Here is a 115,343-nt window from a genome sequence, read left to right as displayed (position 1 = left end):
TAATCCGGAAATTGAAAAAGAGATAATAATAGTAAATGACGGATCAACAGACAGTTCACTGAAAATCGTTGAAGAATTTAAGAAAAATCATGATAAAGAAAATATAATAATAATTTCTCAGGAAAATAAAGGACTGTCCGAAGCAAGAAATACAGGATTGAGAAAAGCAAAAGGGGAATATGTTTCTTTTATAGACAGTGATGATTTTGTCTATAAGAAATTATACGAAATTATGGTGAAAGAAGTAATAAAAGACAGGGTAGATTACGGGATAGGAAAATACTCTTACTTTTATGAAAATAAAGATAAAAAAGAATATAATGATAGTGAAATCAAGGATATAATCGACAGTTTTCAATCAAATCCTGTAAAAAAAGGAAAAGAACTTCTGAAAATACTGAAAAAAGAAGATAAATACGGACCTGAAGTTTGGGATGATATTTACAGAAGAGAATTTTTAGTAGAAAATAATTTATTTTTTAAGCCTGACAGATTGCATGAAGATGAGATTTTTACCCTTGAAGTATTTCTAAAAGCTGAAAAAGTAAAATATTATGCTGTACCTTTTTATTGCTATTTACAGCGTGAAAACAGTATAATGAAAACACAGAAAGTTAAAAATTTTACAGATATGCAGAAAAACATATTCGATATGGAAAAATTGCTTCAGGAAGAAAAAAATGATAAAGATATACAAAAAATATTGATTGAAGGGATTCACAGATTTTATAAAATTATAATAAAAAAATCAAAAATGTATCCTGATGAAAATAAAAAGTTTATAGAGGATTATAAAATATTTTCAAAAAAGTACAGAGAGAATAAAATAAAAAATATATTTTTAAGACTGAAAAAAAGTATAAAAAAGAAACTGAAAAAATTTAGTAAAGAAAAATAAAAAGGCGGTTTACTGTGGAAGAAAAAAGAAAAATTCAGGATAAAAAATTATTTTCTTCAAATTCCGATTATTTTAACTTTATCGCTAAAATGAAGAAAAAGCCATGGAAATACATTTATACAGGTATTATACCGAAAAATTTGAGAAAGAAAATAGAAAAAGAAGTCGACTTTTCTCAACAGGAGTATATAAGCGAATGTTGGAAAAAAGAAATAGACGAGTATTTTAAAGGAAATACCGAAAAATTTATTTTGAAGCCGAAAAAGGATTTATCAGGAAAAAAAATAATCTGGCAATATTGGGGGCAAGGTTGGGAATCTGGTAAATTATTACCTGATATAGTGAATCTTTGTTTTCAATCTGTTGAGAAATACAAAGGAGATTACACGGTTATCCGTCTTGATAGTGACACTATTTCCGATTATATTGATTTTCCGGAATTTATTAAGGAAAAAACAGATAAAGGAAAGATAAAATACGTTTTTCTCTCTGATTTATTACGTTTGGCTTTGCTTGATGTATACGGAGGAGTATGGCTTGATGCAACAATTTTATTAACTGATTATTTTTCTGAAAGATTTGAAAAAACTGATTATTTTGTATTTCAGAGGAGTGAAGATGTTCGGGACAGGAAAAAATGGAAAAAATTTAATAACGATTATTTTTCATGGGATAAAAGACAGAAAGTAAAAATGTTGAGTAGCATAATTTTTGCAAAAAAAGGCAATAAAGTTATTCATACTTTACTTGAATTAATGCTTATATACTGGGAAAAATATGAAGAAGTATATCATTATTTTTTCTTTCAGATATTATATGACACAATTGTGTCAAGTTATTTATCCGAATACAAATGTGAAGTAGTTGACGATACTTTACCTCATTTATTAATCGAAAAATTTGAAAACAGATTTTCTAAAAAAGAACTGGACGAAATCTTAAATAAGAGTAAATTACACAAACTTACTTACAATAAAGTTTATAAACCTGACTCTTTTTACAGTTTTTTCAGAGAAAAATTTAAAATATAAAAAGATAAGATAAAATAAAATTTTTTATGGTAAAATTATAAAGTCGGTAAATAAAATTGCCTGAAAGGATTTAAAATGACCGAATCGATAAGTATAATAACTGCATTTTTTGATATAGGCAGAGGAGAATTACCTCAGGATAAAGGATACCCTATTTTTACACACAGAACTACAGAAACATACTTTGAGTATTTTTCCAATTTAGCTGAACTTGAAAATGAGATGATAGTATTTACTTCGGAAGAATATAAAGATAAAATTTTGAAAATAAGAAAAGAAAAATCGACGAAAATAATTATAGTTAATTTGAAGAAAAAATTTCGAAGGCAACTGGAAAAAATAAAAAAGGTTTTGGAAAATGAAGAATTCAGAAAAAAAATAAATAAGGATATGCTTTTAAATATTGAATACTGGTCTCCTGAATATATACTGGTAACGAACTTAAAAACTTTTTTTGTCAATTATGCAATAAGGAAAAAGTTAGTATCAAATAATATTCTTTCATGGATAGATTTCGGATATGTAAGAGATATCGGGACATTAAATAATGTAAAAAACTGGTATTATCCTTTTGATAAAGATAAAATACATTTTTTTACAATAAAGAAAAATTATCCGTTAAAAAAGATAGAAGATGTTTATGACATAATATTTAATAACAAAGTATTTATTATCGGAGGAGCTGTTGCAGGCGGGAAAGAAAAGTGGAAGGAGCTTTACAAACTTCAAAAACAATGTCAGAATGAACTTTTGAAGCAGAATATATCAGATGATGATCAGGGAGTTTACTTTATGTGTCTATTTAAAAACAGAAATCTTTTTAAATTAAATTATCTCGGAAAAGACAATTGGTTTGCCCTTTTCAGAAAATATGACAGAACTTCAAAAATCAATTTGACGGAAAAATTAAAAGACATTTTTGTATAAATATTTATGAATAAGAAGAGAAAATTAATTGCTATAAAGGGAAAGGATGAAAATGGAAAAAATACCGAAAAAACTTCATTATGTATGGATAGGTAACGGAGAAAAACCGGAAGTTTTTTATAAATGTCTTAAGTCGTGGCAAGAAAAGATGCCTGATTATGAAATAGTCGAAATAAATGAGAATAATTTTGATTTGAATTTTCATTTGGAGAAAAACCGATTTTTAAGGGAATGCTATAATAGGAAATTGTGGGCGTATGTAGCTGATTATGCAAGGGTGCATTATTTGTATGAAACAGGCGGAATATATATGGACATTGATATGGAAATCGTAAAAGATTTTTCGGAATTAACGGGAAATGATAAAATAGACTTTTTTACCGGATTTGAAAGTGATGACGGAATAGGAATGGGACTTTTCGGAGTTTCACCTCAAAGTAAATTTTTAAAAGAGATAATGGATTTTTATGAAGATGAAATATGGAAAAGCTCTTTATTTACAATACCTCAAGTTACAAAGCACATATTAAAATCCAAATTTTCATATGATTTATCGAAAAAAGAAGTAAAAGACGATAAGAACGGGATATATATTTATCCTAAAGAAAGTTTTTATCCGTTTTTACCTCATGAAAAGTTCAGTGAAAGCATGATAACAGATAAAACATATGCTATACACTGGTGGAATCACTCGTGGAAAGGAAGCAAACCTTTTTTGTTTTTAAAAACAAAACATTTAAAAGGGATAAAAAAATATCTGAAAAAGTTGGGGATATATTTTCAGATAATAAGAGATGATTTGAGAAATATGAAATAAACTAAAACGAGGAGTATCCTATGAAATTGTCAGTAGGGATAATAACATTCAACGAAGAAAACAGGATAGGAAAAACACTGGATTCAGTCAGCGATATAGCCGATGAAATAATAATCGTGGACAGTGAAAGTACAGACAGAACAGCTGATATTGCAGAAAGTAAAGGGGCAAAAGTTTTTGTCGAAAAATGGAAAGGCTACGGACCTCAAAAAAATTCAGTGTTGGAAAAGTGCAACGGAGAATGGATATTATTAATAGATGCCGATGAAGTAATATCAAAACAGTTAAAAGAAAAGATAAAATCAATAATAAATGATACTGCAGGAAAAATTTCGGACATATATAAAATAAAGCTGAGAAATATCTGTTTCGGAAAAGAAATTAAGCACGGCGGCTGGGATGATTATGTAATAAGACTTTGGAAAAGAGGTAAAGTAAAAATAAGTGACAGAGAAGTACACGAGCAGTATATGACCGACGGGCATAAAGTCGAAAAAATAAATGAACTTATTATACATTACACTTATGATAATATAGAGCAGTTTCTGGAAAAGCTGAACAGATATACTTCCCAAAGTGCCGAGCAGTATATAAAAGAACATAAAAAAGCCGGGATTTTAAAAATATATTTTAAAATGCTGTACAGATTTATAAAAATGTATATATTGCAATTAGGTTTTTTAGACGGTTACGAAGGATATTTGCTGGCAAAGTACAGTTCCGTTTATACAATGACAAAATACACAAAACTGAGAGAAAAGTATTTTCAGAATTTGGGAAATAATACTTCGCTGATTGTAACGACATACAACTGGCCCAAAGCTTTGGAGGTGTGTATGGAAAGTGTTTTAAGACAGACAGTAATCCCGAAAGAAATAATAATAGCCGATGACGGGTCCAAACAGGAAACGGCAGATTTGATAAAAAAAATGCAGAAAAGCAATCCGAATATAAAAATAATTCATTCGTGGCAGGAAGACAAAGGATTCAGGCTTTCCATGTCAAGAAACAAAGCAATAAGTAAAGCAACCGGAGAATATATAATAATTATAGACGGAGATTTACTGCTTGAACGGCATTTTATTCAGGATCACATTGAAAATAAGGAAAAAGGATATTTTATCCAAGGGTCGAGAGTAATAATGTCCGAAGATAAATCAAAAGAAATATTTAAAGGGAAATTGCCTGAAATCCCATTTGCATTAACAGAGAAAGGATTTAAAAATAAAGCAAATATGATAAGAAACACTTTACTTTCAAAAATGTTTGTGAAAAAAGATAAAAAGCTGAGCGGTATAAGAGGATGCAATATGTCATTTTTCAAAGAAGATTTGGTAAAAGTAAACGGATTTGAGGAAGAAATACAGGGCTGGGGAAGAGAGGACAGCGAAATAGCAGTAAGACTTTTTAACAACGGTATAGGTAAAAAAAGACTCAAATTTAAAGCTTTGACTTATCATATATATCATAATGAAAATGACAGAAGTAAACTTAAAGAAAATGATGAATTTTTGGAAAAAGTCATAAAGAGCGGTAAAAAAAGAGCCGGGAAAGGATTGGACAGTCATGAAAGAAGTTAGTCTGGTAATTACAAGTTGTGGAAGATTTGATTTACTTGAAAGAACATTGGACAGTTTTTTTGAAAAAAATACTTATCCGATAAAAAAAGTAATAATAACCGAAGACAGCACCGAAGGAAATAAATTGAAAAAACTGGTTTCAAAATATAAAAATCAAAATTTTGATCTTATAATAAATGAAACAAGACTGGGGCAGTTGAAATGTATAGACAAAGCATATAAAAAAGTAGATACGGAATATGTGTTTCATTGTGAGGATGACTGGCTGTTTTTAAAAGAAGGATTTATAGAAAAGTCTCTCGAAGTAATAGAAGACAATCCTAAAATAGCCATAGTGGGACTTAGACCGAGAGAAGACTGTACGGAGATACCTCTTTGCGATGAACCTTATTTTTCCAAGAGCGGAGTGGAATTTTTTGAAATAAGAGATCATGTTTTCACATATAATCCGGGGCTTAGAAGAAAAGATGTGTGTGATTTGTTCGGTTCTCATGAAAAACTCGAGGGGACACTTTGGGAAGATGAACTTTGTAAATTTTATAAAGAAAGAGGATACAGAATGGTATCTTTTGCAGAACGTTATGTAGAACATATAGGAAATAAAAGACATGTTCATTTCAGCAAAAGAGGAAAAAACAGCGTTTTGGATTTTAAAATTGACAGAATGATAAAAAAAATAAGATATAATTTATTAAAAATGTTCGGGAAAATAAAATAAAATTATTTTTAGTAATAGAAAATTACTAAGAAAGGATTTGAAAACCATGAAGGAAGTTAGTCTGGTTATAACAAGTTGCGGAAGGTTTGACTTATTAAAAAGAACATTGGACAGTTTTTTTGAAAAAAATACATATCCGATAAAAGAGATAATAATAACCGAAGACAGCACCGAAGGAAAAAAACTTAAAAAACTGATTGCAGAATATGAAACAGGCGAAAATAAGCCGAATTTTAATTTGATAATTAATGAAGTAAGAGAAGGACAGCTGAAATGTATAGATAAAGCATATAATGAAGTAAAAACCGAATATGTATTTCATTGTGAAGATGACTGGGTGTTTTTGAAAGGCGGATTTATAGAAAAATCCTTAAGTCTGCTTGAAGAAAATCCGCATCTGCTTTTAGTAGGTTTAAGAGCCAAAGAAGATTTCAGAGAAGATTTTTTCAAGGATAAGGAATATGTCGCAGGAAACGGAGAAACTTATTATGAAGTTAAAGATGAGATTTTTACATATAATCCGGGACTTCGTAAAAAAGAAGTCTGCGATTTGTTCGGTTCTCACGAAAGATTAAAAGATCAGCTGTACGAAATGGCATTGTCCGAATTTTATAAAAAGAAAGACTACAGAACGGTTTATCTTAAAGAAAAATATGTAGAACATATAGGAGATAAAAGACATGTTCATTTCAGAAGAAAAGGAGAAAATTCTATCCTGAATTTTAAAATGGACAGAATGATAAAAAAAGTAAGATATACCGTGTTAAAGTTGTTAGGAAAAGTAAAATAGATAAAAGCGGTAAAAAAGGAGAAAAAATGTTCAAAAGTAAATCTCTCGTTTGTATGATGTACCATAATGTGTTTTTGGAGAAAACAGAGGGAATTATATGCAAAGATGAATTTGAAAAACATATGAGTTATGTAAAAGACAAAAAGTCTTTTAAAATGGAAGAAGTGGAAAAACTGAATTTTAGGTTACCTGAAAATTCAATGCTTGTAACTTTTGATGACGGATATAAAAATACTTATACTGTTGCATATCCGATACTTAAAAAATACAATATAAAAGCAACAATTTTTCTGAATACGAAATACATAAATAATGACGATGCTTATTTAACATGGGATGAAATAAGGGAGATGTATAACAGCGGTCTGGTAGATTTTCAGATGCATACTCATTCTCATTGTCCTGTTATAAGAAAACTTCAGGTAAAAGGTTTTTTTGATGAAAATGTAAATGAATTTGTGCGAAGGGAAAGCCTTTCTATTTATAAAAACGGTTTAATCGGAAAAGAAAGAGAAAAAGAGATATATTTTAAAGACTTTGATTTTGAAGGATTACCTATATTCAAGGTGAGAAGCCAGATAGCTATAAAAGGAATGAAATTAAAAGAAGGATTTATAGAAAAATACAGAGAAATAGAGAAAAATAAAGAGTTTCAGAATATGTCTGTGAATGAAAGAAAAAAATATTTGAATAATATATTTTCCAAGAGAAAAAATGAGTTTTTTGAAGAATATACTCAGGAAGAATTTGATAAAAGAGTGGAATTTGAAATAAAAGAAAATAAAAAACAGATTGAAGAAAAACTGGATAAAAAAGTCAGTTTTTTAGCTTATCCATGGGGACATAGATATACAGGAGACATAAAAAAACTGGAAGATTTGGGAGTAAAAAACTTTGTTTTGACAACGGAAACTGTCAATAACAGAAATATGAATAATAAAAAGATTTGCAGAATTAACGGAGATGACTTTAAGGAATATGACAAATTTTTAAAAGAAATGAAGTTGTCTGAAAATTACTATTTGGCTTTACTCGTAAGTAAATTCAGATAACGAAATATACATAAGATAAAGAGGAAGGATAGAAATGAAGTTATTAAAGAATGACGATATAGAAACCGTAAAAAAGTTAAAAAAATATCTTAAAAAGTACTATGTTATTATTATAGCGAATATACTGCTCGCAATGGTATCTTCGGCGGTTACAGTATCGCCTGCAGGATTTATAAAGAGGTTTATTGATAAAGGGATAATAGGAAAAAATGAAAAAGATATACTTTATGCGGCTGGAACAATGATTATGTTAGCTGTAGTAAGCGGATTTTTAGTATATTGGAACACCGTGCTTGCAGGAAAAATATCATCTTCAATTTATAAAGATATAGTAGATGATATATATGTCAAAGTACAGTCACTGGATATGGAATATTTTTCAAGAACAAAAGTAGGAGAGTTAATGGTAAAGGTATTAAATGATCCTGCCAATGTAAATTCATTTATTTTAGATACTTTTGAATTTTTAAAGTATTTTTTTACGGCTATATTTTATTTATTATTTGCGATTTACACAGACTGGAAACTTACTTTAGGAATACTTGTTGTAGCTCCTATCTTAATGGTAACTGTAAAGAGATACTCAAGAAGACTGAAAGTCGCGGGAAAAGCAAGACAGGAAGCTACAGGGACATTAAATTCAAAATTACAGGAAACATTATCGGGAATTAGGGTTATAAGAGCTTTTGCAACAGAAAAAGAAGAAATAAGGGATTTTAAAAGAAAAAGTTTTGAACTGAAAAAAGTTGTATTAAAAAGCGTGGGATATAATGCCAAATCAAACTCAATTTCAGAAGCATTAAATTATATAATGATGGCAGTATTACTTTTATTCGGAGGATACAGAATATTACGGGCAAGAAGCTTTACATCGGGAGATTTTATGGCAATAGTAGTGGCTATAGGTTCAATGTATACTCCTGTAAGAAGAAGTGCAAATATTTTTAACTCTTTGAGCTCCAATATATCTTCAATAGGAAGAATATTTGAAATCCTTGATGAAGAGCCTGAAATAACTGATAAACCGAATTGTATCAAATTTGAAGAATTTACAAAAGATATTTCTTTTGTAAATGTAGGGTTTCATTATAAAGACAGCGATGAAAAAATTCTTAAAAATATAAATCTTATTGCCAAAAAGGGAGAAACAGTGGCCCTTGTAGGAAATTCCGGAGGAGGGAAATCTACATTGGTAAATCTTATACCGAGATTTTTCGATGTAAGTGAAGGGGAATTGAAAATTGACGGAATAAATATAAAAGATTATCAGATAATGAGTTTGAGAAAGAAAATAGGTATAGTTCCACAGGAAACTTTTTTATTCGGAGGAACTGTATTTGAAAATATAAAATACGGAAATCAGGATGCTACAACAGAAGAAGTAATAGAAGCAGCTAAAAAAGCCAATGCACATAATTTTATAGAAAATCTTGAAAAAGGCTATGAAACGGAAATAGGAGAAAGAGGAGTTAAACTGTCCGGTGGGCAGAAACAGAGAATCTCCATTGCAAGAGCAATACTTAAAAATCCTAAAATACTTATTTTAGATGAGGCGACAAGTGCCCTTGATAACGAATCCGAACAGCTTGTTCAGGATGCATTGGAAAAACTGATGAAAGGAAAAACTACGTTTGTTATCGCACACAGACTTTCTACAATAATTAACAGCGATAAAATAGTAGTAGTACAGCATGGAGAAATAAAAGAAATCGGAACACATGATGAATTAATAGAAAAAGCAGGTATTTATGAATCTCTTTATAAAAAAAGTTTTAAAAATTAAAAACAGGGACTGAAAAATAAAACATTAATCTAACTGATTTCAAAAAAAATAATGATATATTTGTTTGTACAAATCATAAAGGCGGAAATTTTTGTTGATTTGAATAAGAAAACGGAGGAATAAAATGAGAAATTTGAAAAAAATAATATTATTTTTAGGAGCGGTGTCTCTTGTAGCATTCGGAGCGACTAATTTTAAAAAGACTGAAAAAAAAGTAAAAGCCGAAAATGAAACGACGACTACGGTAATTACAAATACTGAAGAAAATAAAAAAGAAGAAACTCCATCATCTTCGGAAAATTCTGAAAGTAAAGAAAACGAAGATAAAAATCAAAACGGCACAAAAGTTATAAAAAAATCGGATACGAAAAAAGAAGAAAAAGCCGTGAAAAAATCCGATAAAAAAACTGAAGGAAAACAGACAGTGCAAAATGAAACGAAAACTGTAAAAGAAGAAGTAAAAAAATCGGAAACAGAAGAAACTCAAAAGAAACCTGCGGTAAATAAAACAAATACCGAGAAAAAAGAAAAGGAAAGAGCTTCTTCGAGCAAATAGGAGAAAAATGGAAAAGCTTTATAAAGTTCAGACAAGATTTCTTTTTCATTCAAATATAAAAATAAAAATACCCGACGAATACGAAGATAATATTTTTGATGAATTATTTTCAGTTTTGGAGAAAGTAAATAAAAACTATAATTCCTACTCACAAGGATCTTTTATTGACAGAATAAATAAAAATGCCGGAAATTTTGTGAAAGTAGATGATGAAACAATAAAAATGCTGGAAAAAATAATATATTTTTCTGATATATTAAGAGGAGAATACGATATTACAATAATGCCTCTCATAAGATTGTGGGGATTTTATAAAGAAAATCCTGAAACAGTTCCCGATAAAAAAGAAATTGAAAAAATAAAGCAGCTTGTAAATTATAAAAAAATAGAAATAGACAAAATTAATAATAAAGTAAAGATAGAAGCCGGTCAGGAAATAGTAACCGGCTCTTTTATCAAATCTTATGCGATAGACAGTCTGGGTAAAAAAATGCGGGAAAAAGGAATAACAGATGCTGTTATAAATGCAGGGGGGAGCAGCATTCTTTCAATAAACGACAAAGAAAATCAGTCCCTCGGAATTATAGTTGAAAATCCTGAAAATGAAAAAGAAATTGAAAAAGATAAAAACGGTTATCCTGTAAAAATAACCGATAGAAAATATAAAGGCAAAGATGAGTATAATGACTTGTTTGATATAGAAATCTCAAATGAGGCATATTCGACTTCCAATCAGATAAATACTTACATAGAGATAAACGGAGAAAAATACGGTCATATAATAAGCCCAAAAACAGGTTATCCGAGTAAAAACAAACAAATAGGAATTATAACGGAAGATGCTTTTATAGGAGATATAATTTCTACAGGGCTGTTTAATCAGACGCCTGAAATATTTTCCGAAATAATAAAAGAGTTATCAAAAGAAATGAAAATCGAAGGATATTTAATTACTTTCGACGGGAAAATACATTATTCGGAAAAATTTTTAAATTATGTGGATATTTAATATGAATTTATGGAGAGAAAAGAGAAATAAGAGGTAGTAAATGAAAAACATTGTAAACGAAAAAATGAAAATTGATTCTATGAAACATGTAACAAAAAAAATGAACTTAGCGATAATGGAAGATCCGGAATATTTTTATGTTCCTTTATCCCAACATATAGGACAGATTTCATCTGAAATTGTTAAAAAAGGCGATTATGTAAAACAATATCAAAAAATAGGAGAAATACAGGGAAATGTTTCAGCTGCAGTTCATTCGCCGATTTCGGGAGTTGTAGAAGAAATTATTGAAAATCCTGTAGTAAACGGTAACAAAGTAAAAACTGTAAAAATAAGAAATGATTTTAAATATAATTCAGAAAATATGGAAAAAAGGGCGATGGAAAGTCTTTCCGAATATACGAAAAGAGAAATACTGGACGTCATAAAAGAAAGCGGAATAGTAGGAGAAGGGGGAGCACAGTTTCCCACTTATGTAAAGTACGACATAGGAGATAAAGTTGTAGATACTTTTATTTTAAACGGGTCCGAGTGTGAACCTTATTTAACAGCAGATTACACAATAATGAACGAATGGACGGAACAGTTTTTTGACGGAATAAAAATTGTCGAAAAATTACTTAATCCTAAAAAAACAGTAATCGGAATAGAAGAGGAAAATCGTGAACTCGTTGAAAGATTTTCCGAAGTTTCCCGAAAGAAAAATATGACAAATATTGAAATTTGTGTACTGCCCACGGCATATCCCCAAGGAAGTGAACTGCAGCTTATAAAAACAATAACGGGAAAAGAAATAAAAAAAGGAAATCTACCTGTAAATTATGGAGTTGTAGTAAGTAATGTAGGGACTGTAAAATCTGTATATGATGCCTTTATTGAAGGAAAACCTTTAATTGAAAGAGTAGTTACAATATCAGGCGAAAAGACTGAAGAAAAAGGAAACTATCTTATTAAAACAGGAACGCCTTTAGGTCATATTATAGAAAAAATAAATCCTGAAAAAGATGCAAAAATAATCTTCGGGGGACCTATGATGGGAGAAGAAGTAAAGGATATGAATGTTCCTGTTATAAAGGGTACATCGGGAATACTTTTTCTATCGGGGAATATTGATAATATCGAAAGAAATAACTGTATTTCATGCGGATACTGTGTGGATGCGTGTCCTATGGGGCTTATGCCTATGAAATTTGAAGAAATATACAGAAAAGGAAAATATAAAAAACTGGTAAAACTGAATCTTGATATGTGTATTGAATGCGGGGCGTGTGAATATTCCTGTCCGTCAAGAGTTCCTCTTATAAAAAGTATAAAAGAAGGTAAAGGAATGTTAAGAGAAATGAGAGCCAAAGGGGGAATAAAATAATGGAAAAAGTATTGAATTTAAAGACATACACCCCTCATATAAGAGTAAACGACAGTGTTACAAAAGTAATGTCCGATGTTGTTCTGGCACTGCTTCCGTCAATAGTTGTTTCGTACATTGTATACGGGATAACACCGATTCTTGTGATTTTAACTTCTGTAATGAGTGCTTTACTTTCCGAATGGATATTTTCTGCAGTATTTTTTAAAAAACATAATTCAGTAAATGATGTTTCAGGAATTGTAACGGGAATACTTTTAGGGCTTACACTTGCTCCTTTTACTCCGCTTTATGTAGTGGCTTTCGGAGCTTCTATGGCAGTCATATTCGGAAAGCTTATATACGGAGGATTGGGAAGAAATGTTTTTAATCCTGCATTGGTAGGAAGAGAATTTATGACAGTATTTTTTCCCACTGTGATGTCGTCGGGAGCTATATGGTTTAACGAATCGGCACTGAAAATTTCGGAAATAAAGATTTTTAAATATTTTGGAGATACTCCTTTATTTAATTACCTTGATAAAACAATATTAAATTCTTCGGGTGCAATAGGAGAGTTTTCGATATTTTTCCTTGTAATCGGAGGAATATATCTGCTTATGAAAGACAGAATATCGTGGCATATACCTGTTTCAATGTTTGTTGTTATATTTTCGGGATTATATTTAATGAGTGTAATCGGGGTAGATGTAAATCACTCTATAGGAGGACTTATGCTCGGAGGAATATTCATGGCAACGGATATGCCGTCAAGTCCTTCAAACAACGCAGGTAAAATATATTACGGAGCAATGATTGGAATAGCAGTTATTATATGCTGGTCGCAAAATATAAAATTTGAATATCTGTCGTATTCCATATTGACATTAAACGCATTTGCAGAGCCTGTAAATTACATATTCAGACCGAAAGTGTTCGGCGGAAACGGTGTGCTTGGAGGAAGGATTCTGAAAGGTACAGGTCTTACTTTAATCATCGTATTTACAGTATTTTTATTGACTGTGCTTCATAATGCAGGCTTCATTCCGTATCTGCTTTTTATTTACATTTTTTATACTGTAATAAAATTAATATTGTCAAAAGAGATAAAATAGTATATGATAATAAAGCTTAAGGCAGTAAGAAATTTGGAAAAAAGAAAGAGATATGAAAAATGAATAACTTAAAGTTTTTAAAAGAGATAGACGGAAACCTTTTAAAATCTGAAAACAAAATCTACCGAGGAGCAATTCCTTGGATTTTGTTGTCTTCGGAGGATAAAAAAATAATCTATGTGTCTACATCAAACAGAAATTTGGAAAATTACTATGACATGCTCGAAAATTATAAAACTGACGGAAAAAATATATCCATGTTTGAAAATATTTCCAGCAGCAAAGAAGATTTGACGGGAATAAATATAGAATTACTTGATATACTGAGAAATAGAGATAATTTTATATTATTTCTAAATTTGCAGATAACACTTGATGTATTTTTTGAAAAAGTAAATCTGCTGAATTTTAAAATAGGAAATACTTATAAATTTTCGGACATCACGAAATTTTTGACAGAAAACGGATATACCCAATCTTATTTAATAGAAAAAAAGGGAGAATACAGTAAAAGAGGAGATATTATAGATATATTTCCTCCTAATGCCGAAAATCCGGTAAGATTGGAATTTTTTGATGACGAACTTGAAAGTATAAGAGAATTTGATATTAATTCCCAAAGATCTGTTGATAAAAAAGAAGAAGTAAAAATATTCGGAAATGTGCTTTCAGGAAATAATTACGAACTTGTGGAATTAATTGAGGAATTAAAAAAAGATGACGTAATAATAGTAATGGAAAACGAAGAACTTCTCAATTATAAAATGGAAGAGTTCATTTTGATAGACAGGGAAAAAGAAAATACTTACAGAAAAAGATATGAAAATCTGAAAAGAAAAAGTATGATACTGGAAACTGTAAACTTTACGGAAGAACAGCTTGAAACCTTTAAAAAAAGGGATAAGTTGGGGAAACTGTCTGAGAAAAAAAGTGTACAGATATACACAAAAAATTATGAAAAAAAGCTGAGAGAATATAAAGATTTTGAAAAAATAGATATAATCGGATACGAGCTTTTTGAAGGATTTATCACAAAAGATACCTTTGTACTGACCGACAGAGAAATCGACGGATATATTTACGAGAAAAAAAGAAAAAATAATAAAGCTGTGAAATACAAAAAAGTAAATCAGATACTGATAGACGATTATGTAATTCATGTTCAGTACGGAGTCGGCATATATAAAGGGATAGAAACTATGGAAGAAAGGGACTATCTGAAAATAAAATATGCCGATGAGGATATTCTTTATATTCCTGTGGAAAAACTGGACAGACTTGAAAAATATATTTCTTACGGTGAGGAGCCTAAGTTATACAAACTTGGAACGAGAGGATTTAAAAAGAAAAGGCAGAAACTGGCAGAAGATATAGAAAAATTTGCTGCAGAATTGATAAAAATACAGGCTCAAAGACAAAGTCAAAACGGATTTGTTTACGGGAAAGATACTGTGTGGCAGGAAGAATTTGAAGCTCAATTTCCTTTTGAAGAAACTGAAGATCAGAAAAAAGCTATAAATGATGTGAAAAAGGATATGGAAGGTCCTTATATAATGGACAGAATTGTGTGCGGAGATGTAGGATACGGAAAAACCGAAGTTGCTATGAGAGCAGCATTTAAAGCTATAGAAAATTCAAGACAGGTAGCATTGATAGCTCCGACAACTGTTTTAGCCGAACAGCATTATAAAAGATTTATGCAAAGATATGAAAATTATCCTGTTACAATAGAAAATCTGTCAAGATTGACCCAAAGCAAATCAAAAGAAATACTTAAAAACATGAAAAATGGTGTTACCGATTTGGTTATAGGGACTCACAGATTACTGAGCGAAGATGTGGAATTTAATAATTTGGGACTTTTAATAATAGACGAAGAACAGAAATTCGGAGTAAAAGCCAAAGAAACCATAAAGAAAAAGCGTCAGAAAGTTGATGTTTTAACACTCACTGCGACACCCATACCTAGAACACTGAATATGGCACTGTTGGGAATAAGAGAAATCTCGGTAATAGACACTCCGCCTACAAACCGATTGCCGATTATAACAGAAGTAGAGGACTGGGAAGAGGAGGTTGTGAAAAAAGCTATATTAAAAGAGCTTTCGAGAGATGGTCAAGTATTTTATATTTATAACGATGTAAAAAGTATGAAATACAAAATAGAAGAATTGAGAAAAATACTACCTGATTTTGTTAAGATAGAGTTTATTCACGGACAGCTTTTACCTAAAGAGATTAAGGACAAGATAAGAAGATTTGAACAGGGAGAGTTCGATATACTTCTTGCTTCTACAATTATCGAAAACGGAATAGATATACCGAATGCAAATACTATTTTAATAGAAAACTTTAATGCTTTAGGGCTTTCTCAGGTTTATCAGCTGAGAGGACGAGTGGGAAGAAGTAACAGACAGGGATATTGCTATCTTCTTAAAACGAGAACAGCCACAAAAAAAGGGCAGAAAAAAGAAGAAAGTATGCAAAAAGTCGAAGGAATAAAATCGGGTGGTTTCCAAATTTCGATGGAAGACCTTAAAATAAGAGGTGCAGGAGAAATTTTAGGAGAAAAACAGCACGGAACAATAGAAACTTTCGGTTATGATCTTTATTTGAAAATGCTGAACGAAGAAATAAAAAAACAGAAAGGAGAATACAGAGAAAAAACCGAAAATGTGGAGATAATTTTAAAAGAAAAAGGATTTATTCCTGAAAATTATATCGAAAAAGAAGAAAGACTGAATATATATAAAAGATTTGCTATATTGGAAACGTTTGAAGAACTGGACGAACTTGTAAATGAAATAAAAGACAGATTCGGAAAAATACCTTCTGAAATGAAAAAATTCATATTAAATATAAAATTCAAAATATTTGCAGAAACAAACGGTATTCAAATAATAGAAGAAAAAAGAGAGGTTTACAGATTATCCTTTATTGAAAATGTTTCGGAAAATATAATTTCGGATTTGGAGCAGGAACTTGAGATGAAAGAAGTTATTCAAATGCCGATTTTTGAGGATGGCAATAAAATCAAAGGAAAAGAAGTTACCGTGCAGGAAACATTTATAATAAAAGAAGTGGGTAAAAAAGAATTATTGGAATACCTGAATAAATAAATATGAAAAAAAGTAAAATATAATCCGAGTAAGATAAAATAACAGTTAAAAAAATGAAAGAAGGGATATTAATGAAAAAAACAGGATTATTAACGATGCTGTGTATGCTCGTATTATCTGTTGTGTCTTTTGCTGAAACAACAGTAAATACAGTAAAATTTCCTAAGGGAATAAAAAATATTACAGCTGTAACCGAAGTGTTCGGTACAGGGCAAAAATTGACAGGGGTAATAATAGAATATAATACAGCAGTTAAAAACGATAAATTGACAAAAGAAACTTTTGAAGTAACAGACCGAACAATAACAAATGTCTATGCAAATAACAAAGCTGAAAAAACAAAGTCAGGAAAAAACGGAAGATTTGTCATAATAGAGCTGAATCCGTCAGATGAAAAAGCACAGTTGTTTATAAAAGCGAATAATATTCTGGAAGCAAAAGTACAGGTAAAACAGGCGAAAGATATTTCTACAGTAAATGGAAAAATAGCTAAGGCATATTCAGAAACTTTAACTAATAACAAAATTCAAAATCTTGTAGTAGATAATTTCAAACAGTTTGAATATAAAGATCCTAAAACAGGAACAACCGTAAAATATAACCTTTATATACCGAAAAATTACAATAAAAATAAAAAATACCCGATGGTAATGTTTATACATGATGCAGGACCTTTAAGTGAAAATACTGAAACAACGTTGTTACAGGGAAACGGAGCGACTGTTTGGGCAACACCCGAAGAACAGGCAAAACATGAAGCGTTTGTATTGGCTCCTCAATATTCTCAGAAAGTTGTAGACGATAACGGAAATTATACGACCGATTTGGAAGCTACAGTTAATCTTATTAGAGATTATTTAGTAAAAAATTACAGTATCGATACGAACAGACTTTATACGACAGGTCAATCAATGGGGGGAATGATGTCCATAGTAATGAACTTTAAATATCCCGATTTGTTTGCAGGATCATATTTTGTAGCCTGTCAATGGGGTGCAAGTTTAACTGCTCCGATGGCTAAAAATAATATGTGGACAGTAGTTTCCACAGGAGATTCAAAAGCCTTCCCGGGATGGAATGCAATTGTTGAGGTATTAGCTCAAAATGGAGGAATAGTGGCAAAAGATGCATGGAGAGGAGATTATACAGCAGAGCAGTTTAAAGAAGGAGTTTCAAAAGTATTAGCCGAAAATCCTAAAGCAAATATAAAATATACAACTCTTGAAAAAGGGACGTTGCCGGCATTACAGGCAGGAAATCCGGGGTCTGAGCATATGGCAACATGGAAAACGGCTTATAATATAGAAGGAATAAGAGACTGGCTGTTTAAACAAAAAAAGAATAAATAATAAATGAGATTATTCTCCCGCACTTGCATATAAATTGCACTTGGCGGGAGAATTTTATTAGAGATAATTACAATACGAAAAATATTATATGTAAAATATAAGATTTTTATAATTTTTAACAAAGAAACTGCTGTTTTTTAAACACGATGAGAAATAAAAATCAAAAAAAATTAAGTATACCAAAGCCTTTTAAAACAAAGGTTATAGAAAGAAAAAACAAAATAAAAATAAAAAAAGTAAAAAAACCGCTTGACAAAGGGTAATAAATTTGGTAATATAATTTTTGTCAATTACGGGAGTGTAGTTGGCGAGGACAATGAAAACATGAGAAGAAGAAGCAAAGATGTGAAAAGATGAAATAATGGTGAAATAAAGGAAATATAGAGATATATTGAATGAAGAGTTTGATCCTGGCTCAGGATGAACGCTGACAGAATGCTTAACACATGCAAGTCGATGGGGAAGAATTAACTTGTTAATTTGGTAACCATGGCGGACGGGTGAGTAACGCGTAAAGAACTTACCTTTCAGACTGGGATAACAGAGGGAAACTTCTGATAAGACCGGATATAATTAATTGATTGCATGAGAGATTAATGAAAAGAGATGCTGAAAGAGAGCTTTGCGTCCTATTAGCTAGTTGGTAAGGTAATGGCTTACCAAGGCGATGATAGGTAGCCGGCCTGAGAGGGTGGACGGCCACAAGGGGACTGAGATACGGCCCTTACTCTTACGGGAGGCAGCAGTGGGGAATATTGGACAATGGAGGAGACTCTGATCCAGCAATTCTGTGTGCACGAAGAAGGTTTTCGGATTGTAAAGTGCTTTCAGTGGGGAAGAAGGAAGTGACGGTACCCACAGAAGAAGCGACGGCTAAATACGTGCCAGCAGCCGCGGTAATACGTATGTCGCGAGCGTTATCCGGAATTATTGGGCATAAAGGGCATCTAGGCGGACGATCAAGTCAGGGGTGAAAACTTGCGGCTCAACTGTAAGCTTGCCTTTGAAACTGATTGTCTAGAGTATTGGAAAGGTGGGCGGAACTACACGAGTAGAGGTGAAATTCGTAGATATGTGTAGGAATGCCGATGATGAAGATAGCTCACTGGACGATAACTGACGCTGAAGTGCGAAAGCTAGGGGAGCGAACAGGATTAGATACCCTGGTAGTCCTAGCTGTAAACGATGATCACTGGGTGTGGGCAGGAAGACTGTCTGTGCCGAAGCAAATGCGATAAGTGATCCGCCTGGGGAGTACGACCGCAAGGTTGAAACTCAAAGGAATTGACGGGGACCCGCACAAGCGGTGGAGCATGTGGTTTAATTCGACGCAACGCGAGGAACCTTACCAGATCTTGACATCCTACGAACATGTATGAGGATACATGGTGCCTTCGGGAACGTAGAGACAGGTGGTGCATGGCTGTCGACAGCTCGTGTCGTGAGATGTTGGGTTAAGTCCCGCAACGAGCGCAACCCTTATCGTTAGTTACCATCATTAAGTTGGGGACTCTAGCGAGACTGCCTGCGAAGAGCAGGAGGAAGGTGGGGATGACGTCAAGTCATCATGCCCCTTATGATCTGGGCTACACACGTGCTACAATGGGCAGTACAAAGAGGAGCGAGATAGTGATATGGAGCGAATCTTGAAAGCTGTTCTAAGTTCGGATTGAAGTCTGCAACTCGACTTCATGAAGTTGGAATCGCTAGTAATCGCAAATCAGCAATGTTGCGGTGAATACGTTCTCGGGTCTTGTACACACCGCCCGTCACACCACGAGAGTTGTTTGCACCTGAAGTTACTGGTCTAACTTAGGAGGAAGGTACCTAAGGTGTGAATAGTGATTGGGGTGAAGTCGTAACAAGGTATCCGTACCGGAAGGTGCGGATGGATCACCTCCTTTCTAAGGAGAAAAGAAAACATCTTTCTTCTTCTTGTGTTTAAATAAAGTCTAAAAAGGACAATGAGAAATGAATAGTAGGTAAAAGAGTTACAATGAAAAAAGCGAAATAAGGGCACACGGAGGATGCCTAGGCAACTAAAGCCGAAGAAGGACGTGATAAGCTGCGAAAAGCTATGTTAAGGTGCAAGTAACCGCAATAGACATAGATATCCGAATGGGAGAACCTGTATACTGGGAGAGTATACACGAGAGAGGTAAGTCCGTGAACTGAAACATCTAAGTAGCGGGAGGAAAAGAAAGTAAAAACGATTCTCTAAGTAGCGGCGAGCGAACGGGGAAGAGCCTAAACCATGTATGTGTAGAAGTTGGCGACGTTGCATATATGGGGTAGAGGGATATAGAATGAACAGATAGCCATAAAGTTTAAGTTATGTTGTATGAAGCGGAATTAGTTGGGAAGCTAAACCGAAGAAGGTGACAGTCCTGTATAGTGTAAGTATGATATAATGATAGATATAATCCCGAGTAGCATCGAACACGAGGAATTTGGTGTGAATCAGCGTGGACCAAATCACGTAAGGCTAAATACTTTAGTTGACCGATAGAGGAGAGTACCGTGAGGGAAAGGTGAAAAGAACCCTGAGCAAGGGAGTGAAAAAGAATTTGAAACCGTGTGCTTACAAGCGGTAGGAGCACAGAAATGTGTGACTGCGTGGATTTTGGTTAATCATCCTGCGAGTTATGATATGTGGCGAGGTTAAGTAAGCGGAGCCGAAGGGAAACCGAGTCTTAATAGGGCGACAAGTCGCATATCATAGACGCGAAACCTAGTGATCTAGGCCTGTCCAGGTTGAAGCTGGGGTAAGACTCAGTGGAGGACCGAACTCACCGCCGTTGAAAAGTTGGGAGATGAGATAGGTTTAGGGGTGAAAAGCCAATCGAACTAGGAGATAGCTCGTTCTCTCCGAAATGCATTTAGGTGCAGCCTTAATTTAGATATGTGGGGGTAGAGCACTGTATGATCTAGGGGGCATATAGCTTACCGAAATCAAGCAAACTACGAATACCATATATTGATGATTAGGAGTGAGTCTATGGATGACAAGGTCCATGGACGAGAGGGAAACAACCCAGACCACCGGCTAAGGTCCCAAATTATGTCTAAGTGGGAAAGGAGGTGGATATTCATAGACAACCAGGAGGTTGGCTTAGAAGCAGCCATACCTTAAAAGAGTGCGTAATAGCTCACTGGTCGAGAGTATCTGCGCCGAAGATATAACGGGGCTAAGACATAAACCGAAGCTGTGGAATTAGAGTAATCTAATTGGTAGGAGAGCGTTCTGTAGGCCGAAGAAGGTGTACTGGAAGGTATATTGGAGGTATCAGAAGTGAGAATGCAGGAATGAGTAGCGAGAAGGATGGTGAGAATCCATCCGGCCGGAAGTCCAAGGTTTCCAGGGGAAGGTTTGTCCGCCCTGGGGGAGTCGGGACCTAAGCAGAGGCTAAGGAGCGTATGCGAATGGAAAATAGGTTAATATTCCTATACCACTATAATCGTTATTAGAGAAGGAGTGACGCAGGAAGGTATGTAAGAAGACTGACGGAATAGTCTTTCTAAGGGAGTAGCATGAATATATAGGCAAATCCGTATATTTAAATGTGAGACCTGATGGGTAAGTACCATATGGTATAAGTTACAGATCCTACACTGCCGAGAAAAACTTCTATCGAGAGAAGTAGTGCCCGTACTGAAAACCGACACAGGTGGACAGAGTGAGAAACTTAAGGCCGACAGGATAACTCTAGCTAAGGAACTCTGCAAAATAGCCCCGTAACTTCGGGAGAAGGGGTACCTAATATACTTGAGTGGAGAGACACCACGAGGGGAAATAGGTCGCAGTGAAGAGTCCCAAGCAACTGTTTACCAAAAACACAGGTCTATGCTAAGCTGAAAGGCGACGTATATGGGCTGACACCTGCCCAGTGCCGGAAGGTTAAGAGGAGGATTGAGAGATTCGAATTGAAGCCCCGGTGAACGGCGGCCGTAACTATAACGGTCCTAAGGTAGCGAAATTCCTTGTCGGGTAAGTTCCGACCTGCACGAATGGTGAAATGATTTGGGAGCTGTCTTGGCTGGAGACCTGGTGAAGTTGTAATGTCGGTGAAGATACCGATTACCTGCAGTAGGACGGAAAGACCCCGTGGAGCTTTACTGTAGCTTGGCATTGGGTTTTGGCAATGTGTGTATAGGATAGTTGGGAGACTGAGAAGATAAGGCGTCAGTTTTATCAGAGTCGTCGTTGGAATACCAACCATATGTTGTTGAAATTCTAATCATATATTTGTAGTATATGAGACAGTGCTAGGTGGGCAGTTTGACTGGGGCGGTCGCCTCCAAAAGAGTAACGGAGGCGTTCAAAGGTTCCCTCAGGTTGGATGGAAATCAACCGGAGAGTGCAAACGCAAAAGGGAGCTTGACTGCGAGACTGACGGGTCGAGCAGGTACGAAAGTAGGAGTTAGTGATCCGGCGGTGCTGAATGGAAAGGCCGTCGCTCAACGGATAAAAGCTACCCCGGGGATAACAGGCTGATACTTCCCAAGAGTCCATATCGACGGAAGTGTTTGGCACCTCGATGTCGGCTCGTCTCATCCTGGGGCTGGAGAAGGTCCCAAGGGTTGGGCTGTTCGCCCATTAAAGAGGCACGCGAGCTGGGTTCAGAACGTCGTGAGACAGTTCGGTCCCTATCCACTGCAGGCGTTAGAATATTGAAGAGATCTGTCCTTAGTACGAGAGGACCGGGATGGACAAACCTCTGATGTACCGGTTGTTACGCCAGTAGCATGGCCGGGTAGTCACGTTTGGAAGGGATAATCGCTGAAAGCATCTAAGTGAGAAGCCCACTTTAAGATGAGTATTCTTTAAGTAACCATCGAGAACAGGTGGTGATAGGCTGGAGGTGTAAGTACAGTAATGTATTTAGCTGACCGGTACTAATATTACGTTAGCTTTTTATTTAACTTCTTTTACTACTACTATTTATTTCTCATTGTCTTTATATTCAGTTTGGTGATCTTAGCAACAGGGATACACCCGGTTACATTTCGAACCCGGCAGTTAAGTCTGTTTACGCCTAAAATACTTAGATTTACTTCTAGGGAAAATCGGTAATCGCCAAACTTTTTTATTACTTGAATGAGTTTTCTTTTACTGGGAAGACTCTTTTTTTAATTTTTTTCTTTATTTTGACTTTTCTTTTTGGTATACTTATATTATACGGATAAAATAAATTTTATTTAAAGGTGAGTTTATGCAAGAAAATATTAAAATTGATATGGGTATTATGTCGATTTTTAAGATGATGAAGAATGTAAAAAAACTTTATTTCAAATCTCAAAGTCTAAGTAATTCATGCATGGATTGGAATTATATGGGAATCGGAACAGTGGAATTGACTCTTGATTATAATAAACTTTATTTTTCAGAAGAGATAATACTTGATAATAATGCTAAATATATTGATAAAAAGATGTGGTATTTTCATGATTCTTTCATTGAATTTTATCATTATAGGAACGAGAAATATGAGAAAATATTTGAGTTCAGCATAAGAAATAATAAGTTTGTACTGAAAGAGAAATATGAGTGTCAACCGGATGTGTATTACGGTGCATTAAGTGTATTGGAAGATAAAATATTCTTTACTATGAATATTAGAGGAATGAGAAAAGACGAATTACTGGAATATATATATTTCCCTGATGATAATATGGAACAGGATTCATAATAAAAATTAAAGATATTTGGAGGACAATAAAAATTTTATATGGGAAAAAATAAGTTTGTTTTACTTGACAGGGACGGGGTAATTAATGTTGAAAAGTCCTATTTATATAAAATAAAAGATTTTGAATATGAGAGCGGAGTAATTGAAGCTCTTAAAAAGTTGGCTGATTCGGGATACAGGTTTGCTGTTATAACAAATCAGTCAGGAATAGGACAAGGATATTATTCTGAAGAAGATTTTTTAAAATTGGAAAAATATATTGAGAAAGATTTATGCAAAAAAGGTATAAAAATAGAGAAAACATATTTTTGCCCTCATCATCCTGAAGGAAAAGGAAATTACAGAAAGAATTGTGACTGTCGAAAACCGGGAACGGGAAATTTTCTGAAAGCCATTGAAGAATTTAATATCGATATAAAAAATTCATATATGATAGGTGACAGAATTACTGATTTAATACCTGCTCATAAATTAGGCATAAAGACAGTTTTAGTAAGAACAGGATATGGAAAAAAAAATGAAGAAAAAGTAAAAGAATCGGGATTAGATTCGATAATAGTAAATAATATTTCGGATTTTGCCGATTATATTGAAAATTGTATTGAAAAAACTTTTAGCAAGTGATATAATCTTATAATCTGACTACATATAAATTGGAGATAGTTTAATGGATAAAAATGAGATATTTTGGAGTATTATAGATAATGAAAATATAGACAACGATTTAACAGATATTAATAAAATTTCGATGAATTCCAAAGAATGTGGAAAAAATGATTTGTTTGTTGCAATAAGAGGGGGAAATAATTATATTAACGAGGCATTGGAAAAAGGAGCGTATGCAGTTTATGACAATGCCCATGCGGATATTAAAGAGGAATATAAAAATAAAACTTTTTTTGTAAATGACAGTGTGGAATTTTTACAGAAATTTGCTAAAAAATGGAGAGAAGCTTTAGATGTAAAGGTAATAGGTATTACGGGAAGTAACGGTAAAACTACGGTAAAAGATATCACTTATCAGCTTTTATCTTCAAAATATAAAGGGAAAAAAACTGAAGGGAATTATAACAATCATATAGGATTACCCTTCACTTTGTTGCGTCTGGAAAAAGATGATAAATTTATAATTTTGGAAATGGGAATGAGCGGTTTTGGAGAAATAGAGCTTTTAGGAAAGATTTCCAATCCTGATATAAGTATTATTACTAATATAGGTGAATCTCATTTGGAATTTTTGCACACAAAAGAAAATGTTTTTAAAGCAAAAACAGAGTTACTGCCTTATACAAAAGAAGTTTTGATTATAAACGGAGATGACGATTATTTAAAAAATATAAATGAAAGCAGTTTGAAAACAATAAAAGTTTTGAGAAAAGACAGTAAAAATATTGAGAAGTCCAATTTTTATTACGGAAATATAAATTTTGACGAAAAAGGAAGTTCTTTTTCTTTGGAATATTCGGAAAAAGAAAATGAAAAATTTCAGAAAAAGCTTTTTAAAACAAATATTTTAGGTGAACATAACATATTAAATCTGACGATGGCGATTGCTGTCGCAAAACAATTCGGAATAGAAGATAAAGATATTGAAGAAACTGTAAAAAATATAAAACTTACAGATATGAGGTTTCAGATAACTGAAAAAGGAAATACGATCTATATAAATGACGCTTACAATGCAAGTCCCGCATCAATGAAAAAATCTCTTGAAACATTTTCGGAGATTTATAATGACAGGATGAAAATAGCTGTTTTAGGGGATATGCTTGAGCTAGGTGAAAATGAACTTGAACTTCATTCGGATATTTATGAAACGCTCAGAAATATAAAGTTGAATAAGCTTTATTTATTCGGAGAAAGAATGAAGAGCCTGTATGACAGAGTAAAAAAAGAATCTCAGGAAAAAAACAGTGATGAAAATTCAGAAGTTGAACATTTTTCCGATAAAAATAAGATAAAAGAAAAATTGAAAGAAATTACTGATGAAAAAGTTATACTGATTAAAGGATCCAGAGGAATGAAACTGGAAGAAATAATGGAATAAAACTGAAAAGGAGCAAATAATGTTATATTTATTACAATATCTATTTATAAGAAACTGGGGAGTTCTGAGGATATTCAAGTCGATAACAATAAGGGCATCGATAGCTTTCGGAATAGCGTTTTTGTTTATGCTTATATTCGGAAAGCCTTTTATTGCATGGCTGAAAAAGAAAAAATACGGTGATACGGCAAGAGAAGACGGACCGCAGTCACATCAGACAAAATCGGGGACTCCGACAATGGGCGGATTACTTATAATTGCAGCTATATTATTTGCTACATTGATTTCCGGTAATTTTATGAACAAATTTATTGTATTTTTATTTATAATAACTATTTTGTTTACATGTATAGGATTTTACGATGATTATTTGAAACTGACAAGACATAAAAGCGGACTTTCAGGAAAGAAAAAAATATTGGGACAGCTTATAATAACAGGATTGACTTTTGCATTTATTTACAAATACGGAATAATAAATAAAACATTGGATTTTTCCATAGTAAATCCCATTATAAAAAATAGTTCTCTATACATAACACCGGCACTTTTCTTTGTGTTTATGATGTTTGTAATAATAGGTTCATCCAATGCGGTAAATTTGACCGACGGGCTTGACGGACTGGTAAGCGGACCTATAATCATAGTGTGCGTGACATTACTTATAATTACTTATCTGACAGGACATTATGAATATGCAAAATACCTGAATTTATATCACATAAAAGAAGCAGGGGAAATTACAGTTTATCTGGCAGCAGCCGTAGGAGCGTTAATAGGATTTTTATGGTTTAACTTTTATCCTGCTCAGGTATTTATGGGAGATACAGGTTCATTGACTTTGGGAGGAATATTGGGAATAATAGTGATATTCTTAAAACAGGAATTATTGCTTCCTATAGCGGGATTTATATTTATAGTTGAAGCATTTTCGGTAATGATACAGGTTTGGCATTTTAAAACATTTAAAAAAAGAGTGTTTAAAATGGCACCGATACATCACCATTTTGAAATGCTCGGAATCCCTGAAACGAAAGTTACAATAAGATTTTGGATAGTAACGATAATAGCATGTTTATTGACATTTGTAATGTTGAAATTAAGATAATCTGAAAAGAGGAAATGAAATGAAAAAGGCTTTGGTATTCGGAGCCGGACTTAGCGGACTCGGAGCAAAGGAATTACTTGAAAAATATGATTATGAAGTATTTTTAATAGATGATAAGCAAGGGATACCTTCATCTGAAGGGATTAAAATTTTAGACAGTGAAAATATAGAATTTGTCGTAAAAAGTCCGGGAATCCCCTGGAAAGCGGAATTGCTGAAAAAAGCCGAAGAGAAAAATATAAAAGTTATTTCGGAAATAGATTTGGCTTATAAATATATGGATAAAAAAATAAAAGTTATATCTTTTACAGGAACAAACGGGAAAACGACTACATGTACAAAAATGTATGAATTGCTTGAATTTGCAGGATATAATGTGAAATTGGCAGGAAATGCCGGATATTCTTTTGCAAAACTTGTGGGAGATGAAGAGCCTTTGGATTATATAGTTCTGGAATTAAGCAGTTATCAGCTCGAAAACGATCCTCAGATACATTCGTATATAGCAGGAATAATAAATCTTACACCGGATCACCTGACAAGATATAATTCTGTAGAAGAATACTATATTACGAAATTTGACATTTTTCAAAAACAGAATAAAGACGATTTTGCAGTAATTAATCTCGACGATGCCGAATTTGAAAGACTATGTGAAAGAGAAGAAATACAAAATAAAATTAAAGCAGAAAAAGTTTATTTAAGTACTGAAAAAAAAGGAACGGTCTTTGTTTTTGAAGATAATATATATATTATGAAAAATCTCAAGGACAGAATAGATTGTTATGCAGATGAGGAAACCGAAAAAGTTGCCGAAAAGCTTATTTCTGTGAAAGATTTGTCATTAAAAGGAAAACATAACCTTGAAAATATGCTGTTTTTAATAAGCGGAGCAAAAATATTGAATATCCCTGATGAAAAAATCAAGGAATTTTTAAAAACAACAAAAGCATTGGAACACAGACTCGAGAACTTTTTTGTAAAAGAAAATACAGTGTTTATAAATGATTCCAAAGGAACAAATGTGGAATCTACGTTAAAAGCTATAGATTCTTTTGAAAAGCCGATAATACTCATTTGCGGTGGAGATGATAAAAAGATTTCCAATGACGAATTGATAAAAAAAATAAAAGAAAAAGTCGAATTTGTTTATTTAATAGGAGATAATGCACCGTTACTTGAAGAGTGCATGGATAAATTCGGATATTCAAATTATAAAAATATGGAAACAGTGGAAAATATTTTGAATTATCTGAATAATAATTTTGATTTTACAAGAGATACAGTTATATTGTTTTCTCCTGCAACATCAAGTTTTTGTCAGTTTAAAAACTTTGAGCATAGAGGACACGTTTTTAAAGAACTGACACAAAAAATTTTAGGATAAATTTATAAAAATTCGGGAGAGATAAATTTGAAAAACAGAAAAATTTTAGGAACAACTCTCATCATAATAATGATAATATTAGCGGGACTGAGCATTGCGATGATTGCAAGTGTGAGTTTTCCGAGGGGATTAAAAGAATATAACAGTCATTATTATTTTTTAAAAAGACAGTTAATGTGGTTAGGTTTAGGAAGTATTTCCTTCCTGTTTACTGCCAATTTTAATTACAAAAAATATAAACAAGCCAGAGGTATTTTGTATGCGGTTCAGTTTTTATTCCTTATCGGGGTTTTAGTTATAGGAAAGGAAGCAAACGGAGCAAAAAGATGGATAAAAATGGGTATGTTCAGTATACAGCCTTCTGAATTTGCAAAGTTGGTTATTATTATATATTTGGCAGGATTGATAGATTTTCTGAAAAAGAAAAGAGAAAAAAGTCTCGGAATATTATTTATGACAATGATTCCTTTAATGCTGTATGCTTTTATGATACTTCTGGAAAAATCTTTTAGCAGTACCGTTCAGGTAACATTGATAGGATTGACGATGATATTCATTTCGGGAGTAAAAATGGAACATTTTATTTCAGTGCTCCTTATGCTGGTAACTTTAGGAGCGGGCTCTATTCTTTCGATGCCTTACAGGCTGAAAAGACTGCTCGGTCATTTGGAAAACAGTGATGAAGTGTATCAGTTAAAACAGTCGTTAATAGCTATAGGAAGCGGTAAACTGATAGGAAAATTTTACGGAAACGGACTTCAGAAATATTTTTATCTTCCGGAAATTCATACAGATTACATATTTTCGGGATATGCCGAAGAAACAGGATTTATAGGATCGATTTTGTTAATTTTGCTTTATGTAGCTTTACTGGCTGTAATATTAATTACGGTAATCAGAATAAAAGATATGTATGCGAAGTATCTTTTAATAGGGATTCTTTCGATGTTTTCCCTTCAAATAATAGGTAATCTTTCTGTTGTGTTGGGACTGGTTCCGTCGACAGGTATTCCTTTGCCGATACTCAGTTACGGAGGAAGTACAACGATCGTTACAATGGCAGCTTTAGGAATAGTATATAATATTATAAGAGCTCTTTATAAACAGGAAATTGAAGAAGAAATACAATAAAAATCATTTGAAATAAATAAAAACAGGAAACGGAGCATTCAGGTTATGGAAAAAGTAGTGCTGACAACGGGAGGCACAGGAGGACATATATATCCCGCTTTGTCTATTGCGAAAAAAATGAGGGAACAGAATATAGAAACTTTATTTATAGGAACTAAGCACAGAATGGAAAAAGAGCTAGTTCCTAAAGAAGGCTTCAGATTTGAAGGTCTTGATGTAATACCTTTAAAATCTGTAAAAGGAATTATAAAAACTGCTTATGCAACATTTAAAGCATTTAAAATATTGAAAAGGGAAAATCCTTCTCAAATCATCGGATTCGGAAATTACATAACAATACCGGTTTTACTTGCGGCAAGACTTTTAAGAATACCTTATTATCTTCAGGAGCAGAATTGTACAATGGGTCTTGCAAATAAATATTTTTATAAAAAAGCAAAAAAGGTATTTATTGCTTTTGAAAATACATTAAACAGTATACCTGAAAAATACAAGAAGAAATTTATTGTAACAGGAAATCCTTTGAGAGAAGAATTTTATTATAAAAATAAAAATGAAGAAAGAAAAAAACTGGATATAGAAAAAGATAAGAAAGCCGTTCTTGTAATGGGCGGAAGTTTAGGTGCAAAAAATATAAATGAAGCTATTCTGAAAGTATGGGAAGAAATAATCAAAGATAAGAATGTGAAGTTATTTTGGGCTACAGGAAAAGAAAATTTTGAAGAAGCAGTATTCAGAATGAAAAATCAGGGTAACTCGGTTATAATGCCTTATTTTGAAAATGCAGCCGATATTATGTCTGCTGCAGACCTTGTAATATGCCGTGCAGGAGCTTCGACAATATCGGAACTGATTCAGTTGGAAAAACCTTCCATTTTAATTCCTTATGATTTTGTAGGTCAGAAGGAAAACGCCGATGTCCTGGAATATGTAAACGGAGCAAAAATTTATTCCAATGAGGAAGCCGAAAAAGCCGTGAAAGAAGCTTTAGTTCTTGTAAAACACGATGAAATGCTTAATTTTATGAAAAATAATATAAAAAAACTGAAAAAAGAAAATGCTGCAAATTTAATAGTTGAAACAATGAAAATAGACAGTTATTCAAAATAATACGGAGGGAAAAGATGTTATCGGATGTTAGAAACGTTTATTTCAGCGGAATAAACGGAATAGGTATGAGCGGACTTGCAAAAATCCTTGTAAAAGAAGGGTATAATGTAGCAGGGTCGGATTTGGAAAGAAAAGCCATAACTCGTGAAATGGAAGAAATGGGCATTAAAATATATATAGGACAGGTAGAAGAAAATGTCAAGGATAAAGGAATAGATCTGTTTGTTTATTCCACTGCTATAAAAGAATGTAATCCTGAATATAAATATATAGTGGAAAACGGAATAAAAAAAATCAAAAGAGGAGAGCTTCTGGCTCAGTTAATGAACAAATTTGAAGGAATTGCAGTTGCGGGAACTCACGGTAAGACAACTACAAGTTCAATGATGAGTGTGGCTTTTCTTGAAAAAGATCCTACAATAGTAGTGGGCGGAATAATACCTGAAATACAGAGTAACAGTAAAATAGGAAATTCGGAATATTTTATAGCCGAAGCCGATGAAAGCGATAATTCGTTTTTATTCATAAAACCGAAATATTCCGTTGTAACAAACGTAGAACCCGATCATTTGGAACATCACGGAACATATGAAAACATAAAGAAATCCTTTGAAAAGTTTATCGATAGTACCGAAAAACTGGCAATTTTATGTAAAGATTGTGAAGATATGTCCACTTTGAATATAAAAAATAAAAATATAATATGGTACAGTATAAAAAAGGAAGATGTTCATATTTTTGCAACAAATATTACTGTAAAGGATGGATGCACACACTATGAAGTTATAAAAAACGGTAAAAACCTGGGAGAATTTACTTTGTGTATCCCCGGAGAACATAACGTGTCAAATTCACTGCCAGTAATATATTTAGCCGACGAAGCGGGATGTAACATGGATACTGTAAAAGAAAGACTGGCTGAATTTAAAGGGGCGAACAGAAGATATCAGGTAATTTATGATAAAAATTTAAGAATAATAGATGATTACGCTCACCATCCTACAGAAATAAAAGTAACGATAGAAGCAGCCAAAGCCACTGAAAAAGGAAATGTTACGGTTATTTTTCAGCCTCACAGATACAGCAGAACAAAATTTTTCTTTGATGATTTTATAACATCTTTGAAAAAAGCCGATGAATTGATTCTGTTGCCTATATATTCTGCAGGAGAAGATAATATATATGATGTTTCTTCGGAAAAACTTGCCGAGAAAATAGGAAACGGTGTAAAGGTGTACAGTGAAGAAGAAATTCAGAAACTTGTAAAAGATAACGAAAACTCCAATAAAAGTTATGTATTCATGGGTGCAGGAAGTGTATCAAAACTTGCACACGAGATAAAAAATACTTTGAAATAATTTATATTTAAAACAGAAAATTCGGGAGAAAATTTATATGAAAATATATGAAAATATTGAAATGAAAGAATATTCCCACATGAAAGTCGGAGGAATTGCGAAAGAACTTATCTTTATAGAAGAAAAAAAAGAATTAAAAGAAGTTCTGAATACTCGAAAAAATATATTTCTTCTGGGAAACGGGACGAATACTTTGTTACATGACGGAAAACTGGATATAAGTTTTATTTCTTTGAAAAATTTTAAAAAAATAATAATCGAAGAAAAGCACGAAGATTATGATTTGGTCAGAGTGGAAGCGGGACTTGATTTTGATGAACTTATAGAATTTATGGAAGAAAATAATTATACCGGACTGGAAAATATTGCAGGTGTTCCCGGCTCTGTGGGAGGACTTGTAAATATGAACGGAGGAGCTTACGGAACTGAGATTTTCGATTGTATAGAAGAAGTGGAAGTTTGTAAAAATGACGGAGAAATAACAAAACTGAATAAATCCCAGTTGGATTTTAAATACAGAAATACAGAGATAAAACAGAATAAATGGATAGTAATTTCAGTACTGTTGAAGTTCAAAAAAGGATTTGATAAAGAGTGTGTTGCGGATAAAAGAAATCAGAGAAAAAATAAACATCCTTTGGAATACCCGAATTTAGGGAGTACATTTAAAAATCCTGAAGGGACTTTTGCGGCTCAACTCATATCGGATGCGGGATTGAAAGAATACAGAGTGGGAAATGCTATGGTTTCAGCCAAACATCCGAATTTCATTATTAATTTGGGAGATGCAAAATTCAGCGATATAATATCTATTATCGAACATGTAAAAAAAGTTGTGTTTGAAAAATTCAATACAAAACTTGAAACTGAAATAATAATACTTAAAACTGAAGAAGAATAAAAATACGAAATTAAAATAAAAATAATTAAGTAATTGAATAAAATGAAAAAAAAGTGTATAATATATAACAAAATTCGGAGTGAAAGATGCGAAAATTTATAAGAACCGTATTAGTTATAAGTTTACTGTCCGGCTTGATTTACTTCGGTAAACAGTTTATAGAAACCGATTATTTCAAAATAAATGAAATAACAGTTACGGGGAAAAACAATCTTTTAAAAGATGATATAATCAGTAAAATAGAAAATTTAAAAGGTGAAAATATAGTTTACATAAATACAGGAAGAATGGAAGAAATACTTGGAAAAGATGTAAGAGTAAAAAAAATTTCCATAAGAAAAGTTTATCCGAGTAAACTTATTGTCGAATTTGAAGAAAGAGAGCCTTATGTTTATGTAAAAAAAGGCAATGATATATTTCTGGCAGATAAGGAACTGAATTTATTCGGGCATATTTCCGAAATAGAATCAAAAAATATTCCGGTAATAATTTATACTGATGAAGATTCTTTAAAAGATATTAAAATTATTTTGTCTAAAATAAAAAATAAAGATTTATATGATATGATATCTGAAATAAGAAAAAATAATAAAACATATGAGTTGATACTGAAAAACGGAGTAAAATTTATTACAGATCCTTTCGTCAGCTCCGAAAAATATGATAGCAGATATAAATTATACGAAAAAATAAAAGATGAACAGACAATAAACTATATGGATATAAGATTTAAAGATGTTAATGTAAAATAATTCAGGAGGATAACATGGGAGAGAGTTCAAATAATGCAGCAAGGCTCAAAGTTGTAGGAGTAGGAGGAGCCGGAGGAAACGCAATAAACGACATGATAGAAAGTGACATAACGGATGTCGATTTTGTTGCGGTAAATACCGATGCACAGGATTTAGCAAGATCGAAAGCGGAAACAAAAGTTCTTTTAGGCGAAGGTCTCGGAGCGGGAGCAGACCCTGAAAAAGCAAGAGTTGCAGCAAAAGAATCGGAAGATAAAATCAGAGAGATGTTAAAAAATACCGATATGCTGTTTATAACTGCCGGAATGGGAGGAGGAACAGGTACCGGAGCTTCACCTATTGTTGCGGAAATCGCAAAAAATATGAATATTTTAACGGTTGCCGTAGTAACAAAACCTTTTGAATTTGAGGGACCTTTGAAAAAGAAAAATGCCGAATTGGGAATAGAAAATTTAAAACAGAATGTAGATACATTAATAGCCATACCTAATGAAAAACTGTTTGAATTGCCCAATGTCAGTATAACTTTGATGACGGCATTTAAAGAAGCGAACAGTGTGTTAAGAGTGGGGATTAAAGGGATATCTGATCTGATAACTAAACAGGGATATGTAAACCTTGATTTTGCCGATGTAAAAACTACGATGAATAATTCGGGAATAGCAATGTTGGGATTCGGAGAAGCAACAGGTGACGGAAAAGCGAAAACAGCTACAGAACAGGCATTAAACAGTCCGTTACTTGAAAATTCCATAGAAGGAGCAAGAAAAGTTCTACTTAATATAACTGCAGGTCCTGATATAGGACTTCATGAAATAAAAGAAGTTTCCGAAACAGTTTCTCACAAAACGGGAAATGCAGGAGCAAGTTTAATATGGGGAGTTATAATTGATCCTGAATTGGAAGGAACAATAAGAGTGTCTATAATTGCTACGGATTTCCAGGGAAAATACAATAAATCTTTTGAAGGAACAGTATTTTCGGGATTTGGAGAAAATGTCGAAATTAATTCCGATAAAAATGATGTTGAAGACGGAAAACTTCTGAAAGATGACGCTGAAAGCCAACCTACACAATTTGTAGTACCTTCATTTTTTTCAAAAGATGAATAAATAACTTGATTTTATACAATTTTTTTGATAAAATAAAAAAACCTGCTCTATTTTGAAATAGGGCTGAAAAGCCGAAGGAAAGGAGAAGAACAAATGAAAAATTACGAAATTATGTTTATACTTTCTACTCAGTTAAGCGATGAAGAAAAAAAAGCCGGAATAGCATTAGTTGAAGATACATTGACTAAAGCGGGCGCTGCAGAATTGAAAACTGAAGTTTGGGGAGACAGAAAACTTGCATATCCTATTAAGAAAAAAGAAAACGGATATTATGTTTTGACATTATTCCAAATTGACGGAACAAAATTGCCTGAAGTAGAAGCAAAATTAAACATTTCTGAATCAATATTGAAATATATGATAGTTAGAAATGACTAATCATAAAATTTTACGGGGGTTATAAATTTAATTTTATAATAAATTAAAAAATTCGAGGGGGAAAATATGAACCAAGTACTATTAATCGGAAGATTGACAAAAGATCCCGAGTTGAAATACTCTCAATCGGGAAAAGCTTTCTGCAGATTTTCGATAGCTGTAACAAAAGAATTTAACAGAAACGAAACTGATTTTTTTGACTGTGTTGCATGGAACAAAACGGCGGAAATTATAGCCGAGTATATGAGAAAAGGTAAGAAAATAGCAATACAGGGCAGATTGGAAACGGGAAGCTACGAAAAAGAAGGAAGAAATATAAAAACATACAGCATTATAGTTGATAAATTTGAGTTTGTGGACTCAGCAGGAGGACAGGGACAACAACAGTCTTCATCTTATTCTCAGGGAACACAGCCAAAGGAAACATTTGCTGACAATGATAATGACGAAATAATGGATGACGATGATTTTCCATTTTAGGAAAAATTAGGAGGTGACTAAAGTAATGAAACCGGCTACAGAATTTAAAAGAAGAAAAAGAAGACCGAAAGTAAAATTTAAAGTAGAAGATATAAACTATAAAAATGTGGATTTATTAAAAAACTTTATGAACGATAAAGGAAAAATCTCTCCGGCAAGAGTTACCGGATTAGAGGCTAAAATCCAAAGAAAAATAGCAAAAGCTATAAAAAGATCAAGACAAATAGCTTTGATGCCTTACACAAGAATAGAAAAATAATTATTTATAGAGCTGTCTTAAAATGAAAAGTTTTAAAACAGTTCTTTTTATTTGCGGTTATAGATGAAAATATCAGAGGAACAGTCTCAAATAAATTTTTAGTATATAAATTCTAAGTAAAATAACAGTAAAAATAATTCCTATTTTTGAAATTTTATAGTATAATTAAAATATTAAAACAATCTGAAATGAGGGATTAAGATGATAAATAAAAAAGTTTGGCTGATATTACTTCTTCCGATATTACTTTTTGTTGCGTGTCAAAATAAAGAAAAGGAAGAAACTAAAAATAAAATTCAGGATAAAGCTCAGGAATTTAAAGTGTTTTCAGATAAGTCGGTAGAAAAAGTAATCGAAGAATTTGAAAAAAATTCCCGAAGAAATAAAATAAGTATAGAAAAATTTGAAAAACTTACATTTGAAAATAAAAACTATTATCATTCAAAAATTAATATAAAGAAAAATTCCGCTTATACTATAAATTATGACGGAATAGAAGTAACAAGCCTTGTAGTGAAAATAGGCTCGGTAACAGGGACTGATTTGGGAACGATAGAAGATTTGGTAGTCAATCTTATAGAAGTTTCAGATGAAAATATAAAAGATGAAGAAGCCAGAAAACTGTATGCCGAAATACTCGCAGGCATGAAAGAAGGCTCGTTATCTAATGAATTATCTTATAAAAATACAATAAAATATGCAATAACAATAAGTAAAGATACAGGAGAACTTATCTTTATAGCTCAGCAAATATAATAGTGGCAAAAATAGTCAATTTCGGTTATAATATAAAAAAATATTTAGGAGGAAATATGAATTTGGAAGCATTGTTAGGACTTTTAGGAGGACAGGATTTGGGTGCATTAACTTCGCAAATAGGAGGAAGTGAAAATCAAGTTAAAAACGGCTTGGAAGCTGCATTACCTGCTATGCTTGCAGCACTAAACAAAAATACGAATAGTGAAAAAGGAGCGGAATCTTTAAATAAAGCATTGGAAACAAAACATGACGGCTCGATACTTAATAATTTGCAGGGATATTTGAGTAATCCTGATTTGAAAGACGGAGAAGGAATATTGAATCATCTGTTCGGAAATCAAACTTCAAATGTTGCAAATGCAGTTTCTCAATCAAGCGGACTGGATGCAAACGGAAGTATGAAAATGCTTCAAATGTTGGCTCCTGTTGTTTTGGGTGCGTTAGGACAGCAAAAAAAGGAAAACAACCTTGATGCGGGAGGTCTGAATGCATTGACATCAATGCTTAGCGGAAGTCTTGGAGGAAATGAAAAAGCATCGGGAATGATGGGACTTGTTACAAATATGTTGGATGCAAATAAAGACGGAAATGTTATGGACGATATAATGGGAATGGTCGGAAAATTTTTAGGCGGGAAGAAGTAATTTTCCGATCTGTAAAGAAAGATATTTCGAAATTGTCGGAAAGTGAGTGAGGATGATAAGTCCTCACGACTTTTTAAATAAAAAGTTGTGAAAGGAGTTTAAATATGCTTATTATAAAGAAGCTGGCTGATAAATACGGAATGAAAACTGTAACGGAAAAAAGTCGAAAATACAGATTCGGATTATCTCTTTTAGAAAATATGATGGACAATATTATTTTTATTGCTTACGGTATAGTAGACGGTTATTATGTTTCGGTAAGTAAAGAAGAAGTAAAAAAACAGATAACTTTAAAAATAAATATTGATAACGAAACGGATAAAAGTGAGTTAAGAAAGTTGTTTAATTCGTTAAAGGAAAGAAAATATGTAACTGAAATAAAAATTGAAAAAAGTTATATACAAATAATTTTGGATAAAAGAGAGATGAAAGGTAAAAATGGCGAACTGGAAATAACTCAGGAAATTATTGATGAAATAACGGACTATTTGAAAAAGCATAATTTTGGGAGCAAGTGTGCTTATACAGGAAAAGATGACGGGGAAATAGCATTTGTAAATATAAAATCAGCTTACAATACTTTAAACGGAAATTATAAAATAAAAAGAATGGTATGAAAATTTAGAATAAAAAAGAACTGTTTAAAATCAAATGATTTAGAAACAGCTCTTTTTTTGTTGATTATAAAAACATCATTATTAAATATCCTGAAATTATGGAAAATATCCATAAAGTAACCCCGAAAGCCATATTTTTGCCTGTCATTTTTTTAATAGTCTTTATGTTTAGTGATGTACCGATTAAATAAAGGGCAAGGGCAAGTAACATTTTTCCTGCCTGAGTAAGCAGGCTGTAGAAGCTCGGTAGATTAACAAAACTTGCAATAACTGATGCCAAAATGAAAAACAGAATAAAAATCGGAAATTTTATATTTTTACTGTCCGATTTGTTGAAAAAACTTAAAATGATGACAATGGGAATAATCCAGAGAGTTCTTGTGAGTTTCATGATAGTTGCGATTTTTAAAGCTTCCGTACTGTGAAAAGCGGCTGCCGATACGACTGAACTCGTGTCGTGAATACTTAGAGCGGTCCATATACCTGTCTGTTCTGCATTCAGCTTGAAATAACTTATAAGAAAGGCAAACAGAAACAGTGCTACAGTATTTAAAATAAATACTATACCTGTGGATAGTGCAATATCTTCGTCGGAAGCTTCAATAACAGGAGAAGTTGCAGCAATGGCACTTCCTCCGCATATAGCAGTACCGAATATTATTAATTGTGACAATTTTTTCTCCATTTTAAACAGTTTTGCAAGGATAAGTCCGATTATTATTACAAATACGAGACTTACAGCAGTTTGTAATATTCCTTTGCTGCCCACGGCAATAACTTTATTTATATTAAGTCCGAAACCGAATAATACAACTGCCGAATTTAATGTAAATTTTCTTATTTTTCCCAAGTTTTTGGGGGTTGAAATCAAATAAAAACTCGCTAAAATAATTCCTGTTAAAAGGGCAATCCCTGAAGCAAAAGCGTGAACACTTTTAATTAAGGGAAGAATTAAAGCAAAAATACATCCTGCATAAAATACAATTTTTTTACTCATTCTAATACTCCGTTCTTTTTAAAATTCCAATATTAATATATCAATATATAGAGTTTTTGTAAATAAAAAATTTGAATGGCTTGATAATTTTATAATATTAAGATATAATTTAATTGAGGGAGGGGATAAATATGCCGATTATAGCAAAATTTTACGGTATTATTATTAAAATGTATTTTCAGCAAAGTGAGCATAATCCTCCGCATTTTCATTGTATATATGGAGAATATGCCGGAATTGTTGAAATAAAAACACTTGAAATGCTGGAAGGAGATATGCCTAAAAAAGCTTTGGAAATGGTAAAAGAATGGGGAAGAAAATATCAAAATGAGTTACTTGAAATGTGGGAAACACAGGAATTTGTCAAGTTACCGCCTCTAAAATGAAAGGAGACGATCAGGTATGTTCTATAAAATAGTAAATGTGAAAACAATGACTGATTACAATTTACTTGTACAATTTCAAAACGGAGTAGAAAAAATATACAATCTGAATCCGCTATTTGAAAAATGGGAAGATTTTAAAGATTTGATGAATATTCGGGGATTATTCGAACAAGTGAAAGTGGATAAAGGCGGTTACGGAATAAGCTGGAATGATGAAATCGACTTGTCCTGTAATGAGCTTTGGAATAACGGAGAAATTGTAAAAGAAAAAATCGAATAAAAGTACTTTTTAAAAAGAAATACACTCAAATTATGGGAAATAAAAAGAGTGTATTTTTGTTTTTAGTATGGAAATAAGTTTATTCCCCTTGATTTTAGAGGGAAAACGTATTACAATATAGAAGAAAAACTTATATATAAAGAACAGGAAGGAACTGCAGAATGAACAGACAGGGAAAAACAGAAGAAGCGAATGCAAGAATAAGGCTTATAGTTGCAATGACTATATTCGGAACCATAGGAATATTTGTAAAGCATATTCCTTTGCCGTCAAGTATAATTGCATTGGCAAGAGGTATAATCGGAACAGGATTTCTTCTGATTTTTACTAAAATCAAAAAAATAAAAATCTCTTTTTCGGAAATAAAAAATAATTTTCCGATTTTATCATTATCGGGTATGTTAATCGGGATTCACTGGATATTTTTATTTGAAGCATATCACCATACAACCGTTGCTGTTGCTACTTTATGTTATTATCTGGCACCTGTATTTATAATCATAGCTTCGCCTTTTGTACTGAAAGAAAAACTTTCTTCAAAAAAAATAATATGCGTAATAGCTGCATTGACAGGAATGATTTTTGTTTCGGGTATTTTTAAAGAGGGAGGAACTGAAAATCTCCAGATAAAAGGAATATTATTCGGAGTAGGTGCTGCAATAATTTATGCAACGGTGATATTGCTTAACAAACATTTGAAAAATATATCTTCTTACGGAATGACTATAATGCAGATAGGTATTGCGGCGGTGATTTTACTTCCGTACACTGCTGTTACACAAAATTTCGGAAATTTGTCTTTTGACTTTTTAACGATAGTATTGTTACTTATTGTCGGGATTTTAAATACAGGAATAACTTACAGTCTTTATTTTTCTTCGATAAAAGAGCTGAAAGCACAGACAATAGCTATTTTCAGTTATATAGATCCTATAGTTGCCATTTTTCTGTCAACATTTTTTTTGAAAGAAAAACCGGATATATATACTGTCATCGGAGGAATACTCATACTGGGAGCAACTTTTGTCAGCGAATTGCAGAAAGATTAAATAATATTATAATAAAGGAGTGATGAATTGTGAAATTGTATATGAAGCAGAAAGTATTCTCGCTTAATGACAAATTTACTATAAAAGATGAGGAGGGAAATGATAAATACAAAGTAGAAGGGGAAATATTTACATTAGGGAAAAAACTTCATGTTTATAATATGGAAGAACGAGAAATAGCCTTTATTGAACAAAAACTGATGACTTTTATGCCGAAATTTTTTGTATATGTGAATGGTGAAAAAATAATCGAGATAGTAAAGAAATTTACTTTTTTGAAACCTAAATATGAAATAATCGGTAAAGACTGGATAACAACAGGCGATATTTGGGGACATGAATATACTATAAGTGACGTAAACAACGGCTCTCAAATTGCAAATATAAAAAAAGAGTGGATGACTTGGGGAGACTCTTATCTTATAGATATAGCCGATAATCAGGATGAAACGGCTGTAATGGCTATAATATTGGGGATAGATGCGGCTGTAGCTTCTCAAAATAATTAAGTGAATAAAAGAGGCTGTTTCAAAAAAATAAATTTTGAGACAGCCTTATCTATTTTGTTTTGAAAGTCTTAAGACTCTTTATATATTACTGAGTATTCAATATTCCGAAAGTTATCATTTGAAAATATTCTTTGTTTGAATAAGGATCGGGAAACCATTTGTCCTGTGCTTTTTTATAAACAATATCAAAAGTTTTTTCGTTGTATTTTAAATTATTGGCATCGTTTAATTTTTCTTTTATTAAATCAGTCATGATTTTATCTGAACCTTCTGCCTGAAGTTTAGGATCCTGCATTATTTTCACGATGGCTTCTTTCATGACACCGCTTAAATCGGGAGCTTTCATAGTTACGTTTATAATAGCTTCGTCCTTATTTACAGTAGTTTTGTTTATTTTATACGTAATTTTTTTGTATGCTTCACCGAATGTTTTCATAACTTCGGGATTTATTGTTGCATTCTCTGAATTTTGGGACATTTTTGTGAAATCTCCGCTTTGGTATATTTTCATAGTACTTTCAAAATCTTTTACTGCCGGATGTTTTCCGCCGCAACTCATCACAAATATTAATAGTAATCCGAAAATCAGGATTATTTTCTTTTTCATGGCATTACCTTCTTTCTTAAATTTTTTATTACACATGTATTATATATTAAATAAATAAAAATATCCACTGTTTTAAAAATTTAATTTAATGAAAGAAATCAAATAATATGCTACAATATAACTGAAATAAAAAAAATAGGAGTAAAAATGAGTTTAGTCCAATTTAACAGAGTATATAAGCAGTTTGCAGGAGAATTTATATTAAGAGATATAAATTTTTCCATAGAAGAAAAGGATAAAATAGGGTTGGTAGGATTGAACGGAGTCGGGAAATCCACAATTATAAGAATGATATTGGGAAAGGAAAGAGTGGACGGAGCCGAAAATAATCCTAACGAAATAGGGGAAATCATTAAAAGCCCGTCAATGAAAATCGGATATTTATCTCAAAATCACGAATTTTCCAATGAAAAAAATACAATATACGAAGAAATGATGTCGGTATTTGCCGAAGAAAGAAAAATATGGGATGAATTACAGAAAGTAAATATGCTTTTAGGAACGGCAACGGGAGAAGAACTGGAAAGTCTTATAAACCGTTCGGCAGAGCTGTCTTCGTTATACGAAGCGAAAAACGGTTATGAGATAGAATATAAGATAAAACAGATATTGACAGGTCTTGAACTGACCGAAGAATACTATAATCTGTATTTGAAAGATCTGAGTGGAGGAGAAAGAACGAGAGTTTCTTTAGCGAAACTGTTGTTACTTGAGCCTGATTTACTTATTCTCGATGAGCCCACAAACCATTTGGATTTGATTTCTATAGAGTGGCTTGAAGATTATTTGAAGAGATATAACAAGGCATTTTTACTTGTATCTCATGATAGAATATTTTTAAACAATGTATGTAACAGAATATATGAAATTGAAAACAAAAAACTTTATAAATATGACGGAAATTTTTCATCTTTTATACTCCAAAAAGAAATGATTTTAAAAGGGAAAATAAAAAGATATGAAAAAGAACAGGAAAAAATCAGAAAAATGGAAGAGTACATTGACAGATTTCGTGCGGGAATTAAGGCAAGACAGGCTAAAGGACGACAAAAAATTCTCGACAGAATAGAAAGAATGGACGACCCTGTTTTCAATCCTCAAAGAATGAAACTGAAATTTGAAACTGACGGAATCAGCGGAGATAATGTTCTGAAAGTCAAAAATGTAGAAAAAAGTTTCGGAGATAAAAAAGTTCTGAATAATATAAGTTTTAATCTGTATAAAGGAGAAAGAGTAGGAATAATAGGGAAAAATGGGATAGGAAAGTCCACTCTTCTTAAAATAATAGTCGACAAGCTGAAAAAAGATACGGGAGAAATAGAATTTGGTTCAAGAGTGAAAACGGGATATTACGATCAGGATCATCAGGATTTGTCAAATGCAAATAATATTTTACAGGAAATAAATGTTTCGTTGAATTTGACCGAAGAATATTTAAGAACTTTGGCAGGAGCATTTTTGTTTTCAGGTGATGATGTATTGAAAAAAGTGGAGAAATTAAGCGGAGGAGAAAAAGTAAGAGTTTCCTTTTTGAAACTTTATATGGAAAGAGCCAATTTTCTTATACTTGACGAGCCGACAAACCATTTGGATATATATTCCATAGAAGTATTGGAAGACGCTCTCGAGGACTTTGACGGAACGATGCTTGTAGTTTCCCATAACAGACATTTTTTGGACAGTGTCTGCAATACTATTTATTATTTGGATGAAAACGGATTGACAAAATTCAAAGGAAATTACGAAGACTATAAAGAGAGCCTTAAAAGTGCAAAAATGACTTCTGTTTCGGGAACGGACACGGAAATAAAAGAAGAACAGAAGTTATCATATCAGGAGCAGAAAGAACTGAACAAAAAAATTTCAAAACTCAAAAGAGATGTGGCAAAACTCGAGGATGAAATGGAAAAAATCACGCTGAAAAGAGAAGAGCTTAACAGGGAATATGAGGTTGCGGGTAAACAGAATGATGTAGGAAAACTGATGGAAATACAGGAACAGTTTGATAAACTTGAACAGGAAGAAATGGAAAAAATGGAAGAGTGGGATGAGAAGTCCGAAGAATTAAAGAAAATCGAAAAGAATTAAGATTAAGGCAAAGGGAAGGTGTCAAAATGAGAAAGAATAATTTATTTAAAGTTTTGATTTTGGGAGCAATGTTTGGAATGACAGTGTTTTTAAACGGAACGGCAAAAACAGGAAAAACGCCAAATAAAAAAGAAAAACAGGAAGATTGCTATATTCCTAAGGGAGAGCTGACTTGTGTAACAGATATAAATACTGTAAAAGGATCTATAAAATTAGCCGAAAAAGAAGCAGAAAAAGACAAGCTGTTTAAAGATGCTGAAAAATATTTTAAGAAAGGCCGATTCGGAAATGAAAATGTAGGATTTATAGATTATCCCGAAGGGTGGATGATGTTTGTAGATCCTGATTCGGGTCCGTCAACTATGCAAATTTCAAGAGAAGGATTTGATATTTATACACTGGATGTTTTGTATATTGTAGATGAAAGTATAAACCTTACGAAAATTACAGAAGAAATAGCAAAACAAAATTATGATGATCTTTTGAAAGCAGGGCATACAAAAGACAATCTTGAAATAAAAGATGTTGTAATAAACGGGTATAAAGGAAAATCCGTAAAAGTGAAAAGAGTATCAGGAAAATCATGGATAACATACTATATTCCTAATAAAAAGAAAATGCATATTATAGTTGTCGAGGGGCTTCCTCAGCATACCGATAAAATGCAGAAATTTGTAGAAAAATCGTGGAATCCTTATAAATAAAGAAAGTTGGGAATCTGAATGAAAGTAAGTAAAAATGAAGTATATTTTGCATTTTTTATTGGATTTATTCTGATTGCAATGTCGATGTATAATATAGTTTTAGGTCTGAACAGAGACAGCAAAGCGAAAGAAATATATGCTTCGGAAATAAAAAAGCTGAAAGAAAAATATAATCTGATAATAGATAAAGATAAATACACGGTAAAATATAAAGGACAATCCTGTGGCGGATGTATAGCTAAAGGTTATGATTTTTATATAATGAAAAAAAAGGAAAAAGAAAAATATAAATCAAAATATTTTTCAAAAGAAAAAGAGGAAAAAAGTAACACATATATGATTACACCGAGTAATGACTATATTTTAGTACATTCATGGTCTGAAGTAAATTCGGTTTTTGAAAATAAAGAACATCTTCTTGAAGAACCGGGATCGGGATTTTTATTGGAAATGATAGAAACATTCGGCTTCAAACCCTATATATTTAATGAGTTTTTGTATGATAAAACGAAAGGAAATGATTTTCAGGAAATAGAAAAAATATTCGATAATTATAAAGAAGGAAAAATTTATTATTATTCTCAGTATCCTGTGTGGGATTGCGGAACAGTCAAAAATAATGTAAGACAGGGGTCTATGCTTTTTGTTGAAGACGAAGAATGCGGAATTTCCGATGAAAAAGATAAAAAAGGAAGATATTCATTAAGAAAGTTAAAAGAATACGGAAACAGATTCAGTCAGTATTTCAGCAAAAAGAGAGATTTTGAAACGATAGACTGGTATGAATTTAAAAAATTCAATAATCTTCATCCTGTTATAATTTTTGAAGTGTATAATGCCGAAAAGAAAGAATTGGAAAAAATGAGAGATGAAATAAAAAAATATTATAACGATAAAGAACTGACAGTAGTTCTTGTCGGATACCCTGAAAAAAACTTCAGATCGGGAAAAGATAAGGAGAAAGAGCTTGTTGCAGTGTGGTAGTTATTATGCCGAAAGGGCAGGTGAAATAAAGTGAAATTTTTAAAAATACTTACAATTATTATATTATCCATGATACTTTCATCGTGTATATTGACGATTTCTTCGTTGTTACTGATAAGCCATATAATAGAAAAAAAACAGGAAAAAAGAGAAATACAAAAAGAACAGGAAATAGAAGAGTATTTTGATCTTGTAACGGAAATATTTGAAAAAGACTATAATCTGTCAATGGATAAAGAAAAGTATGAAGTCGAGTACGTTAATCTGCTGAGAGGCGGAGGGATACGTTCTCCTAACAGTTATATAATGAAAAAAAGGGATGGATAACTTACGAATCAAAATATCTTTATACTAATAAACCTGAATATGAAAATATTTTAATTGTTGAAAATGGTGCAAACGGAGCTTTTTTAAGAGAAAAAAATCCTGACGATTATTATAAAAAAGAAAGATTATCTCTACTTCTTGCAGTCATGGACAGATTGGAGTTCAGAAAGTACGTATTAAATGAGCTTTTATATGATAAATCAAAAGGAAATGATTTTCAGGAGATAGAAAAGATATTTGACAGTTATAAAGATGTTAAGATACATAGAAGAAGAGATTGGTACAATAATTATGATAAGTATTTACAGGAATTACAGTTTTATAATGAAAATGTTGAAAAATCTACAAATGCAGGTAATACTTTTTTGTTTTATAAGAAAAAAATAAAAGAAGAAGATAAATTTCAATTTTTAGAACAGTACGGAAAGAAACTGGAAAAATATTTTTCAAAAAAGAGAAAATTTGAAGAGATAGACTGGGAAGAGTTTAAAAAATATAACGAACTGAGACCGATAGTAGAGTTTGAGTTTGAAAATATTACAGAAGAAGAGTTGGAAAAGATAAGAAAAAAAATTAAGCCGTATTATAATGAAGAGGAGGTTTTAATAAAATTATCAATATACACTCCTCCTAAAAGCGGGTATGATGACGAAAAATAATTATTATATAGAAAAGAAGGTGGAAATAATATAAGAAAAGATAGAGTTTTAAATGATTTAAAAATTAAATTTTCTAGTTATAAGATACCGGACAAAATAGAAATTATAAAAAGATTTGAAAGAACGGTTACTGGCAAAATTAAAAGAAAGGTGTAAATGAAATGAAAAAGAGTATATTAAAAATACTGAAAAAAAACAAAATAAAAGATGATGAAGAAAATATTATAGTAGATTCATTAGAATTTATAAGATTAATAGCAGATTTAGAAGAAAGTTATAAAATAAAATTTGATGATGAAGATTTAATTTTTGAAAATTTTTCTTCAATAAATCGAATTATTGAAATAATAAAAAAAAGGAAGTTATTAAATTATAAAAATTATCTAAATCAAAAAATAAAAGTGAAAGTAGATAGAAAATTAGGAGATAAACATCCGGAATACGGATATATTTATTCTTTAAATTATGGTTATATTCCTAATACTGAAAGTGAAGACGGTGAAGAAATAGATGTTTATATTTTAGGGGAGTTTGATCCATTAGAAGAATTTGAAGGAGTATGTCGGGCGATAATTTACAGAATAGATGATATAGAAAATAAATTAATTGTTACTGCGGAGGATAAAAAATATTCTATTGATCAAATAGAAGCTCTTGTGGAGTTTCAAGAAAGATTTTTTAAGACAGAAATAATAATGGAGAAATAATATGGAAATAATAATTTTTTTAACTGTATCACCAGAAAGTCATAGAACAGCAGAAGAAAATTATAGAAATAAAAAAACAAAAGAGTTTTTTGAGGATAAAAGAAGAATTTTTTAAAGAGATTAGAAAAACAGAATTAAAAGAAAAAATATTTTTTTAAGTAAAAAAGAAAGTATTATAAATTTAAGAACAGGAAAAAAAGATTATTTTTTTAGAGAATTTTGATTTTTTGAAAAAGGATATAACAAATAAATGGTTCTAAGTATTTAGTTAATAGAGATTGATATCCAAATATTGTTACACACGTATACTCTCCTGTCATTTTTATTTGATTATAGCATAAATCAGAAGAAAATATACAATTATAAAAAAGTTAAAACAGATAAGATAAATAAACATTTTGGAGAGATTTTCAGAAATTAGTAAAAATTGCCTTCACAAATCATATATAATATAAATCAAAAATATAAAATTAATATAAAATATATAACAAAAATATTTCCGAAAAATTATAAAAACCTTGACACAAGGGCTTAAATATTATAAAATAATCAAGTTATAACTCATAAACTAAATGTTGAAAAAAATATGTATTTTTATACATATTTTTTGGAGTGAATTTAGAGTAAATCGCTATATTCGACATGGATATACAATGTGTTTGATAAAGAAACATAGATTGAAGAAATGAGCTTTTTAAAAGTTTTAGTTTATAAAATAACGCAGAAAATATATAGAAAGAATGTTGAAAGGAGGAAATATGCCTACTATTAATCAATTAGTAAGATTTGGTAGAAGTACATCCGAGAAAAAGAAAAAATCACCTGCATTAAAAGGTAACCCGCAAAAAAGAGGTGTGTGTGTCAGAGTATATACAACAACACCTAAAAAGCCTAACTCGGCGTTAAGAAAAGTAGCAAGGGTTAAATTGGTAAACGGAATAGAAGTTACAGCTTATATTCCGGGAATCGGACATAATCTTCAGGAACACAGTATTGTTCTTTTAAGAGGAGGAAGAACGAAAGATTTGCCGGGGGTAAGATATAAAATAATCAGAGGAGCTTTGGATACAGCCGGAGTTGTAAACAGAAAACAGGGTAGATCAAGATACGGTGCTAAAAAACCTGCAGCAGCAAGTTCAAACTAAAATTTTTAAAAAGTAAGGAGGACAAATAAGTGTCAAGAAGAAGAAGAGCGGAAAAAAGAGACGTTTTACCTGATTCTCAATTTAATGATAAAGTAGTTACGAAGTTTATAAACGGATTAATGAAAGACGGAAAAAAATCATTAGCTGAAAAAATATTTTATACAGCATTAAAAGAAATAGCTGAAGAAACACAGGAAGAAGGAATAGAAGTATTCAGAAGAGCAATGGAAAATGTAAGGCCTCAGTTGGAAGTAAGATCAAGAAGAATCGGAGGGGCGACTTATCAAGTGCCGGTTGAAGTGAGAAAAGAAAGACAACAGGCTTTAGCTATAAGATGGATAGTTAAGTATACAAGAGAAAGAAAAGAATACGGAATGGTAAACAAATTGAAAAAAGAATTGATTGCAGCTGCAAATAATGAAGGCGGATCAGTTAAGAAAAAAGACGATACATATAAAATGGCAGAAGCTAACAGAGCGTTTGCACATTATAAATGGTAGTCTGAACTGTGATTATCCGTACGTCTGCGTCGGATGAGTAAAATTATAAGGAGGAAATAACGTAATGGCAAGAAAAGTTGCTTTGAAAGATACCAGAAACATCGGTATCATGGCACATATAGATGCCGGGAAAACAACTACGACTGAAAGAATATTGTTTTATACGGGAGTAAACCATAAGATCGGAGAAGTTCACGAAGGAGCTGCTACGATGGATTATATGGAACAGGAGCAGGAAAGAGGTATCACAATAACTTCTGCGGCGACAACTGCCTTCTGGAACGGAAACAGAATTAACATTATAGACACACCAGGTCACGTGGACTTTACGGTGGAAGTTGAAAGATCGTTAAGGGTGTTGGATGGAGCAGTTGCAGTATTCTCTGCAGTAGACGGAGTTCAGCCTCAGTCTGAAACTGTTTGGAGACAAGCTGATAAATATAACGTACCGAGAATGGCATTTTTAAATAAAATGGACAGGGTCGGAGCGGACTTCAATATGTGTGTCAGTGATATTAAACAAAAATTGGGAGGAAACGGTGTACCGATACAACTTCCGATAGGTGCTGAAGATACGTTTGAAGGTATTATAGATTTGATAACAATGAAAGAATATCTGTTTAAAGATGATACTATGGGAGCTGACTATGATATAGCCGATGTAAGACCTGAATTATTGGAAGAAGCTCAAATAGCAAGAGAACATATGTTGGAATCTGTAGTTGAAACTGATGAAGCATTAATGGAAAAATATTTCGGAGGAGAAGAAATTTCCGAAGATGAAATAAGAAAAGCTATAAGAATTGCTACAATAGGTGGAATAGTAGTTCCGGTTTTATGCGGAACAGCATTTAAAAACAAAGGAATACAACCTTTACTTGATGCAGTAGTTTATTACATGCCGTCACCTTTAGATATAGGAGCTGTAAAAGGTATAGATCCTAAAACTGAATCGCCTATGGAAAGACAACCTTCAGATGAAGAGCCTTTCGCAGCATTGGCATTTAAAATATTGACAGATCCGTTTGTAGGAAGATTGTCATTCTTCAGAGTTTACTCAGGAATTTTAAACAAAGGTTCTTATGTATTGAACTCGACAAAAGGTAAAAAAGAAAGAATGGGAAGATTGCTTCAAATGCATGCTAACAAAAGAGAAGAACTTGATATAGTTTACTCCGGAGATATAGCTGCGGCAGTAGGATTGAAGGAAACTACAACGGGAGATACTCTTTGTGATGAAAACAAACCTATAATATTGGAAAAAATGGAATTCCCTGATACAGTTATACAAATAGCTGTTGAGCCTAAAACAAAAGCCGATCAGGAAAAAATGGGAACAGCTCTTGCGAAATTGGCAGAAGAAGATCCTACATTTAAAGTTACTTCCAACCAGGAAACAGGACAAACACTTATTTCAGGAATGGGAGAACTTCACTTGGAAATTATCGTAGACAGAATGAAGAGAGAATTTAAAGTCGAAGCGAATGTAGGTAAACCGCAAGTTGCTTACAGAGAAACAATTACAGGAAATTCTGATGTTGAAGAAAAATATGCTAAACAGTCCGGAGGTAGAGGACAATACGGACATGTTAAAATCAGAGTGGAATCCAATCCTGATAAAGGATATGAATTTGTTAACGAAATTACAGGAGGAGCAATTCCTAGAGAATATATACCAGCTGTAGATAAAGGTATACAGGAAGCGTTAGAAGCCGGAGTTGTTGCAGGATATCCTGTACAGGATGTAAAAGTAACATTATATGACGGAACTTACCATGAAGTCGATTCATCGGAAATGGCATTTAAAATAGCAGGGTCAATGGCTATTAAAAAAGCTATGAGAGCTGCAAATCCTGTATTGTTGGAACCTATATTCAAAGTAGAAGTTACAACACCTGAAGAATACATGGGAGACGTTATCGGAGATTTGAACTCAAGAAGAGGACAAGTTTCAGGAATGACTGACAGAAACAATGCAAAAATAATTAACGCACAAGTACCGTTGTCACAAATGTTCGGTTATGCAACAGACTTGAGATCGAAAACTCAAGGAAGAGCATCTTATTCAATGGAATTTGAAAAATATGTACAGGTTCCGAATAATATAGCTCAACAGGTAATAGCTGAAAGACAAGGTAAATAAATTAAATAAAATATTAAAAATAATAATGAAAACGGAGGAAAGAGATAATGGCAAAAGCTAAATTTGAGAGAAGTAAACCACACGTAAACGTTGGAACTATAGGACACGTAGACCACGGGAAAACAACATTGACAGCAGCTATATCCAAAGTATTATCTGACAAAGGATTGGCTGAAAAAGTAGATTTTGAAAACATAGATCAGGCACCTGAAGAAAGAGAAAGAGGAATAACAATTAACACGGCTCACATTGAGTATGAAACAGCAAACAGACACTATGCACACGTTGACTGTCCGGGACACGCGGATTATGTAAAAAACATGATAACAGGAGCTGCACAAATGGACGGAGCTATATTGGTAGTTTCTGCAGCTGACGGACCTATGCCTCAAACAAGAGAACACATCTTGCTTGCAAGACAGGTTGGAGTTCCTTATATAGTAGTATTCTTGAATAAAGTTGATATGGTAGACGACGAAGAGTTGTTGGAATTAGTAGAAATGGAAGTAAGAGAATTATTGACAGAATACTCATTCCCTGGAGATGAAATACCTATAGTAAAAGGATCTGCTTTAGGAGCATTAAACGGAGAAGGACAATGGGAAGATAAAATAATGGAATTGATGGATGCAGTAGACAGTTATGTGCCTACACCTGAAAGACCGGTAGACCAAGCGTTCTTGATGCCTATAGAAGATGTATTTACAATAACAGGAAGAGGAACAGTAGTGACAGGAAGAGTAGAAAGAGGAGTAGTAAAAGTAGGGAAGAAGTGGAAATAATAGGAATCAAACCTACAGCAAAACAACAGTAACAGGAGTAGAAATGTTCAGAAAGTTATTGGATTCAGGACAAGCAGGAGATAACATCGGAGCATTGTTAAGAGGAACTAAGAAAGAAGAAGTGGAAAGAGGACAAGTATTGGCAAAACCTGGATCAGTAAAACCTCATACATCGTTCAAATCGGAAGTATACGTATTGACAAAAGATGAAGGAGGAAGACATACACCATTCTTTACAGGATACAAACCACAATTTTACTTCAGAACGACAGATATAACAGGAGAAGTAAACTTGCCTGACGGAGTGGAAATGGTAATGCCTGGAGATAATATAGAAATGTCAGTAGAATTGATACACCCTATCGCAATGGAAGAAGGATTAAGATTTGCGATAAGAGAAGGTGGAAGAACGGTAGCTTCAGGAGTTGTTGCAACTATCGTTAAATAATAATTTCAGAATAATTAGGAGGAAGAACTTTGGATAAATTAAGAATATATCTTCAATCTTACGACCATAAATTATTAGATCAGTCTGCAAAAAAAATAGCTGAAGTAGTAAAGAAAAACGGTTCGGAATTGGCCGGACCTCTTCCTTTACCTACTAAAACTAAAAAGTATACTGTTTTAAGATCGGTTCACGTAAATAAAGATTCAAGAGAACAATTTGAAATGAGAATACACAGAAGATTTGTTGAAATTAAAAATTCAAGTCAACAAATTATTGCGGCATTGAGTTCATTAAACTTGCCGTCAGGTGTAGGAATAGAAATTAAGCAATTATAGGCTTAATACAAGTTGGTAAAAATACCAACCAATATATTAAGGAGGCTAAATAAAAATGATATTAGGTAAAAAAATCGGAATGACACAAATTTTCGAAAATGAAAAATTAATACCGGTTACAGTAATCGAAGCCGGACCGAACTTCGTAGTTCAAAAAAAATCCGAAGAAAAAGACGGGTATAACGCTGTAACATTGGCATATGATGATAAAAAAGAAAAAAATACAATAAAACCTGAAATGGGAATATTCAAAAAAGCAGGAATTTCTCCTAAAAAATTCTTGAAAGAATTTAAAGTTGCAGAATTGGAATCATTTGAATTAGGTCAGGAATTTAAAGTAGACGTATTGGAAGGAATCGAGTTTGTTGATATAGTAGGAACTTCAAAAGGTAAAGGAACTGCCGGAGTTATGAAAAGACATAATTTCGGAGGAAACAGAGCAACTCACGGGGTTTCAAGAAACCATAGATTGGGAGGATCAAACGCCGGAGGAGCTGCATCAAACAGTAATGTACCTAAAGGTAAAAAAATGGCAGGAAGATTGGGAAATGAGCAAGTGACTGTTCAAAACCTTAAAGTAGTTAAATTTGATGCTGAAAACAATCTGTTGTTAGTAAAAGGTGCTGTTCCGGGACCTAAAAACGGATATCTTGTTATCAAAAAATCGGTTAAGAAATACTAATAGAGGAAAAGAGAGGAGGATAAAATGCCAGTTTTAAATACATATAAATTAGACGGTTCAAAAGCGGGAACTGTTGAAGTAAAAGAAGAAATATTCGGAATTGAGCCGAATAAAACAGTTATGCACGAAGTTCTGGTTGCAGAGTTGGCAGGAGCAAGAGAAGGAAATGCTTCTACAAAAACAAGAGCTGAAGTGAGAGGTGGAGGAAGAAAACCTTTCAGACAAAAAGGAACAGGTAGAGCAAGACAAGGTTCTACAAGAGCTCCTCATATGGTAGGCGGTGGAGTTGTTCACGGTCCTAAACCGAGAGATTATACTAAAAAAGTAAATAAAAAAGTAAGAAGATTAGCTTTAAGATCGGCATTGGCCACAAAAATAAATAACGGAGATTTAATAGTGTTGGATGACTTCACATTGGATGTACCGAAAACTAAGACTTTTGTGCAATTTGCAAAAGCATTAAATTTCGCAGGAGAAAAACAATTATTCATAGCTGACTATAACGGAGAAACATTCAATAGAGATATAAACCTTGAATATTCAGTAAGAAACTTGGAAAAAGTAATGACTTTGGATTCAAGAAGTTTAAGCATTTTCTGGTTGATAAAACAGGATAAAATAGTTGTTACTAAAGAGGCTCTTGCAACTATCGAGGAGGTGTTGGCATAATGCATATTACGGATATAATTAAAAAACCTGTGGTAAACACTGAAAAAGCAAGAATCTTAATGGAAAGCAACGAATACGTTTTCATAGTAGACAGAAGAGCTAACAAATTACAAATAAGAGAAGCTGTGGAAAAATTATTCAATGTAAAAGTTGCGAGTGTAAATACATTGAATGTAAAACCTAAAATGGAAAGATTCAGAATGTCCATGTATAAAACTCCGGCTATAAAAAAAGCAATCGTTAAATTACAGGACGGAGAAAAAATAGCATCTTATGAACAAAATCTATAATTTTTTATAGGAATTACATAAGAAAAATGATATAATATAAAAACGTTGTAAAAACGTCATAAAAAGAATTGGAGGTAAAAAAGTTATGCCGATTAAGAAATTAAAACCGATGACTAGTGGGACAAGGCATATGTCGATATTAGTCAATCATGAGTTAGATAAAGTAAGACCTGAAAAATCTCTGACAGAACCTCTGGGGTCGTCTTACGGAATTGATAATTACGGACACAGAACAGGTAGAAACAGACACAAAGGACACAAAAGACTTTACAGAGTAATAGACTGGAAAAGAAATAAAATAGGTGTTCCTGCGAAGGTTGCTACTATTGAATATGATCCTAACAGAACGGCTAATATCGCATTATTGCATTATGTTGACGGAGAAAAAAGATATATACTTGCACCGAACGGATTGAAAAAAGGAGATACTGTTTTAGCAGGAGATTCAGCTGAAATCAAACCGGGAAATGCATTGAAATTAAAAGATTTACCGATAGGGACAGTTATACATAACGTAGAATTGATGCCGGGTAAAGGCGGACAGTTGGCAAGATCTGCAGGAACTTCTGCAAGACTTGTAGCAAAAGAAGGAACTTACTGTCACGTTGAATTGCCTTCAGGAGAATTAAGACTTTTACATAAAGAATGTATGGCTACAATCGGAACAGTAGGAAATTCCGAACACTCTCTTGTATCATTAGGAAAAGCGGGAAGAAACAGACACTTAGGTAGAAAACCTCATGTAAGAGGATCGGTAATGAACCCTGTGGATCACCCACACGGAGGAGGAGAAGGAAGATCGCCTATAGGAAGAAAATCACCTGTTACTCCTTGGGGTAAACCTACTCTCGGTAAGAAAACAAGAGGTAAAAAACTTAGTGATAAATTCATCGTTAGAAAAAGAAAAAAATAGTAAATCGGAAATATATATAAATGTTGCTTGACACATCTTTAATAGAAATATTAAAAGATGTGTGCTGCAAACATGAACTCGATTAGTATAATGACAGAAAATAATGAAATAAGGAGGAAAGAATGGCTCGTTCATTAAAAAAAGGACCTTTTGTTGATGCACACTTATTGAAAAAAGTAGAATCAATGGGAGAAAAAAAGCAGGTTATCAAAACATGGTCCAGAAGATCTACTATATTCCCTCAATTTATCGGACACACTTTCGCAGTATATAACGGGAAAAAACATATCCCTGTGTATGTAACTGAAGAAATGGTAGGACATAAATTAGGAGAATTTGCACCTACAAGAACTTTCTACGGACACGGAAAAGATGCTAAAAAAGATGCAAAAAGAAAATAAATATAGGATAAAATAAGAGCCGAAACCGTCGGCATAAAGCAAAAATGAAAGGAGGCCTTTAAATGGCAGTAGTAGCTAAATTACGTTATCAAAGATTAAGTCCTCAAAAAGCAAGACTTGTGGCGGATATCGTCAGAGGAAAAAATGCTTTACAGGCGTTAAACGTATTGAGATTTACAAATAAAAAGGCGGCAAAATACATAGAAAAAACATTAAAATCGGCAATCGCAAATGCTGAACATAATTTCCAAATGGATCCTGATAAACTATTTGTTTCAAGAATACTTATAGATAAAGGACCTGTATTAAAAAGAGTTAATCCCAGAGCGATGGGAAGAGCGGATGTTATAAGAAAGCCGACTGCACACATTACTGTGGAAGTTGACGAAAGAAACTAATCATAATAAGGAGGTAAGTCTGTGGGACAAAAGGTAGATCCTAGAGGTATGAGAATCGGAATCGTTAAAACATGGGATTCAAGATGGTTTGCCGAAGGGAAAGATTACTTAAATAATTTTCATGAAGATCTTAAAATAAAAAAATATATTAAGAAAAATTACTATCATGCTGGAATTTCAACTATTCAAATAGAAAGAACATCACCGACTGATATAACAATTATAATAGAAACAGGTAAAGCCGGAATATTAATAGGAAGAAAAGGGCAGGAAATAGAAGCTTTAAAAGTAAATTTGGAAAAATTGACAGGTAAAAAAGTACAAGTTAAAGTACAGGAAATCAAAAATCCTAACAAAGATGCTCAGTTAATTGCTGAAAGTATCGCAACAGCTATTGAAAAAAGGGTTGCTTATAAAAGAGCGGTTCAACAGGCTATTCAAAGAGCTGAAAAATCCGGAGTAAAAGGAATTAAAATAATGGTATCCGGAAGATTGAACGGTGCCGAAATAGCGAGAAGTGAATGGACACTTTCGGGAAGAGTACCATTACATACTTTAAGAGCGGATGTTGATTACGCAACTGCCACTGCACATACTACATACGGTGCATTAGGATTAAAAGTATGGGTATTTAACGGTGAGGTGCTTCCAACTAAAAAGGAAGGAGGAAATGAGTAATGTTAATACCTAAAAGAACAAAATACAGAAAACAGTTCAGAGGAAAAATCGGCGGAATAGCTACTAAAGGAAACAAAGTAGATTTCGGAGAATTCGGACTGGCAGCTAAAGAATTCGGATGGATAACATCAAGACAAATAGAAGCGTGCAGGGTAACAATAAACAGAACGTTTAAAAGAGAAGGTAAAATCTGGATCAGAATATTCCCTGACAAACCTTATACAAAAAGACCTGAAGGAACAAGAATGGGTAAAGGTAAAGGTAATGCAGAAGGTTGGGTAGCAGTAGTGAAAAAAGGAAAAATAATGTTTGAAGTTGGCGGAGTATCTGAAGAAAAAGCTAAAGAAGCATTAAGAAAAGCCGGACACAAACTGCCTATAAAAGTTAGATTTGTAAGAAGAGAAGAAGTGGGTGGTGATAAGTAATGACAGCAAACGAAATAAGAGAATTATCATTGGATGAATTAGATACACAAGTAAAAGAACTGAAACAGGAATTATTTAATTTAAAATTTCAAAAAACTCTTGGACAATTACATAACACTACTAAAATAAAACAGGTTAAAAGAGATATTGCGAGAATGAAAACAATAATAACTGAGAAAAAAACTGTGAAATAGGAGGATTCGTCAGTGGAAAATAAAAGAAACGAAAGAAAAGTGAGAGAAGGAATCGTTGTTTCCGACAAAATGGATAAAACTGTAGTTGTTCTTGAAGAAACAATGAAACTGCACAAACTTTATAAAAAAAGAGTAAAAACTTCTAAAAAATATAAAGCACACGATGAAAACAACGAATGCGGTATCGGCGACAAAGTGCAAATCATGGAAACAAGACCGCTAAGTAAAGATAAAAGATGGAGAGTCGTGACTATTTTAGAAAAAGCTAAATAGTATTACAGTAAAATTGAGAGGAGGAAATTTTAAATGGTTCAACAACAAACTATGCTTAATGTTGCTGATAATACCGGAGCAAAAAAAATAATGGTAATCAGAGTATTAGGCGGTTCAAGAAGAAGATTCGGGAAAATAGGGGACATCGTTGTAGCATCTGTAAAAGAAGCTATACCTAACGGAAACGTTAAAAAAGGTGATGTTGTAAAAGCCGTAATTGTAAGAACTAGAAAAGAATTAAAAAGACCGGACGGATCATATATAAAATTTGATGATAACGCAGCAGTTATATTAAACTCAAACTTGGAAATAAGAGGTACGAGAATTTTTGGACCTGTAGCGAGAGAGTTAAGGGCAAAAAATTTTATGAAAATAGTATCTCTGGCACCGGAAGTATTATAGGAAGGAGGGTTTGCGAAGAATGGCTAAACCAAGAATAAAATCAATACCTAAAAAATTACACGTTAAAACCGGAGATACGGTTGTTGTAATTAGCGGAAGATCAAAAGATTTGCCTAGAAATGATAAAGCAGGTCAGGATCAGACGGGAGATAAAGGAAAAGTCGGAAAAGTGTTAAAAGTATTCCCTAAAACAGGAAAAATCGTTGTGGAAGGTGTTAATATTCAAAAAAGACATGTTAAACCTAATGCAAACAACCCACAAGGGACAGTTGTAGAAAAAGAAATGCCGATTTTTTCATCAAAAGTAATGCTTTGGGATGAAAAAGCAAAAAAAGGAACGAGAGTAAGATACGAAGTAAGAGATAATAAAAAAGTAAGAATATCGGTAGTTTCCGGTAATGAAATATAGGATATAGAGAGGAGGAGACCTTAATTGGCTGAAAAATATATTCCAAGATTACAGAAAGAATATAAGGAAGAAATTATACCTGCTTTAATGAAAGATTTGGATATAAAAAATATAATGCAGGTACCTAAAATTGAAAAAATAATAGTAAATATGGGGATTGGAGAAGCTACAAGCAATCCTAAATTAATAGAAACTGCAATGAAAGAATTGGCACAAATAACAGGACAACAGCCTGTACCGAGAGCTGCCAGAAAATCCGAAGCAGGATTCAAATTAAGAGAAGGTCAGAAAATCGGAGCAAAAGTTACTTTGAGAAAAGAAAAAATGTACGAATTTCTTGACAGATTAATAAGCATCACATTACCGAGAGTAAGAGACTTTGAAGGAGTATCTCCTAAAGCATTTGACGGTAGAGGTAACTATACATTGGGAATCAAAGAACAAATAGTTTTCCCTGAAATCGAAATCGATAAAGTGGATAAAATATTCGGAATGGGAATTACAATAGTAACAACTGCAAAAAATGACGAAGAAGGAAGAGCATTATTAAAAGCATTCGGAATGCCGTTTGCAAAATAGTTCTATTTTGAAGGAGGTGTAACTAAATAAATGGCTAAGAGAGCAATGGTTGAAAGAAACTTAAAAAGAGAAAAAACAGTTGATAAATATGCGGCAAAAAGAGCCGAATTAAAAGAAAGAGCAAAAAAAGGTGATAGAGAAGCTATAGCTGAATTATCTGCATTACCGAGAAATGCATCGCCTACTAGAGTAAGAAACAGATGTCAAATAAACGGAAGACCTAGAGGATTTATGAGAGAATTCGGTATTTCGAGAGTAATGTTCAGACAGTTAGCGGGAGAAGGAGCTATCCCGGGAGTAAAAAAATCAAGCTGGTAATTTTGAGAGGAGGACAAATAAATGCATTTAACAGATCCTATTGCTGATATGCTTACTAGAATCAGAAACGGTAATATTGCTAAACATTCGGAAGTTAAAATACCGTTTTCAAAAATAAAAGAAAGCATGGCAAATATACTAAAAAATGAAGGATATATAGCCGGTTACGAAATAAAAGAAGAAGGAACTAAAAAAGATATAGCAGTAACTTTAAAATATATGGACGGAGATGCTGTAATCAAAGGTTTGAAAAGAATTTCAAAACCCGGAAGAAGAGTTTACACATCAGTTGAAAATATGCCTAAAGTATTGGGCGGATTGGGAATTGCCATTGTCTCAACACCAAAAGGTGTTATTACGGACAAGGAATGCAGAAAGCATAATGTAGGCGGAGAAATTCTCTGCTACGTGTGGTAATTTACGCATTTTATAATATAGGAGGAGAGTCATGTCAAGAATAGGTAGAAAACCTATAACTATACCTGCAGGTGTAGAAATAAAACAGGACGGTAACAAGTTTATCGTAAAAGGTCCTAAAGGGCAATTGGAAAGAGAACTAAGCAGTGAAATAAAAGTAAATATAAAAGACGGAGAAATAACATTTGAAAGACCTAACGATTTGCCTAATATAAGAGCTTTGCATGGAACTACAAGAGCAAACCTTAACAATATGATAACAGGGGTAAGCGACGGATTTGCAATTAAATTGGAATTGGTCGGAGTAGGATACAGAGTACAGGCTAACGGTAAAGGACTTACTTTAGCATTAGGATATTCTCATCCTGTAGAAATCGAAGCAGTTGACGGAATAACTTTCAAAGTTGAAGGAAACAATAAAATAACTGTTGAAGGAATTGACAAACAATTAGTTGGACAAATTGCCGCAAATATAAGAGCAAAAAGACCTCCTGAACCTTACAAAGGAAAAGGAGTTAAATATGCCGACGAAGTAATCAGAAGAAAAGAAGGTAAGAAAGGATAGGAGGTAGATTTTAGTGATTAAAAAACTTGATAGAAATAAATTAAGACAGAAAAAACATAAAAGTATAAGAAGTAAAATCGTTGGAACTGCTGAAAGACCTAGACTTTCTGTGTATAGAAGCTTGAAAAACATATTTGTTCAAATAATCGATGATCAAGCCGGAAAAACATTAGTTTCAGCATCTACTATTGAAAAAGGAGCAAAAACTGAAAACGGTTCAAATGTGGAAGCTGCTAAAAAAATCGGAGAAGCAATAGCAAAAAAAGCATTGGAAAAAGGAATAGATACTGTAGTATTCGATAGAAGCGGATATGTTTACACAGGAAGAGTAAAAGCACTTGCAGATGCTGCAAGAGAAGCAGGATTAAAATTCTAGAGAAAAGGAGGATTTACTTTGGCCAGAGAAGTAAAAGCTAGTGAATATAAAGAAAGTCTTTTAAGAATAAGCAGAGTTTCCAAAACCGTTAAAGGAGGAAGAAGAATATCTTTCTCAGTATTGGCGGCAATCGGAGATGAAAAAGGAAAAGTAGGTATAGGGTTGGGAAAAGCTAACGGTGTACCTGAAGCTATAAGAAAAGCTATAGCTAATGCTAAGAAAAATATGATAACAGTATCTTTAAAAGGTGGAACATTACCTCATGAGCAATTAGGTAAATATAATGCCACAAGTGTATTATTGAAACCTGCTTCAAAAGGTACGGGAGTTATCGCCGGTTCTGCAACAAGGGAATTATTGGAATTGGCAGGAGTTACAGACGTACTTACAAAAATCAGAGGATCAAAAAATAAAGATAACGTTGCAAGAGCAACATTGGACGGATTAAAACAATTGAGATCGGTTGAAGAAGTGGCAAGACTTAGAGGAAAATCGGTTGAAGAAATTTTAGGATAATAGGTTAGGAGGTAAAATTAATGTCTAAAGTAAAAGTAACACTTATTAAAGGAATTAATGGAAGAAAACCTAATCATATTGATACTGTTAAATCACTTGGATTAAGAAAGATAAGTCAAAGTGTAGTTCATAACAAGACAGCAGATATAGAAGGAAAAATTAAATTAGTTTCTTATTTACTTAAAGTAGAGGAGGTTTAGAATAAATGAATCTTAATGAGTTAAGACCTGCCGAAGGATCAAAAAGAGAAAGAAGAAGAATAGGTAGAGGTCACGGGTCCGGTTGGGGAAAAACAGCAGGAAAAGGACATAACGGGCAAAAACAAAGATCGGGAACATATGTATCACCTGTATTTGAAGGTGGACAAATGCCTATTATCAGAAGAATTCCTAAAAGAGGATTCTCAAATTCGGCATTCAAAAAAGATACAATAGTAATTTCATTATTTGATATTGTTGAAAAATTCAACGACGGAGATGTAGTAAGCTTGGAAACATTAGTAGAAAACGGAATAATCAAAAATCCTAAATTCATCACTAAATATTCTGATGCTGCATTAAGAGAAACAAAAGGTAAAAAAGCTGTAAAACAATATTTACTTGAAAATGTTGAATCTTATGTTAAAGAAAAAGATTTTTCAAGTATTTTGAAAATAATAGGAAATGCTGAAGTTAATAAAAAATTAACTGTAAAAGCTCATAAAATTTCCGAATCAGCTAAAGAATTAATAGAAAAAGCCGGAGGAAGTGTAGAAGTATTGGAAGTTAAGTCGTACTCTGCAAAAGCGGGAAATAATAAAAAAGAAGATGAGAATAAGTAAGATTTTAATCTTGCTTTTTCTTCATATATGAGGAGTGGTAGAATTGACTTTAACTGAAGCAATAGTAAATAGAATACAGTCTATCTTCAAAATACCCGAATTAAAGAAAAGAGTAGCTTTTACATTAGTAATGTTCGCAATAGCGAGAATAGGTGTTCATATTGCCGTTCCCGGAATTAATATGGCAGCATTCAAAAATTTTCAGAATAATGCCATAGCAGGATTTTTAAATCTGTTTTCAGGAGGAGCGGTTCAGAGAGCGTCTATTTTCTCGTTGGGAATCATCCCTTACATTAACTCTTCGATAGTATTTCAACTTTTAGGAGTAATTTTCCCTAAAATAGATGAAATGCAGAAAGAAGGGGGAAAAGAAAGAGATAAAATTACTCAATGGACAAGATACGTAACAATAATATTGGCAATAGCGCAATCATTCGGAATTGCTATAACACTTATAAATCAGCCCGGACTGGTTGTTGAGCCGGGACCGAAATTTATTATAAGTACAATGGCTTTGATGACAGGAGGAACTGCGTTCTTAATGTGGATTTCTGAAAGAATTTCCATAAGAGGAATAGGTAACGGATCGTCAATGCTTATCTTTCTTGGAATTGTTGTAAACTTGCCTCAAGTTATTCAACAAATGGTATCAAGTAATATAAACTTTATATTTTTCGGATTATCAATAATATTATTTGTAGTTATAATAGCTCTAATGGTGGATATACAACTGGCTGAAAGAAGAATACCTATACAGTATGCAGGAAAAGGAAGTTTAGGTTTCGGAGGAGGACAAAGTGCAGTAGGTAGAAGAACATATTTACCTTTGAAAATAAACACTGCAGGAGTTATGCCAATAATCTTTGCATCAGTATTGATGGCGGCACCGCCGTTTATAGTACAAATGCTTAAAGCTAATGCATTCTGGCAAAAACAGTTTTCACAAACGGGAGTTTTATACTTACTTTTATTTGCCTTTTTAATTATAGTATTTTCATTTTTCTATACATTGACTATCGCTTTCGATCCTGAAAAAGTATCAGAAGATTTGAAACAAAGCGGTGGGACAATACCTACGGTAAGAGCAGGGAAAGAAACTGCCGATTATTTGGAAAAAGTAGTTACAAGAGTAACTTTCGGAAGTGCACTGTTTCTGGCAATATTAGGGATATTCCCTAATATATGGTTCGGATATTTTCTGCATATACCGGTATTACTCGGAGGAACAAGTTTACTTATCCTTGTAGGAGTTGCCGTAGAATTGATACAACAAATTGATTCTTATTTGGCGGTTAAGAAAATGAAAGGATTTATAAGTACAAGCGGAAAAAATAATAGATAGAATTAAAAAATGGAGCTTTAGAGCTTCATTTTTTTGATTTTTAAGAAAAATATATTTTCAGAACATTAGTAAAATTTTGAAAATAATAAGTTCTCAAAAAAATTAAAATTGTTTAACAGCAAATTATAATTGAAAGAAATAAAGGGTCATGATATAATTATCTGAAATTGGATAAAATAGAAGATAGAGTTTATCCCGAAATAAAAAAAGTGGAGTCGGAAAAGGAGTTGAGGGCTCAACTAAATATAAGAATAACAATGTTTCCGTTGAAATAAGGAGGAGTTTAAAAGAATGAAAAAACTTGCACAGTCAATAGTAGCTTTTATTGTAGGAATATTCGGAATGAATGCCGGTAAGATAATAGGAATTTTCCTGATATCGATGCTTCCTGTAATTGAATTAAGGGGAAGCATTCCTGTGGGATTTTCTCAGGGATTACCGTGGTACACAAATATGATTACTTCTATTGTAGGAAATATGCTTCCTGTACCTTTTATACTTTTATTTGTTGTAAAAGTATTTGAGTTTATGAAAAAGCATAATATAATGGTAAAATTTATCGAAAAATTGGAAAAAAGAGCATTAAGTAGAAGTGAAAGTGTTGCAAATAAAGAATTTTTGGGATTAATGCTGTTTGTTGCAGTACCTTTTCCCGGAACGGGAGCATGGACAGGGGCATTGATAGCGGCACTTCTTAAACTGAATCCGAAAAAATCTTTTTTTACAATACTGCTTGGAGTAATATTAGCAGCAGCTGTAGTAACTTTAGGTGTGTACGGAGTATTCGGATTTTTGAAAAATATGATATAATAAAAAATATTATAGAGAAAGGAGACGGGGAAGTCTTTGAAAAATTTCCCGAGTTGTAAAAATCACCAAAGCCGGAAAGATTATATATAACGGGAATGCGAGGGCAAAAACCTTTTGATATGAAAGCCCTTTAAGATAACCTCAATAAAAAATGAGCAAAGGAATATTAGTAACGAGTTTCGGAACATCTCACAAAGATACGAGAGAAAAATGTCTTGATTCGATTCAGAAAGAAGTTGAGAGAAAGTACGGAAGTGAAAAAGTCGAAAGAGCCTATACTTCAGGAGTAGTAAGAAGAATAGTCGAAAAAAAAGAGGGTATTCACATATATGATCAGGAAGAAGGTCTGAAAGCCCTTAAAGATAAAGGATACGATGAAATTATAACAATGTCTTTACATATTCTGAACGGAATAGAATATTCAAAACTCAGTGATAAATACGGTAAAATAACAAAACCTCTTTTGACAACGGAAGAAGATTATAAAAGAATAGTAAATGATGCTGAATTTAATGATTTTGAAGGTAATGACGTAATTATTTTTATGGGACACGGTTCTGAAAGTGCTGCCGATATTACGTATGAAAAATTGCAGGAAGAGTATAATAAAGCAGGAAAAAATAATGTTTTTGTAGCTACTGTGGAAGGAAAAGTAACTATTGAAGATGTTATTGAGAAGCTGAAACAGACAGATTATAAAAAGATATTGTTAAAACCGTTTATGATAGTTGCAGGAGATCATGCAAAAAACGATATGGCTTCTGATGAAGAAGATTCATGGAAAACAATTCTGCAGAACAACGGATATGAAGTAACACCGGTTTTAAGAGGAATGGGAGAATATAAACTTATTCGTGACATGTTTATGGAAAAACTTGACGAAGTATATGGGAAAAATGAAAAAAATAATACTGAATTAATTATTAAAGAGGAGGAACCTAAAATGACAAAAAGATTATACAGATCAAGAACTGATAAAAAAATAGCCGGAGTGTGCGGAGGACTTGGAAAATATTTCAATATAGATCCTACTATCGTAAGAATAGTATGCGTTATACTGATGTTAGGATGGGGAATAGGCTTATTTACTTACGTTATCGCAGCTTTTGTAATACCTGAAGAACCTATTGAAAACAATAAAAAAAATGAAGATATAATCGAAGCTGAAAAAGTGGACGATTAGGAGGAAATATAAAAAGGAGTTTATGAAGTCTGTAACTTATTAAAATCTGCAATTTTATAAAAAATAAATATTAAAACACTATATTCAAAATGGGTATAAACTTTTTAAAAGAAATTTTTATTTACCCCTTGACAAATTCTGAAAAAGTAGTATACTGTTAATAGAGTTTTAGGTGTTTTTACAAACTTAATAAGGAAATCGGTTGAAATCCGATACAGCCCCCACTACTGTGAAACTGACGAAAGTACATGAAAACCACTGAAAATAATATTTTCGGGAAGGGTACGAGTAGGATGAAGTTAGTCAGGAGACTTGCCTAATATTTATTATTTAAATTTTCTGGGAAGGGAAAGTTTGATATACATCAATAAAAATAAATCAACGGCGATTTAGTTCTATTATAATAAAGTTATACAACGGTAGTATAATCAGTATTATAGAGCTTTTGGCGTGTATTGAATTTCGGCTTTCAGCTGATTTTTTTTTTAACCTAATCAAAATTTTATTTCAAAAGGAGAGTCTAAATGAAAAAGAGAACATCATTGTTTCTTGTTTTAACAGGAATGTTTGTATTATTTGCAAACGGTTATTCAATGCACATTATGGAAGGTTTTTTACCTAAACAATGGGTAGTAGTATGGTTTATCGTATGTGTGCCGTTTTGGGCATCCAATAAAGACGCAGCAGTAAAAGATGCGGTCTGCAGTAGTATGGTTTATCGTATGTGTGCCGTTTTGGGTTATCGGGATTAAAAAAATTCAAAGTGTCTCAAAAGGAAGTGTACGTGAAAAAATGACACTTGCGTTGGCAGGGGCGTTTATATTTATTCTTTCGGCATTAAAAATTCCTTCGGTAACAGGAAGTTCGTCACATCCTACAGGAGTGGGACTTTCGGCTATATTATACGGTCCATTTGTAACTTCAATACTTGGAACTATAGTATTGATATTTCAGGCAGGATTGCTTGCACACGGAGGATTTACAACATTGGGAGCAAATACATTCTCAATGGCAATAGCGGGACCTATAGTGTCTTATCTGATTTATAAAGGACTGGCTAAAAAGAACAGAACACTTGCAATATTTTTAGCAGCAGCTGTAGGAGATTTGGCTACATATGTAGTTACATCTTTCCAATTAGCACTTGCATATCCTTCAGCAGACGGAGGAGTTATGGCTTCATTTATAAGATTCGGAATGGTATTTGCGGTAACACAGGTTCCTTTGGCTATTATTGAAGGATTGCTTACAAACGTAATTATGAACATACTTGATAAATACAACGCGAAAGAGGTGGAAGCATAATGGCTGAAAATAAAGATAAAAATGTATTCAAAAAAAATATAATTTTAGTTGTAATAATACTGTTAATAGGTGCAGTACCTCTATTTACAGTGAAAGCCGATTTTGGCGGTTCCGACGATAAAGGAGAAGAAATAATAGGAGAAATTAATCCTGATTACAAGCCTTGGGCCAGCAGTTTAATAGAAGAATTACCCAGTGAAACTGAAAGTTTATTGTTTGCATTGCAGGCGGCAATAGGTGCAGGAGTTATAGGATATGTATTAGGTTATTTCAAAGGCGAAAGAAAAAATGCTGATAGATAAAATATCTTACGGGAATCCGATTAAAGATATAAATCCCGGAATAAAGTTTTTATTGTCAATGACGACATTAATATTTTTACTTTGTACAGAGAACAAAGGAGTTATTGTATTTAATCTTGTGTTATTTAATTTGCTCCTTTTGTTCGTTGTGAAAGTAAAAGTATCGGACTTGCTGAAACTGAACTTTATTCCGGCTTTATTTATTTTAACTACTGTGATTTCTTTGTTGCTGATAAAAGCTGATATATGGTTATTTCTGCTACGTTCTTTTGCAGGACTTTCTGTAGTATATTTTCTGATTTGCTCCACTCCGATAATAGATTTGGATTATATATTCGGAAAATTGAGATTTCCCAAAATATTCAGAGAAATGTTCCTGCTCATTTACAGATATATATTTCTTTTATTCGACAATAAAGAAAAATTGCAAAACTCTCAGGAAGTAAGACTGGGTTACAGCAGTTTCAAAAACAGTATGAAATCATTCCCGATGCTGGTGGTCGCTATATTAAGAAAAACCTATTATTATAATTCCAATTCTATAAAAGCGGTAGAATCAAGACTGGGAAAAGAATTTATTTTTTCTCCGAGAAAATATAAAAAAATCGGAATTGAAGCGGTTTTTACAATATCAGTAATAATAATAAATTTATATTTGGTGGTAAGATATTATGCTTAAATTGGAAAATATAACTTTTTCTTATGATGAAGAAACTGAAGCGTTAAAGGATATATCTCTTAATATTGAAAAAGGTAAAAAAACAGTTTTTCTCGGAGAAAACGGTTCGGGAAAATCTACTGTATTTTCAATAATGAACGGACTTTTACAGGCACAAAAAGGGAGTGTATATTTAAACGGCGAAAAAGTACTACATAAGAAAAAAAATCTTGAAGAGCTTAGAAAAAAAGTGGGAATAGTGTTTCAAGATCCTGAAATACAAATATTTGCTCCTCTTGTTTTTCAGGAAGTTTCTTACGGACCTGAAAATCTGGGCTATTCTAAAGAAAAAGTAGAAAAAAATATAACAAAAGCAATGGAAGAAATTAATATACTCGATTTGAAAGACAGACCGTGTCATCATCTCAGTTACGGACAGAAAAAAAGAGTATCCATAGCTGCAATAACGGCAATGGAGCCGGATTTGCTTATTTTGGACGAGCCTACTGCGTGGCTTGATTCCAAAAATACGAAGAGTGTATCGGAAATTCTGAATAATTTTGCCGATGCAGGGAAAACCCTTGTCGTGTCTACTCATGATACGGATTTTGCCTATGATTTCGCAGACTATATTTATGTTTTGGATAAAGGTAAAATCGTAAGACAGGGAAGTCGGGATGAAGTTTTTGAAGATTTTAAGTTTTTAAAAGAATTGAATCTTAATATTCCCGCAGTTTTAAAAATAACACGTTATTTAAAAAGTAAAAATATAGACGTAAATGATTATTATACATTCTTGGAGGAGAACAACTTATTATGAAAAAAATACTTATAGCGGGAGCAATGAGCGGCAGCGGAAAAACAACATTGAGCAGTATACTTATGTCCTCTTTTGAAAATGTTGCTCCCTTTAAAGTAGGACCTGATTATATCGATCCCAGTTATCATGAAGTGTTTACAGGGAATAAATCCCGTAATCTTGATGCTTTTATGTTTGACGAAGCTACTTTAAAACATATATTTGAAACAGGGGCGAAAGGTAAAGATATAGCTGTAGTTGAAGGAGTTATGGGGCTTTATGACGGAATAGGTCATGAAAAGGATAATTTCAGTACGGCTCATGTATCGAGAATGCTTGATATCCCTGTAATACTGGTTGTAAATGCTAAAGGTATCTCTACAAGTATTGCAGCGGAAGTTTTGGGCTTTAAAATGTTTGATAAAAATGTTAAAATAAAAGGCGTTATACTGAATAACGTTTCATCAGAAAAGTTGTATCTGAATCTGAAAGAAGCCGTAGAAAGATTTACGGGAATAGAATGTTTGGGATTTCTTCCGAGAAATGAAAAACTGACTATCGAAAGCAGACATTTGGGACTGAAACAGGCTTTTGAAATGAATGCATCGGAAGAATTGGCAGAGAAAAAGGCACTATTTAAAGAGATAGCCGAAAATAATCTTGATTTAAAAAGAATATGGGAAATTGCCGAGGATTTTGAGCCTGAAAGCAGTATGGATGATTTTGAGCCGTTAAAAGAGTTGAAAGACAGATATAAAGGAAAAAGAGTGGCGATGGCGAAAGACGGAGCATTTTCTTTTTATTATGAATCAAACTTGGAGCTTATGAGATTTTCAGGATTGGAAATAGTAGAATTCAGCCCGGTAAAAGATAAAAAACTGCCCGAAAATATTGATATGGTTTATTTAGGTGGAGGATACCCCGAACTGTATTATAAAGAATTATCCGAAAATATTTCTATGAAAGAAAGTATAAAGGAAGCCTTTGAAAAGGGAGTAAAAATATACGGAGAATGCGGAGGGTTTATTTATCTGACGAAAAAGCTGAATCTGACAGACGGAAACAGCGGAGATTTCTGCGGACTGATAGATGCGGAAATTTCTATGAGAAATCGACTTAATATAGGAAGATTCGGATATATAAACATAGAAACCGGAAACGGAATAAAAACTAAAGGACACGAATTTCATTATTCGGAAATATCTGAAGATAATGAAAAATCTAAGGGTCATAACCATTTTTATAAAATCGAAAAAAATGACGAAAGAAATTGGAGTTGCGGTTATAAGAAAAAAAGCCTGTTAGCAGGGTATCCGCACATTTCTTTCTATTCAAATATAGAGTTTTTCAAATATATATTGGAAACATTATAATAAAAAAGTAATTCAAATAATTGAATTAGATAAAATAAAAAAATTACAGGAGGAAATTGGAAAATGTCATACATTAAAGATCCGAAAGGCATAGAAGTTAGAAGTTTTGAAATGATTACTGAAGAATTGGGGGATAGAGCCGACAGATTTAGCGAGCAGGAAAAACCTATCGTGAAAAGACTTATTCACACGACTGCCGACTTTGAATATGCTGATATTGTAGAATTTCAGAACGATGCTGTAAATTCAGCAATGGAAGCTTTAAGATCGGGATGTAAAATATACTGTGATACAAATATGATTGTAACAGGATTAAATAAAATAGGGCTTGGAAAATTCGGAGCTTCGGCTTATTGCCTTGTAAACGATGAGGATGTAGCAAGAGAAGCAAAAGAAAGAGGAGTTACAAGATCAATGGTAGCCATTGAAAGAGCAGTAGCTGATAAAGATACAAAAATATTCTTAATAGGAAATGCACCTACAGCATTATTTATGTTGCTTGAAAAAATGGATAAAGAGGGTGAAAATAAACCTAAACTTATTGCAGGAGTGCCTGTAGGATTTGTAGGATGTCCTGAATCTAAAGCGGAACTTTCCAAATATGATGTTCCGTTTATAAGAACTAACGGAAGAAAAGGAGGAAGTACGGTAGCGGTAGCGGTACTTCACGGGATACTTTATCAAATGTACGAAAGAGATAGATATTAGGGGTAATAAATAAAGGGAAGGAATGAAACAGAATGGAAGAATATGTATATTTTCAGGGTAAAAGATTAAGATACGGCTATACTACGGGAAGCTCTGCAACTGCAGCGACTAAAGCGGCATTGACATATCTTCTGGAAAACGGCAAAAACGACATACCCGAAGTAACAATAGAACTTCCCTCAGGACAACCTTTATCAATAAAGATAAATTCTGTGTTAAAAAGAGAGGACTATGCTTTGGCATCGGTTCTGAAAGACGGAGGGGATGACCCTGATGTTACTCACGGATTGGAAATTTTTTCAAAAGTAAGTTTGCGTAACGATTCGGAAATAAATGTTTTCGGAGGAATAGGAGTGGGAAAAGTTACTAAAAAGGGATTGCCCGTCGAGCCGGGTAATTCTGCAATAAATCCTACTCCTATGAAAATGATAAGAAGTACTGTGGAGAGTATACTTCCCGAAGGTATGGGAGCCGACGTGGAAATATTTGTGCCTAAAGGAGAAGAAGCAGCCAAAAAGACACTAAATTCTAAATTGGGAATAGTCGGCGGAATATCTATTTTAGGAACAATGGGGATAGTAAAGCCTATGTCCGAAGAAGCATGGAAAGTCTCCCTTGCCGTAGAGCTGAAAATGGCTCTTGCTATAACGGGAACCAAAGAAGCAATATTTCTTTTCGGAAACAGAGGGAAAAAGTATTTGAGTGATCACTTCAAGGATAATACTTCCCAAGCAGTTGTAATAAGTAACTTTGTAGGATATATGTTTGACAGAGCGTGTGAATTTGAGGCAAAAAAGATTTATTTTATAGGGGAATTGGGTAAATTTGTAAAAGTCGCCGGAGGAATATTCCACACTCACAGCAGAGTTTCCGATGCCAAAATGGAAATACTTACGGCAAACTGTCTGCTTGTAGGTGAAAGTATGGAAAACCTGAAAAAAATAATGGCTTCAAATACGACCGAAGAAGCTACAAAATATATTGAAAAAAAAGAAGTTTATAATCTTCTCGCAAAAAAAGCAAAGCAAAAATGTGAGGAATATTGCAGAAGAAACGGTTGGGATTTGGAAGTGGAAACTTTAATAATTTCCGCTGAAAGAGAAGAACTCGGAAGCAGTAAGAACTTTTTTGAACATTTTAAAAGAAAAGACGAAACAGAAGTTTAATAAACAGAACTTAGGAGCAATATGAAAATAAATGTATTAGGATTGGGACCGGGCAGCCTTGATTATATACTGCCTGCAGCTATAAAAAAACTGAAAGAATCGGAAGTTATCGTAGGAGGAAAAAGGCATATTGAAAGTTTGGGAGAGTATGCTGCAAATAAAGAATACTGCTATATAACAGGAGATTTGGAAAGTGTATTGAAATTTATAAAAGAAAATAGAGATAAAAAAATGTCTTTGATATTATCGGGAGATACGGGATTTTACAGTATGCTTACTTTTATGAAAAAACATTTTTCCGATGATGAATTGGAAGTAATTCCCGGAATTTCTTCAGTTCAGTATATGTTTGCAAAAATATCCGACTACTGGTATGACGCATTTATTTCAAGTGCACACGGTAAAGAGTTTGACTATGTTGCAAAGCTTGAAGAATACGGGAAAGTGGGAATGCTTACCGATAATAAAAATACGCCTCAGGAAATCGCAAGACAGCTTTCTGAAAACGGAATGGGAGAAAGTACGGTTTACGTGGGGGAAAATCTTTCCTACGAAGATGAGAAAATATATAAATATAAAGCACTGGAATTAAAAGATGTTGATTATAAATTTAAGATGAATGTCGTTGTTTTGAAAAAATAATGTACCGTTTTGTGAGGTAATGAAATGAATAAATTACAGTGGAAACGTGTTTATGATTCTGTATCTGAAGATGACGGATTCAGAATTCTGATAGATCGTCTTTGGCCGAGAGGAGAAAAGAAAGAAGCTGCAAAAATAGATTGTTGGGCAAAAGAAATAACTCCGACTAAAGAATTACGGGAATCTTATCATAAAGGTATGATTGATTACGAAACATTTTCTGAAAAATATGGGAAAGAACTTGAAGAAAATACTGAATTTAAAAATTTTGTTCAATTAATCGAAAAAGAGCTGCAAAAAGAAAATGTGACAATGGTATCTGCGGTAAAAGAACCTGAAACAAGTCATATACCTGTTTTAAGAAAATATATAGAAAGATTTCTGCAGTAGAAAAGAGGAAACAGAATGGAAGAATGGGATGCGTATAACAGGAATGGAGAAAAACTTGAAGGTACTTTAATAAGAGGCAAGTCTATTCCTGAAGGAATGTATCATATTGTTTGTGAAGTATTTGTAGAACATAAAGACGGTACATATCTCTGCACAAAAAGAGCAAAGGCGAAAGAAAAGTTTCCCGAATATTATGAAACGACTGCAGGTGGTTCGGCATTAAAAGGAGAAGACAAGTATTCCTGTATAAAAAGAGAACTTATGGAAGAAACAGGAATCGTATGTAATGATTTTACCCAAGTAAAAAGAACGATTGTTGATAAGGAAAGTTTTATAATGTACTCTTTTGTGTGTACTGTTGATTATGATAAAAATTCTGTCAAACTCCAGCCCGGAGAAACCGAAGATTATAAATGGCTTACTAAAGAAGAATTTGTTAAGTTTATTAATTCGAATAGAATAATAAAAGATCAGAAAGAAAGATTTTATAATTATTTTTTGGAAAAAAATATAATTGGATGAGGGTTTGAAAAGTCTTGAAGAAACTGTAAAAAACGAAGCTAAAAAATTATAAAAATTGAATAAAAACAGACAGGGAAAAGAATGTCAAAAAATTTAGAAAAAATTAAAAAAATCTTTTGACATTTTGGAAATTTGTGGTATAATATTGATGAAAATTGATGAAAAGTTCATGTTTAATACCAAAAAACCCCTGTGTCAGCAGGGGTTTTTTCATACAATTCTTATTTTTTACGAAAATGTTTTTCGATATATTTAATTATAAAATATACAATTAAATCTGAAAGAACATTAATAAGAACTGCTTTGATGATCAGTTGCACGTTCAATTACCTCCTTTCTGCTTTAATATAAAGCGAAAGTCTGTTGTTATTATAACATATTTTTAATTAAAATTAAATATTTTTTGCTAAGAAAGGAAAAAAATGTTTCATATAAAGGATGAAGAATTTATAAGGGGAAAAGCACCGATGACAAAAGAGGAAATACGTGCTGTCAGCCTTGCAAAACTGGAAATGAAAAATGACGATATTTGCCTTGATATAGGCGGAGGTACAGGAAGCGTTACGATGGAAATGGCACAGTTTGCAAAAGACGGACATGTTTATGTCATCGAACAGAAAGAAGATGCTTTCGAGCTTATAAAACAGAATGTTGAAAAATTTGATTTGAAAAATGTAACTTATATAAAAGGAGAGGCACCTGAAGGTCTTAGTCATTTGGATGTGAAATTTGACAAAATATTTATTGGAGGATCAGGTGGAAATCTGGAAGATATAATTCAATATTCTTATGACAACCTGAAAGAGAAAGGTATTCTCGTATTGAATTTTATTGTTTTGGAAAATGTGTTCAATGCTATAGAAACATTAAAAAAAATACCTTTTAAGGATACCGATATATGTCAGATAATAGTAAGTAAAAACAGAAAAGTAAAAGACTTTAATATGATGATGGCTGAAAATCCTATTTATGTTATAACTGCGAGAAAATAAGAAACAGAAAAATGATTTCAAAATGAAAAAGTAATGTGTTTTATTTAAAAGAAAGGAAATCAATGGAAAATAAAAAAGGAAATTTCTACGGAATCGGTGTAGGAGTGGGAGATGAAGAAAATATAACATTGAAAGCTGTGAAAAAACTCGCCGATGTAGATGTGATAATACTGCCTGAAGCAAAAACGGGAGAAGGAAGTACGGCATTCAGCATTGTAAAAAATTATGTGAAAGATGATGTGGAACAGGTTTTTCTTGAGTTTCCTATGGTTAGAGATCTTGAGGCAAGAAAAACTTTCAGAAAAAACAATGCCGATATTATAAACGGATTATTGTCCGAAGGGAAAAATGTAGCATTTCTGACGATCGGAGATCCTATGACTTACAGTACATATACTTATGTATTGGAGCATATTTTACCTGAAATAAAAGTAGAAACAATAGCGGGAATAAATTCTTTCAATAGTATGGCTGCAAGGCTGAATATTCCTTTGATGATAGGAGATGAAGATTTGAAAGTGATCTCTGTCAATAAAAAAACGGATATTCGTAAAGAAATAGAAAATAATGATAATGTAGTTTTTATGAAAATCAGCAGAGATCTTGACAGATTGAGAGAAGCGATAGTGGCTACAGGAAATACCGAAAATATAATAATTGTTTCAAATTGCGGTAAAGAAAGTGAAGAAATATACACAGATATAGAAAAACTGGAAAGTGTACATTATTTTTCCACGTTAATACTTAAAAAGAAAGGGATAAATCAATGGAAAAGGTTTATTTTATAGGAGCAGGACCGGGAGATCCGGATTTGATAACTGTAAAAGGGGAAAAAATAGTAGAAAAGGCTGATGTAATAATATATGCGGGCTCACTTGTAAATAAAGAAATTATAGGTTGTCATAAAGAAGGAGCGGAAATTTATAATTCGGCTTCCATGAACCTCGATGAAGTGATAGAAGTTACTGTGAAAGCCCAAAAAGAAGGAAAACTAGTTGCGAGAGTACATACGGGAGATCCGAGTATTTACGGGGCGATAAGAGAACAGATGGATATGCTTGATGAATATGGTATAGAATATGAAGTGATACCGGGAGTAAGTTCTTTCGTGGCGGCAGCAGCAGCGATAAAAAAAGAGTTTACATTGCCTGATGTAAGTCAGACAGTAATATGTACAAGACTTGAAGGAAGAACTCCTGTTCCCGAATCGGAAAGTTTGGAAAGTCTTGCTTCACATAAATGCTCAATGGCAATATTTCTGTCCGTTCAGATGATAGACGGAGTAGTGGAAAGACTAAGAAAACATTATGATATAAATACACCTATTGCTATTATACAGAAAGCTACTTGGGAAGATCAGAAAATAGTAATGGGAACTCTTGAAAACATAGCAGAATTGGCAAAAAAAGAAAAAATAACAAAAACTGCACAGATTTTAGTAGGAAACTTCATGGGAAATGATTATTCCAAATCCAAACTTTATGATAAAACATTCAGTCATGAGTTCAGAAAAGGTATAAAAGAATAGAAATTTGAGGAGTATGATGAAAACAGCGATTTATTGTGTGAGTAAAAACGGATATAATATAGCTTTAAGTGTGAGAAACAGGGTTTATCCGGACAGTGATATTTATATTTCCGAGAGGGTATATAAGCTGCTGAATTTAGAAAATGAAAATATAGAAAAGCTTTTTGTAATAACGGAAAGAGTGCCTTTATTGTTGGATAAAATATTTAATGAATATGACCTTCATATATTTGTAGCGGCAACAGGGGCGGTAGTAAGGCTTATTAATGGGAAATTCAAAAGCAAAGATACAGATCCGGCAGTTCTTACAATAGATGAACAGTCAAACTTTGTGATTTCGCTACTTTCAGGGCATCTGGGAGGAGCCAATGAAGAATGCAGAAAAATTGCTCAGGAGTTGGAGGCGATTCCTGTCGTTACAACAGCGACTGATGTAAGCGGAAAAATAGCCGTAGACATTCTTTCACAAAAAATAAAAGCCAGACTGGAAGACCTTGAAGGTGCCAAAAGAGTAACTTCGCTGATTGTAAACGGTGAAAAAGTAGGACTTCATTTGCCTAAACATATTGTAGATGTTAATGAAAATACCGCAGGAGCGATTATAGTTTCCAACAGAAAAAAAATAGAAATATCCAAGATTATTCCTCAAAATATTTTTATAGGAATAGGATGTAAAAGAAATACGCCTAAAGAACATATAGTAGCAAAATTAAAAGAAGTAATGGAAAATCAGAATTTGGAAATGACTTCCATAAAAACTGCAGCTTCTGCATGGGTAAAGGCTGATGAAACAGGATTACTTGAAGCGATGGAAGAACTTAATATTCCGATAAAATTTTTTGATAAAGAAGAAATTTTAAAAGTGGAAGATCTGATAGAAGACAGATCCGATTATGTAAAACAGACAATCGGAGTGTACGGTGTTTCTGAACCGTGTGCATTTCTGGCTTCTTCAGGAAAAGGGAAATTTCTTGTAAAAAAAATAAGATTGGGAGGACTGACCCTGTCTATTTTTGAAGAAGAAATGACCGAAGTGAAAGAATAATCTAATATTGAAAATAAAAAATTAATATAAATCTAAAATAAAAAGAAACGGAGAGATATAAATGAATAAAACAGGAAAAATTTATGTGGTAGGAATAGGACCGGGAAAAAAGGCGGACATGACATACAGAGCTTATGAAGCAATGGAAAAAAGTGATATTATTGTAGGGTACAAAACGTATGTAGACTTGATAAAAGAATATTATCCTGGAAAAGAAATGAAAAACTCGGCGATGACAAAAGAAGTGGACAGATGTATAGAAGTGCTGGAAATGGCAAAACAGGGAAAAAATATAAGTCTTATAAGCAGCGGAGATGCAGGAGTTTACGGAATGGCGGGAATTATGCTGGAAGTGGCAACTGAAGATGTGGAAGTGGAGATCATTCCGGGAGTAACAGCTACAAATGCTGCAGCTGCTATTGCGGGAGCCCCTGTAATGCATGATTACGCTATAATAAGTTTAAGTGATTTGCTGACTGACTGGGAATTAATCAAGAAAAGAATAGATTTAGCAGCACAGGCTGACTTTGTAATGAGTATATACAACCCTAAGAGCCGTGGAAGAGCTACGCAAATAGAAGAAGCAAGAGAAATCATGATGAAATACAAACCTGCAGATACTCCTGTGGCAATAGTAAAAAATGCAGGAAGAGAAGACGAAACAAAAGTTATAACTACCCTTGAAGAAATGCTTTCTCATGAGATAGATATGCTTACAATAATAATAATCGGAAATTCAAATACGTTCATTAAAAACGGTAAAATGATAACTCCGAGAGGATATAAGGAGAAATATACTTATTAATTTGTTATTTTGCTTTTTTATAAAAAGTAACAAAAATCTTTACCTACTTTTTTAGAAAAAAAGTAGCAAAAAACAACCAACTAAAATTTTTAATTGCTTTTTTCATAAAAAGCAACAAAAAACAACCCACCAAAATTTTACTAACTCGAAATTACTCACTGCACTATAAAAACAACAAACTCGCTTTGGATTGAAAATCCTCGCTCAGACAGTTGTTTTTATAACGTTTCGTTTCGTATTTCTCGAAGTAAAATTTTAATGTCGGAGAAAATATTTAATTTTATAAAACAATTTTTCGCTTCCTTTTTTACCAAAAAAGGAAGATTATAATATTGATTTAACTTAAATTCTAAACTATAATAAAACTGAAGAAATTAATTACTATAAGGAGGAAGAATTTAAAATGAGTAAAATGTTTAAAAGAACAATGTTGTTGGCTATGCTGGTAATAGGATTTTTAATAAGTTGCCAAAAGAGTAACGACACGAAAGAAACAAAAAAAGACGGAGCTGAAAGTGCTTCAAAAGGTACGTTGAAGGTTATAGCAGCTTATGATGCAAAAGAAAAAATCTTTGAAGAATTTACTAAAAAGACAGGAATAAAAGTGGAATTTTTAGACATTTCTTCAGGAGAAGTTTTATCTAAACTGAATGCCGAAAACGGTAAAATCGGTGCAGACGTATGGTTCGGAGGAGGAGCCGACAGCTTTATCGTTGCAGGAGAAAAAGGATATTTGGAAAATTATGTATCGCCTGAAGAAAAAGCAATGGATCAGAGATTTATCGGAAATGAATACTGGACAGGAGTTTCTATCGTAACAGCAGGATTTTTGGTAAATACTGATGTACTTCAAAAAAAGGATATTCCTGAACCTAAATCATGGGCAGATTTGAAAAATCCTAAATATAAAGACGAATTGATTATGGCAGATCCTGCTATTTCAGGAACAAACTATGCGGTTGTTTACAATATTTTACAATCTATGGGAGAAGAAGCAGGATGGGCTTATTTGGAATCAATTAAAGATAATATTCCTTTCTATGCTCAAAGGGGTTCAGAGCCTACAGCAAAAGTTAAAAATGCGGAAATGGCTGTAGGAATAATACCTTTAGGAGGAGATACTTATAAAATGGAACAGGAATTTAAAGTAAAAAATATAATTCCTTCAGACGGGTTACCATGGGTTCCTGCAGGTATGGCTATATTTAAAAATGCTGAAAATAAAGATGCTGCAAAAGCCTTTGTAGATTGGGCATTATCTAAAGAAGGTCAGGGGTTTCTGAAAACAGCAGCTCCACGTATGATGGTAAGAAGTGATGTTACACCTCCTGCCGAATTAAAAGGAATGACTCCTGATAAACTAATGAAAATGGATATTAACGGAATGGGAACAAGAAGAGATGAAATCTTAAAACTTTGGAAAGAAAAAATGGGGAAATAAAATATGAAATTATTCAAAAAGAAGAATAAATCAGAGAATATTTTAAATGAGGACCTTAATAAGCTCTCAGATTCCCGTTATAAAAAGCTTGAAAACGGGGATTTTTTAAAATTTTTAACATTAAAACAATCTCGTTCTTTCTTTTTTATGGAAATAATGGATAAACTGTTTTATCTATTAGCTGTTATTCCTGTAATAATATTTATACTATGGCCTATAACTGCGTTATTTACGAAAAGTATTTTTCTTGAGGGAAGTTTTACACTGGAGTTATACGTCGGTCTTTTTAAAGAAAATGTGCCGATAATAGTAAACAGTATATGGGTATGTATTCTTTCGACGGTTTTAGCAGTAATAATAGGAACTGTAATAGCAGTATATACATCTTATACGTCAAAATTGAAAAAAAGACTGATTACACTGCTGCTTATGCTTACAATGATCTCACCGCCTTTTTTGTCTTCACTTTCGTATATATTGCTGTTTGGAAAAAGAGGCTTTATAACAGCGGATTTACTTCATTTAAATGTGAATCCTTACGGTTGGCACGGCATTGTAGTAATGCAGACTTTCAGTGAAATATCCTTAGCAGCTCTTATTTTAATCGGAGGACTTACAACAATACCTTTCAGTATAATAGAAGCCGGGAAAGACTTAGGCTCAAAGTCGGGAGACGTACTTTGGGAAATTATACTTCCGATGCTTAAAACATCAATAGTTGCAGTGTTTTTTATAGTTTTTGTAAAAAATATTGCAGATTTTGGAACACCTATTATTGTAGGCGGAAACTTTAAAATGATTGCAACGGAAGCATATAAAGGTGTTATTTCTTATGGAGAAATAGATAAAGCTGCAGCTATAAGTTTTCTCATTTTTTTGCCGATAGTTTTTATTTTTTTAATATATCGGCATGAACTTGTAAATTCCAATGTTATGGGAAATTTTTCCGAGAAATCGGGTCAGACAAAAGAAAAAGTTTATGAATTGCCGAAATCTTTAAAAATAATTTTCGGACTTATAACATTGTTATTTGCGGTTTATATGCTTATACAGTATACTTCAATCTTTGTTTCGGCAGTAACAAGTAATCGTGGAAACAGGTTTCACTGGACTTTGGAATATGTGGAAGCCTTCTCGTTTACAAAAATACCGAGTTTAGTGAGAAGTGTTGTATATTCTTTAATAGCAGGATTTGTTTCAAGTTTCTTGGGAGTGCTTTTCTCATATTATATAGACAGACGTAAAATAAGATTTTCCAGAAGTTTCGGTTTTATTGCAGCATTGCCTTATATATTGCCGGGCCCGTTTTTCGGTATAGCGTATATCTTGGCATTTAATAATCCACCGCTTTTACTCACAGGAACAGGTGCCATAGTGGTATTAAACTGTATTTTCAGGCAAATGCCTGTAACAACTAAAGCTGCAAGTGCCAATTTATATCAGATAAGTTCGCTTACAGAAGACGCAGCAAGGGATTTGGGAACTCCGAAAATACCAGTATTTTTCCGTGTAATACTTCCTCAGCTGAAACCTGCATTTCTTGTAGGATTTATTAATACATTTACGGCAACAATGACGACAGTGGGAGCAATTATATTTCTGATTACTCCTTCGGCTAAGGTTGCTACTGTTGAATTGTTTAATGTTATCAGGGACGGAGATTACAGAATGGCTTCGGTTATTGCAAGTTTACTTATTTTAGTAATATTGGCTGTAAATATTCTGTTTTCAATACTTGTTTTAAGAGAAAAGAAGGTGAAATAATGTATCTTGAATTGAAAAATCTGTCTAAAAAATACGGAGAAAATGCAGTTGTAGATAATTTTAATATCAATGTGGAAAAAGGAGAGCTTATAAGTATTCTTGGACCGAGTGGATGCGGCAAAACAACTACACTCAGAATGATAGCGGGATTTATTAATCCGACCGGGGGGCATATTTTTCTTTCAGGAGAAGATATAACCGGCTTTCCGCCGGAAATAAGACCTGTAAGTACGGTTTTTCAAAATTATGCTTTATTTCCTCATTTAACAGTATATGAAAATATTGATTACGGATTGCGTTATCCTTTGAAAGTCGGAGAAAAATTGAATAAAAAGCAAAAAAAAGAAAGAATAGAAAAAATTCTCGAACTCATAAATTTAAAAGATCTGGAAAAAAGAAAAATAGATCAGTTAAGCGGAGGGCAGCAGCAAAGAGTGGCTTTGGCACGTTCTCTTGTTTTGGAGCCTAAAGTGTTGTTACTGGATGAACCTCTGTCCAATATTGATACAAAGTTAAGAGAAACTGTAAGAAATGAAATAAGAAAAATACAGAAAAAATTAGGCATTACTATGATTTTTGTTACTCATGATCAGGAAGAAGCTATGAGTATTTCCGACAGAATAGTAGTGATGAATCGGGGAAAAATAGAGCAGACAGGTACTCCACGTGAAATTTACAGAACGCCTGAATCGGTTTTCGTCGCGGAATTTATCGGAAAAGCAAATATTTTCAGGGAAAATGGAAAAACTTTTATGGTTCGACCTGAAAATATTAGATTATCAAGTGAAGAAATAAATGATGAACTTTCGGGAATTGCCGAAATTACAAGAAAAGAATACAGAGGAACAGTAATTTTATATGAATTGGAAAACTCTAAAAATAAGGAAATAAATGTCATAACAGTTTCAAATAACAGAGAATACAATATCGGAGAGAAAATAAGATATTCAGCTGATAAAAAAGATTTATATGAAATTACATCGGAAAGAAAAGAGGAAATATGAGTGTAATTTATGTAACAGGAGGAGCTAAAAGCGGAAAAAGCAAGTTTGCAGAAGAACTGTTACTCGGAATGAATAATGGCAAGCAGCAAAATATATATTTGGCGACTTCTATTGTCTTTGATGAAGAAATGGAAGTAAAAGTGGCTCTTCACAAAGAAAGACGGAAAGATAAATGGATTACTGTGGAAAGTTACAAAAATTTTTCCGACAGCTTAAAAAATACTTTTTCGGAAAATCCTAAAAATAGTATACTTGTTGACTGTCTCACAAATATGATAAGTAATATTATTTTTGAAATACAGGATATTGACTGGGATAATCCTTCAAAAGAAGAACGGAAATTATGTGATGTTTCTGTAGAAAAAGAAGTAGAAGAGTTAATCGGAATTTTTGATAAATTTGAAAATATTGTTATTGTTTCCAATGAATTGGGAATGGGAATCATTCCGGGATATCCGTTGGGAAGATATTTCAGAGAAATAGTCGGCAAGATGAATCAACGAATAGCGGATATAGCTGATGAAGTATATTTTGTTGTTTCGGGAATACCTATGAAAATTAAATAGAAATAAACAGGGGATAAAAAAGAACTATATTTAAAAAATATTAAATACAGTTTGACTATTGAAAAAAATTTTGGTATAATAATTACGATAAATGAGATAGCATTTTTAGTAACCAAAAACCCCTGGGGTACAACAGGGGTTTTTCTTTTCACTTTTTTAAGTGCTCTTCAATATACTTAATAATAAAATAACTTATTAAGTTTGAAGCAATACTTACCAAAAGTGATACTGCTATCTGAGACAGCATTCTTGCCAACCTCCTTTCTCCTTAAAACAAAAGGGAAAGTCTGAATATATTATATCATAATTTTAAAAATAAATTAATAGAAAATTATAAAAATATTGAAATATAAATTGATAATTTTAGGGATTTATGGTATAATAATTTTGCGATATATTAAGTAATGAGCAATAATACCAAAACTCCCTGTTCACATCAGGGAGTTTTCTTTTACTTCTTATTTTTGCGGTTTTCGAGAAAATTGATTATATAGTATACAACCAGTCTTGATGTCCCACATTAATAAGAAACTCGATTAAGTAATGAGACAATTTTTACCTCCTTTCTACTCTGTAAAGAGTGAAAGTCTAATATATTATAACATAAATTTTTAAAAATATTAATTTTTATTTTATTAAATATTAAAAAGGAGCTTTCATGCAAAAAAAACATAAAAATATAATGCTGTTGGGAACCGGGTCCAACGTCGGGAAAAGTATAATTACTGCGGGACTTTGCAGAATGTTTTATCAGGACGGATACAAAGTGTCTCCTTTCAAATCTCAAAATATGGCATTAAATTCTTTTATTACCAAAGACGGAAAAGAAATGGGAAGGGCTCAGGTAGTACAGGCAGAAGCTGCCAATATTGAACCTGAAGCATTTATGAATCCTATTTTGCTAAAGCCGACAACTGACAGAAAATCACAGGTTATCGTAAACGGAAAAGTATACAGGAATATGGATGCGAGGGAATACTTTGCATACAAACATAATTTGAAAAAAGATATAATGTCCGCATACGATCATATAAGAGAAAATTTTGATATTTGTGTGTTGGAAGGTGCAGGAAGTCCTGCAGAAATCAATTTAAAAGAAGATGATATAGTAAATACGGGAATGGCGGAAATGGCTGATTCACCTGTTGTTTTAGTGGCAGATATAGATCGCGGGGGAGTCTTTGCTGCAATTTATGGGACAATAATGCTGCTTGAAGAAAGTGAAAGAAATAGAATAAAAGGAGTTATTATAAATAAATTCAGAGGAGATAAGACATTGCTCACTCCGGGAATTGAAATGATAGAAAAACTGACAAATGTACCTGTTTTGGGAGTTGTACCTTTTGTTCCTTTAGGCATTGAAGAAGAAGACAGTTTGGGAATTGATAAATATAATGTAAAAAAAGAAGGAAAAATAAGAATATCAGTTATAAAATTAAAGCATATATCAAATTTTACAGACATTGATGCGTTGAGCCATTATAATGATGTTTCTTTAAAATATGTCACAAAAAGTTCAGATTTGGGAAATGAGGATATTATTATTATTCCCGGATCGAAAAATACTGTGGAAGATATGAAAGATCTTATTGAAAAAGAGATAAATACAAAGATAATAAGGCTTGCAAAAGAAGGAACTGTGGTTTTCGGCATATGCGGAGGATTCCAGATGTTAGGTCAGAAAATTATGGATCCTGAGGGATTGGAGTCCGATTTAAAGGAAATATCGGGACTTGATTTACTTAACATGGAAACGGTCATGGAAAAAAGCAAAATTACTACACAATATAAAAATAAAATAAAAAAGACTTCGGGGCTTTTAACAGGAGCTGAAGGTATAGAAATAAAAGGGTATGAAATACATCAGGGATACAGTTATCCTGCATCTGAAGAAAAAAATACTATAGAGTGTATATTTGACGATGAAATGCTGAAAGGAGCTGTAAAAGATAATATTATAGGCACTTATATCCATGGGATATTCGACAATTCCGAATTTACGAATTATTTTTTAAATAAAGTCAGAAAATTAAAAGGCTTGGATAATATAGAGGAAAATTTCAGCTTCAGTGAATACAAGAACAGAGAATATGATAAACTTGCACAGGTTTTAAGGGAAAACCTGGATATGGAAAAAATATACGAAATAATGGAAGTGAAAAGATAAATGCTTATAATAAAAATATGGACAGCTTATGTACTCGATTTGATATTCGGCGATCCCCAAAATATTATTCATCCTGTGCAGATAATAGGAAAACTGATAAGTTTCGGAGAAAAGATTTTGTTGAAGGAAAAATATAAATTTTTTGCAGGAATAATACTCAATTTGACTGTTCTTTCTGTAACTTACGGAGTAAATTATATAATTTTCCGTTCTGCAAAAAATTCGGGAATATTTGCTATTATTGAAATATATCTGATGTATACGATATTTTCGGTAAATTCTCTCGCAAGGGAAGGAAACAGAGTGTACAGAATATTGAAAGAGGGAAATATTGAAAAAGCAAGAAAAGACTTGTCTTATCTTGTGTCGAGAGATACCGGTACAATGGACGAAAAAATGATAATTAGAAGCACAATGGAAACAATATCCGAAAATACAGTAGACGGAATAGTGGCCCCGATGTTTTATATGTTTATAGGAGGCTTACCTCTCGGGATGACTTATAAAGCTATAAATACTTTGGATTCAATGGTGGGATATAAAAATGAAAAATATATGGAATTTGGAAAATTTTCTGCAAAAGTTGACGATGTTGCGAATTTTATCCCTGCAAGAATAACAGGGATTTTCATAATAATAGTAAGTTTTATTTTACATTATGATTATAAAAATTCTTTTAAAATATTTTTCCGAGACAGAAAAAATCACAGCAGTCCCAATTCTGCACATGCCGAAGCAAGTGTTGCCGGAGCATTGGGAGTGCAGTTTGGCGGAAGAGTGTCATATTTCGGAAAAGAAACCGAAAAACCTACAATAGGAGATAAAATAAAAGATTTTGAACTTGAGGATATTAAGAAAAATATAAAAATAATGTACGTAACGAGCTTTCTAAGTTTGGTGATATTCTCATTAATATTCGGAATAATTAGTTTGATTTAATGAATGGAGATTAAAAATGGATTTTCACGGGGGAAATATTTACAAAATATTCAGAGAAAAAAATATAAAAGAAATATTGGACTACAGTTCCAATATAAATCCTTACGGGATACCGGAAAGTTTGAAAAAGAAAATAGTCAAAAATACTGAAATTCTTGAAAGATACCCTGATCCCGATTATGTGGAGCTAAGAGAAAAAATAGCTTTGTTAAATAAAGTTGACATATCTAATGTCATAATAGGGAACGGTGCAACAGAAATAATATTTTTATTTATGAAAGTCATAAAACCTGAAAAAGTTTTAATAGTGTCGCCTACTTTCGGAGAATACGAAAGAGCATTAAGAGCTTCGGAAAATAAAGAAATAAAAATAGAATATTTTGAATTGGAAGAAAAAGATGAGTTTAAACTGAATATAGAAAAACTTAAAAAAGAACTTGAGAAAAAATATGATTTGTTGGTAATGTGTAATCCGAACAATCCCACAGGAAAATTTATGAAACTTTCCGAAACAGAGGAAGTTTTAAAAGAATGTAATAAATACGAAACAAAACTTTTTGTAGACGAAGCATTTATAGAATTTCTGGAAGACGGATATAAAGAAAGTATTATAAATACTGGTGAAAACAAACAAAATCTGTTTGTAACAAGGGCATTTACCAAGTTCTTTGCTATTCCCGGACTGAGATTGGGATATGGAATATTTTTCAATAAAAATCTGGAAAAAGAAATAGCCGAAAAAAAAGAGCCTTGGAGCGTGAATAATATTGCCGAAATGGCGGGAATAACATTGCTTGAAGATAAAGAATATATAGAAAAAACTCTAAAATGGATAACCGAAGAAAAAAAATATATGTATGAAAAATTAAGAGAAATTCAGGGAATAAAACCGTATGAAACTGATGTGAACTTCATTTCGGTAAAAATAAATGAAGATATCTATTCTACAGGATTGAACGTGAAAAAATTGAGAGAAAAAATGTTGGAACAGGGAATATTGATAAGAGATGCTTCCAATTTTAAATATCTGGATGATAGATTTTTCAGACTTGCAATAAAAGACAGAGAGAATAATGATAAGGTTTTGAGAGTTCTATCTACTTTTTTTCTTCCTTTTTATTAAAAAGGAAGCGAAAAATATCCGACTAAAATTTTACTAACTCGAAATTACTCACTCCACTATAAAAACAACAAACTCACTTCGGATTTAAAAAATCCTTGCTCAGACAGTTGTTTTTATAACGTTCCGTTTCATATTTCTCAAAGTAAAATTTTAATGTCGGGGAAAAAAATAAAATATCCCGCATTTTCGGAGTCGGCGAAGTCGTGTAGAACGCGGGTAGCAAGAGTATGAGGGCGGCAATGAGCCCTCATGAAATAGTTATAAAATACGAGTTGCTTAGTTTTTTGTCTTACTTTTTTGCAAAAAAAGTAAGGCATAAGTTTTAAAACAATTCAGGAGCCGAAAGTATTTCGAGATTTTCATTAATTTCAAAGATTAAGGGCTTTCCTGTAGGCAAGTTTAATTCGAGGATTTTTGTATTATCGATTTTTAACAGATATTGTATTAAAGCTCTAAGACTGTTTCCGTGAGCGGCAATAATCACATTTTTACCTTCTTTTATTTCTTTAGAAATATGAGAATCCCAATAAGGAAGAACTCTGTGAATAGTATCTTTCAGACTTTCTCCTCTAGGGCATTCATCTACGGGAATATTTTTGTATCTTTCCTGAAATAGCGGATAATTTTCTTTATCATCGATATTTATTAACGGGGGAGCTATGTCAAAGCTTCTTCTCCAAATATGGACCTGTTCATCACCGTATTTTTTCGCAGTTTCAGCTTTGTTTAATCCCTGTAAAGCACCGTAATGTCTTTCATTAAGACGCCATGATTTGTAAACGGGAATATATAACTGATCAATTTCTTCAAGTATGTAATTAAGAGTTTTAATAGCTCTTTTTTGAAAAGAAGTAAATGCGACATCAAAAATATAGCCGAGTTCTTTTAAGGTTTTTCCGGCAGCTTTGGCTTCGCTGATACCTTTTTCGGTAAGATCTACATCAACCCAGCCTGTGAATCTGTTTTGGAGATTCCATTCGCTTTCGCCGTGACGGACTAATACAAGTTTCATAATATTACCTCCTGTTTCAGTATTATGATAAACTGATATGATGTTATTACATATTTATTATATACCTGTTGTAGTAAAAAATAAAGAAAATAATATTAATATATGATATAATTTATAAAATTACATTGGAATAAAAGATGAAAGAGGTCAAATATGGAAAAATTTGTATACAGAATAATAATATCCTTTATTTTAATCGGAACAGTAGTAAAATCTGAATATGCAATTAAAAATGGAGATTTATATTATAGCTTTAAAGAGTCTAATTCGGAATATAAAATGACTGAAGCGGACATAAAAACTTTAAAAGTTCTGAACGATAATTATGCAATAGACGGAAAACATGTATTTTTCCAGAAAAATATCATAGAAAATACTGATTTGAAGACATTTAAAATTTTAGAAGGTTTTTACTCAAAAGACAGAAAAAATGTATACTATAGAGAGCATAAAATTTCAGGGGCAAATCATGAAACATTTGAGATTTTAGATGATTCTTATTCAAAGGACAGAAAAAATGTGTATTTCATGTACGATGTTTTAAAAGGAGCCGATCCGAAAAGTTTTCGCCGTATTCCGGAAACAGATTTTTACAGAGATAAAAACAATATATTTTATAGCAGTGAAAAAGTCGGAAGTATAAAAGGAGAAAATATTAAAAGAATAAATCAGAATTTAATAAAAAATGACGGTAGTCTTTTTATGGCTTTCTGGAAATATGATAAATTTAAGAATAAAAAAATAGAAATAATAACAAGAAACGACAGTAGTCTTAGTTATTATATAAAAGACGGGAAAAATATCTACTATCTGGCACGTTCGATGGAAGAAGAAGTGGACGGAAAACTTTTAAAATTGAAAGAGATTGATTATGCTACTTTTGATTTTATTGATAAGGAGTTTTCTACATATATAAAGGATAAAAACGGTATTTATTATGTTTCAAGAGGCGGTGCAAATAAAATTAATGCAGACAGAGACACATTTAAAATTATAAATGTTATATTTTCTAAAGATAAAAACAATGTTTTTTATGATAATGTTAATCTCGGTATTCATTCGGAAGGATTTGAGATACTGGCTTATGTGTGGGATTCGACTTATTATTTAAGAGATAAAAATAATGTTTATTATTTGGATGCATATATAGGACCTCCTACAGTAAAAATTGTAAAAGGGGCAGATGTAAAAAGTTTCACTGTAATTGATAATTTATATTCAAAAGACAGAAATAATATTTTTTGTAACGCGGAGATTTTAAAAGGTGCAGACATAAAAACTTTTGAAATTGCTTCGGATGACGGTGAAATAACGGCAAAAGACAGTAAAAATAAATATGACAGAAATTGTAAAATAATAAAATAACAGGAGAAAAAATGAGTGAAAACGCAGAAAAAAATTTTTATATTATAAGTTTCAGTTATAAAAATTTGAATTTGGAAGAAAGAGAAAACTTTGTAAAAAAAGGATATAAGGAAATATTGGGGAACTATCTTGAAAAGTCTTTAATAAAGGGCTATATTGCTGTGGAAACTTGTCTAAGAATAGAACTTTATATGGAAATTACCAATGATTTTAATATTGAAATGATGAAAAGAGATTTTGGAATAGAAAAAATGAAGGTTTATAAAGATACTGACGGAATAAAGTATCTTTTAAAAGTAATATGCGGACTTGATTCTATTATAAAAGGAGAAGATCAGATACTTGTTCAGCTGAAAAAAGCATATTTTGAAGCATTGGAAAAAGGAACGACTTCCACGCTTTTAAATATTGTGTTTAATCAGGCAATCGAAACAGGGAAAAAATTTCGGAGCGAGAGTAAAATAAACGAAAAGAATATTTCTCTTGATTCTATAGCCGTGAAATTTATAAAAACGAAGTTTGAAAGCCTTGAAAATAAAAATATATTTGTAATAGGGGTAGGAGATTTGAGTCAGTCTATACTGGCATTGCTGCATAAAATGAATAACTGTAAACTTACTATGACAAACAGAAGTTTAAGACGGTCAATCGAGCTGCAGAAAGTATTTCCCGATGTGGAAACGAGTGAATTTAATCAAAAATACGAAATTATAAAAGAAAGCGACATTATAATAAGTGCGACGTCAGCTCCCCATTTGGTAGTAGTCAAGGAAAAAATGAAAGATATACTGAATGACGGAAAGAAAAGATTTTTCCTTGATTTGGCAGTTCCGAGAGATATTGAAACGAGTATAGGTCAAAATGAAAACACTTCTCTTTATCATCTGGAAGACATATGGGCGGAATACAATAAAAACGTCGAAAAAAGAGATGAAATAGTAGAAAAATATTTTTATATTATTGAAGAACAGCTGGAAAAAATATCGGAAAAACTTGAAAAAAGGAAAAATACGGAAATTTATCAAAAAACGGATTAGAGGAAAGAAGATGAAATCAAATAAAATAATAATCGGGACAAGAGGAAGTATACTTGCTCTTGCACAGGCTGAAAAAGTTAAAGAAATGCTTATTGCAAAATACGATGAACTCAGAAAAAAAGAAGATTTTAAGGGAATAAGCGATTTTAATAAAAATGAATCACTCACAATAGAACTGAAAATAATAGTTACTACAGGAGATAAGGATTTAAGAGATTTTGACAAAATAAAAGGGACGACTCAAAAAGAATTGTTTGTAAAAGAGATAGAAAAAGAAATGCTTGAAAATAAAATAGATTTTGCGGTGCATTCATTGAAAGATATGCCTCAACAGACGCCCGAAGGACTTCTTAATGCCTGTTTTCCTTTGAGAGAGGACAACAGAGACGTAATCGTTTCCAAAAGCGGAAAAAAACTAAACGAATTACGTGAAAAATCGGTAATAGGAACGGGAAGTATAAGACGGGAAACGGAACTTTTGAATTTAAGAAAAGATATTATAATAAAGCCGATAAGAGGAAATATACATACAAGGTTGAAAAAGCTCGATAACGGAGAATACGATGCTATAATACTTGCAGCAGCAGGACTGAAAAGAACAGGACTTTCAGACAGAATTACAGAATATTTTGAAGACGAAGTATTCATGCCGGCTCCGGGGCAAGGAATATTATGTATTCAGTGCAGAGAAAATGATGACAGAATAAGAGAATTATTGGAAATAATAAACGATAAAGAAGTGGGAATAATGTGTGAAGCCGAAAGAGAATTTTCAAGAATATTTGACGGCGGATGTCATACTCCCATAGGATGTTCTTCGACTATAGAAGGGAATACATTGAAATTAAAAGGAGTATACAACAAAGACGGGAAAAGAATATTTTCCGAAATAGAAGGAGATAAAAATAATCCGAAAGAAATTGCACAAAAATTAGCTAAGGAGATAAAAAATAATGAGTAAAGGAAAAGTTTACATAGCCGGAGCAGGTTGTGGAGATGAGAAGCTTATAACTGTGAAGTTGAGAAATATAATAAAAGAAGCAGAATGTATAATTTATGACAGACTTGTAAATGAAAGTATTTTACAATATGCACAACCTGATGCAGAATTGATTTATATGGGGAAAGCCAATACTGAAGGTGGAGAATTACAGAGAGAGATAAATGAAACAATAGTAAAAAAAGGAAAAGAAGGACTGAAAGTATTGAGACTGAAAGGGGGAGATCCTTTTGTTTTCGGTCGGGGCGGCGAGGAAATTGAGGTTTTGATTGCAGAAAATATAGATTTTGAAGTCATTCCCGGAATAACTTCTTCCATAGCAGTCCCTGCTTATGCGGGAATACCCGTTACTCATAGAGGGATAAATACTTCTTTTCATGTGTTTACAGGGCATATGAAAATAGACGGAAATGAACTTGATTTCCCGACTATTGCCAAATTGGACGGAACTTTGATTTTCCTAATGGGATTAAGCAATCTTGAAAAAATAGTAACAAACCTTATAAAAAACGGGAAAAATCCTGAAACTCCCGTGGGAATAATAAAGGACGGAACGACTGCGAAGCAGAAAACATATGTCGGAACAATGTCAAATATAGTAGATATCGTAAAGGAAAATAACATAAAATCTCCCGTTATAATAATAATCGGAGAAGTAGTAAATCTGAGAGAAAAAATGAAATGGTTTGAAGACAAGCCTTTATTTGGGAAAAATATTCTTGTAACAAGAAATAAGGAAAAACAGGGAGATATAACGAATAAAATCAACGAACTGGGAGGACAGGCATTAAATCTTCCGTTTATAAATATAGAATATATTGATTATGAAATGCCCGATTTGAGCAAATACAGTGCAATACTGTTTAACAGTATAAACTCTGTTGCCGGATTTATGAGAAAAATAAAAGATATAAGAATACTGGGAAATGTTAAAATCGGTGTTGTAGGGGAAAAAACCGATGAAGAAATGAGAAAATATAAAATAATTCCGGATTTTTATCCGAAAAAATATACTGTAGAAAAACTTGCAGAGGAATGTGTAAACTTTACAAAAGAGGGAGATAATGTCCTGTTTATAGTATCGGATATCTCTCCTGTAAATGAAGAAGAATACACAAAACTATACAAAAGAAACTGTAAAAAACTGGTTGTATATAATACAAAAAAAGTTAAAGTGGAAAAAGAAAAAGCCGAAAGATATGTTGAAAAAAGTGATATTCTGATGTTTTTAAGTTTCTCGACTTTTGAAGCTTTTGCTGAAAGTATTGATTTGACTGGAAATGAAGAAATGAAAAAGATTTTAAATGAAAAAACAGTAGCTTCGATAGGTCCTGTTACTACAAAAACTATAGAAAAGTATGGAATAAAAGTGGGAATTGAAGCAGAGAAATTTACTGAAGAAGGTATTGTTGATGCTCTTTTGAAAAGAAAACAAAAAATTTTATCTGCTTTTTTAGAAAAAGTAGCAAAAAACAGGCGACTAAAATTTTACTAACTCGAAATAACTCACTCCACTATAAAAACAACAAACTCGCTTCGGATTAAAAATCCTCGCTCAAACAGTTGTTTTTATAACGCTTCGTTTCGTATTTCTCGAAGTAAAATTTTAATGTCGGGGAAAGTAGGCATATATAATTGCAACATTCATATTTTATAACGTGAAAAATGTGATAGTGAGCGTAAAATGAAAACAACTATTTTGTTTTCATAGCGAACGGGCATTTTTAAGTATATAAAATATGAGTTGCTTGATTTTTTGTCTTATTTTTTTATAAAAAAAGTAAGTTGGTAGAGGCAATGAGCCCTCATCAAATTCATCTGTAAAGGAGAAAAAAATGAAAACCGAAAATTCCAAACAATTATTTGAAGAGGCGAAAAAAGCCATACCGGGAGGAGTAAACAGTCCTGTGAGGGCGTTCGGCTCAGTAAAAAAGGATTATCCGATATTTATAGAAAGAGCAAAAGGCAGTAAAATCTATGACGAAGACAGTAATGAATATATAGACTGTATAGGTTCGTGGGGACCTATGATTTTAGGACACAATTATCCTGAAGTATTGGAGTGTATAAAAAAAGAAGTGGAAAAAGGGACGTCTTTCGGACTGCCCACAAAAAAAGAAGTGGAATTGGCAGAACTGGTGAAAGATTGTTTTCCGTCCATTGAAAAATTAAGGCTGACAACTTCGGGAACGGAGGCTGCAATGGCGGCAGTCAGAGTTGCCCGTGCCTATACAGGTAAGAATAAAATACTGAAATTTGAAGGATGCTATCACGGGCATTCGGATTCGTTAATGGTAAAAGCAGGTTCAGGACTTCTCACATTTGAACATCAGGACAGTAACGGTATTACTGACGGAGTAATAAAAGATACGATAACATTACCTTTCGGAGATATAAAAAAGGTACGTGAATTGTTTGAAAAAGAAAAAGATATCGCATGTATAATATTGGAGCCGATTCCGGCAAATATGGGACTAATTGAAACTGAAAAAGAATATTTGGAAGAATTGAGAAAAATAACCGAAAAAGAAAATGTGCTTTTAATATTTGATGAGGTAATAAGCGGTTTCAGAGTGGCTTTAGGAGGAGCACAGCAACTGTACGGGATAACTCCCGATTTGACAGTGCTTGGGAAAATAATCGGAGGAGGTTATCCTGTAGGCGGTTTCGGGGGATGTGAAGATATTATGAATCTTATTTCTCCGTTGGGAAATGTCTATCATGCGGGAACTTTATCGGGAAATCCTGTTTCTGTAGCAGCAGGAATAAAGACAATTTCTATATTAAAAGATAATCCTGATATGTATACAAAATTAAATGAAAAAGTTGCACAGTTTGTTAAAAAACTTGAGAAATTAGTAGAGAAATATAATATAAGTGCAACTGTAAACAGTGCAGGGAGTTTGTTTACAATATTTTTTTCCGATAAAAAAGTGAAAAACCTTGATGATGCAATAAATACAAGTGATGAGATGTATAATATATATTTTGATACTATGACTGAAAACGGAATAATGGTACCGCCTTCAAAATATGAAGCTCATTTTATATCTATAATTCATAGCGAAGAAGAAATGCAAAAAATACTTGAAATTACAGAAAAGGCTTTTCAAAAAATGAGAAAGTAAAAATAGAAATCTAATTTACTGTTATATTGGAGAATTGTTATGGAAAAGATAATGTTGGCAGGGAGTACAGGATATTTGGGAAGTTATATTCTGTCGGAACTTCTTAAAAGAAACTACTCTGTAAAAGCTGTTGTGAGAAATAAAAGTAAAATAAAAGAAGAATTTTTAAAAAATAAAAATTTGGAAATCTTTGAAGCTGAACTGACAAATCCTCAAACTCTCAAGGATTGCTGCAAAGATGTAGATGTTGTGATTTCTACTGTAGGAATAACAAGGCAGAAAGATGGACTGACTTATATGGATGTGGATTATCAGGCGAATGTTAATTTGTTGAGGGAAGCCGAAAAGTTTGTCGATAACGGAAAAAGTAAAAAAAGATTTATTTATATTTCGGTATTTAACGAAGAAAAAATCGAGAATACAGCTCTTTGCAAGGCAAAAGAAAAATTTGTAAAAGAGTTGAAAAATTCACGATTGGATTATTGTGTTATAAGACCGACAGGATTTTTTTCGGATATATCGGAAATATTTAAAATGGCTGAAAGAGGGAAAGTATATTTATTCGGAAAAGGGGAATACAGAATGAATCCCATACACGGTGAAGATTTGGCAGAATTTTGCGTGAACCGTATTCACAGTTCTGAGCAGGAATTCCCTGTAGGAGGTCCCGAAATATTTACTCAAAAGGAACTTTCCCGAGTTGCATTTAAAATATCCGGAAAAAAAGAAAAGATAGTTTATATTTCCGATAAAATAAGAGTCTTAATTTTGAAAATTGGAAAGTTTTTAATGCCTAAAACTAAATTCGGTCCGATTGAGTTTTTTCTGAATGCAATGTCAATAGATATGGTTGCTCCCGAATACGGAAAACACACAATAGAAGAATATTTTGAAGAATTGAAAAATCAGTAAACAAAGAAAGGGAAAGTTTTGATGGGATATTCTGAAATTTTAAATGAAACTTTGGAAAAAATAGTACCTTTGAATAAAGAAAGAATGGAAAATAAACAAAAAGAACTTAATTCTCTTTTGAAAACTCCTGACGGATTGGGAAAACTGGAAAAACTGGCTGTTCAGCTGGAAAGAATAAAAGAAAATTACAGTCCCGAAAAAAAAGTTGTAACGGTAATGGCTGCAGATAACGGAGTGGAAAGAGAAAATGTAAGTAAATCCAAACGTGTTATAACTCAATATGTAGTAGAAGCGATGCTACAGGGGAAATCTTCCATAAATGCTCTCGGAAATACATTCGGAAGCGATGTGAAAGTCGTTGATCTGGGAATCGATGAAAAAACGGATGTTAAAAAAGAGATAGATTTAACAGGAATTATAAATAAAAAAATTATGCAGGAAGGAACTGATAATATAGCTGAAGGTCCTGCCATGTCTTATGAAACAGCTTTAAAAGCTATAGAAATCGGGATAGAAACTGTAGATGAACTTATTTCAGAAGGATATAATCTGTTTGCAACAGGAGAAATGGGAATAGGCAACACAACAACAAGCAGTGCAGTGCTGAAAGTCTTTACGGACTTGCCCTTAGGAGACATTGTCGGTTACGGAAGCGGAATAAGCGACGAAACTTTGGAGCATAAGAAAAATATTGTGAGAAAAGCAATAGAAATAAATAATCGCATAGAAAAAATAAATATTAAAGATCCTGTAGATGTACTGGCTAAAGTGGGAGGACTTGATATTGCAGGAATGACAGGTGTATATTTGGGATGTGCAAAAAATAAAGTCCCTGTGGTAATAGACGGTCTTATTTCGTCAGTTGGGGCATTGGCAGCCTACAGACTTTGCAAAGATGTAAAAGGATACATGATACCCTCTCATTTGAGTGAAGAGCCGGGAATGAAATACATAATGAAAGAACTGGAAATAGAGCCGTTTCTTTTTATGAATATGAAACTGGGTGAAGGAACAGGGGCTATAATGATGTTTCCTGTGATAGAAGCGGCATGTAATATAACAAAAATGGTAAGGAAATATCCGATATTACTTTAATAGAAGATATTACAGAAAATTATTTTGTAAAATCCTGTATTTTCGGAATCAACCTAAAAAATAAGAAAACACAGATAACGAGAGTATTAGGAAAGTATAAACTCTCATTTGGAGGATGAATGGATAATAGCGGAAATGTTTTGAAGCTTTATATTGTAAGGCACGGAGAAACCAAATGGAATGTAGAAAAAAGGTTTCAGGGACAGACAGATTCAGACTTGACCGAAAAAGGAAAGGAAAAAGTCGGGAAAACAGGAGAAGAATTGAAAAATATTTTATTTGATGCAGTTTATACAAGTGAACTCGGAAGGGCTGTAAAATCTGCTGAAATAATTTTGTCAAAAAATATTAATAAAAAAAATAGATTACAAAAATTGACCGAGTTAAATGAAGTTTATTTCGGTAAATGGCAGGGATTGAGTTATAATGAAATATTTGAAAAATATCCCGAAGAAGCAAATAATTATTTTTATGATATAAAAAAATACTATGCTAAAAATATTGAAGCGGAAGAGTTGAAAGATGCTCTGGACAGATTTTTGAAAGGAATGGATAAAATAGTAAAAAATCATAAATCCGGGAATATACTTGTTGTTACTCACGGAACGGTACTTGAAATGTTCATTAATCATGTGATAAATAAGGATACAAAAGATATTGATGAAAGAAAACTCATAGGAAACGGTAAATATAGAATATTTACTTATAAAAACGGGGAATTTTTAACTGCGGATTAGAAAATAACTAATTAATATAGATTTGAAAGGAGAATCAAAATGATTTGGATAATAGGAGGAACAAAAGATTCGAGAGATATTCTTGAAAGGCTTATAAAAGAAACGGACAAGGATATAATCGTAAGCACTGCCACAGGATATGGAGGAAAATTGCTGGAAGAGTATACTGAAAATAACGGGAATGGTAAAAGAGAAATAAAAGTAATTTCCGAAAGACTGAACGAAGAGCAGATGAAAGCCCTGATAAAAGAAAATAATATAACGGAAATAGTGGATGCAAGTCATCCTTATGCGATAAATGTAAGTAATTCGGTAATTAAAGTAAAAAATGAGACCGGAATAAAATATATAAGATTTGAAAGAAAAATGCTTGATTACGGAAATGATAAAGTGGAAAAATTTGACAGTCTTGAAGAAGTAAATAATTATGTGAAAGGGCTGAGCGGAAAAAATATACTGAGTACATTGGGTTCAAATAATCTGGGCGATATAAAAGAAATGGGAGAAAACAATAATCTTTATGTAAGAATATTGCCGACAACGGATTCTATAAAAAAAGCTGAAGATTTGGGATATTTACCGTCAAGAATAATAGCTGTTCAGGGACCTATTGATAAAGTGTTGAATAAAGCAATGCTTGAAAGCTATAAAATAGACTATCTTATAACAAAAGAAAGCGGAGCAACAGGAGGAGAACAGGAAAAAGTCGAAGCGTGCAGAGAAAACGGTACGACAGTCCTTGTTGTAAAAAGACCTTTTGTAGATTACGGAACAGTTTATAACGAAATTGATGATTTGATGAAGGAATTTAGATAAAAATTTTTAAATTTTATACTGTTTTGAAAGTTATTATTTAATATATGAAATTTCACATATAAAGCACTCCCGCTATTTGTAATTCCATACAATTGCGGGAGTTTTAATGTCTAACTACAATATATGTATTGCTTCTTCGTCAATTCCAAATGTAAGCATTTCACCCACTTTTTTTATTTCTTTTCCATGAGGGTTACTAAGGATTATTTCAATAATTTCATTTTCTGATTGTACTTCATATTCATGATTTTCACCCATAAATACACTTTTTACAACTTTAAGAGTATTTGAATTCTTTGAGAAATCCATAGATTCAGGTCTTACTACTATTTTAATGTTATCTCCAACATTATGTGTTGTAGTTTCAGGGACATTGTATTCCGAATTAAGTAATTTTATTTTAGTAAAATTACTGTGTTTTTCTAGAATTTCGGCATTTAATATATTTGCTCTGCCTATAAATTTAGCAACAAATTCACTATTCGGTTTTTGATATATTTCCGTAGGACTTCCGACTTGAATTATTTCTCCATCACGCATTAAAATTATTTTATCTGAAAGAGCCATTGCCTCAGCTTGGTCATGAGTTACGTAGATAGAGGTAATACCGACTTCCTGTTGTAATTTTCTTATTTCGTCTCTCATGTGAAGTCTCAGTTTTGCATCAAGATTTGATAAAGGTTCATCAAACAATAATACTGAAGAGTTCATTATTAAGGCCCTTGCCAGTGATACTCTTTGTTGCTGTCCTCCCGACATTTGAGAAGGAACTCTTTCAGCAAAATCTTCCATTTTCATTAATTGCAGAATTTTCTTCACACGCTCGTCGATTTCCTGTTTACCTTTTTTCTGAAGTTTAAGACCGTAAGCAATATTATCATATACATTCATATGAGGAAAGAGAGCATAATTCTGAAAAACCATTGATATACCTCTTTTGTCGGGAGTAAGATAGGCAATATCTTTTCCGCCTATTTCTATACTTCCTGATGTAGGAATTTCAAATCCTGCAATCATTCTGAGGACAGTAGTTTTTCCACAGCCTGAAGGACCTAGAAGACAAATAAATTCTCCTGAATTAATAGATAAATTAACGTTTTTTACAGCTTCAACTCTTCTTGTTTTTGTTATAAATGTTTTGGTTAAATTTTTTATTATTAAGCTTTTTGATTCACTCATTTCAGTTAATCTCCTTTAATTATTTTTTTGCATTTGTAAATGACATAAGTATTTTTACAATTATCATAAATGTTGAAACTATTATTATCAAAATTGTACAGTATGCCGAAGCGATTCCTATTCTTCCCTGATCTATATGGTTCATTATTTCCGGCGTTAATAATTTCCATTTGGCTGAAATAAGAAATACTACGGTACTTACCAATGTCATACTTCTTGCGAAAGAGTATATTAATCCGCTAAGAAATGCCTCTCTTATCATGGGTATTGTAACTTTAAAAAATGTTTGTCTACTTGATGCTCCCAGTATTGTAGAAGCTTCTTCAATAGAAGGATCTATTTGATTTAAAGCACTCATTCCCGAGCGAACTCCTACAGGTAGACTTCTTATTATAAATGCCATTACAATTATAAACGCAGTACCTGTTAGTGTAGGTATCAGAGTTATATTTGTAAAAGGAATTTTATAAACTTTATTATAACTGATTGCATATCCGATACCGATTATTGTTCCCGGAATAGCTAATGCCATAATAGTAGTAAATTCTATAAATGTTTTTCCGATAAAATTTTTTCTGACTATCAAAAATGCGATAATCATTGAAAAAACACTCGCAATCAGTGTAGCCCAAAGAGATAAATTTGTTGTTGCAATTATAGGAGCGATCCTATTTTTAAATCTAAAAATTTCCTGATAGTGTCTTAATGTAAAATTATTTTTAATACCGAATATTTCTACAAAAGAACTTAAAGGTATTAATATATACATTATAATAACAAATGAAGTTAGAAGAATCAGCACTGTAAATATCGGAGTTACTATTTTTTTACTGTCAATTAATTCTCTTTCTCTCGAAACCTTTCCTGTTACAGTAACATAAGATTTTTTGTTAATATAATATCTTTGTATTGTAAACATTGTGATAGACAAAGAAAGTAATATAATAGACAATGCCGTAGCAATACCCAATTCGTAATTTCCTACACCTTCCTGAAATATTTTTACTGCTATTGTAGTAAACTTTCCTCCAATAACAAAAGGATTTGCATAATCAGCAATGGATTGTATAAAAACGAGTAAAAAAGCATTTGCAAGTCCCGGTAACATAAGAGGAAATGTTATTGTGGTAAATACTTTTAATCTTGATGCTCCCAGTGAACGTGAAGCTTCTTCCACAGAAGGATCTATCATTTGTAAAAGACCTACAAGCATCATATATGCAATAGGGAAAAAACTCAAGACTTGTACTAATACCAAACCGTGAAATCCGTAGATTTCGAATCCTTTCATTCCTAACATTCTGCTTGTGATAATCCCCTGTCTTCCAAATAACATTATAGCGGATAAAGCTATAACAAAAGGGGGAGAAATTATAGGTAACATTGCGATGAAGTCAAAAATCTTTTTTCCTTTGATTTTAATATAAACAGAAACATACGCAAAGAAAAATCCGATAATTAAGGAAATTATTGAAGTTACAAATCCTAATAGTATAGTATTCAATATTACTTGAAAATTACCGCTTGCAGTGAAAGATTCAATATAATTTTCCAATCCGATTTTCCCTTTTCCTATTTTTAAACTTTCTAAAAGTATATTCCATAATGGTACTAATACAAAAAAAGTAACAACGGCTAAAGAAAAAATAATAGTTAAAAGTAATACAGGGTCATTTATAAGTTTTCTTATATTTTTCAGTTCATGATTCAATTTTAACTTAAAATCGTTGTTCATTGTTTTCCTCCGTTAAGAAAATTTACTGAGAATACATATGTATTCTCAGTATTTAGATAATTCTTAATTTTATTATTTTATAAAAATGTATATTATTCTTTAGGTAAAGTTGTATTAGTATCTTTGGTAAATCTATCAACTAATCTTTTTTTATTTTTACCCGCCCAATCAAAGTTATATTTTATTAATTTTGCACCTTCAACTACTTTTGCTTCTTCAGGATTTATAGCATCTTTATTAGTAAGAAACTGGAATGAACCTACAGTTTTACCTAATTCCTGAACTTTTTTGGAAAGAACCCAGTCAATAAATTTTTTTGCATTTTCCTGATCAGGTCCGTTTTTAAGAAGAGCAACGCCTCCTATTTCAAAACCTGTACCTTCACTAGGAGTAGCTAAAATGATATCGCTGTATCCTTCTTTTTGATATTTAATACCGTCATGTAGGAAAGTAATTCCTATAGTAGCTTCACCTGTCCCGACCATTCTTCCTGGTGCGGTTCCGGATTTAGTATATTGTCTTACTTGACCGTTAAATTTTTTAAAATATTCCATAGCTTTTTCTTCTCCCATTAATTGGACAAGAGTTGCAAGCATTGTGTATGCTGTTCCTGAAGAACCCGGATGTGCCACAACTATTTCTCCTTTATATTCAGGTTTTAATAGATCGGCCCATGATGAAGGCATAGGTATTTTTTTCTCTTCAAGCATTTTTTTATTTCCTACAAATCCTAAATATCCTACGTATATTCCTGTCCAGTATCCTTTAGAATCTTTATATTCAGGTTTTATATTTGCAGCTTCAGGAGAAATGTAAGATTCTATAAGTCCTTCATCAATTGCTGCAATCATACCGTCAACAGGACCGCCGTACCAAACAGAAGCTGTCATATTGTCTTTTTCGGCTTTTAATCTTGCTAAAGTTTCTCCGCTACTTAACCTTACAAATTCAGTTTTTATTCCGGTTTCTTTTTCAAACTCCTGTGCAATTAAAGCAGCGTGATCTTCTTGCAATCCTGCATAAAATAAAAGTTTCCCCTTCCCCTCTTTTTTATCAGAGTCATCACTTGCCCCACATGATAAAGTAAGAATGATTAATAATATTGCTAAAAATATTTTTTTCATATTTCCCTCCTAATTTTTATATATTTTAAAATAGTTGATATGAATAAAATTAAAATAATCTTTTTATTAATATACCTCATTTTTTCAATATGTCAATAAAAAACAAATGTTTAAATATAAATTTAATAGTTTTGCAGTTAAATTTTATATGTTTTGTATAGGTTGACAAATTTATTTTAAAAGATATAATTTATTAAGACAAAATATAGAAAAGGAGTTAAATATGGATAATAAAAATATATACGGTTCCAAAAAATATATAATAGCACTGGATCAGGGAACGACAAGCTCGAGAGCCGTTATTTTCAATAAAAATACAGATATAATTTCATCAGCTCAAAGGGAGTACACTCAAATATATCCTCAACCGGGCTGGGTAGAGCACAATCCCATGGAAATATGGGCTACTCAAAGGTCAGTATTGACAGAAGTTATAGCGGCTTCAGGCATATCGCTCAAAGACGTTGCAGCTATAGGTATTACCAATCAGAGAGAAACTACAATAGTTTGGGATAAGAATACAGGAGAACCTGTTTACAATGCTATTGTCTGGCAATGCAGAAGAACGGCGGATATTTGTGAAAAGCTGAAAGAAAAAGGCTTGGAAGAATATATCAAAGAAAATACAGGCCTTATAATAGATGCTTATTTTTCGGGAACAAAGTTGAAATGGATACTTGATAATGTCGAAGGTGCGAGAGAAAAAGCCGAAAAAGGAGAACTTCTGTTCGGAACGGTAGATACTTGGCTCGTATGGAAACTGACGGCAGGAAAAGTTCATGTAACCGACTATACAAATGCTTCTCGTACAATGCTTTTTAATATTAAAGAGCTGAAATGGGATAAAAAGATATTGAAAGAGCTGAATATACCCGAAAGTATGTTGCCGGAAGTAAAAAATTCAAGCGAAATATACGGGTATACCAAAATGGGACTGACTATGGGAGAAGAAAGCGGAACAAATATTCCTATAGCGGGAATTGCGGGAGATCAGCAGGCGGCATTATTCGGTCAGACATGCTTTAATAAAGGAGATATTAAAAATACATATGGAACAGGCTGTTTTATGCTTATGAATACAGGAGAAAACTGTATAAAATCAAATAACGGTCTGCTTACGACTATTGCTGTAGGGATAAACGGTAAAGTGGAATATGCTCTCGAAGGAAGTGTATTTATCGCAGGGGCTGTAATTCAATGGTTAAGAGATGAGATGAAATTTTTCAGCGATGCTGCAGATACCGAATATTTTGCAACAAAAATAGAAGATAACGGCGGAGTTTATCTTGTTCCGGCATTTGTAGGATTAGCCTCTCCTTACTGGGATATGTATGCGAGAGGTACAATAGTAGGACTTACGAGAGGATCGAACAGAAATCATATAATAAGAGCGGCTTTGGAGTCTATAGCTTATCAGTCCAAGGACCTTATTGATGCAATGAAAGAAGATTCCAGATTGGATTTGACTTCTTTGAAAGTAGACGGAGGTGCTGTGGCAAATAACTTTTTAATGCAGTTTCAGTCGGATATATTGAATATTGAAGTATTAAGACCTGAAATTATAGAAATAACTGCATTGGGAGCAGCGTATCTCGCCGGACTTGCAACGGGCTTTTGGAAAGATAAAGAAGAAATAATAAAAAAACAGAAATTAAACAGAAAATTCATGCCGAATTTGAGCGAAGAACTTAGAAGTAAGTATTTCAAAGGGTGGAAAAAAGCTGTTGAAAAAGCTAAAAACTGGGAAGATGCTGAATAAAGATATTTGATAATTATGTAGAAAATTAATTTAAAAGGGCTGTAAGCAGAACAAAATTTTTGTTCTGAAATAGCCCTTAATTTTTTAGAATTAGATAATTGTAAACTGTCAACCTTCAAATTTTACAACGTGAAAAATGTGTTAGTGAGCGTTATGAAAACATCTTTTTTGTTTTCATAGCGAACGGGCATTTTTGAGTATGTAAAATTTGGGGTTGCCTGCAGGAGTGTGAGGACGGCGAGTCCTCACGACTTTGTGAACGGACATTTTTAAGTATACAAAATTCAGGATTATCAGCAAAAGTATAAGGACGGCGAGTCCTCACGAATTAGGAGTTGGAGCTTTTTAATCACTTGCCAGTAAAAGATCATCAATTTTTTTAGTAATCTTGTCTTTCAGTTCACTTTCTTCAAAATAATCAAGGATATAAGTTCCCCCTAAAATATTGAGATACATAATAGTTTCATTAAATATTTCTCTTTTAATTTTAACACCGTTCTTTTCAAAATCCAGTACGGAAGATAAAAATGCCCTTGTAATAGTCGGATTATTAGTGAAATTACTTGAAAACAGATAAAGAAGTTTCGTTCTGAAGTCAGTGTTGAATACTTCCAAAAGCTCAAAAGGATCTTCCCTGTTTTCGTCATAAGCCATTTTTCCTGCCCACCATAATCTTGAAAGAGTATGTTCTATAAGAGAACGTTTTCTCCCTTTGGAAAAGAAAAATGAATTCTTTATATTATTTATATATGACTTGTTTCTATCAAGATATAAACGGTACTGCATATAATTCCAAAAAGTGCTGTGAGCCATTCCGACCCATAAACTTTCGCTTGTAGCTTCGACTACAGATAAATCTTTCAGTGAGCTGTAAAGAATTTTAATGTTTTCTATATCACTTTTTTCAGGCTTTTCATAAGACATATTAAGTTCAAAATCGGGCACTTCCTTTTTAAAATCGAGAAAAGGAGAAACATCTCCGAAAAAACTGAATATCCATTCGTTTGTAGGCAATGCGTAATTTGAAAAATTGTTTTCTATATTTTTTCTTAATGTTTCAAGAGGTATTTCCTTTAAAAATTGTAATTTCATTCGATTTCCTCCTCTTCTGTTTCAAGCGAAGTCATTACTTGAAGACTTCTGCTCACGGGAAAGTTTATTATTTTCTGGGCAAGATTGTAAGAAAGTTCCCTTTCCAGAGATTCTTTATCAAGCTCAATGTCTATATTATTTAATACTTTCTTTATAGTTTTAAACCAGTTAAAGTCTTCGTAAATTTCCAAATCGGACTTTTTAAGATTTTCAAAAACGTAAATCAGTGCAGGAAATATAATCGAAGAATGAAGTAACGCCTGATAATTTCCTTTGGAAAGAAGAGCGTAATGCTCGTAATCTTTTTTTGAAAGGGAAATCTGCAGTTTGTCCTGAAGCATCTCAATTTCTATTCCGTCTTTTCTGTCCGATTCTCTTTTTATTATAAGAAATATTGAAGGAACTTGGGCAAGATTGTCTTTTTCCTTTTCGATTTCCACATTATACTGCTTAGCAATAGCAAGAATATTCGCCTTTTCAATAGTAAATGAAATTCCCTCATAATCGGGATTGAAATTTACATTGGAGTAATTTTCGATTTCTTTTTTTGCAACGATGAAAAAACATACATTTACTCTATTGTTCAGTTTGGATTCGGGAATCGTTACAGTCTCGGTACCTGTAGCTGATTTAACAATATTTCTGTAAGAAGTGGAAGAACATTCTATATGAAAAACATATTCCGCCAATCCTTTCCCGATAAGCTCTTTTAATCCTTCGTCATCAGTATTTGCAGTCAATTCAAAAATTATGCCGTTTCCCAGTTTATCGAGTTTTAAGTTTGAAGTAAAGACCGAGTTTATATAATCATCCGAAAAATAATTCAGCACCGGATAAGGATACAGTTTATACTCTATATTCATACAGTTCCACCTCCATTGAGCAGTCATCGGAATAATTTAATATGAAAGACAATGAAAATTTCTGATTTTCATAAAGATTATTCATATAAATTTTATCCTGTTTTATTCTTAAAGGACTTGCAACATTATCATTTTCGTAAGCATTTCTTATTCTTGCACGCAGATTGCTCTGCTCTCCCGAAAGGCTTATTCTCACACATGCGTCGGGAATATTCTTTTTCGGAGTAATAACAAGTTTGTATTTTCTCAACTTCTTATTTAAAAGAATAAGACGGATGTCCGCATCGGAAACAAGAGAGATTTTCTTAACTTTAAGAAAGCCGTTTTCGTCTTTAATTATGGAAAATTCTTTTTCAAGGTTGTTTTCTTCAACTTCATCAATTCCGAAAGGAGCATCCCCTGCATCGGGAGTTCCTTCGGTAAAGTTTCCCGTTTCTGAAGATTCGTTAAATTCTTCTCGGCTTTTCGGAGTGGTTTTCGCATTTCTTTTTCTCGGAACCGAATCTATAGATTTTAGATCCATTTTTTTTGTCTTGTCGCTTACTTTGTCTATTTTATCTTCTTCTTTTTTCTTTTCAAGGAATATAAGGTCATCAGGCAGGAAATCTCCTATACCGTCTGCGTCCATTTGATCCTCTACGGCATTTTTTCCGAGTTCTACGATTTTATTCCTTATAAAAAGTTTCAGCTCTTTCAGCATATTTTTTGCATTTTTGTCCGAATGTCTGTCAGGTTCCCAGCTGTCATGCTGAGGGCTTTCCATTTCTCTGAAATATCCGTTAAGTTTTTCACCTTTCAGAGTGAAAACCGCTGAAAACTGAAGTGAAGACGGAAATCTGTCCAAGTCGAAGATTTTCATCCCGTTACTTCTGGAAATTAAAACTTTTCTGTTAAGGTCGTCATATAAAATTCTCAGTTCAAAATCGTCCAAATCTTTAAAATTATCGCCTAAAAGGAAACTGTTATCTACAACATTATTGCCGGAAGTAGAAAGAAGTACTCTGTAATAATCAACGATAAAGTGATTTTTCTTTTTTTCACTTATTTTCAGATTGTCTATCGTTTCTTTCAGAGTTTCTCTTGAAATAACCGTTTCATCGACTTTTACGATAAGGTTTCTGTTATAAATCGATATAAGGAAATTTTCCAGTACGGCAAAAATAAGTTCTTCTTTCCATTTGGAATCTTCTCTGAATCCCAATATATAAAGATCTGTTCCTCTTCTTCCTTTTCTTTTAAAAGAATTATCCAAATTTAAATCCTTGAAAACAGGAGTATTTTTTTCAGTTTCGCCGTAGTATCCGATACCCTGTGTAAATCTATCTTCGCTTATAGGAAAGGAAATCAGTCTGGAAACACCTTGAGTAGCCAAAACATTTTCCGTATCAAAAGTAGAGTAAAATACTGTTCTTATGTCTGAACATGCAAAAGGAGCTGATTTTCCGATACCGTAGCTTCCTCCGGAAACAGAGGATTTATCCGAAATACCCGAAGATTTTACAAGACTTTGCCAAGGATTGATAGACATATTGGATTCTCTGGAACCTCTTAATCCTGTAGTATTGAAGTCGCTCGCTCTTAATATACTTATTTTCGGATTTTCCATTTTTTTACAGGCATTTTCAAAAAACTTTTTCGCCTTTTCGTCGGAATCCGAATGTAAACATTTTTTTAAAGCTTCATTCAGCTCTGAATATCCGGGAATACTATCCGTTTTAATGTTGAATTTTGAAAATTCTACGGTTACAGGTTCCGAAAAATTCAGTTGTGCATCAAGGGAATTTTGGCATATTTCCTTTGCCAGAGAGCCGAAAAGAGAACCTCTGAAAGTTTCAATCCCGGCTTCGCTTATTCCCATTCTTTGAGAGTAGTTACTCTCGGGGAAATTCCAATTTATACTCATATTTTTAACTGAAACAAATTAATTCAGCTTTGCCCTCCTTATTTTTATATATCTAATTTAACACGATTAATAAAAAACAGTCAAGCATAAAAATTAAAATTATGATATAATACCGTATAAACAGAGATTATAGTAAAAGAGGTTGAAAAATGAATAATATAAAAAGATATTACAATAAATTTAAAATGATGAACCCGAAAAATACCGAATTGAAATTAGCTGTAATTATTACAGTTTTAGGATTTATGCTTTTTAGAGGGATTTCGGATTTTAATTTTTCTTGGGATATAGTAATTTCACTGTGCGTGTTCGTAATTTCTATGACCTTGCACGAAGTTGCTCATGGATACGTGGCGTACAGATTCGGAGACGATACTGCCAAAAGAGCCGGACGGCTTACACTGAATCCTTTAAAACATCTGGATCTGTTCGGAATGCTGTTGCCTATACTGCTTATATTAAGCGGATTTCCTTTTGTAATAGGTTGGGCAAAGCCTGTTCCGGTTAATTTTTACAGATTGAAACCCAACAGATTGGGGCTTTTCTGCGTGGCAATAGCGGGAATTGTAGTGAATTTAATAATAGCCGGGATTTCGCTGATTGCTTTGAGAACTCTTGCACACTCGGTAGACTTTTTTATGTCCGACACACTGCTGACAGTATTTTTATATATGTATATAATAAATCTGGCACTGGCTTTTTTCAATCTGATACCGATTACGCCCCTTGACGGAGGAAGAATAGTATATTCAATGGCAGGAGAAAAAGTCAGAAGTTTTTACAATCAGATAGAAAAATACGGAATAATAATTGTATTTATAATAGTTTATTCGGGTGTTTTCAGAGGAATTTTCATGGAGCTTCTGGATTTTTTCATAAATCTGACAAATTTGGGAATACCTGTGGATGTTATATAGAAAGTCTAAAAAATTGTTTTAAAAGGAGATATAATGATGAAAAAAATATTGTTGATTTTAACGATGCTTTTCGGAATAAGTTTCGGAGCAAATGCCTTTACGAGAAAAGAATATATACAGGAAAATTTATCAAAATTGGGAATAAAACAGGAAATAATAAACGAAACAATCAAACTGGATAAAGAAATAGGAGATACGACTTTAAATGAAAGTTCTGAAGGCGGAACGACAGAAAAAAAGAGAACACAGCAGCTAAAAAAAGCGAAAGAACTTTTTAAAAAAGATAAAAATAACTATATTATCCTTGAAAAAATACTGGGAATAGCTAAGAGTAAAGAAAGAAATGAAGAAATAAAAGAATATGAAAATCTGTATTTAAAAGCAAAAATTCCTGAAGATGCTAAAAATTTCTTTCTTGGAGAATATTTTTTCCTTTCAGGTCAAAGAGATAAAATGAACGAATATTTTAAAAAAGTTAAAGACAGCAGTAAAAATGTATTTTATCTGAAAATGACGGAATTTTATAAAATGCTCGAAATGAAAGAAGAAGCCGAAAATAACAATAAAGATACTGAAAAAGAAAACAAAAGAATAAAAGAATTTATTTCTACAGGGATTATTAAAACGGGAGAATTGAATAAAATACTGAATAACAGTTCTCTCATGAAAGAATCGGGAATTTCCGATGAGGAAGTTTATTCAAGACAGTTGGATGTAGAGATTTTGAGAGTATTCTTTTATGTTTTTAACGATGAGCTTGAAAAAGGAATAGATGATTATATTCAAAATATTGCAAATAAGAAAGTATCCAAAGATGTCCTCGAATATAATAAGGAAAAAGATGTTTTTACTATGATGATGACAATAATGACTCCTGTTTTCAAAATTATGTTCGGAGCTTTAACGGATACGAAAAATAAAGATGAAATAAATGAAAAATCCATTGAAAAAATAATGAAAAAATTTATAAAAACTGAAAAATACAGACAATTTGAAAAAGAAGGACTTATGGACGAAATAAATTTAAAATGAGGTAAAATAAATTGAAAACAGTATCAAAAGAAACAATCATAGAATTTGAAGAAAAAAAATCAAAATTTATAGGATATATAAAGCCTGTTTCAAGTGTAAACGAAGCTGAAAAATTTATAAAATCGGTAAGGAAAAAGCATCCTGAAGCTACTCACAACGTTCCTCTTTACAGAGTAATGGAAAATGGACAGGAGTATTTTAAATATAATGATGATGGTGAGCCGACAAATACTGCGGGAAAACCTATGGCGGAAATACTTAATATACTTGACATTTATAATGTAGCAATAGTTGCTACAAGATACTTCGGAGGGATAAAACTGGGGGCAGGCGGTCTTATAAGAAACTATGCAAAAACTGCAAAACTTGCGATAAATGAGGCGGAAATAACGGAATATGTTGAAAAATCCGAATTTATACTGGATTATGATTATGAATCTACTTCGGAAGTAGATTCATTTTTGAATATAAACGGGGAAAAATACAATATAGAAATTTCCGAGAGAAATTATTCTGACAGAGTAACCTTGAAAATAAAGGCGAATAGTGATATAGAAGAAAAACTGAATGAGATGAGCAGGGTGATTGTGATAAGGTTGTAGAATGCAGTTTCTATAATAAAAATTTATTTTTTGTAAAAATATGTATTTTAATATACTGAAAAACCTAAAACATAAATAAAACAAATTTAAGTATTAAAAAATAATATGAAAAATAGTATTGACTTTTATTGAAAATAAAGGTATTCTTCTAAGGAAGATATAATGAAATTTGAAAATTTAATAAAACTAAAGAAAGGAGTTTTAATGAAGAAAATAAAAAATCTTTCTTTTTTTCTTCTTTTGTGTTCGGCTGTTGTTAATGCAGCTCCCAAAGATGAGGCAAACAGGCTTCTTGATAAAGAGCAGCAAAGACTTGAACAGGAAAGGCAACTTAATGAACAGGAAAACAGAAGAAAAGAAATTGAAGGCAGTAAATTTACTCCTGACATAGAAGTTAAATCTGTAGAAGAAGAAAATGTAACGACTTTTCTATTAAAAGACCTTCAAATAATAGATAAAGATAAACTTTTATCTGAGGGAGATAAATTTCAGTTAAGTAAAAAATACAAATATAAAGAAATAGGTGTGAAAGAATTAAATATATTATTGAATGAAGCTAATGCAATACTCGTAAAAAAGGGATATGTTACAAGCAGAATTAATGTTAATACCGACAATATACAGCAAGGGGAAATTACTTTTGAAGTAATAACGGGAAGAATAGATAAAATAAAACTGAATAACAACAGTTTTGCAGATAAATTAAAAATATTTTTTAATAAGCCCAAAACTAAAGGTAATGTGCTGAATATAAGAGATATAGATACAATGACAGATAATTTTAATAAAAATGCATCAAATAATTTTGCAGTAAACATAGAGCCCTCTGATAAAGAAGGCTTTTCTAATATAATTGCAAAAAACGAAATAAAAGGAAAAACAACAGTAAGTGTAGGATATAATAATTACGGAGATGAACAGGGAGGAAAAAACAGACTTAAGATAGGACTTGATATAGAAAGTCCCTTAGGAGTAAATGACCTTTTAAGTATGAATATACAGGGAGTAAAAAGAAAGAAAGTGGATAGAAGCTGGAAGATACCTGAATCACAACTTTTACCGGGACAAATAGCACCGAGCGGACCTGTACCGGGATACGATCCTAAGATACACGGATTACTTCCCCCTCAAAGACAGACTTTACTGTGGAATATAACATACAGAATACCTTTCAGAAGTTACTCGTTAGTATTAAGCGGAAATAAGAGTGTATACAGAAGGTCAACTTATGCGTATAACACAATATATGATTTATCAGGATCAAGTACATCACTGATGGCAAATTTATCAAAAATATTGTATCGAGATAATAAAAGTAAACTTACAGGAAATATAGAAATAAAAAGAAAAAACAGTAAGTCATATTTTGAAGATGTGGAACTGACAAACAGAAACTTAACAATAGGAACATTGGGAGTAAATTATGACTTTGCATTGTTTAAGGGAGTAAGCGGCTTATCTGTATCATACAGTAAAGGAATGAGAATATTCCATGGAGAAAAAGATATAGAAAAAGGAGAAACAGCACCGAAAGCTGAAGCAACAAGATACAATGCAAGTTTTTACTGGTATAAGCCCATAAAGAATGCAGCATTCAGACTGACAGCAGAAATGCAGAAGTCAAAAGATGTAAATTACGGAAGTGAAAAGGTGAGTATAGGGGGAATAGGAAGTGTACCCGGATATCAATATGATAATATATCAGGAGACAGCGGATATTCAGTATTGGCAGAACTATCATACACATTCAGATATGAAAAACAGAGACTGATACCGTATATATCATACGGAATAGGAGAAACAAAGAATAATCATGATGAATCCGAATACAGACTTGGGAAAGTAAAAGGAGGAAGTATAGGGATAAGATTTTCAAGTACATATTTTGATATAGATGTATCTTATGCAAAGGCATTCAGTCAAAGTGAGTATGTGAAACCTAAAAATCATGAGGTTTATGCGAGTATGACTGTAAAATATTCTTTTTAATATAAATCTACTTTTTTAAGAAAAAAGTAGCCAAAAATAACCGACTAAAATTTTACTAACTCGAAATAACATCATTCCACTATAAAAACAACAAACTCGCTACGCTCAGACAGTTGTTTTTATGACGTTACATTCGTATTTCTCGAAGTGAAATTTTAATGTCGGAGAGAAGAAAACATTTGTAATTGCAACATTCAGATTTTACAACGTGAAAAATGTGATAGTGAGCGTAAAATGAAAACAACTATTTTGTTTTCATAGCGAACGAACATTTTTGAGTCTGTAAAATATGAGTTGCCAAATTTTTTCGCTTCCTTTTTTGTAAAAAAGGAAGATATATGAAACACGAAAGGAGAAAATTATGAAAGAAATAAGAAAGGAATTAAATAGAGTAATAGCAGCACTTCTATTAAGTCTTTTTATGTCCTTTAATATATTCGGGGCAGGAATAGAAGTGGACCCTAATGTTCCTCAAAATGTAAATGTGGACAGAGCTCCAAACGGAGTACCTGTAATAAATATATCCACACCTACAGATAAAGGAACTTCCGTAAACTCCTTTAAAGAATTCAACGTAGACCAAAGGGGAGTCGAAATATTAAATAATACAGGAGTGGGAAGAGGACACTTATCAGGAATAGTAAATCCAAATCCTAACCTAAGACCAGGACAGGAAGCAAGAACAGTAGTATTTAAAGTGACAGGAGCAAACAGAAGTGAAATAGAAGGCTACATATCGGCATTATCACCAAGACCGATAAATCTTTTTATTGCAAATGAGAACGGAATATATGTAAACGGAGGAGGATTCATAAATGTAAATCGAGCAGCCCTTGTAACAGGAAAGATAAATATACAGGATGGAGATGTTGTGTCCTTTACAACAAGAGACGGAAAAGTAATAATAGGGGAAAAAGGACTCGATATATCAAATGTAGAAAGAGTAGATATAATAACAAGAACACAGGAACTGGCAGGAAAAATAGTAGGACAGAAAGATGTAAATATAATACTGGGGCAGAATGAAGTAAATCTTGCAGGAATAGTAACACCCATAATAACAGCAGATAATAAACCTGCATTATCATTAAACGGAGGAGCATTAGGCTCAATCTATTCAAACGGACAGGTAAACATCATATCGACAGAAAAAGGGATAGGAGTAAACTTAAAATCAAGTGTATTATCGGAAAATGATATAAGAATGAAAATAAACGGTAATGCAGATATAAAAGAAATCATATCAAAAAACGCGGAAATACAAACAGAAGACCTGAAAACAGACAAAATAAATGCAAATAATCTGAATATAACAGCAAAAGACTATGAAAACAGAAAAGAAATAACAGCTCAAAATGTAAATATATCATCATCAAACTTTAAAAATAGCGAACTTACAGCAGGAAACCTTACACTTAATACAGGAAATACAGAAAGTAACAAAATATCAGCAAACAGTGTAAATATAACGGGGAATAACCTGAAAACAAATGTAATGGAAGGACAGAATATAAGCCTTGCAATAAGTAATAACATAAATAATATAGGAAATATCCTTGCAAATAATCTTGATATTAATTCCAAAAGTTTAAACAGTAACGGGATAACAGCAGATAACCTGAAAATAAACAGCGAAACAATATCAAGTAATAAAATAGAAGCCGGCAATACAGAGATAAAAGGAATAAACCTTACAACCGATAAATTGAAAAGCCGAAATATAAACCTTGATATATCCCGAAATATAATAAATACAGGAAATATAACAGGAAGTAAGGTAAATGTAAATACCGGGGATATTAAAAATAATGAAATTATTTCAGATGAACTTAACTTGAATGCAACAAAAAATATCGACAGTAATATAATATATTCAAATACTGCAAAAATAAAAGCCGAAAATCTTGATTCAAACTCCATAGAAGGACAGAATATAAGTCTTGCAATAAGCAATAATATAAATAATAAAGGAAACATCTTGGCAGAGAATCTTAATATATCCTCAAAAGATATATCAAGTAATGAAATAAAGGCGAATAAAATAATTATAGATTCAAAAAATGTAACAAGTAAGAAACTGACTTCAAATGAAGCGAAAATAAAAGTCGAAAGTTTTGTGAATAACGAAAAGACAGATTCCAAATCTGCCGATTTTGATATACAGAAAAACTTTGAAAATAAAGGAACATTGGCAGTGGATAACTTAACATTGAAAGCTGACAATGTAAATAACGATGGGAAAATATCAACAGATAAAGCTAAAATCAATATAAATAAAAATATAATAAATAATAATGAAATAGCTTCAAATGATTTAACGTTAAAAACTGAAAATTTAATAAATAATAATAAAATGACAGTAGTAAAAGCAGATGTTACGGCAATAAAAGATGTAACAAATAACGGTTTAATAATTGGAAATGATATAGCAGTCTCTTCGCAGAACATAATAAATAAAAATAAGATAGAAGCAGATAAATTAATAACCGAAGCAACAGGGATAACAGAAAATAAAGGAGAAATATCTGCTAATGAATATACTTCAACAACGACAGACTTTGTGAATGAAAATATCATTTCAGTAGGAAAAGGAATAATAAACGCAACAAATACGATAAGAAATGATAACAAGATAAACGCCAATGAACTTACAGCAACATCAAAAACGTTTGTAAATAATAAGAAAGTGGAAACAGGCAAAGGAAATATAACAGCAACAGAAAATATAGAAAATAATGACTTAATCGCAGCAAATGACCTGACATTAAAAGGGAAAAATATAATAAATGCAAAAGGCAAAACAATATTTACAACAAACGAACTTACAGCCAATGCAAGTGAAAGTATAGTAAATAACGGAGCTGAAATATTATCTCAGGGAAAAATAAACTTAACTGCCGCAACAGTAGATAATAAAGTGGGTAAAATAAAGGGAAGCAGATTAGTAGACATAACGGCAAATGTAGTAAATAACATAGGAAAAGCGGGAGATCTGACAAAGTATAAAAAGTATTGGGAAGCATGGGACGGAACAATATATACGGATGAAACGAAGATGATGCAAAGAAATCAGCCTGGAAGCTGGGAGCGAAACTATTATGCAGATCCGAGTAATGAAGGGGATAAATGGCAGGTGTTTCATAATTGGCTTACAGGATTGAAAAAACCTGAAGAGCCGTCTTACATAGCAAAGAATATGGAAGATATAGTAAAAAACAGAATGCGTGCAAATGAAGACGGAATAATGTTAAATTCAGCAGAATTTCCGATAATACCCCTTGTAAATAAAATAGAAAGTGAAGCACAGACAGAGTTTGCGGTAATATCAGGAGGAGATGTAAAAATAACTTCCACAGGAGAAGTAAACAATATAGACGGAATAATATCATCAGACGGCTTAACAAAAGTAGATGCACCGAAAATAGTAAACAGAGTAACAATAGATACAAATAATCCCGTACAGTTAAGAGACGGAATGGAGAACTTAAAGTGGTGGTATCATAAAAGCAAACACAGTAAGAAATCGACATATTATGTGGGATATTACAGATTCCTATCTCCTACAATAAGAACAGCTTATGTAGCAGGACAACCAAGTGTAATAGAAGGAAAGATACTGTCGGTAGATACAAGCAAGATAGTAGGAGAATCTTATGAAGAAGCCAAAGGAAAACT

116 protein-coding genes, 3 rRNA genes, 1 pseudogene and 1 riboswitch (2 of these 121 running past the window's edge) are annotated in these 115,343 nt (G+C 32.5%); of the genes and pseudogenes, 111 read left to right on the top strand and 9 right to left on the bottom strand.

Features of this window, described 5'->3' with window-relative positions; translation table 11 throughout:
• The 35 genes from FVE72_RS10885 to FVE72_RS10715 form a co-directional block, all read left to right on the top strand.
• A protein-coding gene (locus FVE72_RS10885; protein ID WP_051411798.1) for a glycosyltransferase crosses the window boundary here: on the top strand, window positions 1-898 show its 3' portion. It extends 71 nt beyond the left edge of the window; 898 of the gene's 969 nt are visible here — the last part of the coding sequence; the start codon falls outside the window, past its left edge; it ends in the stop codon at window positions 896-898.
• A gap of 14 nt (window positions 899-912) precedes the next feature.
• Window positions 913-1,929 carry a capsular polysaccharide synthesis protein gene (locus FVE72_RS10880; protein WP_026738336.1) on the top strand — a complete coding sequence of 339 codons (1,017 nt, stop codon included), beginning with the start codon at window positions 913-915 and terminating at the stop codon, window positions 1,927-1,929.
• A 75-nt stretch (window positions 1,930-2,004) separates the two neighbouring features.
• Complete coding sequence (locus FVE72_RS10875; RefSeq protein ID WP_026738335.1) at window positions 2,005-2,856, top strand: WlaTC/HtrL family glycosyltransferase; 852 nt, start codon at window positions 2,005-2,007, stop codon at window positions 2,854-2,856.
• Between the two features lie 52 nt (window positions 2,857-2,908).
• The gene (locus FVE72_RS10870) at window positions 2,909-3,673 is read left to right on the top strand and encodes a glycosyltransferase (protein WP_026738334.1); all 765 of its coding nucleotides are present in this window, start codon (window positions 2,909-2,911) and stop codon (window positions 3,671-3,673) included.
• Between the two features lie 20 nt (window positions 3,674-3,693).
• The gene (locus tag FVE72_RS10865) at window positions 3,694-5,253 is read left to right on the top strand and encodes a glycosyltransferase family 2 protein (RefSeq protein ID WP_026738333.1); all 1,560 of its coding nucleotides are present in this window, start codon (window positions 3,694-3,696) and stop codon (window positions 5,251-5,253) included.
• On the top strand, window positions 5,240-5,971 hold the full coding sequence (locus FVE72_RS10860) for a glycosyltransferase (protein ID WP_026738332.1): 732 nt from the start codon (window positions 5,240-5,242) through the stop codon (window positions 5,969-5,971). The genes FVE72_RS10865 and FVE72_RS10860 overlap by 14 nt, the downstream gene beginning before the upstream one ends.
• 46 nt (window positions 5,972-6,017) lie before the next feature.
• Complete coding sequence (locus FVE72_RS10855) at window positions 6,018-6,761, top strand: glycosyltransferase (RefSeq protein ID WP_026738331.1); 744 nt, start codon at window positions 6,018-6,020, stop codon at window positions 6,759-6,761.
• Between the two features lie 26 nt (window positions 6,762-6,787).
• Window positions 6,788-7,813, top strand: coding sequence for a polysaccharide deacetylase family protein (locus tag FVE72_RS10850; protein ID WP_026738330.1), 1,026 nt, complete (start codon window positions 6,788-6,790; stop codon window positions 7,811-7,813).
• 34 nt (window positions 7,814-7,847) lie between these two features.
• Window positions 7,848-9,596 carry an ABC transporter ATP-binding protein gene (locus FVE72_RS10845; protein ID WP_026738329.1) on the top strand — a complete coding sequence of 583 codons (1,749 nt, stop codon included), beginning with the start codon at window positions 7,848-7,850 and terminating at the stop codon, window positions 9,594-9,596.
• A 124-nt stretch (window positions 9,597-9,720) separates the two neighbouring features.
• Entirely contained in the window at window positions 9,721-10,152 is a 432-nt protein-coding gene (locus FVE72_RS10840) for a hypothetical protein (RefSeq protein ID WP_006806205.1), read from the top strand.
• Between the two features lie 7 nt (window positions 10,153-10,159).
• Window positions 10,160-11,161 carry an FAD:protein FMN transferase gene (locus FVE72_RS10835; protein WP_026738328.1) on the top strand — a complete coding sequence of 334 codons (1,002 nt, stop codon included), beginning with the start codon at window positions 10,160-10,162 and terminating at the stop codon, window positions 11,159-11,161.
• A gap of 40 nt (window positions 11,162-11,201) precedes the next feature.
• Window positions 11,202-12,527: an electron transport complex subunit RsxC gene (gene rsxC / locus FVE72_RS10830; RefSeq protein ID WP_026738327.1), complete on the top strand. Its 1,326-nt coding sequence runs from the start codon at window positions 11,202-11,204 to the stop codon at window positions 12,525-12,527.
• Window positions 12,527-13,621 carry an RnfABCDGE type electron transport complex subunit D gene (locus FVE72_RS10825; RefSeq protein WP_026738326.1) on the top strand — a complete coding sequence of 365 codons (1,095 nt, stop codon included), beginning with the start codon at window positions 12,527-12,529 and terminating at the stop codon, window positions 13,619-13,621. Before rsxC ends, FVE72_RS10825 begins: the two co-directional genes overlap by 1 nt.
• A 59-nt stretch (window positions 13,622-13,680) precedes the next feature.
• Window positions 13,681-16,740, top strand: coding sequence for a transcription-repair coupling factor (mfd, locus tag FVE72_RS10820; protein WP_026738325.1), 3,060 nt, complete (start codon window positions 13,681-13,683; stop codon window positions 16,738-16,740).
• Between the two features lie 71 nt (window positions 16,741-16,811).
• Entirely contained in the window at window positions 16,812-18,089 is a 1,278-nt protein-coding gene (locus FVE72_RS10815) for an alpha/beta hydrolase-fold protein (RefSeq protein ID WP_026738324.1), read from the top strand.
• 392 nt (window positions 18,090-18,481) lie between these two features.
• Window positions 18,482-19,993, top strand: a 16S ribosomal RNA gene (locus FVE72_RS10810).
• 95 nt (window positions 19,994-20,088) lie between these two features.
• A 23S ribosomal RNA gene (locus FVE72_RS10805) occupies window positions 20,089-23,009 on the top strand.
• A gap of 48 nt (window positions 23,010-23,057) precedes the next feature.
• Window positions 23,058-23,172 (top strand): 5S ribosomal RNA (gene rrf / locus FVE72_RS10800).
• The 16S, 23S and 5S rRNA genes sit together here, the layout of an rRNA operon.
• A 130-nt stretch (window positions 23,173-23,302) precedes the next feature.
• Entirely contained in the window at window positions 23,303-23,779 is a 477-nt protein-coding gene (locus FVE72_RS10795; protein WP_006806298.1) for a hypothetical protein, read from the top strand.
• Window positions 23,780-23,818: 39 nt separating this feature from the next.
• Window positions 23,819-24,403 (top strand): D-glycero-beta-D-manno-heptose 1,7-bisphosphate 7-phosphatase, encoded by a 585-nt coding sequence (gene gmhB, locus FVE72_RS10790; RefSeq protein ID WP_026738323.1) that lies wholly within the window; start codon window positions 23,819-23,821, stop codon window positions 24,401-24,403.
• 43 nt (window positions 24,404-24,446) lie between these two features.
• Complete coding sequence (locus tag FVE72_RS10785; RefSeq protein WP_006806300.1) at window positions 24,447-25,826, top strand: UDP-N-acetylmuramoyl-tripeptide--D-alanyl-D-alanine ligase; 1,380 nt, start codon at window positions 24,447-24,449, stop codon at window positions 25,824-25,826.
• A 19-nt stretch (window positions 25,827-25,845) separates the two neighbouring features.
• Window positions 25,846-26,934: a phospho-N-acetylmuramoyl-pentapeptide-transferase gene (gene mraY, locus FVE72_RS10780; RefSeq protein WP_006806305.1), complete on the top strand. Its 1,089-nt coding sequence runs from the start codon at window positions 25,846-25,848 to the stop codon at window positions 26,932-26,934.
• Between the two features lie 19 nt (window positions 26,935-26,953).
• Complete coding sequence (murD, locus tag FVE72_RS10775) at window positions 26,954-28,321, top strand: UDP-N-acetylmuramoyl-L-alanine--D-glutamate ligase (RefSeq protein ID WP_026738321.1); 1,368 nt, start codon at window positions 26,954-26,956, stop codon at window positions 28,319-28,321.
• A 27-nt stretch (window positions 28,322-28,348) separates the two neighbouring features.
• Entirely contained in the window at window positions 28,349-29,452 is a 1,104-nt protein-coding gene (locus FVE72_RS10770) for an FtsW/RodA/SpoVE family cell cycle protein (protein ID WP_026738320.1), read from the top strand.
• Window positions 29,453-29,497: 45 nt separating this feature from the next.
• Complete coding sequence (murG, locus tag FVE72_RS10765) at window positions 29,498-30,562, top strand: undecaprenyldiphospho-muramoylpentapeptide beta-N-acetylglucosaminyltransferase (protein ID WP_026738319.1); 1,065 nt, start codon at window positions 29,498-29,500, stop codon at window positions 30,560-30,562.
• Window positions 30,563-30,576: 14 nt separating this feature from the next.
• Window positions 30,577-31,920 (top strand): UDP-N-acetylmuramate--L-alanine ligase, encoded by a 1,344-nt coding sequence (gene murC, locus FVE72_RS10760; protein ID WP_026738318.1) that lies wholly within the window; start codon window positions 30,577-30,579, stop codon window positions 31,918-31,920.
• 19 nt (window positions 31,921-31,939) lie between these two features.
• A complete protein-coding gene (gene murB / locus FVE72_RS10755) occupies window positions 31,940-32,821 on the top strand; it encodes a UDP-N-acetylmuramate dehydrogenase (RefSeq protein WP_258454746.1) in 882 nt (293 codons plus the stop codon).
• An 86-nt stretch (window positions 32,822-32,907) separates the two neighbouring features.
• The gene (locus FVE72_RS10750; protein ID WP_026738316.1) at window positions 32,908-33,573 is read left to right on the top strand and encodes a cell division protein FtsQ/DivIB; all 666 of its coding nucleotides are present in this window, start codon (window positions 32,908-32,910) and stop codon (window positions 33,571-33,573) included.
• A 14-nt stretch (window positions 33,574-33,587) separates the two neighbouring features.
• Window positions 33,588-34,685, top strand: coding sequence for a cell division protein FtsZ (gene ftsZ / locus FVE72_RS10745; protein ID WP_026738315.1), 1,098 nt, complete (start codon window positions 33,588-33,590; stop codon window positions 34,683-34,685).
• Between the two features lie 93 nt (window positions 34,686-34,778).
• Window positions 34,779-35,063, top strand: a complete 285-nt coding sequence (rpsF, locus tag FVE72_RS10740) for a 30S ribosomal protein S6 (RefSeq protein ID WP_006806302.1) — start codon at window positions 34,779-34,781, stop codon at window positions 35,061-35,063.
• Window positions 35,064-35,129: 66 nt separating this feature from the next.
• Window positions 35,130-35,543 carry a single-stranded DNA-binding protein gene (locus FVE72_RS10735; protein WP_006806317.1) on the top strand — a complete coding sequence of 138 codons (414 nt, stop codon included), beginning with the start codon at window positions 35,130-35,132 and terminating at the stop codon, window positions 35,541-35,543.
• 25 nt (window positions 35,544-35,568) lie between these two features.
• Window positions 35,569-35,802 carry a 30S ribosomal protein S18 gene (rpsR, locus tag FVE72_RS10730; protein ID WP_006806301.1) on the top strand — a complete coding sequence of 78 codons (234 nt, stop codon included), beginning with the start codon at window positions 35,569-35,571 and terminating at the stop codon, window positions 35,800-35,802.
• A 201-nt stretch (window positions 35,803-36,003) separates the two neighbouring features.
• Window positions 36,004-36,558, top strand: coding sequence for a hypothetical protein (locus FVE72_RS10725; protein ID WP_006806289.1), 555 nt, complete (start codon window positions 36,004-36,006; stop codon window positions 36,556-36,558).
• 2 nt (window positions 36,559-36,560) lie between these two features.
• A complete protein-coding gene (locus FVE72_RS10720; RefSeq protein WP_006806294.1) occupies window positions 36,561-37,205 on the top strand; it encodes a DUF937 domain-containing protein in 645 nt (214 codons plus the stop codon).
• 104 nt (window positions 37,206-37,309) lie between these two features.
• Window positions 37,310-37,822 (top strand): hypothetical protein, encoded by a 513-nt coding sequence (locus FVE72_RS10715; RefSeq protein WP_026738313.1) that lies wholly within the window; start codon window positions 37,310-37,312, stop codon window positions 37,820-37,822.
• Window positions 37,823-37,886: 64 nt separating this feature from the next.
• Here the strand turns inward: FVE72_RS10715 and FVE72_RS10710 are convergent, their stop codons facing one another.
• Window positions 37,887-38,819, bottom strand: coding sequence for a YeiH family protein (locus FVE72_RS10710; protein ID WP_006806308.1), 933 nt, complete (start codon window positions 38,817-38,819; stop codon window positions 37,887-37,889).
• Window positions 38,820-38,950: 131 nt separating this feature from the next.
• Here FVE72_RS10710 and FVE72_RS10705 point away from each other — a divergent pair, with 131 nt between their 5' ends.
• From FVE72_RS10705 to FVE72_RS10690, 4 genes are all read left to right on the top strand, one after another.
• Window positions 38,951-39,205: a DUF4160 domain-containing protein gene (locus FVE72_RS10705; protein WP_026738312.1), complete on the top strand. Its 255-nt coding sequence runs from the start codon at window positions 38,951-38,953 to the stop codon at window positions 39,203-39,205.
• 16 nt (window positions 39,206-39,221) lie between these two features.
• Window positions 39,222-39,485 (top strand): DUF2442 domain-containing protein, encoded by a 264-nt coding sequence (locus FVE72_RS10700; RefSeq protein ID WP_006806299.1) that lies wholly within the window; start codon window positions 39,222-39,224, stop codon window positions 39,483-39,485.
• A gap of 161 nt (window positions 39,486-39,646) precedes the next feature.
• Window positions 39,647-40,534 (top strand): DMT family transporter, encoded by an 888-nt coding sequence (locus tag FVE72_RS10695; RefSeq protein WP_026738311.1) that lies wholly within the window; start codon window positions 39,647-39,649, stop codon window positions 40,532-40,534.
• Window positions 40,535-40,563: 29 nt separating this feature from the next.
• A complete protein-coding gene (locus tag FVE72_RS10690; RefSeq protein WP_051411797.1) occupies window positions 40,564-41,043 on the top strand; it encodes an LURP-one-related/scramblase family protein in 480 nt (159 codons plus the stop codon).
• An 85-nt stretch (window positions 41,044-41,128) separates the two neighbouring features.
• On the opposite strand, the gene FVE72_RS10685 is transcribed toward FVE72_RS10690, so the two are convergent.
• Window positions 41,129-41,650 (bottom strand): hypothetical protein, encoded by a 522-nt coding sequence (locus FVE72_RS10685; protein WP_026738309.1) that lies wholly within the window; start codon window positions 41,648-41,650, stop codon window positions 41,129-41,131.
• A gap of 147 nt (window positions 41,651-41,797) precedes the next feature.
• On the opposite strand from FVE72_RS10685, the gene FVE72_RS10680 reads away from it, so the two are divergent.
• From FVE72_RS10680 to cobD, 57 genes and pseudogenes are all read left to right on the top strand, one after another.
• A complete protein-coding gene (locus FVE72_RS10680) occupies window positions 41,798-43,738 on the top strand; it encodes an ABC-F family ATP-binding cassette domain-containing protein (RefSeq protein ID WP_026738308.1) in 1,941 nt (646 codons plus the stop codon).
• Between the two features lie 26 nt (window positions 43,739-43,764).
• Window positions 43,765-44,442 carry a hypothetical protein gene (locus tag FVE72_RS10675; protein ID WP_026738307.1) on the top strand — a complete coding sequence of 226 codons (678 nt, stop codon included), beginning with the start codon at window positions 43,765-43,767 and terminating at the stop codon, window positions 44,440-44,442.
• Between the two features lie 18 nt (window positions 44,443-44,460).
• Window positions 44,461-45,426 carry a hypothetical protein gene (locus FVE72_RS10670; RefSeq protein ID WP_026738306.1) on the top strand — a complete coding sequence of 322 codons (966 nt, stop codon included), beginning with the start codon at window positions 44,461-44,463 and terminating at the stop codon, window positions 45,424-45,426.
• Window positions 45,427-45,456: 30 nt separating this feature from the next.
• Window positions 45,457-45,753 carry a hypothetical protein gene (locus FVE72_RS10665; protein ID WP_026738305.1) on the top strand — a complete coding sequence of 99 codons (297 nt, stop codon included), beginning with the start codon at window positions 45,457-45,459 and terminating at the stop codon, window positions 45,751-45,753.
• A 146-nt stretch (window positions 45,754-45,899) separates the two neighbouring features.
• Window positions 45,900-46,412 carry a hypothetical protein gene (locus FVE72_RS10660; protein ID WP_026738304.1) on the top strand — a complete coding sequence of 171 codons (513 nt, stop codon included), beginning with the start codon at window positions 45,900-45,902 and terminating at the stop codon, window positions 46,410-46,412.
• Window positions 46,413-46,573: 161 nt separating this feature from the next.
• A complete protein-coding gene (locus FVE72_RS10655) occupies window positions 46,574-47,119 on the top strand; it encodes an inorganic diphosphatase (RefSeq protein WP_081724211.1) in 546 nt (181 codons plus the stop codon).
• A gap of 758 nt (window positions 47,120-47,877) precedes the next feature.
• Window positions 47,878-48,264, top strand: coding sequence for a 30S ribosomal protein S12 (gene rpsL, locus FVE72_RS10650; protein WP_006806306.1), 387 nt, complete (start codon window positions 47,878-47,880; stop codon window positions 48,262-48,264).
• Window positions 48,265-48,293: 29 nt separating this feature from the next.
• Entirely contained in the window at window positions 48,294-48,764 is a 471-nt protein-coding gene (rpsG, locus tag FVE72_RS10645) for a 30S ribosomal protein S7 (RefSeq protein ID WP_006806296.1), read from the top strand.
• A gap of 64 nt (window positions 48,765-48,828) precedes the next feature.
• Complete coding sequence (fusA, locus tag FVE72_RS10640) at window positions 48,829-50,907, top strand: elongation factor G (protein ID WP_026738302.1); 2,079 nt, start codon at window positions 48,829-48,831, stop codon at window positions 50,905-50,907.
• 47 nt (window positions 50,908-50,954) lie between these two features.
• Window positions 50,955-52,137, top strand: a pseudogene (tuf, locus tag FVE72_RS10635) (elongation factor Tu).
• Between the two features lie 29 nt (window positions 52,138-52,166).
• Window positions 52,167-52,472 (top strand): 30S ribosomal protein S10, encoded by a 306-nt coding sequence (gene rpsJ, locus FVE72_RS10630; RefSeq protein ID WP_026738301.1) that lies wholly within the window; start codon window positions 52,167-52,169, stop codon window positions 52,470-52,472.
• A 49-nt stretch (window positions 52,473-52,521) separates the two neighbouring features.
• Window positions 52,522-53,154, top strand: a complete 633-nt coding sequence (rplC, locus tag FVE72_RS10625; protein ID WP_232049511.1) for a 50S ribosomal protein L3 — start codon at window positions 52,522-52,524, stop codon at window positions 53,152-53,154.
• Between the two features lie 24 nt (window positions 53,155-53,178).
• Window positions 53,179-53,823, top strand: coding sequence for a 50S ribosomal protein L4 (gene rplD / locus FVE72_RS10620; protein WP_006807204.1), 645 nt, complete (start codon window positions 53,179-53,181; stop codon window positions 53,821-53,823).
• A complete protein-coding gene (gene rplW / locus FVE72_RS10615) occupies window positions 53,823-54,113 on the top strand; it encodes a 50S ribosomal protein L23 (protein WP_006807246.1) in 291 nt (96 codons plus the stop codon). The genes rplD and rplW overlap by 1 nt, the downstream gene beginning before the upstream one ends.
• An 85-nt stretch (window positions 54,114-54,198) precedes the next feature.
• Window positions 54,199-55,026, top strand: coding sequence for a 50S ribosomal protein L2 (gene rplB / locus FVE72_RS10610; RefSeq protein ID WP_026738300.1), 828 nt, complete (start codon window positions 54,199-54,201; stop codon window positions 55,024-55,026).
• 122 nt (window positions 55,027-55,148) lie between these two features.
• Complete coding sequence (gene rpsS / locus FVE72_RS10605; protein WP_026738299.1) at window positions 55,149-55,427, top strand: 30S ribosomal protein S19; 279 nt, start codon at window positions 55,149-55,151, stop codon at window positions 55,425-55,427.
• A gap of 62 nt (window positions 55,428-55,489) precedes the next feature.
• A complete protein-coding gene (gene rplV / locus FVE72_RS10600; protein ID WP_006807218.1) occupies window positions 55,490-55,825 on the top strand; it encodes a 50S ribosomal protein L22 in 336 nt (111 codons plus the stop codon).
• A gap of 21 nt (window positions 55,826-55,846) precedes the next feature.
• Window positions 55,847-56,503 (top strand): 30S ribosomal protein S3, encoded by a 657-nt coding sequence (rpsC, locus tag FVE72_RS10595; protein ID WP_006807232.1) that lies wholly within the window; start codon window positions 55,847-55,849, stop codon window positions 56,501-56,503.
• Window positions 56,503-56,928 carry a 50S ribosomal protein L16 gene (gene rplP / locus FVE72_RS10590; protein WP_006807189.1) on the top strand — a complete coding sequence of 142 codons (426 nt, stop codon included), beginning with the start codon at window positions 56,503-56,505 and terminating at the stop codon, window positions 56,926-56,928. The genes rpsC and rplP overlap by 1 nt, the downstream gene beginning before the upstream one ends.
• Window positions 56,928-57,122, top strand: a complete 195-nt coding sequence (rpmC, locus tag FVE72_RS10585; protein WP_006807220.1) for a 50S ribosomal protein L29 — start codon at window positions 56,928-56,930, stop codon at window positions 57,120-57,122. The genes rplP and rpmC overlap by 1 nt, the downstream gene beginning before the upstream one ends.
• A 12-nt stretch (window positions 57,123-57,134) precedes the next feature.
• Complete coding sequence (gene rpsQ / locus FVE72_RS10580) at window positions 57,135-57,395, top strand: 30S ribosomal protein S17 (protein ID WP_026738298.1); 261 nt, start codon at window positions 57,135-57,137, stop codon at window positions 57,393-57,395.
• 33 nt (window positions 57,396-57,428) lie between these two features.
• Window positions 57,429-57,797, top strand: coding sequence for a 50S ribosomal protein L14 (gene rplN, locus FVE72_RS10575; RefSeq protein ID WP_006807196.1), 369 nt, complete (start codon window positions 57,429-57,431; stop codon window positions 57,795-57,797).
• Window positions 57,798-57,816: 19 nt separating this feature from the next.
• The gene (rplX, locus tag FVE72_RS10570) at window positions 57,817-58,206 is read left to right on the top strand and encodes a 50S ribosomal protein L24 (protein WP_006807236.1); all 390 of its coding nucleotides are present in this window, start codon (window positions 57,817-57,819) and stop codon (window positions 58,204-58,206) included.
• A gap of 24 nt (window positions 58,207-58,230) precedes the next feature.
• A complete protein-coding gene (rplE, locus tag FVE72_RS10565; protein ID WP_006807237.1) occupies window positions 58,231-58,785 on the top strand; it encodes a 50S ribosomal protein L5 in 555 nt (184 codons plus the stop codon).
• A gap of 30 nt (window positions 58,786-58,815) precedes the next feature.
• Window positions 58,816-59,103: a 30S ribosomal protein S14 gene (gene rpsN, locus FVE72_RS10560; RefSeq protein ID WP_006807199.1), complete on the top strand. Its 288-nt coding sequence runs from the start codon at window positions 58,816-58,818 to the stop codon at window positions 59,101-59,103.
• A 21-nt stretch (window positions 59,104-59,124) separates the two neighbouring features.
• Complete coding sequence (gene rpsH / locus FVE72_RS10555) at window positions 59,125-59,520, top strand: 30S ribosomal protein S8 (RefSeq protein WP_006807185.1); 396 nt, start codon at window positions 59,125-59,127, stop codon at window positions 59,518-59,520.
• Window positions 59,521-59,551: 31 nt separating this feature from the next.
• On the top strand, window positions 59,552-60,085 hold the full coding sequence (gene rplF / locus FVE72_RS10550) for a 50S ribosomal protein L6 (RefSeq protein ID WP_006807221.1): 534 nt from the start codon (window positions 59,552-59,554) through the stop codon (window positions 60,083-60,085).
• Between the two features lie 13 nt (window positions 60,086-60,098).
• Complete coding sequence (gene rplR / locus FVE72_RS10545; protein WP_006807217.1) at window positions 60,099-60,461, top strand: 50S ribosomal protein L18; 363 nt, start codon at window positions 60,099-60,101, stop codon at window positions 60,459-60,461.
• Window positions 60,462-60,479: 18 nt separating this feature from the next.
• The gene (gene rpsE, locus FVE72_RS10540) at window positions 60,480-60,977 is read left to right on the top strand and encodes a 30S ribosomal protein S5 (protein WP_006807240.1); all 498 of its coding nucleotides are present in this window, start codon (window positions 60,480-60,482) and stop codon (window positions 60,975-60,977) included.
• Window positions 60,978-60,997: 20 nt separating this feature from the next.
• A complete protein-coding gene (gene rpmD / locus FVE72_RS10535; protein WP_006807192.1) occupies window positions 60,998-61,177 on the top strand; it encodes a 50S ribosomal protein L30 in 180 nt (59 codons plus the stop codon).
• Between the two features lie 5 nt (window positions 61,178-61,182).
• A complete protein-coding gene (gene rplO, locus FVE72_RS10530) occupies window positions 61,183-61,797 on the top strand; it encodes a 50S ribosomal protein L15 (protein ID WP_006807208.1) in 615 nt (204 codons plus the stop codon).
• 43 nt (window positions 61,798-61,840) lie between these two features.
• Complete coding sequence (gene secY / locus FVE72_RS10525; RefSeq protein ID WP_006807202.1) at window positions 61,841-63,139, top strand: preprotein translocase subunit SecY; 1,299 nt, start codon at window positions 61,841-61,843, stop codon at window positions 63,137-63,139.
• Between the two features lie 291 nt (window positions 63,140-63,430).
• On the top strand, window positions 63,431-63,949 hold the full coding sequence (locus FVE72_RS10520; RefSeq protein ID WP_026738297.1) for a COG2426 family protein: 519 nt from the start codon (window positions 63,431-63,433) through the stop codon (window positions 63,947-63,949).
• A gap of 151 nt (window positions 63,950-64,100) precedes the next feature.
• Window positions 64,101-65,132 (top strand): sirohydrochlorin cobaltochelatase, encoded by a 1,032-nt coding sequence (locus tag FVE72_RS10515; protein WP_026738296.1) that lies wholly within the window; start codon window positions 64,101-64,103, stop codon window positions 65,130-65,132.
• Window positions 65,133-65,285: 153 nt separating this feature from the next.
• Window positions 65,286-65,466: riboswitch (cobalamin riboswitch) on the top strand.
• Window positions 65,467-65,656: 190 nt separating this feature from the next.
• Window positions 65,657-65,884 (top strand): hypothetical protein, encoded by a 228-nt coding sequence (locus tag FVE72_RS11665; protein ID WP_219337909.1) that lies wholly within the window; start codon window positions 65,657-65,659, stop codon window positions 65,882-65,884.
• On the top strand, window positions 65,859-66,437 hold the full coding sequence (locus FVE72_RS10510) for an energy-coupling factor ABC transporter permease (protein ID WP_408634664.1): 579 nt from the start codon (window positions 65,859-65,861) through the stop codon (window positions 66,435-66,437). Before FVE72_RS11665 ends, FVE72_RS10510 begins: the two co-directional genes overlap by 26 nt.
• Complete coding sequence (locus FVE72_RS10505; RefSeq protein WP_026738295.1) at window positions 66,437-66,739, top strand: energy-coupling factor ABC transporter substrate-binding protein; 303 nt, start codon at window positions 66,437-66,439, stop codon at window positions 66,737-66,739. Before FVE72_RS10510 ends, FVE72_RS10505 begins: the two co-directional genes overlap by 1 nt.
• Complete coding sequence (locus tag FVE72_RS10500) at window positions 66,726-67,418, top strand: CbiQ family ECF transporter T component (protein ID WP_026738294.1); 693 nt, start codon at window positions 66,726-66,728, stop codon at window positions 67,416-67,418. Before FVE72_RS10505 ends, FVE72_RS10500 begins: the two co-directional genes overlap by 14 nt.
• Window positions 67,411-68,217, top strand: a complete 807-nt coding sequence (locus FVE72_RS10495) for an energy-coupling factor ABC transporter ATP-binding protein (protein WP_026738293.1) — start codon at window positions 67,411-67,413, stop codon at window positions 68,215-68,217. Before FVE72_RS10500 ends, FVE72_RS10495 begins: the two co-directional genes overlap by 8 nt.
• A complete protein-coding gene (locus tag FVE72_RS10490; protein ID WP_026738292.1) occupies window positions 68,214-69,569 on the top strand; it encodes a cobyrinate a,c-diamide synthase in 1,356 nt (451 codons plus the stop codon). The genes FVE72_RS10495 and FVE72_RS10490 overlap by 4 nt, the downstream gene beginning before the upstream one ends.
• Before the next feature lie 63 nt (window positions 69,570-69,632).
• Window positions 69,633-70,277 (top strand): precorrin-8X methylmutase, encoded by a 645-nt coding sequence (locus tag FVE72_RS10485; protein ID WP_006807212.1) that lies wholly within the window; start codon window positions 69,633-69,635, stop codon window positions 70,275-70,277.
• A gap of 32 nt (window positions 70,278-70,309) precedes the next feature.
• A complete protein-coding gene (gene cbiD / locus FVE72_RS10480) occupies window positions 70,310-71,443 on the top strand; it encodes a cobalt-precorrin-5B (C(1))-methyltransferase CbiD (RefSeq protein ID WP_026738291.1) in 1,134 nt (377 codons plus the stop codon).
• A gap of 21 nt (window positions 71,444-71,464) precedes the next feature.
• On the top strand, window positions 71,465-72,085 hold the full coding sequence (gene cbiE, locus FVE72_RS10475) for a precorrin-6y C5,15-methyltransferase (decarboxylating) subunit CbiE (RefSeq protein ID WP_026738290.1): 621 nt from the start codon (window positions 71,465-71,467) through the stop codon (window positions 72,083-72,085).
• Between the two features lie 24 nt (window positions 72,086-72,109).
• Complete coding sequence (locus tag FVE72_RS10470; RefSeq protein ID WP_006807209.1) at window positions 72,110-72,475, top strand: DUF488 domain-containing protein; 366 nt, start codon at window positions 72,110-72,112, stop codon at window positions 72,473-72,475.
• A 15-nt stretch (window positions 72,476-72,490) separates the two neighbouring features.
• Window positions 72,491-72,997, top strand: coding sequence for an NUDIX hydrolase (locus FVE72_RS10465; RefSeq protein WP_026738289.1), 507 nt, complete (start codon window positions 72,491-72,493; stop codon window positions 72,995-72,997).
• A gap of 422 nt (window positions 72,998-73,419) precedes the next feature.
• The gene (gene cbiT / locus FVE72_RS10460) at window positions 73,420-73,989 is read left to right on the top strand and encodes a precorrin-6Y C5,15-methyltransferase (decarboxylating) subunit CbiT (protein ID WP_006807207.1); all 570 of its coding nucleotides are present in this window, start codon (window positions 73,420-73,422) and stop codon (window positions 73,987-73,989) included.
• Between the two features lie 62 nt (window positions 73,990-74,051).
• Window positions 74,052-74,777, top strand: a complete 726-nt coding sequence (gene cobI / locus FVE72_RS10455; RefSeq protein WP_026738288.1) for a precorrin-2 C(20)-methyltransferase — start codon at window positions 74,052-74,054, stop codon at window positions 74,775-74,777.
• Window positions 74,756-75,517: a precorrin-4 C(11)-methyltransferase gene (gene cobM, locus FVE72_RS10450; RefSeq protein ID WP_026738287.1), complete on the top strand. Its 762-nt coding sequence runs from the start codon at window positions 74,756-74,758 to the stop codon at window positions 75,515-75,517. The genes cobI and cobM overlap by 22 nt, the downstream gene beginning before the upstream one ends.
• Before the next feature lie 16 nt (window positions 75,518-75,533).
• Window positions 75,534-76,562 (top strand): cobalt-precorrin 5A hydrolase, encoded by a 1,029-nt coding sequence (cbiG, locus tag FVE72_RS10445; RefSeq protein ID WP_026738286.1) that lies wholly within the window; start codon window positions 75,534-75,536, stop codon window positions 76,560-76,562.
• Window positions 76,563-76,623: 61 nt separating this feature from the next.
• Window positions 76,624-77,367: a precorrin-3B C(17)-methyltransferase gene (gene cobJ, locus FVE72_RS10440; protein ID WP_026738285.1), complete on the top strand. Its 744-nt coding sequence runs from the start codon at window positions 76,624-76,626 to the stop codon at window positions 77,365-77,367.
• 403 nt (window positions 77,368-77,770) lie between these two features.
• Window positions 77,771-78,808 (top strand): ABC transporter substrate-binding protein, encoded by a 1,038-nt coding sequence (locus FVE72_RS10435; protein ID WP_026738284.1) that lies wholly within the window; start codon window positions 77,771-77,773, stop codon window positions 78,806-78,808.
• 147 nt (window positions 78,809-78,955) lie between these two features.
• Window positions 78,956-80,572 (top strand): ABC transporter permease, encoded by a 1,617-nt coding sequence (locus tag FVE72_RS10430; RefSeq protein WP_036056531.1) that lies wholly within the window; start codon window positions 78,956-78,958, stop codon window positions 80,570-80,572.
• Complete coding sequence (locus FVE72_RS10425; RefSeq protein WP_026738283.1) at window positions 80,572-81,576, top strand: ABC transporter ATP-binding protein; 1,005 nt, start codon at window positions 80,572-80,574, stop codon at window positions 81,574-81,576. The genes FVE72_RS10430 and FVE72_RS10425 overlap by 1 nt, the downstream gene beginning before the upstream one ends.
• The gene (gene cobU, locus FVE72_RS10420) at window positions 81,573-82,142 is read left to right on the top strand and encodes a bifunctional adenosylcobinamide kinase/adenosylcobinamide-phosphate guanylyltransferase (RefSeq protein ID WP_026738282.1); all 570 of its coding nucleotides are present in this window, start codon (window positions 81,573-81,575) and stop codon (window positions 82,140-82,142) included. The genes FVE72_RS10425 and cobU overlap by 4 nt, the downstream gene beginning before the upstream one ends.
• 658 nt (window positions 82,143-82,800) lie before the next feature.
• Window positions 82,801-84,309 carry a cobyric acid synthase gene (locus FVE72_RS10415; protein WP_026738281.1) on the top strand — a complete coding sequence of 503 codons (1,509 nt, stop codon included), beginning with the start codon at window positions 82,801-82,803 and terminating at the stop codon, window positions 84,307-84,309.
• The gene (gene cbiB / locus FVE72_RS10410; RefSeq protein ID WP_026738280.1) at window positions 84,310-85,248 is read left to right on the top strand and encodes an adenosylcobinamide-phosphate synthase CbiB; all 939 of its coding nucleotides are present in this window, start codon (window positions 84,310-84,312) and stop codon (window positions 85,246-85,248) included.
• A gap of 16 nt (window positions 85,249-85,264) precedes the next feature.
• Entirely contained in the window at window positions 85,265-86,371 is a 1,107-nt protein-coding gene (gene cobD / locus FVE72_RS10405; protein WP_026738279.1) for a threonine-phosphate decarboxylase CobD, read from the top strand.
• 322 nt (window positions 86,372-86,693) lie between these two features.
• On the opposite strand, the gene gpmA is transcribed toward cobD, so the two are convergent.
• Window positions 86,694-87,383, bottom strand: coding sequence for a 2,3-diphosphoglycerate-dependent phosphoglycerate mutase (gpmA, locus tag FVE72_RS10400; RefSeq protein ID WP_026738278.1), 690 nt, complete (start codon window positions 87,381-87,383; stop codon window positions 86,694-86,696).
• A gap of 153 nt (window positions 87,384-87,536) precedes the next feature.
• On the opposite strand from gpmA, the gene FVE72_RS10395 reads away from it, so the two are divergent.
• The 9 genes from FVE72_RS10395 (at window position 87,537) to cobK (ending at window position 97,473) form a co-directional block, all read left to right on the top strand.
• Window positions 87,537-88,748, top strand: a complete 1,212-nt coding sequence (locus FVE72_RS10395) for a DKNYY domain-containing protein (protein WP_026738277.1) — start codon at window positions 87,537-87,539, stop codon at window positions 88,746-88,748.
• A gap of 11 nt (window positions 88,749-88,759) precedes the next feature.
• Window positions 88,760-89,785 (top strand): glutamyl-tRNA reductase, encoded by a 1,026-nt coding sequence (hemA, locus tag FVE72_RS10390; RefSeq protein ID WP_026738276.1) that lies wholly within the window; start codon window positions 88,760-88,762, stop codon window positions 89,783-89,785.
• 10 nt (window positions 89,786-89,795) lie between these two features.
• A complete protein-coding gene (hemC, locus tag FVE72_RS10385; RefSeq protein ID WP_026738275.1) occupies window positions 89,796-90,746 on the top strand; it encodes a hydroxymethylbilane synthase in 951 nt (316 codons plus the stop codon).
• Window positions 90,739-92,280 (top strand): uroporphyrinogen-III C-methyltransferase, encoded by a 1,542-nt coding sequence (gene cobA, locus FVE72_RS10380; protein ID WP_026738274.1) that lies wholly within the window; start codon window positions 90,739-90,741, stop codon window positions 92,278-92,280. Before hemC ends, cobA begins: the two co-directional genes overlap by 8 nt.
• A gap of 340 nt (window positions 92,281-92,620) precedes the next feature.
• Window positions 92,621-93,913 (top strand): glutamate-1-semialdehyde 2,1-aminomutase, encoded by a 1,293-nt coding sequence (gene hemL / locus FVE72_RS10375; RefSeq protein ID WP_026738273.1) that lies wholly within the window; start codon window positions 92,621-92,623, stop codon window positions 93,911-93,913.
• Window positions 93,914-93,952: 39 nt separating this feature from the next.
• A complete protein-coding gene (locus FVE72_RS10370) occupies window positions 93,953-94,825 on the top strand; it encodes an SDR family oxidoreductase (protein WP_026738272.1) in 873 nt (290 codons plus the stop codon).
• Window positions 94,826-94,846: 21 nt separating this feature from the next.
• Window positions 94,847-95,920 carry a nicotinate-nucleotide--dimethylbenzimidazole phosphoribosyltransferase gene (cobT, locus tag FVE72_RS10365; protein ID WP_026738271.1) on the top strand — a complete coding sequence of 358 codons (1,074 nt, stop codon included), beginning with the start codon at window positions 94,847-94,849 and terminating at the stop codon, window positions 95,918-95,920.
• Window positions 95,921-96,039: 119 nt separating this feature from the next.
• Window positions 96,040-96,657: a histidine phosphatase family protein gene (locus tag FVE72_RS10360; protein ID WP_026738270.1), complete on the top strand. Its 618-nt coding sequence runs from the start codon at window positions 96,040-96,042 to the stop codon at window positions 96,655-96,657.
• 39 nt (window positions 96,658-96,696) lie between these two features.
• Complete coding sequence (gene cobK, locus FVE72_RS10355; RefSeq protein WP_026738269.1) at window positions 96,697-97,473, top strand: precorrin-6A reductase; 777 nt, start codon at window positions 96,697-96,699, stop codon at window positions 97,471-97,473.
• A gap of 114 nt (window positions 97,474-97,587) precedes the next feature.
• Here cobK and FVE72_RS10350 read toward each other — a convergent pair whose 3' ends face one another.
• The 3 genes from FVE72_RS10350 to FVE72_RS10340 all read right to left on the bottom strand — a co-directional run bounded on the left by FVE72_RS10350 (window position 97,588) and on the right by FVE72_RS10340 (window position 101,511).
• Window positions 97,588-98,652 carry an ABC transporter ATP-binding protein gene (locus tag FVE72_RS10350; protein ID WP_006807197.1) on the bottom strand — a complete coding sequence of 355 codons (1,065 nt, stop codon included), beginning with the start codon at window positions 98,650-98,652 and terminating at the stop codon, window positions 97,588-97,590.
• A gap of 19 nt (window positions 98,653-98,671) precedes the next feature.
• Window positions 98,672-100,387, bottom strand: a complete 1,716-nt coding sequence (locus FVE72_RS10345) for an ABC transporter permease (protein ID WP_006807223.1) — start codon at window positions 100,385-100,387, stop codon at window positions 98,672-98,674.
• A gap of 92 nt (window positions 100,388-100,479) precedes the next feature.
• Window positions 100,480-101,511 carry an ABC transporter substrate-binding protein gene (locus FVE72_RS10340; protein ID WP_026738268.1) on the bottom strand — a complete coding sequence of 344 codons (1,032 nt, stop codon included), beginning with the start codon at window positions 101,509-101,511 and terminating at the stop codon, window positions 100,480-100,482.
• A 223-nt stretch (window positions 101,512-101,734) separates the two neighbouring features.
• On the opposite strand from FVE72_RS10340, the gene glpK reads away from it, so the two are divergent.
• The gene (gene glpK / locus FVE72_RS10335) at window positions 101,735-103,270 is read left to right on the top strand and encodes a glycerol kinase GlpK (protein ID WP_026738267.1); all 1,536 of its coding nucleotides are present in this window, start codon (window positions 101,735-101,737) and stop codon (window positions 103,268-103,270) included.
• A gap of 345 nt (window positions 103,271-103,615) precedes the next feature.
• Here glpK and FVE72_RS10330 read toward each other — a convergent pair whose 3' ends face one another.
• Genes FVE72_RS10330 through FVE72_RS10320 form a run of 3 tightly spaced genes read right to left on the bottom strand, consistent with a single transcriptional unit; the run spans window position 103,616 to window position 107,128 of the window.
• The gene (locus tag FVE72_RS10330) at window positions 103,616-104,362 is read right to left on the bottom strand and encodes a DUF6339 family protein (protein WP_006807198.1); all 747 of its coding nucleotides are present in this window, start codon (window positions 104,360-104,362) and stop codon (window positions 103,616-103,618) included.
• Window positions 104,359-105,225: a hypothetical protein gene (locus FVE72_RS10325; protein WP_026738266.1), complete on the bottom strand. Its 867-nt coding sequence runs from the start codon at window positions 105,223-105,225 to the stop codon at window positions 104,359-104,361. The genes FVE72_RS10330 and FVE72_RS10325 overlap by 4 nt, the downstream gene beginning before the upstream one ends.
• Window positions 105,209-107,128, bottom strand: a complete 1,920-nt coding sequence (locus FVE72_RS10320) for a hypothetical protein (RefSeq protein ID WP_026738265.1) — start codon at window positions 107,126-107,128, stop codon at window positions 105,209-105,211. Before FVE72_RS10320 ends, FVE72_RS10325 begins: the two co-directional genes overlap by 17 nt.
• Before the next feature lie 149 nt (window positions 107,129-107,277).
• On the opposite strand from FVE72_RS10320, the gene FVE72_RS10315 reads away from it, so the two are divergent.
• The 5 genes from FVE72_RS10315 to FVE72_RS10295 all read left to right on the top strand — a co-directional run.
• Complete coding sequence (locus FVE72_RS10315) at window positions 107,278-108,045, top strand: site-2 protease family protein (RefSeq protein ID WP_026738264.1); 768 nt, start codon at window positions 107,278-107,280, stop codon at window positions 108,043-108,045.
• Window positions 108,046-108,081: 36 nt separating this feature from the next.
• The gene (locus tag FVE72_RS10310; protein ID WP_026738263.1) at window positions 108,082-109,077 is read left to right on the top strand and encodes a hypothetical protein; all 996 of its coding nucleotides are present in this window, start codon (window positions 108,082-108,084) and stop codon (window positions 109,075-109,077) included.
• A gap of 11 nt (window positions 109,078-109,088) precedes the next feature.
• Window positions 109,089-109,679 (top strand): IMPACT family protein, encoded by a 591-nt coding sequence (locus tag FVE72_RS10305; RefSeq protein WP_026738262.1) that lies wholly within the window; start codon window positions 109,089-109,091, stop codon window positions 109,677-109,679.
• A gap of 204 nt (window positions 109,680-109,883) precedes the next feature.
• Window positions 109,884-111,668, top strand: coding sequence for a ShlB/FhaC/HecB family hemolysin secretion/activation protein (locus tag FVE72_RS10300; RefSeq protein ID WP_026738261.1), 1,785 nt, complete (start codon window positions 109,884-109,886; stop codon window positions 111,666-111,668).
• 361 nt (window positions 111,669-112,029) lie between these two features.
• Window positions 112,030-115,343, top strand: partial view of a two-partner secretion domain-containing protein gene (locus tag FVE72_RS10295; protein WP_026738260.1) — the 5' end (the start) only. The gene runs 4,435 nt beyond the window's last position; 3,314 of the gene's 7,749 nt are visible here — the first part of the coding sequence; it begins with the start codon at window positions 112,030-112,032; its stop codon lies beyond the right edge, outside the window.

Source organism: Pseudoleptotrichia goodfellowii (assembly GCF_007990505.1).
GTDB lineage: Bacteria > Fusobacteriota > Fusobacteriia > Fusobacteriales > Leptotrichiaceae > Pseudoleptotrichia > Pseudoleptotrichia goodfellowii.
This window is presented reverse-complemented; position numbering and strand designations above follow the sequence as displayed.

What these genes read in the sequence shown, in the direction of transcription:
- FVE72_RS10875 (WP_026738335.1), top strand. Translation starts at nt 2,005, where the DNA reads ATGACCGAATCGATAAGTATAATAACTGCATTTTTTGATATAGGCAGA.
- FVE72_RS10870 (WP_026738334.1), top strand. Translation starts at nt 2,909, where the DNA reads ATGGAAAAAATACCGAAAAAACTTCATTATGTATGGATAGGTAACGGA.
- FVE72_RS10865 (WP_026738333.1), top strand. Translation starts at nt 3,694, where the DNA reads ATGAAATTGTCAGTAGGGATAATAACATTCAACGAAGAAAACAGGATA.
- FVE72_RS10860 (WP_026738332.1), top strand. Translation starts at nt 5,240, where the DNA reads ATGAAAGAAGTTAGTCTGGTAATTACAAGTTGTGGAAGATTTGATTTA.
- FVE72_RS10855 (WP_026738331.1), top strand. Translation starts at nt 6,018, where the DNA reads ATGAAGGAAGTTAGTCTGGTTATAACAAGTTGCGGAAGGTTTGACTTA.
- FVE72_RS10850 (WP_026738330.1), top strand. Translation starts at nt 6,788, where the DNA reads ATGTTCAAAAGTAAATCTCTCGTTTGTATGATGTACCATAATGTGTTT.
- FVE72_RS10845 (WP_026738329.1), top strand. Translation starts at nt 7,848, where the DNA reads ATGAAGTTATTAAAGAATGACGATATAGAAACCGTAAAAAAGTTAAAA.
- FVE72_RS10840 (WP_006806205.1), top strand. Translation starts at nt 9,721, where the DNA reads ATGAGAAATTTGAAAAAAATAATATTATTTTTAGGAGCGGTGTCTCTT.
- FVE72_RS10835 (WP_026738328.1), top strand. Translation starts at nt 10,160, where the DNA reads ATGGAAAAGCTTTATAAAGTTCAGACAAGATTTCTTTTTCATTCAAAT.
- rsxC (WP_026738327.1), top strand. Translation starts at nt 11,202, where the DNA reads ATGAAAAACATTGTAAACGAAAAAATGAAAATTGATTCTATGAAACAT.
- FVE72_RS10825 (WP_026738326.1), top strand. Translation starts at nt 12,527, where the DNA reads ATGGAAAAAGTATTGAATTTAAAGACATACACCCCTCATATAAGAGTA.
- mfd (WP_026738325.1), top strand. Translation starts at nt 13,681, where the DNA reads ATGAATAACTTAAAGTTTTTAAAAGAGATAGACGGAAACCTTTTAAAA.
- FVE72_RS10815 (WP_026738324.1), top strand. Translation starts at nt 16,812, where the DNA reads ATGAAAAAAACAGGATTATTAACGATGCTGTGTATGCTCGTATTATCT.
- FVE72_RS10795 (WP_006806298.1), top strand. Translation starts at nt 23,303, where the DNA reads ATGCAAGAAAATATTAAAATTGATATGGGTATTATGTCGATTTTTAAG.
- gmhB (WP_026738323.1), top strand. Translation starts at nt 23,819, where the DNA reads ATGGGAAAAAATAAGTTTGTTTTACTTGACAGGGACGGGGTAATTAAT.
- FVE72_RS10785 (WP_006806300.1), top strand. Translation starts at nt 24,447, where the DNA reads ATGGATAAAAATGAGATATTTTGGAGTATTATAGATAATGAAAATATA.
- mraY (WP_006806305.1), top strand. Translation starts at nt 25,846, where the DNA reads ATGTTATATTTATTACAATATCTATTTATAAGAAACTGGGGAGTTCTG.
- murD (WP_026738321.1), top strand. Translation starts at nt 26,954, where the DNA reads ATGAAAAAGGCTTTGGTATTCGGAGCCGGACTTAGCGGACTCGGAGCA.
- murG (WP_026738319.1), top strand. Translation starts at nt 29,498, where the DNA reads ATGGAAAAAGTAGTGCTGACAACGGGAGGCACAGGAGGACATATATAT.
- murC (WP_026738318.1), top strand. Translation starts at nt 30,577, where the DNA reads ATGTTATCGGATGTTAGAAACGTTTATTTCAGCGGAATAAACGGAATA.
- FVE72_RS10750 (WP_026738316.1), top strand. Translation starts at nt 32,908, where the DNA reads ATGCGAAAATTTATAAGAACCGTATTAGTTATAAGTTTACTGTCCGGC.
- ftsZ (WP_026738315.1), top strand. Translation starts at nt 33,588, where the DNA reads ATGGGAGAGAGTTCAAATAATGCAGCAAGGCTCAAAGTTGTAGGAGTA.
- rpsF (WP_006806302.1), top strand. Translation starts at nt 34,779, where the DNA reads ATGAAAAATTACGAAATTATGTTTATACTTTCTACTCAGTTAAGCGAT.
- FVE72_RS10735 (WP_006806317.1), top strand. Translation starts at nt 35,130, where the DNA reads ATGAACCAAGTACTATTAATCGGAAGATTGACAAAAGATCCCGAGTTG.
- rpsR (WP_006806301.1), top strand. Translation starts at nt 35,569, where the DNA reads ATGAAACCGGCTACAGAATTTAAAAGAAGAAAAAGAAGACCGAAAGTA.
- FVE72_RS10725 (WP_006806289.1), top strand. Translation starts at nt 36,004, where the DNA reads ATGATAAATAAAAAAGTTTGGCTGATATTACTTCTTCCGATATTACTT.
- FVE72_RS10715 (WP_026738313.1), top strand. Translation starts at nt 37,310, where the DNA reads ATGCTTATTATAAAGAAGCTGGCTGATAAATACGGAATGAAAACTGTA.
- FVE72_RS10710 (WP_006806308.1), bottom strand. Translation starts at nt 38,819, where the DNA reads ATGAGTAAAAAAATTGTATTTTATGCAGGATGTATTTTTGCTTTAATT.
- FVE72_RS10705 (WP_026738312.1), top strand. Translation starts at nt 38,951, where the DNA reads ATGCCGATTATAGCAAAATTTTACGGTATTATTATTAAAATGTATTTT.
- FVE72_RS10700 (WP_006806299.1), top strand. Translation starts at nt 39,222, where the DNA reads ATGTTCTATAAAATAGTAAATGTGAAAACAATGACTGATTACAATTTA.
- FVE72_RS10695 (WP_026738311.1), top strand. Translation starts at nt 39,647, where the DNA reads ATGAACAGACAGGGAAAAACAGAAGAAGCGAATGCAAGAATAAGGCTT.
- FVE72_RS10685 (WP_026738309.1), bottom strand. Translation starts at nt 41,650, where the DNA reads ATGAAAAAGAAAATAATCCTGATTTTCGGATTACTATTAATATTTGTG.
- FVE72_RS10680 (WP_026738308.1), top strand. Translation starts at nt 41,798, where the DNA reads ATGAGTTTAGTCCAATTTAACAGAGTATATAAGCAGTTTGCAGGAGAA.
- FVE72_RS10675 (WP_026738307.1), top strand. Translation starts at nt 43,765, where the DNA reads ATGAGAAAGAATAATTTATTTAAAGTTTTGATTTTGGGAGCAATGTTT.
- FVE72_RS10670 (WP_026738306.1), top strand. Translation starts at nt 44,461, where the DNA reads ATGAAAGTAAGTAAAAATGAAGTATATTTTGCATTTTTTATTGGATTT.
- FVE72_RS10660 (WP_026738304.1), top strand. Translation starts at nt 45,900, where the DNA reads ATGGACAGATTGGAGTTCAGAAAGTACGTATTAAATGAGCTTTTATAT.
- FVE72_RS10655 (WP_081724211.1), top strand. Translation starts at nt 46,574, where the DNA reads ATGAAAAAGAGTATATTAAAAATACTGAAAAAAAACAAAATAAAAGAT.
- rpsL (WP_006806306.1), top strand. Translation starts at nt 47,878, where the DNA reads ATGCCTACTATTAATCAATTAGTAAGATTTGGTAGAAGTACATCCGAG.
- fusA (WP_026738302.1), top strand. Translation starts at nt 48,829, where the DNA reads ATGGCAAGAAAAGTTGCTTTGAAAGATACCAGAAACATCGGTATCATG.
- rplD (WP_006807204.1), top strand. Translation starts at nt 53,179, where the DNA reads ATGCCAGTTTTAAATACATATAAATTAGACGGTTCAAAAGCGGGAACT.
- rplW (WP_006807246.1), top strand. Translation starts at nt 53,823, where the DNA reads ATGCATATTACGGATATAATTAAAAAACCTGTGGTAAACACTGAAAAA.
- rplB (WP_026738300.1), top strand. Translation starts at nt 54,199, where the DNA reads ATGCCGATTAAGAAATTAAAACCGATGACTAGTGGGACAAGGCATATG.
- rpsS (WP_026738299.1), top strand. Translation starts at nt 55,149, where the DNA reads ATGGCTCGTTCATTAAAAAAAGGACCTTTTGTTGATGCACACTTATTG.
- rplV (WP_006807218.1), top strand. Translation starts at nt 55,490, where the DNA reads ATGGCAGTAGTAGCTAAATTACGTTATCAAAGATTAAGTCCTCAAAAA.
- rplP (WP_006807189.1), top strand. Translation starts at nt 56,503, where the DNA reads ATGTTAATACCTAAAAGAACAAAATACAGAAAACAGTTCAGAGGAAAA.
- rpmC (WP_006807220.1), top strand. Translation starts at nt 56,928, where the DNA reads ATGACAGCAAACGAAATAAGAGAATTATCATTGGATGAATTAGATACA.
- rplN (WP_006807196.1), top strand. Translation starts at nt 57,429, where the DNA reads ATGGTTCAACAACAAACTATGCTTAATGTTGCTGATAATACCGGAGCA.
- rplX (WP_006807236.1), top strand. Translation starts at nt 57,817, where the DNA reads ATGGCTAAACCAAGAATAAAATCAATACCTAAAAAATTACACGTTAAA.
- rpsN (WP_006807199.1), top strand. Translation starts at nt 58,816, where the DNA reads ATGGCTAAGAGAGCAATGGTTGAAAGAAACTTAAAAAGAGAAAAAACA.
- rpsH (WP_006807185.1), top strand. Translation starts at nt 59,125, where the DNA reads ATGCATTTAACAGATCCTATTGCTGATATGCTTACTAGAATCAGAAAC.
- rplF (WP_006807221.1), top strand. Translation starts at nt 59,552, where the DNA reads ATGTCAAGAATAGGTAGAAAACCTATAACTATACCTGCAGGTGTAGAA.
- rpmD (WP_006807192.1), top strand. Translation starts at nt 60,998, where the DNA reads ATGTCTAAAGTAAAAGTAACACTTATTAAAGGAATTAATGGAAGAAAA.
- rplO (WP_006807208.1), top strand. Translation starts at nt 61,183, where the DNA reads ATGAATCTTAATGAGTTAAGACCTGCCGAAGGATCAAAAAGAGAAAGA.
- FVE72_RS10520 (WP_026738297.1), top strand. Translation starts at nt 63,431, where the DNA reads ATGAAAAAACTTGCACAGTCAATAGTAGCTTTTATTGTAGGAATATTC.
- FVE72_RS10515 (WP_026738296.1), top strand. Translation starts at nt 64,101, where the DNA reads ATGAGCAAAGGAATATTAGTAACGAGTTTCGGAACATCTCACAAAGAT.
- FVE72_RS11665 (WP_219337909.1), top strand. Translation starts at nt 65,657, where the DNA reads ATGAAAAAGAGAACATCATTGTTTCTTGTTTTAACAGGAATGTTTGTA.
- FVE72_RS10505 (WP_026738295.1), top strand. Translation starts at nt 66,437, where the DNA reads ATGGCTGAAAATAAAGATAAAAATGTATTCAAAAAAAATATAATTTTA.
- FVE72_RS10500 (WP_026738294.1), top strand. Translation starts at nt 66,726, where the DNA reads ATGCTGATAGATAAAATATCTTACGGGAATCCGATTAAAGATATAAAT.
- FVE72_RS10495 (WP_026738293.1), top strand. Translation starts at nt 67,411, where the DNA reads ATGCTTAAATTGGAAAATATAACTTTTTCTTATGATGAAGAAACTGAA.
- FVE72_RS10490 (WP_026738292.1), top strand. Translation starts at nt 68,214, where the DNA reads ATGAAAAAAATACTTATAGCGGGAGCAATGAGCGGCAGCGGAAAAACA.
- FVE72_RS10485 (WP_006807212.1), top strand. Translation starts at nt 69,633, where the DNA reads ATGTCATACATTAAAGATCCGAAAGGCATAGAAGTTAGAAGTTTTGAA.
- cbiD (WP_026738291.1), top strand. Translation starts at nt 70,310, where the DNA reads ATGGAAGAATATGTATATTTTCAGGGTAAAAGATTAAGATACGGCTAT.
- cbiE (WP_026738290.1), top strand. Translation starts at nt 71,465, where the DNA reads ATGAAAATAAATGTATTAGGATTGGGACCGGGCAGCCTTGATTATATA.
- FVE72_RS10470 (WP_006807209.1), top strand. Translation starts at nt 72,110, where the DNA reads ATGAATAAATTACAGTGGAAACGTGTTTATGATTCTGTATCTGAAGAT.
- FVE72_RS10465 (WP_026738289.1), top strand. Translation starts at nt 72,491, where the DNA reads ATGGAAGAATGGGATGCGTATAACAGGAATGGAGAAAAACTTGAAGGT.
- cbiT (WP_006807207.1), top strand. Translation starts at nt 73,420, where the DNA reads ATGTTTCATATAAAGGATGAAGAATTTATAAGGGGAAAAGCACCGATG.
- cobI (WP_026738288.1), top strand. Translation starts at nt 74,052, where the DNA reads ATGGAAAATAAAAAAGGAAATTTCTACGGAATCGGTGTAGGAGTGGGA.
- cobM (WP_026738287.1), top strand. Translation starts at nt 74,756, where the DNA reads ATGGAAAAGGTTTATTTTATAGGAGCAGGACCGGGAGATCCGGATTTG.
- cbiG (WP_026738286.1), top strand. Translation starts at nt 75,534, where the DNA reads ATGAAAACAGCGATTTATTGTGTGAGTAAAAACGGATATAATATAGCT.
- cobJ (WP_026738285.1), top strand. Translation starts at nt 76,624, where the DNA reads ATGAATAAAACAGGAAAAATTTATGTGGTAGGAATAGGACCGGGAAAA.
- FVE72_RS10435 (WP_026738284.1), top strand. Translation starts at nt 77,771, where the DNA reads ATGAGTAAAATGTTTAAAAGAACAATGTTGTTGGCTATGCTGGTAATA.
- FVE72_RS10430 (WP_036056531.1), top strand. Translation starts at nt 78,956, where the DNA reads ATGGAAATAATGGATAAACTGTTTTATCTATTAGCTGTTATTCCTGTA.
- FVE72_RS10425 (WP_026738283.1), top strand. Translation starts at nt 80,572, where the DNA reads ATGTATCTTGAATTGAAAAATCTGTCTAAAAAATACGGAGAAAATGCA.
- cobU (WP_026738282.1), top strand. Translation starts at nt 81,573, where the DNA reads ATGAGTGTAATTTATGTAACAGGAGGAGCTAAAAGCGGAAAAAGCAAG.
- FVE72_RS10415 (WP_026738281.1), top strand. Translation starts at nt 82,801, where the DNA reads ATGCAAAAAAAACATAAAAATATAATGCTGTTGGGAACCGGGTCCAAC.
- cbiB (WP_026738280.1), top strand. Translation starts at nt 84,310, where the DNA reads ATGCTTATAATAAAAATATGGACAGCTTATGTACTCGATTTGATATTC.
- cobD (WP_026738279.1), top strand. Translation starts at nt 85,265, where the DNA reads ATGGATTTTCACGGGGGAAATATTTACAAAATATTCAGAGAAAAAAAT.
- gpmA (WP_026738278.1), bottom strand. Translation starts at nt 87,383, where the DNA reads ATGAAACTTGTATTAGTCCGTCACGGCGAAAGCGAATGGAATCTCCAA.
- FVE72_RS10395 (WP_026738277.1), top strand. Translation starts at nt 87,537, where the DNA reads ATGGAAAAATTTGTATACAGAATAATAATATCCTTTATTTTAATCGGA.
- hemA (WP_026738276.1), top strand. Translation starts at nt 88,760, where the DNA reads ATGAGTGAAAACGCAGAAAAAAATTTTTATATTATAAGTTTCAGTTAT.
- hemC (WP_026738275.1), top strand. Translation starts at nt 89,796, where the DNA reads ATGAAATCAAATAAAATAATAATCGGGACAAGAGGAAGTATACTTGCT.
- cobA (WP_026738274.1), top strand. Translation starts at nt 90,739, where the DNA reads ATGAGTAAAGGAAAAGTTTACATAGCCGGAGCAGGTTGTGGAGATGAG.
- hemL (WP_026738273.1), top strand. Translation starts at nt 92,621, where the DNA reads ATGAAAACCGAAAATTCCAAACAATTATTTGAAGAGGCGAAAAAAGCC.
- FVE72_RS10370 (WP_026738272.1), top strand. Translation starts at nt 93,953, where the DNA reads ATGGAAAAGATAATGTTGGCAGGGAGTACAGGATATTTGGGAAGTTAT.
- cobT (WP_026738271.1), top strand. Translation starts at nt 94,847, where the DNA reads ATGGGATATTCTGAAATTTTAAATGAAACTTTGGAAAAAATAGTACCT.
- FVE72_RS10360 (WP_026738270.1), top strand. Translation starts at nt 96,040, where the DNA reads ATGGATAATAGCGGAAATGTTTTGAAGCTTTATATTGTAAGGCACGGA.
- cobK (WP_026738269.1), top strand. Translation starts at nt 96,697, where the DNA reads ATGATTTGGATAATAGGAGGAACAAAAGATTCGAGAGATATTCTTGAA.
- FVE72_RS10350 (WP_006807197.1), bottom strand. Translation starts at nt 98,652, where the DNA reads ATGAGTGAATCAAAAAGCTTAATAATAAAAAATTTAACCAAAACATTT.
- FVE72_RS10345 (WP_006807223.1), bottom strand. Translation starts at nt 100,387, where the DNA reads ATGAACAACGATTTTAAGTTAAAATTGAATCATGAACTGAAAAATATA.
- FVE72_RS10340 (WP_026738268.1), bottom strand. Translation starts at nt 101,511, where the DNA reads ATGAAAAAAATATTTTTAGCAATATTATTAATCATTCTTACTTTATCA.
- glpK (WP_026738267.1), top strand. Translation starts at nt 101,735, where the DNA reads ATGGATAATAAAAATATATACGGTTCCAAAAAATATATAATAGCACTG.
- FVE72_RS10330 (WP_006807198.1), bottom strand. Translation starts at nt 104,362, where the DNA reads ATGAAATTACAATTTTTAAAGGAAATACCTCTTGAAACATTAAGAAAA.
- FVE72_RS10325 (WP_026738266.1), bottom strand. Translation starts at nt 105,225, where the DNA reads ATGAATATAGAGTATAAACTGTATCCTTATCCGGTGCTGAATTATTTT.
- FVE72_RS10320 (WP_026738265.1), bottom strand. Translation starts at nt 107,128, where the DNA reads ATGAGTATAAATTGGAATTTCCCCGAGAGTAACTACTCTCAAAGAATG.
- FVE72_RS10315 (WP_026738264.1), top strand. Translation starts at nt 107,278, where the DNA reads ATGAATAATATAAAAAGATATTACAATAAATTTAAAATGATGAACCCG.
- FVE72_RS10310 (WP_026738263.1), top strand. Translation starts at nt 108,082, where the DNA reads ATGAAAAAAATATTGTTGATTTTAACGATGCTTTTCGGAATAAGTTTC.
- FVE72_RS10300 (WP_026738261.1), top strand. Translation starts at nt 109,884, where the DNA reads ATGAAGAAAATAAAAAATCTTTCTTTTTTTCTTCTTTTGTGTTCGGCT.